Genomic DNA, 102,650 nt, shown 5'->3' with positions numbered 1-102,650 from the left:
GCAAGCTCAAAGAGTTCAAGCGCATCGCCATGCGCGCCTGCAAAACCGATCAGAGCTTTGAAGCCATGATCTATCTCACCGCTGCCGTCATCAATTCCCGATGAATCCCCACAAACCTTAGGCCGACCTTTCTGGTTCCGCGCCTACAACCAGCCCTTGGCCCGATAGGCGCGCGCCGTTTCGGCAAGGCCCTCGGCCGCAAATACCTTGGACGACCAGAGATGCGGCGGCACCGCCTTGCGCGGATCGCTCACCCAGTCGGGATGGCAGTAATAATTGACCCGGTCGGGCGTCAGCTTCGCCCTGTCGCGGCGGATGGTGCCATCCAGCCATGCGGCGGTGTCCAGCAGCCAGCGGGGCGAGGCGATGCAGCGCACATGCTTGCCCACCGCGCGACCGATCGCCCGTCCGAAGGCGTCGTAGCTCAGGCCGTCCTTCGTGCCGTCATCCACCTCATAAAGTTCGGCATGGCTGTCATGCCGGTCGAGGATCAGCGCCAGCAGCAGGTCGGCCAGGTCGCCCACCTCGATGATGGAGAGCTTGCCCGCCGGCGGCAGCAGCATGAAGCCGCGTTTCGCCATGCGGAACAGTTCCAGCATCTCCCGGTCGCCCGGTCCGTAGACGGCGGGAGGGCGCACGATCGTCCAGTCGAGCGCGCTGGCCTTCACATAGCGTTCGGCCAGTTCCTTCGACCAGCCATAGGCGGAGAGCGCGGGCTCGCGTGCGGCAAGGGAGGAGACATGGACGAAGCGGCGCACCCCGGCCTTGCGCGCGGCATCCACGACCCGCATCGTGCCCAGCGCATTGCCTTCCTCGAAGCCCGCACGGTCGGGCGCGTTGATGACCCCGGCGATATGCAGCACCGCGTCCGCCGTGCGCACCAGCCGGTCGAGGCTCGCCTGATCGTCCAGCGCCCCCGCGACCCAGGTCACGCCGCGGCGCGAAGGCTGTTTGCCCCGGGTGAGCGCGTTGACGCTGAACCCCGCCTTCAGGGCGCGGTCGAGTGTGGCGGCGCCGACGAAGCCCGTCGCGCCGGTGATGGCAAGCCTGAAACCCTTCATTGGCCCAGCATCACCATATGGTCGCGATGGACGAGGACGGAGCGGGGGACGCTGCCGAGGATGGCGGCAATCTCGTCGCTGCGGCGGCCGGCGATACGCGCCGCGTCGGCGCTGTCATATTCCGAAAGGCCGCGTGCGATGGGGCGGCCGTCCTCGCCCAATATGTCGATCACGTCGCCGCGCGCGAAGCTGCCGGAGACTAAGCGCACGCCGGCCGGCAACAGGCTGTTGCCCTTCGCCAGCGCACGCGCCGCGCCGGCATCCACGGAAATCTGGCCGCGGGTGGTGAGGCGTCCGGCAAGCCAGCCCTGCCGGGCGCGGCCGCTGCCCTTGCCGGGTGCCTGCGCGACGAAGATGCTGCCCTTGCCGCCCTGTTCCCAGGCGGAAAGCGGCGCGTCGCGGTGGCCGGAGATGATGGCGAGATGCGCTCCGGCGCGGGTGGCGATCTTCGCCGCCTCGATCTTGGAGCGCATCCCCCCCGATCCCATGCCCGATCCAGACCCGCCATCGGCCATGGCCATGATCGCCGCGTCTATCTTCTCGATCCGTTCCACCAGCATCGCGTTCGCATCGGCGTGCGGATTGGCGGTGTAAAGCCCGTCCACGTCGGACAGAAGCACTACCGCGTCGGCCCGCGCCGCCTGCCCGATCCGCGCGGCCAGACGATCATTGTCGCCAAAGCGGATTTCGGCGGTGGCGACGCTGTCATTCTCGTTCACCACCGGCACGGCGTTGAGGCTGAGCAGTCGCTCCAGCGTGGCGGACGCATTCAGGTAACGGCGGCGATGCTCCAGATCGTCCAGCGTGACCAGCATCTGCGCGGCGGTGATGCCCTGTTCGGCCAGCAGGCTGGCCCATGTCTGCGACAGCGCGATCTGGCCGATGGCGGCGGCGGCCTGCGCATCCTCCAGGCTGCCGCGCCCGCCCTTGGCAAGGCCCGCGCGCCGGGCGCCCAGCGCGATCGCGCCCGAGGATACGATGATGATCTGCTGCCCCGCTGCGCGGCGCTTCGCCACATCGGCGACCAGCGTGCGCAGCCATGCCTCGCGCACCTGCCCCGCCGGATCGACGAGCAGCGCCGATCCGATCTTGATGACGAGGCGGGGGACATGCGCCGGCGGGAAACCGGGGAGAGGATGCATCACTACCACCGTGCTCCTGCGCAGGCAGGAGCCCAGAGTGTCTGGGGGAAGCGCGTGGGGCACTGGGCTCCTGCCTGCGCAGGAGCACGTGGGGTTATAGCGGCGACCATGTGCCTTCGCCTTCCTGGTCTCCGGCCTCGCCGTCGTCATCAGCCGCTTCGGCGGCCTTGGCCTCGCCCAGCATCAGGATGACGGCGTCCAGCATCGCGCCGACGCCTTCGCCGGTCGCGCCGGAGATGATGAAGATGTCCTCCGCGCCCGCTTCGCGCAGCTGGCCGGCAATGTCTTCCATCAGTTCCTCGCCCAGCAGGTCGCCCTTGTTGAGCACCAGCAGCTGCGACTTGTCTTCCAGGCCCGCGCCATAGGCGACAAGCTCGTCCTGCACGATGCGCCAGGCCTCGACCGGATCGTCGCCGGTCGCGTCGATCAGGTGCAGCAGTACCCGGCAACGCTCGATATGCCCCAGGAATCGGTCGCCGATGCCCGCGCCTTCCGCCGCGCCCTCGATCAGGCCGGGGATGTCGGCCAGCACGAACTCGCGGCCCTTGTGCAGCACCACGCCCAGCTGCGGCTTGGTGGTGGTGAAGGCATAGGCGCCGACCTTCGCCTTGGTATTGGTGATCTGGTTGATCAGCGTGGACTTGCCCGCGTTCGGCATGCCGACGAGGCCCACGTCGGCCAGCAGCTTCAGCCGCAGCCACACCCACATCTCCTCGCCCGGCCACCCGGTGCCGTGCTGGCGCGGGGCGCGGTTGGTGCTGGTCTTGTACGACATATTGCCGCGACCGCCGTCGCCGCCCTTCAGGAAGACGAGGCGCTGGCCCGCCTTGGTGAAATCGGCCAGCACTTCCTGCTCGCCATATTCAGGATAGCCGTCCTCATCCTCGGTGCCTTCGATGGGCTGGGGATCGGACAGTATCTGCGTGCCGACGGGCACCTGGATGATCCGGTCCTCGCCGCCCGCGCCATAGCGGTTCTTGCCCATGCCGGGCTGGCCGCGCTGCGCCTTGAAATGCTGGGTGTAGCGAAAGTCGATCAGGGTATTGAGGCCCGCGACCGCTTCGAAGATGATGTCGCCGCCCTTGCCGCCATTGCCGCCGTCGGGGCCGCCATATTCGACATATTTCTCCCGCCGGAAGCTGACCGCGCCGGGGCCGCCCCAGCCGGACTTGATATAGATTTTGGCTTGATCGAGAAAATGCATGGCGGGCCCATAGCCGCTTATGTGACAGAATTAAACCGCCGTGCGCGTGCCGGATGCCGCCAATGCCTCGATTAACCCGGCTTCCAGCATGTCCGTGGCCATTTCGCGTGCCTTTTCGCGCGGCAGGGCGAGCGCGGAGGCCATCGGCGCGCCCATCTGCGAATCGCCCAGCGCCAGCAGCACCAGCATCAACGTGTTCTCCCGGATCAGCGTGGCGAGGCGCGCGGTGGGGGCGGTGGCGGCCAGTTCATCGACCAGCCGGTGGATCATCTCCACCACCGGGTCCAGCGCATCCTCGTTGCCCGACAGCAGCATCCAGCTGGCCAGCGCGCCGCCGCCCTGGCTGTCGAAGGCGTCGAACGTCATGTCGACAATGGCGCGCGCGGCCAGTTCGCCGCGCCGCGCGGCCTCCACCGTCGCGCCGATGGTCGCGGTGATGCCTTCGCCCATGGATTGGGCCAGCGCGCGCTGCAGGCCGGCGGCCGAACCGAAATGATGCAGCAGGTTTGCATGGGTGCGGCCGATGCGCCCGGCGACGGCCTTCAGCGTCACCGCCTGCGGCCCGGCCTCGATCAGCAGGGCGCGGGCAGCCTCCAGCGCGACGGAACGGCTTTCGTCCGGGCTCAGGCGCGTGCGTTTAATTGACATGAGTGTAAGTAACTCTTATTGACCTCGATGTAAGTTATCGGCTCTGGAGGATAGCGCAATGTCCACGCCCGACGATCTTTCCATCACGCCGCGCGACCGCCGCTTCGGCCGGGCGGAGAAGGCGGCGCGCCACTGGCTGGACGGCGATCCGGTCGCGACCGCTTTCTTCAACGCGCTCTCGATCACCTTCCCGCGTGGGGAAGCCTTCTTCATCGAAAGCGTGCGTGCCTTTCGAGACGGGGCGCCGGCAAAGCTCGCACAGGAGATCGCCGCCTTCACGACGCAGGAAGTGATGCACAGCCGGGAGCATCTGGCCTTCAATCGTCAGGTGACGGATCATGGCTATGACGTGTCGCTGCTCGACGCCGATGTCAGCGACGTCCTCGATTTCGCGCGCCGGCAACCGCCGATCATGAGCCTTGCCGCGACGATGGCGCTGGAACATTTCACCGCGATCCTTGCGCATGAACTGCTGCGCGACCCCGCCTGCCTGGAGGGCGCCGATGCGGAGGTCGCAGCGCTGTGGCGCTGGCACGCCGTCGAGGAGATCGAGCATAAGGGCGTGGCCTATGACACATGGCTGCATGCGACCCGCGACTGGAGCCGCGTTCGGCGGTGGCGGGTGAAGAACCTCACGATGCTGCACGTCACCCGGGATTTCCTGCGCCGCCGCACGCGCGGCATGCTGGAACTGCTGCGGCAGGACGGGATCGAGGGCCCACGGGCATGGGCGCGGCTGTTCGCCTATGCCTTTGTCCGCCCCGGCATCGTGGGGCACATCATGGGGCAATGGGCGCGCTACTTCATGCCCGGCTTCCATCCGTGGAACCATGACGACCGCGCACTGATCGCGGGGCATGACAGCGCCGATGCCGATGCGCGGACGGATGCGCCGCCATCGGGCGGGAACCCGATGCCGGCTTGACCCACGGGGCCGGTCGGCGTCATGTTGGCGGATGACCCAGGGACCGATCCTCACCACCGAACGTCTTGTCCTGCGGCCGCATCGGCGCGACGATTTCGATCATTGCTGCGCGCTGTGGGGCGACGCGGCGGTGGTGCGCTATATCGGCGGCACCGTGCAGGATCGTCAGGCCGTCTGGTTCCGCCTGCTGCGCTATGCCGGCATGTGGGCGCTGCTGGGCTATGGCATGTGGGTGATCGAGGAGCGGGAGACCGGCGCATTCCTGGGCGAAGCGGGGCTGCTCAATGCCTGTCGCGGCCTGCCGGAGCTGGAAGGCGTGCCGGAGGTCGGCTGGGTGCTGGCGCCGGCGGCCTGGGGCAGGGGCATCGCGACGGAGGCGATGCGCGCGGTGCTGGACTGGGCCGACCGGGAGTTGCGGGCGCCGGTCGTGCGATGCATCATAGAGGATGGCAATGGCGCGTCCATCGGCGTTGCCGAGAAGCTGGGCTTCGTCCGGCTGTCGCAAACGCAATTGCATGGCGCGCCGATCCTGGTGATGGATCGGCATGCCGGCGGATAGGGCATTTGCCGGCCGGGAAATACGGAAAGCAAAGGACAATCGGGGCATGATCCGGTTCACAGTCCGGCCGGATCATGCCCTGAATGGTCAGGCGGCGAGCGCCTGTGGGGGAAGGGCGTCAAGATAGAGTTCGGGCGCGCTGTCACGCGCCATCGGTCCTTCCTCGCCCTGTTCGAAGATCAGGCAGTCGACATCCGCGCCGCGCCCGATGCTGTGCCGCCGCTGGACCTGGCCCGTGAAGCGGAAGCCCAGCTTGCGCAGCACATTGCCGGAAGCCGGGTTGTCGATCATGTGGTGCGCACCGATGTCCTTGAGGCCGGTCGCCCGCGCGACCCGCATGACGGCGCGGCCCGCTTCCGTGGCGAAGCCCAGGCCCCAATAGGGACGCGCGATCCAGTAGCCCAGTTCCAGCGCACCAGTCTCGCTGCGCGAAATGCCGCATCCGCCGATCAGGCGGGGCGCGCCGCATGTGCGCGCAAAGGCGAGGAAACGCGGCAGCAGCGGATCGTGCGGCGACTCAAGGAAGCCACGGGCGTCGTCGACGCCATAGGGATGGGGCACACGCGCCAGGTTGCGCGCAACCGCAAGGTCGCCAATGGCCTGGGCCAGGGCGCCGGCATCCTCGGCCCAGCCGGGCCTCAGCAATAATCTTTTCGTTCTGGCGAACATGTTCCGCTCTCCTTCGTCTTATGACCGCGCCTTTGCCGATATCTGGTTACGGCTTGGCGACAATGCTCGCCAGTTTCCCCGACCCGTGCGACGTTTTGGACGAGCGGTTGTTCCGGCGATTTTCCGAGGGAGAATGCAAAAAGGGAGACGGGGCGCTCCCTGGTCGGTGCGCCCCGTCTCCCTCGTTCGCGGTTGCCCGCGAAGAATTCCTTCAGGATCGCCCCGGTGGACGACCCGTTCTGAATCGTCCGTTTATTCTGCGGCTTCCGCCAGCATGTCGACCGACACATATTTGCGGCCGAGCTTGCCGTCGTGGAACACGACCTTGCCGTCCGTAAGGGCGAACAGGGTGTGATCCTTGCCCATGCCGACATTGCGGCCCGGGTAGACGCGGGTGCCGCGCTGACGGATGATGATGTTGCCGCCGATCACGTCCTGACCGCCGAACTTCTTGACGCCCAGGCGCCGGCCGGCCGAGTCGCGGCCGTTGCGGGATGAACCGCCAGCTTTCTTATGTGCCATGGTCTATACTCCTCGAATCTCGTGGACCGCGATCAGGCTTCAACAGCCGTCGCAGGCGCGTCTTCGGTCTTGGCGGCCTTTTTGGGCGCCTTCTTCTCTTCGCCGCCAACCGCCAGGATCCGCAGGATCGTGAGGTTCTGGCGATGGCCGTTCTTGCGGCGATAATTGTGACGGCGACGCTTCTTGAAAACGATCACCTTCTCGCTCTTTGCCTGCGCGATGATTTCGGCGGCAACGGTCAGACCCTTGGTATCCTTGAGATCGCTGCCCTCGCCGGCCAGCAGGACGTCGTCCAGGGTAATCTTGTCACCGGCCTCACCGGCCAGCTTCTCGACGACGATCTTGTCTCCGGCGGCTACGCGATACTGCTTGCCGCCCGTGCGCACGACTGCGAACATGGCTTTTCTCTTCTGATCCAAACTGCTTGCACAGGGACAAGGGGCCGCAGCTCCATGGCACCCCGCGCGGGAAAGTGGGCCGTTAGTGGATCGAGTCTTTTCTGTCAACCGCAGCGCCGCGTTTTCGGGCGTCCGGGCGGTGGTTTTTTACCCCCGGCCGGGCGGCGCGACGCCCAGCATTGCCGCCACCGCGGCGATCACCACCACCGACAGCAATGTGCTCATGAAAATGCTGCCCGATGTCACGCGCCCGTCGCGGGCATAGAATTCGGCGACCATGAACGGCCCCGTGCCGGTCGGCAGCGCGGCGATCATGATCGCGGTGATGTTGACGCTGGTGGGGAAGGAAAAGACCCACCAGGCGAGAATGGCGGTGATGGCCGGATGCACCGCCAGCTTGATGGTGGCGAGCGACAGCACGGAACGGTCCGTCATCGCCTCGGTCAGGGGCCGCTCGGCCAGGAACAGGCCGATGGCGACCAGCGCCGTGGGGCTGGCCGCGCCGCCCAGCATGGCGACCAGACGCTCGGCCGGCGTCGGCAGGCTGTGGCCGGACATCCACCACAGCAGCCCCAGCGCGGGCGCCATCAGCACCGGATTGGTCAGGATGCCGCGCAGCACATGCCATGCCGCGCGGCCGATGCCGTGCCCATGGCTCCGCCCCAGCTCGATCATCAGCACGGCGATGGTGAAGAGCACCACCAGCGTCAGGGTCGCGGCGATGGCCACCAGCGGCCGGCATTGCGGGCCAAGCACAAGCGTCAGCAGCGGCAGGCCGATATAGGCGGAATTGGCATAGCTGGCATTGAGCCCGTCCACGGCCATGTCGGCAATGCTCAGCCCCCGCAGGCGGCCGACGATGAGCCCAAGGCCAAAGGCCAGCATGCTGCCAAGGACGGACAGCACGACGAAGCCGGGATTCCACTGGGCATGCCAGTCCGTCGTCGCGACCACGTCGAACATCAGGCAGGGCAGCGCGATCCAGATGACGAAGCGGTTGAGCGGCCGGCTGGCCCCCGCGCCCAGCAGCCCTGCCTTGCCGGCGCCAAAGCCCGCCGCGATGATGAGGAAGACCGGCAGGATGGTGACGAGGGTGGAGGCGAAGATCGGCAGCATCTGGCCGGACTAGGGGGGAACGCGCGAGGCGACAAGGGGGTGAAGGCGCCAGGGAGCGCGACAAAAGGGCGGGGCAGGCGCCCGGTCGAGCGTCGCGCGGATGCCGGGCCGCTCCCCTTCGATGCCCCAGTGCCGATGCCCCCGCGCCAATTCTGCCCGCTCCGGTTTCTCCTGCCCCAGTTTCTGCCGCCATTGCATCCGGCCGGGCGCGTGCTTAGATGCCGGACATGGCGATCCGTCCCTTCATCCCTTCGCTCGCGCTGCTCCTGGGCGGTTGTGCCGTCGGCAGCGCCGATGGCGTGGCTGGCTATCCTTCGCTGGCGCGCCGGCCGATCGAGCGGCAGGAGGCCGTGGCGGAAGCATCCGCGCCTGCGCCGGTTGCCACGGCGGACGACGCGCTCGCTACCCAGCTCAAGACCTTCTCGGCACAGGCGCATGCCGGCGCCACCGCTTTCGACCGGAGTTATGGCGATGCCGACCGTCTGGCGCGCAAGGCTGCGGGTGCAGACGTGTCCAGCGAAGCCTGGGTCGCGGCGCAGGTGGCGCTCAGCGACCTGGAATCGGCCCGTAACGACAGCGTGTCGGCGCTTGCCAGCCTCGACACGCTCTATGTCGAGCGCGCGAACGCCATTGCCGACGGCAAGGCGCCGGGCGGGCTGGAAGCGATCGACCTCGCCCGTGCCGACGCGCTGTCGATTGTCGATGCGCAGAACGACCGGCTGGACGCGATGAAGGCGGTGCTTCGCCAGCCCTGAGCGCTGTCACCGTTCCGATTCAATGGGATTGGGCGGGCCGTTACCGCGCCAGCAGGCGCGCCACCAACAGCGCGTGATAGGTGAGCACGCCCGAGCAGCCCGCGCGCTTGAACGCCATCAGCGTTTCCAGCGCCAGCGCCTCCCGGTCGCCCGCGCCGACGGCTGCCGCCGCCTCGATCATCGCATATTCACCCGACACCTGATAGGCGAAGACCGGCACGGCGAAGCGGTCCTTCACCTTCGCGATGATGTCGAGATAGGGCAGGCCCGGTTTCACCATCACGCTGTCCGCGCCCTCGGCGATGTCGAGCGCGACCTCGCGCAGCGCTTCCTCGCTGTTGGCCGGGTCCATCTGGTAATTCTTCTTGTCGCCCTTCAGCAGCCCGCGCGATCCCACCGCGTCGCGGAAGGGACCATAGAAGGCGCTCGCATATTTGGCGGCATAGGCCATGATCTGCACGTTAAGATGGCCGTCCTGCTCCAGCGCGGCACGGATGGCGCCCACGCGGCCGTCCATCATGTCGCTGGGGGCGATGATGTCGGCGCCCGCCGCCGCCTGGTTGAGGGACTGGCCGATCAGCACCTCGATCGTCGGATCGTTCAGCACATAGCCGTCGGTGTCCAGCAGCCCGTCCTGCCCATGCGCGGTATAGGGGTCGAGCGCGACGTCGGTCAGCACGCCGATCTCGGGCACCGCATCCTTGATGGCGCGGATCGCCCGGCACATGAGGTTGTCCGGGTTCAGCGCTTCCTTGCCGTCGTCGCTGCGGCGGTCGGGCTGGGTGTTGGGGAACAGCGCGAGGCAGGGGATGCCCGCGTCGCGCGCGGCCTTCGCCTGGGTCACGATGCCGTCCACCGACCAGCGCGACACGCCCGGCAGGCTGGCGATGGGTTCCTCGACGCCCGTGCCTTCGGTGACGAACAGCGGCCAGATGAGATCGGCGGGCGCGAGCCGGTTCTCGGCATGCATCGCCCGGCTCCAGGCGGAAGCGCGGGTGCGGCGGAGGCGAAGGGCGGGATAGGAGGCATAGGTCATGGCGCGCAGACTTAGGCCGGTGGGCAGGGGGGATCAAGCGGACGAAATGTCATAACGGAATGCCATGGATGCCGACCTCCCCCAAGCCGTCATCCCCGCGGAGGCGGGGACCCATCTCCATGCCTTGCATCCGGCACTCCGTCAGGGAGATGGGTTCCCGCCTCCGCGGGAATGACGGTAGCTTATAACTTTACTTCTTCTCGAACCGCTTGAAGAAACTGTCCGCATTCCAGCTTGGCCGCGCCGGCGCATTGGCGACGCGCAGGGTCAGCGCCGTCACATAATCGTTCAGCTTCACCGCCTGTTCCGGCATCACCGGCTGCTGCGCGTCGTCGCTGGGCGAATGATAGACATTGGCGCGCCATGCCTTTTCGGTCGCGGCCTCCGGCGTGTCCGCGACAAAGCCATATTTGAAGAACAGCGCGGGGATGCCCGCCTTGATGAAGCTGTACTGGTCCGACCGGATGAAGGTGTTGCGATCAGGGAAGGGATCGGCCTTGATCGGCAGGCCCATGGTCTCGCCGACCGCCGCCGCATCCTTGCCCAGCGAACTCTGGTCATAGCCGAGCGGCGTCACGCTGGTCAGCGGGAAGATGGGCAGCGCCATGTCGAAATTGAGGTCGGCCACCAGCGCGCCCTGCGGCACCGTCGGCCGCTCGGCGAAATAGCGGGAGCCCAGCAACCCCTTCTCCTCGGCGCATACGATGGCGAAGAGGATGGAGCGCTTCGGCTTCACCTTGCCGGCTTTCAGCGCCTTGGCGATCTCGATCAGCGAGGCGACGCCCGACGCATTGTCCAGCGCGCCATTATAGATGGTGTCGCCATGGATCGGCTCGCCCACGCCCAGCCCATCGAGATGCGCGGACAGCACGACATATTCGGCCTTCAGCTTCGGGTCGGTGCCGGGCATCACCGCGACGATATTGGGAGAGGTCAGATCCTTGCGGGCAGCGGCGATGGTGGCGGAGAAGCGCGGCGTCAGCGCAAAGCCGGGCACGGGCGCCGACGCATCGGCCAGTGCGGACAGCTCGGCAAAGCTGTGGCCCGAGCCGGTGAACAGCATTTCCGACTTGGCCGTGTCGAACATCGCGTTCATCAGTGGCGTCGCCGTGTCGCGCAGGCTGGCGTCGGCCAGGTACATCGCCGGTTGCGAGGCGAGCAGCATCCGGCGGCTCCAGGGAATCTCGATCTGCTTGGCGGTCGTCAGCGCGATCGCGCCGACCGCGCCCATGCTGGCCAGCACCTTGCCCCGTTCGGAACGGGCATGGGATTTGAGCGCGCCGGCGATATTGGCCGGTCCACCGCTGATGAACACCGCGATCTTGCCTTTCAGGTCGACACCGGCGAAATCGTCATGCCCCGCTTCGGGGATATGCAGGCCATAGCCCACGAACACCATCGGCGCGTCGATGCTGGCGGGCGCCGGGCCGCCGCCGCCGGAGAAGATGATGTCGGCAGGCGCGCTCAGCGCGGTCGCGCCCTCCGCCGTGGTCAGCGCAGCCTTGCTGGCGGCGGCGTCGATCCGCTGCTCGACAAAGCCGACCGGTTGCAGATAGCCGTCCACGCCGGCAGGCTGCAGCCCCAGCGCCTTGAGCTGCGCGATCACATAGTCCGCCGCCTTCAGATAGCCGGGCGATCCGGTCAGCCGGCCTTCCAGCCTGTCGTCGGCCAGCGTCGCCACATGCGCCCACCATGTCGCACCCCGCGCCGCTTCGTCCTTTCCGGCGGCGGACGGGCTGGTGGCGGCCATGGTCAGCGCCGTGGTGGCGAGGGCGAGAATGAGCGCGGCGCGGCTTCTGATCATGATGGCGGAATCCTCCTGTTGCAGCGCACACATTCGCGACCCCGCATCGCTTTGTCGAGGCCCTGTCGCGGCTTTGTCGTATCCGGGCACATGGCATTTTCCCGCTTGGCAGCCGGGCGGCCATTGTGTATTGGTGATCTAATACAGTAATGGAGCTGAACAATGGCCGTGCCTGCCTTTCTCTCGTCGCGCGCTGCGCTTGCCGGTCTGGCGTTGCTGGCCGGGGCCTGCTCGCCGGATCGGGGAGACGCCATCGGGCCGGCATCCGCCACCGATTATGCGGCGCTGCGCGATTTCACCCGTGTCGAGGCCGTGGGGCCGGACCATGTCGTCATAACCGTGGGCAAGCCCTTTGCGGTGAAGGCGCAGGGCGACGCCCGCGCGCTCGCGACCCTGGAGATCAGGGTGAAGGATGGATCGCTGGTGGTCGGCCGCAAGGATGGCTGGCGCAGCTGGTGGGGGCATGGCGACGATGGCAAGGGCGTGACCGTCCATGTCTCCATGCCTGCCATCGCCGGCGCGACGCTGACCGGATCGGGCGACCTCGATATCGACAGCGCACGGACGGAAAGCCTCTCCCTTGGCCTTGCCGGATCGGGCGACATGCGGATCGGCACGATATCGGCGCAGCGGCTGAAGGCGGAGATCGGCGGATCGGGCACGCTGGCGCTGTCCGGCACGGCGAACGACGCCGATATCGCCATCGCCGGATCGGGCGATGTGAACGCGCCGGGGCTGAAGCTCGGCAAGGGATCGGTGTCGATCGCCGGATCGGGATCGGCGACCTTCGCATCGGACGGGCCGGTCTCCGTCGATCTGGTGGGCTCGGGCGACGTGACGGTGAAGGGCAAGGCGCAATGCCGCGTCAACGCCATCGGATCGGGCGAGGCGCATTGCGGTGCCTGAGATTGCGGCGGCGGTGCGGATTGGATGCGTGCGATAGAGGCTTGCAGGCCGGGCCGGGCGGCGCTCTAAGCGGGGCATGACGCACGTTCGCCATCTTCTCCCGGCCATCATCGCCACAGGCATCGCCGCATTGCCCTGCGCACCGTTCTGCGCACTGGCGCACGCCGCGACCCAGCCCTATGTCGTGACGACCTTCGACAGCATCCGCGTGGAGGCCCCCGTGCGCGTCGCGATCCGCACCGGCGCCGGCACATCGGCACGGGGCGAGGGCGATCGGCAGATCCTCGACCGGCTGGAGGTGCTGGTGTCCGGCGGGCTGCTGCTCGTCCGCCTGCGCCCGCCCGCAAGTCTGGGCGAGGCGCGGCCGGGCGGCACGGCGACGCTCACCCTCTCCACCGGACTGATCCGCCGCGCGCAGCTTTTGGGCGGCGGCGCCCTCACCATCGACGCCATGAAGGGCCAGCGCGGCGACATCGCGCTGGCGGGCAGCGGCGACATCGCGGTGGGCGCTGTGGCGCTCGACCGGCTGGTGGTGATGGTGGCGGGCAACGGCCGGATGACCCTGTCGGGCGCCGCCGGCGTGCTGGAGGCCCGGTCCACGGGCGCTGGCATCGTCGACGCGCCGGGGCTGAAGGCGAAGCAGGCGACGCTGGTCAACCAGGGGCCGGGATCGATCACGCTGACGGTCAATGGCCCGGCGGACATCGCCACCGCCGGTTCGGGCGACGTGACGGTGCTGGGCACGCCGGCCTGCAAGGTGACGCGCGGCGGCACCGGGCGCATCAGCTGCGGCGGCAAGGATTATTAGCGTTTGCATTCACAAGGCGGATTCATGCCTCGCCCCGACCGGCGCGGGCACGCTCGGCAAGGCGCTGCTTGACCAAGGCGGCGTCCCGCCCGATGATCCCCCCGACCAACGTAATGCAAAAGGGCGATGAATGGCGGGAACCTGGGTCTATGACGAACATCCCGCGATGTTCCGCAACAATCCGCTGCTGTTCGTGCTGCTGCTGGTTTCGGTGATCGGCATCATCGGCCTCGGCATCTGGTGGGTGATCTGCAAGGGCGAGCGGCTGGCGATCAGCGACCGGGAAATGCTGCGCGAAAAGGGCATCCTGTCCAAGCAGCGCATCCAGATCAACCTTTCCAGCGTCCGCAGCGTCCGCGTGACGCAGACGATGTTCCAGCGCCTGTTCGGCGTGGGCGATGTGGAGGTGTTCACCGCCGGCGACTATGCGGAAATCGCGATCCGCGGCATGCCGAACCCCGATCGGGTGAGGGCGCTGGCCGCCGCCGCCGCTGCGGATGATTGAGGGGGGCAATTGAGGGGGTAGGGGCGATTGTCCGCCGTTATGGCGGCTGTGCCCCCTTGACTCCCGCGCATTTATCGCCCCGATAGCAGGGGTGACATCATGGCCCGCATGAAGGCCGATCCGGGGGGAGAATATCGAAGGCGCTGTTTTTAAAGCCCGCCATGCGGCACGGCCAACGGCCGACCTGTGGCGCGGATGAACTGGGGGAACAACGCCATGCCCGCGCCATTGATGCGCGTCCTGCCCGATCTGCCGGCGGATCGGCGCGCCGAACTGAGGGCGCGAAGCGGATTTGGGTGCGTCCGTTGCGGCGTCACCATCTATTCCTATCTGTCCCTGCCCGATCTGGGCGAGGGGCGTAGCGCCAGGACAGCCGAGGGGGAGGCGACGCTGCTCTGCCCCGCCTGCCACGCCCTGGTGGAAACCGGCCGGCTTTCGTCCGCGCAGGTGCATGGCTTCCACGCCAGCCCGATTGCGCGCCAGCGGAATTTTTCGCGCGACCGCATGCCCTTCTTCAACGAAACGCCGGAGCTGCGGATCGGCGGGCCCCGGCCGGTGCGCGATACCCCGGTGCCCATCGCCATGTCCGGCGATCCGCTGCTGATGTTCACCCCGCCCCGCAGCGGTGTCGGCGCGATCCGCATCAGCGTACGGCTGGGCGACCCCAATGGCGTGCCCGTGCAGATCGTCGATGCCAATGAGTGGCTGATCACGGACGGCAGCTGGAGCTTCGCCCAGCGCGGCGACCGCTACAGCTTCAATGCGGCGCGGGGCGACGGGCTGGCCGTGCTGCGCATCGTGTCGCGCGGGCGGATCGCCGTGGAACATCTGCGTACGCGGATCGGCGATCAGCTGATCGAGGCGACCGCCGACTGGATCGAGGTCGACGGGCAACGCATGGTCGATCGCGTGGTCAGCGGCACGCTGATCGGGCTGGAAGTGTAGGAGCAGGGCGCGCCGGTTTCGGCAATGCCTGTCAGCGCCGTCTGTCAGCGCCGATATTTCCAGTTGCGATCCTTGCCTTCGGAAATCCAGCCGACGGCCTCGGCAATGCGCTTGTCCCGCGTTTCGGGGCGTTTGGCTTCGCCGATCCATTCGGCATAGTCGCGAATCTTGCCGGGCGTGAACGTGGCCCAGTGCGCGGCGGCATCCGGATGCACGGCGATGGCGGCCTCCAGTTCCGGCGGCACCGGCAGGGGTGTGCGGGTCGGGCGTGGCGCGGCGCGCGGTGTCGTAGCCCGCAATCGCGCACGGTCGGCCGCCTGCGTGATCAGCGCCGTCATCGTCGCGTCGTCCGGCAGGTCGGACAGGCTGGTCAGGCGCCCGAACTGGCCCATCGCGCCGTCTTCACCAACCTGCCGGGCGTCCTTCGCCATGGCATTTTCCCAGAAGCCGAAGGCGACATGCGCCTTAAAGCCCGCCATGTTGCACAGGTTGCGCCCGTCGAGCGTGAAGAAGGGCATGCTCCATTTGATCGCCTCGCCGGCCTCCGGGCAGGTGGCATGGACGAGGCCGCGCAAATGGGTGAGGATCGGCCGGGCGAAATCGGCCTGTCGCGCGATATAGGCGTCGACGCGCGGATCATGGCCCGGCCGCGTCGCGCCATCGCCGGTCATCCGTGCGCCTCCACCTCCGTCGCGTGGCGCACGGTGAAGAGATAGTTGATCGTCATATCGTCGCTGAGCATGAAGCCCTTGCCGACCGAGAAGCCAAGGCCGGAGCGATGGACCACCGCCAGCCCCGCATCCCCGAGCAGCGCCTCCAGCTCGTCCGGCGTCAGGAAGCGGCTCCAGTCATGCGTGCCCTTGGGAATGCCGCCCACGCTTTCGCCGATGGTGATCATGGCAAGGCGGGAAAGGGCCGTGCGGTTGGGGGTGGAGAGCAGCATCAGCCCTCCCGGCGCCAGCGCGCCGGCCAGCCCGCGCACGAAGCCGGCGGGATCGGTGACATGCTCGATCACCTCCATGCTGGTGACAAGGTCGAAGCGCTCGCCCGCCAGTGCCTCCACGCCGGTCGCGCGATAATCGATGGCAAGGCCCTGTTTTGCCGCATGGGCGCTGGCCGCCGCGATATTTTCCGGTGCCGCGTCGATGCCGGTCACGGCTGCGCCCAGCCGGGCCAGCGGCTCGCACAGCAGGCCCGCGCCGCAGCCCACGTCCAGCGCCCGCCTGCCCGCCAGCGGCCGCATCGCCTTCGCGTCCGTCCCCCAATGCGAGTCGAGCGCGTCGCGGATATAGCGCAGCCGCACGGGGTTGAGCCGGTGCAGCATCGCGCTCGACCCGTGCGGGTTCCACCAATCCTCCGCCATGCCGCCGAAATGCGCGGCTTCCCTGGGATCGATGGTGTTGATCGCGGTGCTGCCCGGGGCACTGATCGGCGCGCTGGCCGGTTTGCTTGCCATAAATGTTCCTGCTGACTATAGCGGCGCCGCTTTTGTGACCGAGCGGGCGTGAAACCCGCAACACTCTTACGAAATTCCAGGGCTGGCAGCAAATATGGCGCGCATTGTGATGAAGTTCGGCGGCACCTCCATGGCGGGGATGGAGCGGATTCGCAACGTCGCTGCGCGTGTGAAGCATGTCGTTGCCCAGGGGAACGAGGTTGCCGTCGTGGTCTCTGCCATGGCCGGCGAGACCGACCGGCTGGTCGGCTTCTGCAAGGAAGCCTCGCCGCTCTACGATCCGGCCGAATATGATGTCGTCGTCGCCGCCGGCGAGCAGATCACGAGCGGCCTGCTCGCCATGACGCTCAAGGCCATGGGCGTGGACGCGCGCAGCTGGCTCGGCTGGCAGCTCCCCATCCGCACGATCGAGGCGCATGCCAAGGCGCGTGTCGACAACATCGACACCGGCGCGCTGCTCGCCGCCATGGGCGCGGGCCAGGTGGCGGTGATCCCCGGCTTCCAGGGCGTGATGGCCGATGGCCGCATCTCGACCCTGGGCCGTGGCGGTTCCGACACCTCGGCGGTCGCGGTGGCCGCCGCCATCCATGCCGACCGCTGCGACATCTATACCGATGTCGACGGCGTCTATACCACCGATCCGCGCATCGTCGCGCGCGCGCGCAAGCTCGACATGGTGACATATGAGGAAATGCTGGAGCTGGCGTCGGTGGGCGCCAAGGTGCTCCAGACCCGCTCCGTCGGCCTCGCCATGAAGGAAGGCGTGCGGGTACAGGTGCTCTCCTCCTTCGACGATCCGACGCAGGAGGATCTGCCCGGCACGCTGATCGTCAGCGAAGAGGAACTCGAAGCGAAATTCAAGGAAACGAAGATGGAACGTCAGCTCATCACCGGCATCGCCCATGACAAGAACGAGGCGAAGATCACGCTGACCCGCGTGCCCGACCGTCCGGGCGCGGTGGCGACGATCTTCGGCCCGCTCGCGGCCGCGGCGATCAATGTCGACATGATCATCCAGAATGTCGGTCGCGACAAGGGTGAGACCGATGTCACCTTCACCGTGCCGGGCGCGGACCTTGCCCGCTGTCTCGACATCCTGGAATCGGAAAAGGCCGCCATCGGCTTCAACCGCGTGATCCCCGATACGAAGGTCGCGAAGATCAGCGTCGTGGGCGTGGGCATGAAGAGCCATGCCGGCATTGCCGCCACCATGTTCAAGAGCCTGGCGGATCGCGGCATCAACATCCTCGCCATCTCCACCAGCGAGATCAAGGTGAGCGTGCTGATCGACGAGGACGAGACCGAACTGGCCGTGCGCGTGCTGCACACCGCCTATGGGCTCGACGCGCCGGCTGCCTGATTTTTCTCACATCCCTTTACTAACGCCGTCATCCCCGCGAAGGCGGGGAGCCATCTCCCGATCTTGCATTCGGGGATGGCGTTGGAGATGGATTCCCGCCTTCGCGGGAATGACGGAGTAGTTATGATCAAGACCAAGCTCGATACCCTCATGGCCCGCGGCACCGAATTCCTCGGCTGCGACGTTGCCATTCTCTGCGGCGCGATGTCGTGGGTGTCGGAACGGCATCTGGTCTCCGCCATTTCCAATGCCGGGGGCTTCGGCGTGATCGCCTGCGGCGCGATGACGCCCGAACTGCTGGACGCGGAGATCATCGCAACGAAGGCGCTGACGGATCGGCCCTTCGGCGTCAACCTCATCACCATGCACCCGCAGCTCTTCGACCTGATCGAAGTGTGCGCGAAGCATGATGTCAGCCATGTCGTGCTGGCCGGCGGCCTGCCGCCCAAGGGCAGCATCGATGCGATCAAGCAGAAGGGGGCAAAGCTCATCTGCTTCGCTCCCGCCCTGTCGCTGGCGAAGAAGCTGGTGCGCTCGGGCGTCGACGCGCTGGTGGTGGAAGGCATGGAAGCCGGCGGCCATATCGGCCCGGTGGCAACCAGCGTGCTCGCCCAGGAAATCCTGCCCGAAATGGCGAGCCAGGTGCCCGTGTTCGTGGCCGGCGGCATCGGCCGGGGCGAGGCGATTGCCGCCTATCTGGAAATGGGCGCGGCCGGCGTGCAGCTGGGCACCCGCTTTGCCTGCGCGACCGAGAGCATCGCCCATCCCAATTTCAAGAAGGCATTTTTCCGCGCCTCGGCCCGCGACGCCATTGCCAGCGTCCAGATCGACCCGCGCCTGCCGGTCATCCCCGTGCGCGCGCTCAAGAACGCCGGCACCGAAGCCTTCACCGCCAAGCAGCGCGATGTCGCCAACCTGCTGGACAGCGGCGCCGTCGACATGGGCCAGGCGCAGCTGCAGATCGAACATTATTGGGCCGGCGCCCTGCGGCGCGCGGTGATCGACGGCGATATCGAGGGCGGATCGCTGATGGCGGGCCAGTCCGTCGGCATGGTGACGAAGGAAGAGCCCGTCGCCGACATCATCGCGACGTTGATGGCGGAAGCGAGCGAGGCACTGGCGCGCCGGTCATAGGGCGCGTCCTCGCGGCCCCGTCATGCCGCTATTTGCGTGTCTTTCGCGTCGGGGAGCGGCATCATCGCGCCGATGAGGATGCGGCGGGCCGTGGCTGCGCCGTTCCCGGCCCGGAAGCGGTGGCCCGCGCGCTTTGCGACCGATAGCCATGCGTCCAGGCGAAGTGCGAGGCAAAGCTCAAGATCGGTCGATAGTCCGTGACCTCGCCCGAGGGCATGATCCGGTCGGTGCGGTTGTCGAGGACGAGAAATGCGCCATCCTCGCGCACGATCAGCACGGCATGGTCGATATTGCGCACGGTATCGGCGACGATCGCCAGATAGAGGCTGTCCGCCGGCACGCCGGCCCGCTGCAGCAGCTGCATCTTGGCGATGGCGAAATCCTCGCAATCGCCACGGCCGCGCGCGATGGTTTCGGGCAGGTTGGCCCAATGGTCGTCCGGGCCATCCTGGGCATAGGCGACATGGTGGTTGACCCAGTTGTTGACGGTCTGGAGCCGGTCATGCCCCGTCTGCGCCGCCGCTTGCCGACCGAGCGCCGCCCATGGGCCATCCGCGATGTCGCCCGGCATCATGGTGGCGCGTGCCCAGCGGGCATCCAGCGCGGTTTCCTTGACCGGCAGGGCGATGGAATGGAACACGTCCGGCCCGGCGGGTCTCTCCTCCTGAACCGGGGCCTCGCAGGGGGCGGAGAAGCGCTCGTCTATCCAGGCCTGCGCCATCGCCTCCGTCTCCGGCGCGGCCTTGGGAACAGCGGCGCACAGTCCTTCGCCGGGTGGTGCGATCTGGGCGACACCGGGCACCGGACAGCCAGACATGATCCCGGCGAGCAGGAACGGACGAAGATAACGCAAAGCGCCCCCGATATTTGCGACCCCGCGGCTTCTTGGCGTCCGCGACCGCGCCGATGGATCATGCGGGCTGCCCAAGGGCAAGCACGGTTCGATGAAATGGGGTGGAAGAGAGTCGACCGGAGGCGCCGGGCGCAACACGCCCGGCATCGAGCCTGTCGCCGACACGGTCATTGCCCGCGCACCCGATCCTGTATCCGCCCGAATCCGGCAGGATCGGATGCCTTGCCTGTACCCAGCGCAAACCGGCCGGTCGGCCCCAGAGCATCGTGCGCAAAAGTAGGAACCGATTTTCCGCAAAAAAAATGTGATGACAAATGTTTATAGCGCGGGCTGCATCGGATTTGACGCGGCGCCCCCTAGGACGAATCGACGTTCAATTCTCTTGAATGATTGAGCTATGTGTATTCCAATTCGTCATGCTGAACATGTTTCAGCATCCATCCTCCACATGCGCGATGGCTTCAGGAGGCGCGATAGATCCTGAAACACGTTCAGGATGACGATGGTCCTGGCTGTAGCCAACCTGCCCTCTTCTGAATGTCGATCCGCCCTAGTTCAGCATCGTGCGCAGCAGCGCGCGCAGTTGGGCGGGCTTTACCGGCTTGGTGAGCAGCGGGATGGCCGCGCCTGCCATCTGCGTCTTCAGCCCTTCGCCGCGATCGGCAGAGATCATGATCGCGGGCAGGGCCACGCCGAAATGCGCGTGCAGCCGCGCGATGGCGCTGTCGCCGGTCTCGCTGTCGTTCAGATGATAGTCGACCAGGATGACGTCGGGCCGCTCGCCCGGCGCAAAGCGGGTGACGGCCTCGTCATAGCCGTCGGCCACGGCCACCGTGCAGCCCCAGCCGGTCAGCAGCGTGCGCATGCCGGACTGGATCGCGCGTTCATTGTCGATGACCAGGATGGAAAGCCCCCGCATCGTGCGGTCGCGGGCGGAAAGGTCGCTGCTGTCATCGGCCTCGCCCACATCGGCGCCGCGCGGCACGGTGATGGTGAAGGTCGCGCCCTTGCCCGGCGCGGAGTCCAGAGAAACCCGATGCCCCATCATGTCGCTCGCCCGGCGCACGATGGCAAGGCCCAGCCCCTTGCCCATGATGCGGTTGTCGAGCCGGCGGAACTCCTCGAAGATCAGCGCCTGGTTCTCCGGGGCGATGCCGGGCCCGGTGTCGATCACGCTGATGGCGATGGCGTCGCCATGCTCGACACAGCGGACGGAAACCGATCCGCGCTGGGTATAGCGCAGGGCATTGGACAGGAAATTCTGCAGGATGCGGCGCAGCAGGCGCACGTCGGAGCGCACGCTGATCGCGGACGTGTCGATGTCCAGCGTCAGCCCCGCCGCCTTCGCCATCGGCGCGAATTCGACCTGAAGCGTCTTCAGCAGCCGGTCGAGCCGGAAATCGCTCAGCTCCGGTTGGATCGCGCCGGCATCCAGCCGGCTGATCTCCAGCAGGGCCTCCAGCAGGTCCTCGACCGAATCGAGCGCGGTCGACGTCTGGTTGACGAGCGCGCGGGTGGGCAGCGCCAGTCGCCTGTCGCCCAGCGCCGCGACGAACAGCCGCGCGGCATTCAGAGGCTGCAACAGGTCGTGGCTGGCCGCGGCCAGGAAGCTGGTCTTGGAGAGATTGGCCTTTTCCGCCGCGGTCTTCGCCTCCAGCAGCGCCGCCTCGATCACCCGCCGCTCGGCCACTTCCCCTTCCAGCTGCCGGTTGAGCGCGACCAGTTCCACGGTACGTTCCGACACGCGCCGTTCCAGCGTTTCGGCGGTTTCGCGCAGCGCCGCCTGCGCGCGCAGCATGTCGGTGACGTCGGTAAAGCCGATCACCTGACCGCCGCGCTCCATGGCGGTGCTGCGCACCTCGAAATAGCGTTCGCCCGCGCTGCACAATTGCTCGACCCGGGTGCTGCGATGCGCCTCCCCCTGCCAGTCGAGGCAGCCATGGTCGCGCATGCCCAGCCTGTCCCGGCACCAGTCGACCAGTTCGCCATGGCTGCCGATGCGCTGGCTCCAGCCTTCGGGCAGGTCGAGCAGGCGCTGCAGCGCGTCGTTCCAGGCGGCAAGCTGGCCATTGCCATCGAACACGCAGACCCCCTCGGACAGATTGTCCAGCGTGGATTGCAGCACGATGTTGCGCTCGGCCAGTTCGCGCGCCCGCTCCCGCGCGTCCTCGGTCTTGACCTCGGTGATGTCGGTATAGATGCCGACGATGCCGCCCTCGCTGGTGCGCAGTTCGTTGATCTGCACCCAGCGCCCGTCGGCCAGCGCCTGCACATGGCCGCCATCGGCGATGCCGTGGCGGGCCAGCCGTTCCGACACCCAGCGGTCGGGCGCCACCAGCGATCCGATCGGCCGGTCATGGTCGGCGGCGAGGCGGGCGATCTCGTCGAAGCTCATGCCCTCGCGCACATGCGCCGCGATTTCCGGCCAGAAACTCAGATAGGCTTCGTTGAACAATATCAGCCGGTCATTGGCGTCGAAAAGGATGAAGCCCTCATTGATCGAATCGATGGCATCGCGCAGGCGCATGCGCGCGGCGTCCGCCGTCTCATGCGCGCTGGCCAGATCGACATTGGCCTGGGCAAGGCGCGCGAGCGCGTCTTCCAACTGGCTGGTGCGGTCGCGGACCATTCCCTCCAGCGAAATCGCGGTCTCGAACATCGAAAAGGCATTGCCGGCCATGTCGCTGGCACGCTCCACCCGATCGATCAGCGCGGCATTGATCTTCCGCAACTTGCGGATTTCCTCGCGCAGCGCCGCCTTTTCAGGATCGTCATCCAGCACCGAAGGGGAAGAAGGAAGAGGATCGTTCATCGGCCGATGGCAAGCCCGCTGAAGGTCTGGTTGACGTGCAGGGCGTGATATTGCTCGCCATAAGTGTTGAAGCCGATCACCCGGTTGCGGGCGTAGAGCCGCGACACGTCGCGCGCAATCTGGCGCTGTTCGGCGTCGATGCGGTTGAGCACGCAGTCGAAGGCGATGATGCGGTCGACATCGCCGATGGTCGTCGCGATATCCTGGAACAGCGTTTCCATGCCGGCGATGCGGTCCACCGGCTCACCCACCGCCAGCACGATCCCCTCGTCGATCGCGCAGTAGAAGGTCAGGCTGCCATCGGCATTGGCGCTCTGGATCGACCGGACATGATATTCGCCGCCCGCGCGCACCATCGGCGGGTGGGAGGCGAAGAAGCGCAGGCCCAGTTCCTCACCCGCATGGCCCGCCAGGCGCAGATATTCCTGCGCCGCCGGCTCCGCGTTGATCTCCGTGACAATGCGGTCCTCGGGGATCGCGCCGGTGATCACCATCTTTGCCGGGCCGGGCCGGTAATGCTGCGCCTTGAACACATGCATCGGCCGGGGGGAGGAGAGGATGGCGACCACGGCGGCGCGGCCATGGAAGCGCCCGCCCTCGAAAATCCCCGTCTCCCGGAACGCCATGCCATCGCCGGAGGAGCCGCCGATCAGCGGAATGTCGCCCAGCGCATCCTGGATGGTCATGGTCAGCAGTTCCTCGCGGTGCGAGAGCCCGTCGACCAGGAACAGCGCCACATGGTTGATCCGGTCGCCCAGATGCCGGCTGTCCCGCTCCGCCACCGCCGCCAGCGTGCGGATGGTTTCGCGCGCGGCCACCGGATCGAAATGGGCGATGTCGTCGAAACAGTGGGAGATCATGTGGAAGCCGTCCCGCGGGAAGCCGATGACGGTCAGGCTGTCCTGGTCATAGCCGTCCTGCGTCAGCTCGCCCGAGCTGGTGCAGCCGATGACGGTCACGCCCTCGCTCCTGCGGTTGATCGCGCGGGACAGGTCGTCGCGGTCATAGCGGTGCGAGCAGAAGACCAGCGCGCCGGCCAGCGGCTCGTCCCCCACCAGCCCCATGATCTCGCGCATGGCATCGGCCGGGTCTTCCGCATGGCTGCAGGCAAAGGCTATTCCCGGCGCCAGTACAGTCATCACATTCTCCCCACTTTTCCCGTCTTTTGCGGGATTTATGCACCTTCTGCGATGGCATTGCCATCATCATTGCCACCATTGCCGTGGCTATCTTCATGCGGCACCAGCCGCCGCCTGATGCGGCGCATGCCCAGGAAGACGCACGCCACGATCACCGGCGCGGCCAGCCCGAGGATGAGGGTGGAGGATGGATGCGCATGGACTTTCTCCCATGCCTTCACGGGATAACCGATCAGGCCGAGGAGGTAATAGCTGATCGCGACGGCCGAGAGACCCTCGACCAAATGTTGAAGCTGCAATTGCAGCCGCGCGCTGCGGTCCATGGAGTGCAGCAGCCGCGCATTCTGGTTCTCGATATGGGTTTCGATGCGGGTGCGCAGCAGCGCGGTGAACTGGGCGGCGCGTCCGTTGAGCAGCGCCAGCCGGTCCGACAGCGCGGCGCAGGTGCGCACCGCCGGGTGAAAGCGGCGGCCGATGAAGTCGGTGAGCGACTGGAAGCCGGCAATGGGCACGACTTGAAGCTCGGCCAGCCGGTCCGCGACGATCACCGCATAGGCGGCGGTCGCGCTCAGCCGATAGTCGCAGCCCGAGGCCGCCGCCAGCAACTGCGCCGACTGGCTGGTCAGCGCATCCAGCAATTCGTCGTCGCGCCGGTCCTTGACATGCAGCATCTGGCCGATGCGGGCGAGCGCGCCCTCGACCGCGTCCAGCCGGGGCCAGGTCTCCTGCACCACCGGCAGGCCGAGCAGGGCGAGGTTGCGATAATTGCCCAGCTCCTGCAGCCGCTGGACGCAACGGGCGAGGTCGGACGCCGGCAGGCCGTTGGCGGCCACCACCATGCGGCCATAGCCATCCTCATGGATGCGGAAATCGGTCCAGATCCGCGCCCCGCCCGCGACATGGCAGCTCACCAGATGGGATGGGCGGAAGGCGGCGGCGCCGACCGGGGCTTCGGCCTCGCGGTCGTCGGCGACAATGAGGACGCGGGTCGCGCGGATGACGCTGCCGGGCAACGCCTCGGCCCACCGCACCGCTTCGGCCGCGCGAGCCCGGGCTGGCCCATCGGTGGACCCACCGGCAGGCCCACCGGCAGGCGTCGTCCAGCCGAGCGGCAGCGCCGCGTCGTCCGTCAGGGTCAGCGTGACGGTGCTGGCCTCGCTATGCCGTTCCCATGTGGCGCGGATGCTGCCGGGCCACAGCCCCTCCGCATGGCGCACGCCCTCGACCGCGCCGACACCGGGCAGGGTGGCAAGCGCCGTCCGCTCCGCCGCGCGATCCCCGGGCGGGACCAGCCGCACGAGCTGGATCGTCTGCGCGGGCGGCGCGATGGCCGGGAAGCGGCGCAGATGCATCTCGCCCACCACCTGGCGCCGCAACGGATGTTCGGCAAAGGGCGTGCCCATGCTCATCTCAGGCGCCCCGCGGCGGCTCTCCGGCGGCTTCCAGCAGGGCGGCCTCCTCGTCCGTGAACAGGCGGGAGCGGATGATGAAGCGCTGTCCCTCCGGGCTTTCCAGCGACATGCCCGCGCCGCGCCCCGGCACGGCGTCGATGGTGATCTGGGTATGCCGCCAATAGGCGAACTGCGCCGCGCCGATCCACACCGGCACGTCGCCGGCCACCATGCCCAGCAGCACGTCCTGCGCGCCGACCTTGAATTCGCCGCGCGGGAAGCACATCGGCGCCGATCCGTCGCAGCAGCCGCCGGACTGATGGAACATCAGCGGGCCGTGCATGGCCGCCACCTTCGCGATCAGCATGTCGGCAGCCGGTGTCGTGAGAATGCGCGGGGGTAATGCCGTCATGGCCTGCATCTCCTGAGCGGGAAAAGCCGGAAAAGCGTATCGGCGGACATCCCGAGATGCCCGCCGAAATCCGCGGCGCCGCCCCTTGAGGAGAGGGAAGAATGGTGCGGCGCCGTCCAGTGGGCCGGGCCGTCAGGCACCGGCCCGCCGGAAGCTCAGAAGAAGCCGAGTGCCTTCGGGCTGTAGCTCACCAGCAGGTTCTTGGTCTGCTGATAATGGTCCAGCATCATCTTGTGGTTTTCCCGCCCGATGCCCGACTGCTTGTAGCCGCCGAACGCCGCATGCGCGGGATAGGCATGGTAGCAGTTGGTCCACACGCGGCCCGCCTGGATGGCGCGGCCGAAGCGATAGGCGCGGGTGCCGTCGCGGGTCCACACGCCGGCGCCAAGGCCGTAGAGCGTGTCGTTGGCGATGGCGAGCGCTTCGGCTTCGTCCTTGAACGTCGTGACGGCCAGGACCGGGCCGAAGATTTCCTCCTGGAAAATCCGCATCTTGTTGTGGCCCTTGAGCACGGTCGGGGTCACATAATAGCCTTCGCTCAACTCGCCATCCAGCGTGGCGCGCTCGCCGCCGGTCAGCAGTTCCGCGCCCTCGTCCAGGCCGATCTTGATGTAGGAGAGGATCTTCTCCAGCTGATCGTTGGATGCCTGGGCGCCGATCATCGTGTCGGGATCGAGCGGGCTGCCCTGCTTGATCGCCTTCACCCGTTCGATGGCCCGTTCGATGAACTTCTCGTAGATCGATTCCTGGATCAGCGCGCGGCTGGGGCACGTGCAGACCTCGCCCTGGTTGAGCGCGAACATCGCAAAGCCTTCCAGGCATTTGTCGAAATAATCGTCGTCCGTGTCCATCACATCGGCGAAGAAGATGTTGGGCGACTTGCCGCCCAGCTCCAGCGTGACCGGGATCAGGTTTTCCGACGCATATTGCATGATGAGGCGGCCGGTGGTCGTCTCGCCGGTGAACGCGATCTTGCTGATCCGCTTGTTGCTGGCGAGCGGCTTGCCCGCTTCCACGCCAAAGCCGTTGACGATGTTGAGCACGCCGGGCGGCAGCAGGTCGCCGATGATCTCGGCCAGTACCAGTATCGACATCGGCGTCTGCTCGGCGGGTTTCAGCACCACGCAATTGCCCGCGCCCAGCGCCGGGGCGAGCTTCCACACCGCCATCAGGATCGGGAAGTTCCAGGGGATGATCTGGCCGACCACGCCCAGCGGTTCGTGGAAATGATAGGCGATGGTGTCATGGTCGATCTCGCTGATCGAGCCTTCCTGCGCGCGGACGCAACCGGCGAAATAGCGGAAATGGTCGACGGCAAGCGGCACGTCGGCATGAGTCGTCTCGCGGATCGGCTTGCCGTTGTCGATCGTCTCGGCCAGTGCGATGATGTCCAGATTGGCTTCGATCCGGTCGGCCATCTTGTTGAGGATATTGGCGCGCTCGGCCGGGGAGGTCTTGCCCCAGGCGTCCTTTGCCTTGTGCGCGGCGTCAAGCGCCAGCTCGATATCGGCGGCGGTGCCGCGCGCCACCTGGCAGATGACCTGGCCGGTGACGGGCGAGATATTGTCGAAATACTGGCCCGTGGCCGGCGCGACCCACTGGCCGCCGATATAATTGTCGTAACGCTCCTTGATGAGCGTCTGTCCTGCGAATTTTTCCATCGCCTGCTGCAGCATTGTCCGTCTCCCGTGAATTTTTGGGTTCCGGATAAAAATCGCGCCGGGGCGGCCGTGGTGCAATTGGACCTTTGGTCAACCGGCGATGGGTGACACCGTGCCTGCGACAAACGGAAAGGGGCGGCCGATTGCGCAGCCGCCCCTTTCGTTGTCTTCGCCTCCGATGGCGCGCGCCGATCAGACGTCGAGATTGGCGACGTTCAGCGCATTGTCCTGGATGAACTCGCGGCGCGGCTCCACCACGTCGCCCATCAGGCGGGTGAAGATCTCGTCCGCGATGTCCGCCTGCGCCACTTCCACCCGCAGCATCGAGCGGTTGTTGGGGTCGAGCGTGGTTTCCCACAGCTGGTCGGCGTTCATCTCGCCAAGGCCCTTGTAGCGTTGGATGGAGAGGCCCTTGCGCCCCGCCGCCAGGATCGCGTCCAGCAATTCGCTGGGTCGCGAGACCACGATGCCCTTGGCCGCGACGGCGGGCAGGTCGTCGCCATCGGTGGCGTCCTCGGCCGCGGCGGCCGCCTTGGCCGTCACCAGCCGGCTCGCGCCCTGGTAGCTGGCGGTCTGCTCGCCGGCCAGCGTGTGCAGCTTGCGCGCCTCGGCCGAATCGATGAAGCTCGCCTCGATCACATGATGGTCGGTGACGCCGCGCCATGCGCGTTCGAAATGGAAGCCGCCTTCGGCCGCGATACGCGCGGTCCACTGCGCTTCCCTGTCGTGCATGCCGATCCACCTGACCGCTTCGGCCAGCCGCACGGTGCGGGCGTCGTCGGACAGCTCATGGTCGAGCGCACCGGCAAGGCCGAGCGCTTCGATGATGTTCGCGTCATAGCGGCGCGGCACATAGCGGGCGAGCATGCGCATGCGGCGCGCATGGTCGATCAGGCTGCGCAGATCCTCGCCAGAACGCACGCCCTCGGGCGTTTCCAGCACCATCGTGTCGACGCCATTGTCGACCAGATACTGCTCCAGCGCGGCTTCGTTCTTCAGATAGACTTCGCTGCGCCCGCGCGTCGCCTTGTAGAGCGGCGGCTGGGCGATGAAGAGATGCCCGTTCTCGATGATATGCGGCATCTGGCGATAGAAGAAGGTGAGCAGCAGCGTGCGGATATGGGCGCCGTCCACGTCCGCGTCGGTCATGATGATGATCTTGTGGTAGCGCAGCTTCTCGATGTTGAAATCGTCGCGGATACCGGTGCCCATCGCCTGGATGAGCGTGCCGACTTCCTTCGACGAGAGCATGCGGTCGAAACGGGCGCGCTCCACGTTCAGGATCTTGCCCTTCAGCGGCAGGATCGCCTGATAATGCCGGTCGCGACCCTGCTTGGCGGAACCGCCTGCCGAATCACCCTCGACCAGATAGAGTTCGCACTTGGCGGGGTCGCGTTCCTGGCAGTCGGCGAGCTTGCCGGGCAGGGAGGCGATGTCCATCACGCCCTTGCGCCGGGTCAGCTCGCGCGCCTTCTTGGCGGCTTCGCGGGCGGCGGCGGCGTCGATCACCTTCTGCACGATCATCTTGCCGTGCGCGGGGTTCTCCTCCAGCCATTCCGCCATCTTGTCGGCCATCAGGCTTTCCAGCGGCTGGCGCACTTCGGAGGAGACCAGCTTGTCCTTGGTCTGGCTGCTGAACTTGGGATCGGGCAGCTTGACCGAGACGATGGCGGTCAGCCCCTCACGCATGTCCTCGCCGGTCAGCGAGACCTTTTCCTTCTTCAACATGCCCGACTTGTCGGCATAATTGTTGAGCGTGCGGGTCAGCGCCGCGCGGAAGGCTGCAAGGTGCGTGCCGCCGTCGCGCTGCGGGATGTTGTTGGTGAAGCAGAGCACATTTTCATAATAGCTGTCGTTCCACTCCAGCGCGACGTCGATGGTCACATCGTCGCGCGTGCCGGAAATGGCGATGGGCTCGGGCATCAGCGGCGCCTTGGTGCGGTCGAGATATTTGACGAAGGCCGCGATGCCGCCCTCATAATAAAGCTCGACCGTCTTGCTTTCCTCGTGCCGCGCGTCGGTCAGGAACAGGCGCACGCCGCTGTTGAGGAAGGCCAGCTCGCGATAGCGATGCTCCAGCTTGTCGAAATCATATTCGGTCACGTTCTTGAACGTGTCGGTCGAGAACATGAAGGTGACGCGCGTGCCCTTCTTGCCCGCGTCCGCCGGGCCGATCACCTTGAGCGGCGCTTCGGCGTCGCCATGGCGGAAGCGCATCCAGTGCTCCTGCCCGTCGCGCCAGATATTCAGCTCCAGCCAGTCGGACAGTGCGTTCACCACGGAAACGCCCACGCCGTGCAGGCCGCCGGAGACCTTGTAGGCATTGTCGTCGGATGTGTTCTCGAACTTCCCGCCCGCGTGCAGCTGGGTCATGATGACTTCGGCGGCCGACACGCCCTCTTCGGTGTGGATGCCCGTCGGGATGCCGCGGCCATTGTCCTGGACGCTCACCGATCCGTCCGGGTTCAGGGTGATGTCGATGCGGTCGCAATGGCCGGCCAGCGCCTCGTCGATGGCGTTGTCCGAAACCTCGAACACCATGTGGTGCAGGCCCGATCCATCGTCGGTATCGCCGATATACATGCCGGGCCGTTTGCGCACGGCATCCAGGCCTTTCAGCACCTTGATGCTGTCGGCGCCATATTCATTGCTGTTGGGGCTGTTGTGGGTGTCTTCGCTCATGCGGAGCATATAGGGACTGAGGCGAAGAAACTAAAGTGAAACATGGCCATGGGCCGGGGCGCTTCTATGCGGCGCACTTATGGGCTATCGGCATGTCATGCGGTGCCGTTTCATTCTCGCTTTCGGGCTCATGGCGGCATTGCCGCTGGCCGCCTGTTCCGACAGTCGCGACGTGATGGACGAGCTGCCCAACAGCTCGCTTGCCGGCGCCCCGCGGGAGGATGTGCCCGAAAGCCGGATGGAAGCGCCGCTCGCCCGACCCGTGACCATCGGCGAGGATGGCCCGCGCCTCGACGCCTGTGGCGCGCTGGGCGTGGTGCGGCGCATCGGCAAGGGCGCGCTGGCGCTGCGCGCGGCCCCCTTCAGCGACGCGAGGAGCCTTGCCGAGCTGCCGGAGGGCGCGCGGCTGCATGTCTGCACCCGCAGCCTGGACCAGAAATGGCTTGGCGTCGTGGTGGCGCAGGATGTGGATGCCGCGCAGGCGCCGGCCATCGGCAACGAGGCTTTCGGCAACGACGCTATCGGGAAGAACGGCACCGGCAAGGACAGCACGGGCGCTGCCGATGCGGTTTCGGCGGCGCCCGTGCCTGTCATCGATTGCGGAGTCTCCTCGCCGGTCGAAAGCCGCCGGCCCTATCGCGGGCCGTGCCGCAGCGGCTGGGTATCCAGCGCCTATGTGGCGCTGGTGGCGGGCTGATCCACCTTACACGCTGCCCAGAAAGTCCATCTTGCCCACCGGCACGCCCTTGTGCCGCAGCAGCGCATAGGCGGTGGTCACATGGAAGAAAAAATTCGGCAGTGCGAAATGCTGCACATAGCTGAGGCCCGTAAAGGTGACGCTGCGGCTGGCCGTTTCGAACAGGACGGTCGCGTCCTCCTTGCCGGTCAGCGCGTCGGCGGGCGCCGCCTCAAGAAAGGCGATGGTGCGCGCGATGCGGCCCTGCAGATCCTCGAAGCTGGCTTCATCGTCCGGGAATGCCGCATTGGGCACGCCGCCGACGCGCACCAGCGTGCCCTTGGCCGTATCGCTCGCGCGCTGGATCTGGGCGATGAGCGGCGCCATGTCGGGGAACAGCCGAGCCTCCAGCAGGTCGGCATGGGGGATGCCCTGTCCGTCCGCAAAGGCGCGGCCCTTGTCGAGAAAGGCGGAAAGGTTGCGCAGGGCGCGGGTGAAGACCGGCACGGTCATGTCATGAAGCGTTGTCATCGCCGCCAGATAGGGTGCCGCCGCATCCTCGGAAAGGGGCGTGGCCCTCAGGCTGCCTCATATGCCACCGGCGCGGGCGGTCGCTCGACAATCATGAACCATGGCAGGGCATGGTGGACGACCCAGCCGATGCTGACCGCATACAGCGCGGTGCCCACCCCGAGCGTGCCGCCCAGCAGCCAGCCGATGGCGAGCACGGACAGTTCGATGGCCGTCCGCACATATTTGACCGGCCAGCCGGTGCGGCGGCAGAAGCCCGTCATCAGCCCGTCGCGCGGGCCGGGGCCAAGGCCGGCACCGATATAGGCCCCGCCCGCAATGCCGTTGAGCACGATGCCCGCCGCCAGCATCGCAAAGCGCGCGGCATAGCCTTCGGGCGTGGGCACGAAGGGGAGTGTCAGGTCGACCACCGTGCCGATCAGCGCGATGTTGCAGACGGTGCCGATCCCCGGCCGCTGGCGCAGCGGAATCCACAGCAAGAGCACCAGCAGCCCGATGACGTTCACCGTCATCCCGAAACTGAGGCCAAGGCGCGGCGCCAGCCCCTGATGCAGCACATCCCAGGGGTCGAGCCCCAGATTGGCGCGCAACATCAACGCCATGGAGGCGCCATAGAGGCTCTGGCCCCAGATCAGCTGGAACAGTCTGCGATACATCATGACAAGGCCAATGATGGGAATTGGCATTGAAATAAAGGTCCGATCATGAAAGAGTGGCTCTATGAGTATCTCCTCCCTCGGCGCCGCGTCGCTCGTTCGTCACCTCGGCAACTGGCGCAGCAGCGGCAATGGCGATCCGGCCTATCGCCAGCTGGCGCGCGCGCTGAAGCTGCTGGTGCTGGACGGGCGCGTGGGCCTTGGCATCCGCTTTCCCGGCGAACGGGAGCTGGCGCAGGCATTGGGCATCAGCCGCACGACCGTCGCCGCCGCCTTCGACCAGTTGCGTGACGAGGGCTATCTGCAAAGCCGGCAGGGGTCGGGCAGCGTCACCCGCATCCCGGCGGGCGGCACGGCCGACGCGGCCACCTATGGTCTCGACACCACGGAGCGCGACGGCATCATCAACTGGACGGCCGCCGCGCTGCCCGCGCCCGAAACCGTGTGGCATGCCTATGAAGCGGCGCTGGGCCAGTTGCCGGCCTGGCTTTCCGGCCTTGGCTATGACGCGCTGGGCATCCCGCGCCTGCGGCAGGCGATCGCGGCGGATTACGCCCGGCGCGGCTGCCTCACCGATCCCGCGCAGATCATGGTGACGAACGGCGCGCAGCACGCCCTCGCGCTCATTCTGCGGCTGATGGCAGCGCCGGGCGACCGCATCGTCGTAGACCATCCGACCTATCACAACGCGCTTTTCAGCATCCAGAAGAGCAATTGCGTGCCGGTGCCCGTGGGCCTGCCGAACGAGGGTTGGGATATCGACGCGATCGACGCCAGCTTCCGCCAGACCGGGCCGCGCCTTGCCTATATCATCGCCGATTTCCACAACCCCACCGGCCGCATCATGGATGTCGCCACCCGCCGCGCGCTGGTGGAGGTGGCGGAGCGCAGCCGCACGCCGCTGTTGATCGATGAGACGATGGCGGACATGGCGCTGGACGGCGACCTGCTGGGCGGGGCGCTCTTGCCGCCGCCGGTCGCGGCCTTCGACCGCAGCAGCACGCGTGTCATCAGCATCGGCTCGGCCAGCAAGCGGCTGTGGGGCGGGTTGCGCATCGGCTGGGTGCGGGCGGACGAGCAGACCATCGCCGCGCTGGGCCGCATCCGCGCCACCATCGACATGGCGACGCCCATCGTGGACCAGCTTGCCGTCGCCGCGCTGCTGGATGGCACGGTGACGGGCGGGGCGGACCGGCGGGCGATGCTGCGCGACCGGCGCGACCGGATGGTGGCGCTGCTCGCCCGGCACCTGCCCGACTGGCGCGTGCCGGTGCCGCCCGGCGGCCTCTCGCTCTGGGCGGAACTGCCCCGGCCGCAGGCCAGCGCGCTCGCCGCCATGGCGCACAGCCAGGGGCTGCTGGTCGCGCCGGGGCCGCGCTTTGGCGTCAACGGCGCGTTCGAACGCTTCGTGCGCCTGCCCTTCACCTTGCCCGATGCGCAGATCGAACCGGCGATAGAGCGTCTCGCCGCCGCCGCCTTCCGCCTGGAAAACCGCGCCCCGCCGGGTCTTGATTCCAGTGCCTGGGCGCTGGAGGCCGACCGGGTGATCTAGAGCATTCTGAAGTCGGCTGGAACAGCCGGCGGCTCGCAGAATGCGGAAAACAAAAGACCATCAGAGCGGTGAACGATTCAATCCAATCGTTCACTGCTCCAGGCTCGCCTGCACCGCATGGCGCGGGCCCCTAGGCGGTCGCCAGCCGCTGTTTCCGCACGGTGCGGATCGAATCGATGGTGAAGATGGCAAGCCCCGTCCAGATCACCGCGAAGGCGGCAAGCTGGCCGCCGCCCAGATGCTCGCCATAGAGCAGCAGGCCGACCAGGAACTGCAGCGTCGGCGCCAGATATTGCAGCAGGCCCAGCGCCGACAGCGGCATCCGCCGCGCGGCGGTGGCGAACAGCAGCAGGGGCACCGACGTCACGATGCCGCTCAGCGCCAACAGGATGCTGGTCCTTGCGTCGCTCCCGAAATGCAGCGCGCCGGTGCCTGCAAGCCAGATCAGATAGACCGCGGCAAGCGGCGAGAGGATCAGCGTCTCCGCGGCCAGCCCCTGGCGCGGGCCGATGGGCGCCACCTTGCGGATCAGGGCATAGAGGGCGAAACTGAAGGCCAGCGCCAGGCTGATCCACAGCGTTTCCAGCGCGGAGACCGCCATCATCGCCACGCCGGCCGCCGCGCACAGGATGGCCACGCTCTGCAGCCCGCGCAGTCTTTCCTTCAGCACCAGCACGCCGAGCGCGACATTGACCAGAGGGTTCAGGAAATAGCCAAGGCTGGCGCCCAATATATGCCCCTGGCCGACCGCCCAGATATAGACGAGCCAGTTGATCCCGATCAGCGCCGCGCTGCCCGCCATCGCCAGCATGATCGGGCCATTGCGCACATTGCGCCTGAATTCGCGCAGCGCGCCGGTCGCGCCCAGAATGCCGGCCATCAGCAGCAGCGACCAGAGGATGCGGTTCGCGACCACCTCCGCAGCGCCGACATCGGGCAGCAGCTTGAAATAGATCGGCAACAGCCCCCACAGCAGATAGGCGGCGATGCCATGGGGCAGGCCACTGGCTTCCTTTTGCCGTTGCGTTTCGCTCCCCGTCGCGCTCACACGATGCCGCCGCCCAGCACCAGCCGCAGCACGCCCAGCCCGGCCACGATCAGGCAGAAATTGCGCCCGCCATTGCTGCGGGAAAACAGGCCGACAAAGGCGCCGATCAAGGCGAACGGCACGAGAATCCAGTTGAACCAGCCGGTCAGAGGGATCACCGTCGGGATCATGAGGATCAGCGTGGCAATGCCGATCAGGGCGGACAGCAGGTTCAGCATCACGCCTAGATGGGTCGATATCGCGGCACACGCAACAGGCCGCCTGAGAAAGACTGGCTCCTTGAAAGATTGGCCTATTGGGAACCGGGTCGCCAAAAGATGGTCCCGTATCGGCGCGGGGAGGCAGCGTTAAGGGAAAATTTGCCAGTTAACCTTTTCCCCTTACGGAAAATTAACGCTGTATCATCAACGCTGCGCCGTGATTGCCCGGTCGGGTCTTGGGACGGGTCTCTGGGAGTACCGATATATGGCCGTGCCTGTTCTGCCGATCGCGACGGTGCTCGTCGCCCTGCCGCTTTGCCTTGCCGCCTGCGGGCGCGGCAATGATGCGAGCAATCTCGCCGCGCTCGATGCGGCGCTGACCAATGGCGTTGCCGATCCTGCGCTCAGGGGGGCGCTGGAGGACCAGATCGTCGTCGATCCCCAATTGACGGACCAGGCCAATCCCAATGCGGTGCGGCCGCCCGACCGGCCCGTGGACGGCGCCGTGCCGGTGCTGAAGGGCGATGCGAAGGCTGCGGCCGATGCGGCGACGCGGCTGGCCGGCGGCGCGCTGATGCACGCGCCCGCCGCCGTGCCCGCCAGCGCCGGCGACACGCCGCTGACGCTGGGGGCGCTCGCTCGCCGGCAGCAGGGCGCGCGCGCGGGATGCGCCGCAAGGATCGACTATGGCATGCAGTGGGCGCAGCGCCTGCCGCAGGATTTCCCGATCTATCCCAGGGCCCGCCTGACCGAGGCCGCGGGCGCGGACGGCGTGGACTGCAAGATTCGCGCGGCGAGTTTCGTGACGGACGTGCCGATGCAGGCCGCCATCGACTTCTATTATACCCGCGCCCGGCGCGCCGGCTATGATGCCAGCCATGAAGTGCTGGACGGGCAGCATATGCTGGGCGGCGTCCGCACGGCCGACGGCGGCGCCTATGTCGTCGGCTTCAGCGCCGCGCCGGGTGGCGGCACGACCGTCGACCTGATCGCCAACAGCGGCCTGTAGGGCCGACGGACATTCTGCCCATATGGGCCTGAACTATTCCGCCGCGTTGCCCGCCGCTTCGGCCTTGCCAGCGGGTGCCGGGGCCTTGGCCGTCGCCGCGTCGAACACCCGGAGCGTATCCAGCGTCTGCTCGGCGATCTGCATATATTGTTCGCTCAGCAGCTCGGGATAGACGAAGGTCGCGGTGATCAGCGAGCCGTCCTGCTTGCGGATCATCCGCACGGCGACATTATTGCCTTCGCCGTCATTGGCGGTGCCGCGATATTCGCTCTGGCCGACGAAACTGCCGTCGACCGCTTCGGAGCCCTCGTTCATCACCTCGACGACCTGCTGCAGGTCCCTGTCGTTGCTGTTGGCCGACCAGAACACCCGGATTTCCGCCCCGGCGCCCGGGTCCGACGCGACGACGCCCATGTCGTTGCTGGCGGCGGCATCGCGGGCCCAGCCTTCGGGCAGCAGCACGGAAAAGCCGTGCGGGTCGTTCACATAATTGCGGCTGGCGGCGCCCAGCTCGTCCTTTTCGGCCTTTTCCGCCTTCAGCAGTTCCGCGCGGGAGGCATTGGCCAGTTCATTGGCGGAGGGCAGGTCGTCCACCGATTCCTGTCGGCCGCAGCCGGCGAGCAGCAGGACAGCGAGGGAAATCGAGGCGAAGCGCGGGGGAAGAGCTTTCATGGCCCCAGCCAAAGCATAGGCGGCGTCCGATTTCAATCTATGGTGCGCCGACCGGAGCAGATAGCCGCCATTGCCGGCCGGCCCCGCGCGCGCGCCTGTCGGCTCTCGGGCCGGTTCTCGGGCCGGCCCTCAGGCGGCGCTCTCGATCCCCAGTTCGGCGAGCTTGCGGTAAAGCGTCGAGCGGCCGATGCCCAGGCGCCGCGCCACTTCCGTCATGCGTCCGCGATAATGGCCGATGGCAAGGCGGATGACGTCCGCCTCGATATCGGTCAGCGCGCGGACATGGCCGTCTTCCTCGAACAGGGTGACGCCGGCCGCATCCTGATGCGAAACCTGCGACACCGTCCTGCCGCCGGTCCGGCGGGCGGTGATCTGGGCGGCGATCTGGGGGAAGTCCTGCGGCGTCAGCGCGTCGCCCTCGCACAGCACGGCGGCGCGGAAGAGGGCGTTCTGCAACTGGCGGACATTGCCCGGCCAGTCATGCTGCATCAGCAGCGCCAGCGCCTCCGCCGTGATGCCCAGGCTGCGCAGCCCCGGCTGCCCGGCGATGCGGGCAAGCAGGTGGCGGGACAATGCGGGCACGTCGCCCCCGCGTTCGCGCAGCGGCGGCACCGTCACCTGCACCACGTTCAGGCGGTAATAGAGATCCTCGCGGAAGCGCCCGGCCTCCACCTCGTCGGCCAGCGTCTTGTTGGTCGCCGCGATCACGCGCACGTCGACATGGGACGGCATGCGCGCGCCGATCGGCTGCACCTCGCCATCCTGCAGCACGCGCAGCAGCTTCACCTGCGCGTCGAGCGGCAGTTCGCTGACCTCGTCCAGGAAGAGGGTGCCCATGTCCGCGGTGACGAAGCGGCCGACATGCCGGTCGAACGCGCCGGTGAAGGCGCCGCGCTCATGGCCGAACAGCTCCGATTCGACCAGGTTCGGCGGAATCGCGCCGCAATTCACCGTCACCATCTGCTGCCGGAATCGCGGGGATGCGGCATGGATCGCGCGGGCCATTACATCCTTGCCGACGCCGCTTTCGCCCTCGATCAGCACCGGCACGCGCGCGCGCGCGGCCTTTGCCGCTACGGCCAGCGCGGCGCGGAACAGGGGGGCGGAACCGACAATCTCTTCAAACGCTAGCGGCGCGGATATTTTTTCTGTCAGCGGGCGAAGCTCACCTGCGTCCGCGCCGTCGCTGAGCGTCGCGTTAAGCGCGGCGAGCAGCCGGTCCGGCGCGATCGGCTTGGACAGATAGTCCGTCGCGCCCGCCCGCATCGCATCCACCGCCACGGCCACGCTGTTATGCGCCGTCAGGATCAGGATGGGCAGCGCCGGCCGCTGTACCCTGATCTCGCGGATAAGCTCTGCGGGCTGATATTCCGGGCTCCACTGGTCGATGACGATCGCGTCCAGCCGCATCCCGTCCTGCGTGCCCAGCATGGCCATCGCCATTTCGCCGTCATTGGCGAACAGCGTGCGCCATCCCGCGCGGGCGGCAAGCGCCGACACCAGCCGGCGCTGCGCCGGTTCGTCGTCGATCAGCATCAGATATGGAACACCGCTGTGCAAGCTTAACCAACCCCCTGCAATTGATAGGAGCAGATGCTATTGCCTTGGGGTAAAGGGCCGATTAATCCCGCCCGGTAACGGCGAGTTTTTCATGGCGGCCCCAGGAAGCGGCCGGGAATCCGCGTCGGTCTTGCGCACGGATCAATTGGGACAGGGGATTATTCATGGCTTCGGGCAACGACATGAAAAGCGCGACGGAAACCTATGCCGGCTTCGTCGGGCTGATGAAATGGGGCACGGTCGCCTGCGTCGCGGTGGCGGCGCTCGTCATTCTGCTGATCTCGAGCTGACCATCGCTTTTGGAGGGGGTGCGAAAGTTGAAAATAACCATCGTGAAAGAACAGGCCGCCGGCGAACGCCGCGTGGCCGCCACGCCTGAAACCGTAAAGAAATTCATTGCACTGGGCGCCGATGTGGCGGTGGAGGCGGGCGCCGGCCTGACCGCGTCGATTGCCGATGCGGATTATGCCGCGGCCGGCGCGACCGTGGGGCCGCGCGCCGATGTCGTCTCCGGCGCGGGCATCGTGCTGGGCGTTCAGGGGCCGGACCCGGAAAGCCTGGGCGGCGCCGCACCGGGCGCATGGATCGTCGCGGGCATGAACCCCTTTGGCGAGCGTGCCCGCGTCGATGCCTATGCGGCGGCGGGCTATGAGGCGCTGGCGATGGAGTTCATGCCGCGCATCACCCGCGCACAGTCGATGGACATCCTCTCCTCGCAGTCGAACCTCTCCGGCTACAAGGCGGTGCTCGACGCCGCGGCCGAATATGGCAAGGCCTTCCCGATGATGATGACGGCGGCGGGCACGGTGTCCGCCGCGCGCGTGTTCATCATGGGCGTGGGCGTGGCCGGGCTTCAGGCGATCGCTACCGCGCGCCGGCTGGGGGCCCAGGTTTCCGCGACCGACGTGCGCGCCGCGACCAAGGAGCAGATCGAATCGCTCGGCGCCAAGGGCATCTTCGTGGAGAAGGTGGCCGGCATCGAGGGCGAGGGCACCGGCGGCTACGCCACCGAGATGTCGGACGAATATAAGGCGGCGCAGGCCGAACTGGTCTCCAGCCACATCGCCAAGCAGGACATCGTGATCACCACCGCGCTGATCCCCGGCCGGCCCGCGCCGCGCCTCATCAGCGACGCGCAGATCGCCAGCATGAAGCCGGGCAGCGTCATCGTCGATCTGGCGGTGGAGCAGGGCGGCAATGTCGAAGGCGCCGTCGCCGGAGAGATCGTGGAGAAGCATGGGGTGAAGATCGTGGGGCATAAAAATGTGCCCTCGCGCCTTGCCACCGACACTTCGGCCCTGTTCTCGCGCAACCTCTACAACTTCCTGTCCGCCTTTTGGGACAAGGAGAAGGGGGCGCCGGTGCTGGACGAGGAAATCGGCAACGCCATCCGCCTGACGCAGGGCGGCAGGATCGTGAACGAGCGTTTGCTCTGATGTTTTTGGCCGCCCGGCCTACGCGCCGGGCCGGCAAAAGGGGGTCATCATGGACTTCATCTCCATTCTTTCGGTTTTCGTGCTGGCATGTTTCGTCGGCTATTATGTCGTCTGGTCGGTCACGCCGGCCCTGCACACGCCGCTGATGGCCGTCACCAACGCCATTTCGTCCGTCATCATCGTGGGCGCGCTGGTGGCGAGCGCGGAAGCGAACAGCGAGATCGCCAAATATATCGGCCTGCTCGCGGTCGTCTTCGCCAGCGTCAACATCTTCGGCGGCTTCGCGGTCACCGAACGCATGCTGGCCATGTACAAGAAGAAGGAGCGTAACTGATGCTGTACGCTCTTCCCGATTGGGTCGCGCCGCTCGCCTATCTGGTCGCCGGCATCTGTTTCATCCTCGCGCTGCGCGGGCTTTCGAGTCCCGCAAGCAGCCGTCGCGGCAACCGTTTCGGCATGGCCGGCATGGCGATTGCCGTGGCCACCACGCTCTATACGCATGAAATCGCCAATCTCTGGGAAATCCTGATCGCCATCGCCATTGGCGGCGGCATCGGCTTCGTCACCGCCCGCAAGATCGCGATGACGGACATGCCCCAGCTCGTGGCGGCCTTCCACAGCCTGGTCGGCCTTGCCGCCGTGGCGGTGGGTGTCGCGGCCTATATGAGCCCCGGCGCCTTCGGCATCCTGGATGCCGCGACGAACGAGATTCACCAGGCCAGCCGGATCGAGATGGGCCTTGGCGTCGCCATCGGCGCCATCACCTTTTCGGGTTCGGTCATCGCGTTCCTGAAATTGAACGGCAACATGTCGGGCAAGCCGATCATGCTGCCCGCCCGGCACCTCATCAACCTCGGCACGCTGGCCGCGATCATCGGCCTCATCGCCTTTTTCGTGACCGACCAGAGCCCCTGGGTATTCTGGACGGTGACGGCGCTGAGCTTCGTCATCGGTTTCCTGCTCATCATCCCCATCGGCGGCGCGGACATGCCGGTCGTCGTCTCGATGCTGAACAGCTATTCGGGCTGGGCCGCCGCGGCCATGGGCTTCACCCTGCACAACAGCGCGATGATCATCACCGGCGCGCTGGTGGGGTCTTCGGGTGCGATCCTCAGCTACATCATGTGCAAGGCGATGAACCGCAGCTTCATCAGCGTGATCGCGGGCGGCTTCGGCGCCGATGCCGGGCCTTCGGGCGCCGGCGGGCCGGTGGTCGACCGTCCGTACAAGCGCGGTTCGGCCGAGGACGCGGCGTTCCTGATGAAGCAGGCGGACAGCGTTATCATCGTGCCGGGCTATGGCATGGCGGTCAGCCAGGCCCAGCACGCGCTGCGCGAGATGGGCGACCTGCTCAAGAAGGAAGGCGTTTCGGTCAAATACGCCATTCACCCGGTCGCGGGCCGCATGCCCGGCCATATGAACGTGCTGCTCGCCGAAGCGAACGTGCCCTATGACGAGGTGTTCGAGCTGGAGGATATCAACAGCGAATTCGCCCAGACCGACGTCGCCTTCGTCATCGGCGCCAATGACGTGACCAACCCGGCGGCGAAGACCGACAAGTCCTCGCCGATCTACGGCATGCCCATCCTCGACGTCGCCAACGCCAAGACGGTGCTGTTCGTGAAGCGCTCCATGGGCGGCGCGGGCTATGCCGGCGTCGACAACGAGGTTTTCTACATGGACAACACCATGATGCTGCTGGCCGACGCCAAGAAGATGGTGGAAGAAATCGTCAAGGGGCTTGCGCACTGACGGCGGATCGCGCCATCCTGATGGCGGCGTAATATGAGGCCCCGCTGCCTTCCGCCAGGGAAGGGGGCGGGGCCTCTGCCGTCAGAGCGGCGCCTGAGGAAAGAGAAAATGGGAGCATCATGCGCAAAATCGGTCTTATCGGGGGTCTGAGCTGGACGTCCACCGCCCGCTACTATCAGATCATCAACGAGGCCGTGCATCGCGCCAGGGGGGGCTTCCACAGCGCGCCGCTGCTGGTCGAGAGCCTCGATTTCGCGGAGGTCGCCCGTTGTTCGTCCGACGACGACTGGGATTGCGCGTCCGGACCGCTGGTGTCCGCCGCCACCCGGCTGCAGGCGGGCGGGGCGGAGGCGCTGCTGATCTGCGCCAACAGCATGCACCGCATCTACGATCGCGTGCAGGAGGCGGTGCAGGTGCCCGTGATCCACATCGCCGAGGTGGTGGGCGAAAAGATGAAGGCGGACGGCATCCATTCCGCCGCCCTCGTGGGCACGCGCAATGTGATGACCGAGAAATTCTATCGCCAGCGCCTCGTCAGCCACGGCATTTCGCTGCTGCCGCCGGACATGGAGATGGCCGACCGGATCGACCGCATCGTCTATGACGAGCTGACCGTGGGCAAGATCAGCCGCGAATCCGAACGCTATATGAAATCGGAACTGACCGACATCGCCAAGGAGGCCGTGCAGGCCGTCGTGCTGGCCTGCACCGAGCTGGAGCTGATCGTCGACGTGAAGGCCAATGTGCTGCCGATCTACGATTGCACGTCCATCCATGCGAAGGCGGGCGTAGACTTCATTCTGGGCGGATGAAAAAAAGCGGGAGCGCGGCCATCGGCTACACCCCCGCTTTCCCCCTCTTAAGCCCTGAATTCCGTTATTTGAACGCCGAACTGATCGAGCAGGCGGCGGGCCCCAGGATGACGACGAACAGCGTCGGCAGGATGAAGAGGATCAGCGGCACGGTCATGATCGCGGGCAGGCGTGCGGCCTTCTCCTCCGCGCGCATCATGCGCTCGTTGCGGAATTCGGCCGACAACACGCGCAATGCCGAAGCGAGCGGCGTGCCGTATTTCTCCGTCTGCACCATGGTGGTGACGACGCCCTTGATCGCGTCCAGCTTCACGCGCTGGGCGAGGTTTTCGAAGGCCATGCGGCGTTCGGTCAGGAAGCTCAGCTCGATCGCGGTCAGCTGGAACTCGTCGCCCAGTTCGGGATAGGCGCGGCCCAGTTCCTTCGACACGCGGGCAAAGGCCGCGTCCACGGTCAGCCCCGCCTCGGCGCAGATGACCAGCAGGTCGAGCGCGTCCGGAATGCCCTTGCGGATCGCGGCGGACCGCTTGGTGATCTTGTTGCCGATATAGAGGTCGGGCGCCTTGTAGGAGAGCAGCAGCGCGACCGCGAAGGCGCCGAAGCGCTTCATCGGTCCCCAGTCCGGCAGCGTATCGAAGCCGTAGAGGAACAGCGCCGCGCTGCCGCCGACGAGGATCGGCATGATCATGCGGCCGAAGATGATGGCGACGGCCCAGTCCTTCGACCTGATGCCCGCCTGCGCCAGCTTCACCTGCGCGTCCTTCAGCTGGTCGTCCTGCAGCACCTTCAGGCTCGACAGGAAGGATCGCATCCGGTCGGTCGTCTGGTTCTTCTGCACCAGCTTGGCGCGGCGCTTCGCGGTCGAGGCGGTGATGCCGGCCTTCAGCTGTTCGCGGCGCTCGTTCAGCACCTTGACGCGCTTGGCCATCGGGTCGCGCACCGTGGTCGCGGCATAGATCGCCACCAGGATGGCAAAGGTCGCCAGCGCGGCCAGCAACGTGCCGATGTCGGTCGCGGTCAGGCCGAAAAGCGTGGCGCCGGGCGAAGGAAGGGCTTGCATGACTGTCTTCCCTCAGATTTCGAAGTTGATCATCTGCGACATGATGAACGCGCCTGTGCCCATCCAGCACATGCCGCCGATGCCGATCGTCTGCATCAGGCTCAGGCCGAACATCCGGCTGGGATCGGGCGTGAAGAACGGCATCATATAGTCGAAATTGATGTAGCTGATCAGGCCGAACACGATGAAGGGCAGCGCGCCGATGATATAGGCCGACGCCTTGGATTCCGACGACATCGCCTTGATCTTCAGCTTCATCTGCGCGCGCTGGCGCAGCACCGTGGCAAGGTTCTGCAGCGTTTCGGCAAGGTTGCCGCCGGTCTCGCGCTGGATGTTGAGCGTGATGCAGAAGAACTGGAATTCCGGCGTGCCCAGCCGATCGGCGGTTTCCTGCAGGGCCTGGTCCATCGTCTTGCCGATCTTGATCCGCTCGGTGACGAGGCGGAATTCCTCGCCCACCGGGCCGGGCACCTCGCTGGAGACCAGCCCCAGCGTCTCGGTGATCGGCAGGCCCGATCGCAGGCCGCGCACCAGCAGTTCCAACGCGTCGGGGAAGTTGACGGTGAACCGGTTGATCCGCTTGGCGATCAGCTTCGACACCCACCAGTGGGGCAGGCCAAGGCCGGCCGCCAGGCCCAGGAACAAGGCCAGCAGCGGCGGCCATCCCCGCACGATCATCACGGCAGTGAGCACCAGGAAGATCACGGAGCAGGCCGTCATATACTGGCCCAGTGTCCACTTCTTGCCGGTCATGCGGATGCGCTTGGCTAGCGTTTCGGGATTGGGCACCAGCGAGACGAGCAGCTTCATCTCCTCGCCGCGGCGATTGGAGATGGCCTTGCGCATCCGCGCTTCCAGCACGGACTCGGCGGTTTCGCTGTGCCGGCCGCGAATGGTGGCGATGCGGCGCGCGCCCGCCTTTTCGGCATTGGGGCCGGAAAAGGCAAAGATCACGAGCACCAGCATGCTCATCACCAGCCCGACAATCAGGAGCAGTTGAAAATCCATGTCACGCCTGTCCTATCGCAAGCTGTTCCATCACAAGCTGTCCTATCGCACGCGCCGGGGCGCGCATCGTCAACCCTTGGCCGCCAGCTCTTTGGCCTTCTTGCGCGGCAGCATCTTCGCAACCGAAAGCTTGCCGAGCAGCGAGGAGGATCGGGGCGCCTCGTCGGCGGCCCCGTCATCCTCTTCCACCGCGCCCAGCACCTGCTTCATCAGCGTGGCATAGGCGGCGCCGGTCTTGCTGTTCTTCGCCACTTCGGCAAAGCTCTTGCCGAGCTTGGCGGCCTGCGCGGCGTTGCGCACGTCGAAGGGGATGGCGATGTCCACCTTGCGCTCGATCGACTGTTCGAAATCCTTGCGCGTGATCTCCAGCGCGGTCGGCTGCACCCGGTTGGCGACCACGATGACCCGCGTCTGCGGCGCATTGCTCTTCAGCCAGGAGAGGATGCGGATGGAATCGCGCGCCGCCGCCAGCGTCAGCTCCGTCACCAGCACGGTCACGTTCACCTCGTTGATGAGGTGGGGATGCTGGATCAGCATGTTGCGGGGCAGGTCGATCACGCTGCATTCGAACGCGGCGCGGAATTCTTCCTGCAACTGGTAGAAGGCGCCGCCATCGGTCAGCATCGGCTGGCTGATCGGCGCTTCGGCCGAGAGGATGGCAAGCCGTTCGCCCGCGCGCACCAGTGCCCGTTCGATGAACAGGCCGTCGATGCGGCTGGGATTTTCGATGGCGTCGGTCAGGCCGCGCCCCGGCTCCAGGTCCAGCGCGAGCGCGCCGGTGCCGAAATGCACGTCCAGGTCGAGCAGGGCGGTGCTGCGGCTGGCCTTTTCGCTCAGTTCCCATGCCAGGGATGTCGCGATCGTCGATGCGCCCGCGCCGCCGCGCGTGCCGATGACGGCGATCGTCGCATGCGGGCGATCGCTGCTGGCCTCAAGCCGCGGCGCCGCGAACACGGCCTGCGCCTGTGCGATGGCGTCGCGGAGCTGGTCCGGGCCGAAGGGCTTGAGCAGATAGTCCGAAATGCCGCTGGCGATGAGATCGCGATACAGGCGCACGTCGTTCACCTGCCCGGCGGCGATCACCACCGTACCGGGCTCGCACACTTCGGCCAGGCCGTTGATGTCGTTCAGCGGATCGCCGCTTTCGGACATGTCGACGAACAGGATGTTGGGGCTCGCCGTGACCGACAGGGTCTGCACCGCATTGCGCAGGCCGCCCTTGGAGACCTTTTCCGGCGGCCAGCCCATTTCGATGGCGATGCTGCGCATCAGGTCAAAGCTGTTCTCGTCGCAGACAAAGGCCGCAAACGCATCACGCGCGGCCGATCCGACGGGCTTCCACGGTGCGTTCATGCTTATTTACCCCCTGCGCTGATGGTCTGCAGCCCGCCCGCGCCGGTCGGTGCCTTGTCGCGATAGGTCTGGATCGCGCGGGTCGACGTTGCCGTGCGCAGGTCGCTGTCGCTGCTCTGGCCGCGCACCAGATCGTCGGGATTGGCGACCATGGCGGCCAGATTGGCGTTGGCCGCGCAGCCGAAGTTGGAGGACGCGGCGCCCTGTCCGTTGTTTTCCGCCTTTTCGCGCCAGTCCGGGCACCCCGGCACGGCGGCGCTGGCGCGGCGCACGATCAGGCGCACGGCGCCTTCGGGGGCGACTCCGGCCTGCGCCGTGCCGTCTTCCTCGACCAGCAGGCCGCGGCGGGCGATGACAAGGGCGATGCCGTCGCGCATGGCCGCGCCATAGCTGGCCTGATCGGTAACGATGGCGACATGATCGCCATAGCCGACATTGATCGACGTCAGCCAGTCGTCCAGCCGGGCGCGCTCCGCGGGGCTCACGCCACCGCCGGCGGCCGCCTGCACGTCATAGGTGAAGGAGGCATAGCTGACGACCGGCTGGTGGATGGAGTCCACGGATCGGTTGAAGCCGATGGCCTTGCCGTCCGGCCCCATGCCGCAGGCTGCGAGGGGAAGGGCGGCCGCGCCGATCAGTGCCAGGCGGATGATGGCGGATTTCATCATGTGTGACATCCTTGCGATCCTTTAGAAGCTGAAGCCGGGTGCGGCGGCGGCGCCTGCGCTTGCGGACTTGCCCGCCTTGCGCGGGTCGGCGGCGGCGGTGCCGGACGCCGACGACGGCGTGTGGACGGGTACGCTGCCGCCCGGTGCGATGCTGGGCAGCGGGCGGTTGACGCCGCTCTGTCCGTCGGAGCCCTGCTGCAACAGCAGCCCCTGCGCTTCGGTGGCACTGCGGAAGCCGTCGGTCGGTAGCTTGATCTCGCCCGCATTGACCGGCTTCACCAGATAGGGGGTGACGACGATCACCAGCTCCGTCTCGTTGCGCTGGAACTGGCGCGACTTGAACAGGCTGCCGAGGATCGGGATGTTGCCGATGCCGGGCACCTTGTCGACATTGTTCCCGGTCTCCGCGCTCAGCAGCCCGGCGATCATGAAGGCCTGGCCCGATCCCAGTTCCACCGATGTCTCGGCGGTACGGCTCTTGAGCGCCGGCACCGACGAGTTCACCGAAAAGTCGAGGCTCGACACGGTCGGGCGGACGCGCAGCGAGATGCGGCCATCGGCCAGCACGGTCGGCGTGAAGGCCAGCTGCACGCCATATTGCTTGAACTCGATGCTGTTGCCCTGCGTGCCGTTGGAAATGGTGTAGGGATATTCGCCGCCTGCCAGGAAGCTGGCCGTCTCGCCGGAGATCGAGGTCAGGTTCGGCTGGGCGAGCGAGGTCGCAAGGCCGGTGGTCTCGGCAAGGTCGAGCGCCCCGGCGATGTCCATGCCGAACAGCTTGGCGAGGAAGCCGATGGTCGTGGAATTGTCCGCAGGCTGGTTGAACGTCACCGAACGGGTGATGTTCCCCGGAAGGTTCACGACCGCGCCATTATCCGTGATGGCATTGCGCGTGTTGCGTCCCAGATAGCCGGTGAAGCTGCCCGAGCCAGTGCCCAGACCCGTGATGTTCGTGCCGATCTTGTGAATGAGGTTGCGGCTGACTTCGGAAATCTTGACCTGCAGGTTGACCTGCAGCGGCGTGGCGGTGCGCAGGCGGCTCACCACCGTCACCTCCTTGCCGACGAACGCCTGCACCAGCCGTTCGGCCTCGGCCGCGTCTTCCGGCGCCTTGATCGTGCCGGTCAGCAGCACCATGCCGTTCATCTTGTTCGACTGGATGTCCGCCTCGGGCATGGCGAGCTTCAGCATCTGGTCGATGCTGGTCAGGTTGTTGCCCACCCGCACCGTGCCGGAATACAGGATCTTGCCGTTGCCCGCCGTGGCGAACACATTGGTCTCGCCGGCTTTCTTGGCGATGATGTAGAGCTGCGTGTCGGAGCGGACATGCACGTCCACCACCGTCGGGTCGGCGATGACCACGTCGGTCATCTTCGAAGGCAGGTTGACGACCCGGCTCGCGCCGACCGACATCAGCAGGGCGCCGTCGTCGCTCGTGGAGCCAGGGCCGGTCGACGCAGGGCCGGTCGGAGCAGGGGCGGCCTGTACCGCTGCGGTCGGCAGCACGCCGCCGCCCAGCGTCAGCGCCACGGCCGCGGCCGACGCGACGGTCTTGCGCATGAATGTCATGGTGGTCCGGTCCATCTTATTTCCCCCCGACCGAAACATCGGTCACTGCGGTGCCGCGGGCGATATGCACCACCGGCCCGGCCGGCCGCATGGGTACTCCCCCCGGAGCGGCGTTCGTCATGGTGCCGGCGGCAGGGGCTTCCTCGCCCTTCGGCGGCACGCTGCTGCGCTGGAAGCGCGAGACGTCGGCGCCGGTCGCAAAGGTCGATCCCTTGTCGATCGGGCGCGCCGCGATCTTGGCAAGGGCGCGCTTCTCGGCGGCCGGATCGGCGCCATCGGGCAGGTCGACATCGCCGCTGGCGATCGCGGCATCCAGCTCGGACGCAGTGTCCGCCATCGAGCGCAGCGACAGCGAGAGCGAACCGACGGTCTGCGCGACCGCGATCTTCTCGGCAATCTTGGGCGTCACTTCCAGGGTGACGTTGGAATAGGTCTGGATCAGCGGCTTGCCGTCGTCGCCCATCGCATTGGTGCGCTGGTCGGTGGCAAGCACGCGCAGGTTGCGCAGGATCGTTTCGGAAACCTTGAGCGGCTGGCCGTCGCCGCCACCCGTCACCGACTGGGTGAGGACAAGGTCGATGCGGTCGCCCGGAAAGATGAAGCCGGCGACCGAATTGGCGGTCGAGACCGGCACCGTCACGGCGCGCATGCCCGGCGACAGGGCGGCGGCCAGGAAGCCGCGCTCGCCCGGCTTCACCAGCGCGCCCTGCGTCACCGGCTGGCCGGCGGTGATGGCGTTGCGCACCACGCTGCCCACCAATGTCTGGGGGTTGACGGCGTTCTGCAGATAATAGGCCTGCTCGACCAGATCCTTGGGCCAGGGCTGGAAACGCATGCTCTCCGTGTCGATGATGGTGCCGACCGGCAGCGCCTTTACGGCGACCAGGACATGGGGCGTATTCTCATCGACCGGCATGGCCGCGGCACCCGCCTGCGGCGCGCCGCTGCTGCTCAGCATGTTGCGCGCCAGAAGTGCCGTCGTGACGGCAATGACGAGCGCTCCTACGAGCAGTGCAATCTTCTTGGCTTCCATGACGAAATTCGCCTCCCTGGTCCGGACGCGATGGTCCGCGACCTGCAGTCATCAGATAAAATGGTTAAGATATCGTTGGCCAACGACCCACAGGGCCGCAGCCGATATCGCGATGCCATAGGGCACCTCGGGCGGGCCGGACTGCCGCGTCATCCGGTGGTGGACGACGGTCGCCAGGGTGACGAGGCCGCCGATCATCGCCATCGCGAACAGCATCGCCATCAGGATCTGCCATGGGAACCACAGCGCCAGCGCGCCCAGCATCTTGACATCGCCGCCGCCCATCATGCCCAGCGCGAACAACAGGGTGAAGGCGGCGAAGATCGCGACGCCCAGCCCCAGTTGCAGCAGCATGTCGGGCCAGAATGCGATATCGCTCACCCACCAGAAGGCGGGCGCGAGCAGCGCGATGGCCAGGTTGAGCCTGTTGGGGATGACGCGCGCGCGCAGGTCGGTCACTGCCGCGACCAGAAGCAGGCAGGCCAGGATGCCGAGCAGCCCATAGGCCGGAAGCCCAGAGGAGAGCCCCGTGTGCAGATTTTCCCCCATCATGAGTCAAGGGGTCTAGACCTGATGGCTTACCAAAACGTAACCATGCGCCCGATGGATTCGCCCGCCGCCCCGCCCCATGCAGACGTGCCCCCCGTGGACCGCCGCGCGCTGCCCGCCGGCGCCGTTGTCGATTGTCCGGCGATGGCCGATGGCTGGCCTGTCCGGCGGTTGCGCTTGCCGGCTGCGGCTGGCGCAGCTCATCGCGGCGCGTTGCTGTTCATGGGTGGCAGGGCGGACTTCATCGAGAAATATCTGGATGCGATCGTCCATTGGGCGGGCCGTGGCTGGCATGTCACCGCGTTCGACTGGCGCGGGCAGGGCGGGTCTGGGCGCCTGCTGCCGGATCGGCAGGTCGGCCATATCGAGGATTTCGGACTGTGGATCGACGATCTGGCCGCCATCGCCACGGCCTGGCGGGCGGATGCGCCGGCGGGGCCACATGTCGCCGTCGCGCACAGCATGGGCGGGCATCTGTTGCTGCGCGCGCTGGTCGAACGGCGGATCGCGCTGGATGCGGCGGTGATGCTGTCGCCGATGTTCGGCCTGAACGGCGGGCTGGTCCCCGCATGGCTGGGGGAAGCGCTGGCCTCTGCGATGTGTAGGCTCGGCCTTGGCCGGCGCGCGGCATGGCCCGACAGCCCGGCATCCTATGCCCGCATGACCCGGCTGACCCATGATCCGGCGCATTTTGCGGACGAACTCTGGTGGCGGGAAAGCGACAGCGCGCTGGCGCAGGGCGCGCCAAGCTGGCGCTGGCTGCAGCAGGCCTATCGCTCCACCCGCATGCTGGCGGCCAGTCCCGCGCTGGGTGCCATGGCCGTGCCCTCGCTCATCCTGGGGACGGTGGCGGACCAGCTCGTGCTGCCCGCCGCCATCGCGCGCGTCGTCGCCCGGCTGCCCGATGCGGACGTGCATCTCTATGGTGGAGAAGCCGCGCATGAACTGCTGCGTGAGGGCGATGCCGTGCGGCTGGACGCGCTTGGCCGGATCGATGCGTTCCTCGATGCGCGGGCGCCGGTGCGATGATCCGCTATGACATCCTCGTGGTCGGCGCGGGCATTGCCGGCGCCAGCCTTGCGGCGGAGCTTGCCGCCCACGCATCCGTGCTGATGATCGAGGCCGAGGATGCGCCGGGCCGGCACGCCACCGGGCGTTCGGTCGCCTTCTGGAGCGAGACCTATGGCGGGCCGGGCATCCAGCCCCTGTCGGTCGCCTCCCGGCCCTTTCTCGCCCGGCCGGACCCGGCCTTCAGCGAACAGTCCTTCCTCCTGCCCAGAGGCGAACTGCATATCGGCCGCGCGGAGGATGAACCGTTGCGCGCGGCGATGATGGCGGCCTTTGCCGACGCCGGCACCGGCTTTTCCCTGCCGGACGCGGCGGCATTGCGTGCGCGCATTCCGGGTTTGCGGGACGCATGGGTGGTCGGGCTGGAAGAACCGTCCACCATGGATATCGACGTCGCCGCGCTGCATGCCGCCTGTCTGCGCCGCTTTGCCCGGGCGGGCGGCACGCTGCGCACGCGGGCCGGGTTGCGCGCGGCCCGGCGGGTGGCGGGCGGCTGGATCGCCGACATCGACGGGCAGGAGATCGGCTGCGACCTGATCGTCAACGCCGCCGGGGCATGGGCCGATCCGGTGGCGATGGCCTGCGGCATCGCGCCGATCGGCATCGCGCCGCTGCGCCGCTCGGTCGTGCAGCTGCGCGTCGATCCGCCGGCTACAGACAGCCTGCCGCTGGTCATGGACCTGCGCGGCGCATTCTATTTCAAGCCGGTCGGTGGCGGCCGGCTGTGGCTGACGCCGCATGACGAAGTGCCCTCCGCCCCCTGCGACGCCGCGCCGGAGGAAATGGACATCGCCGTCGCCATCGACCGTTTCCAGAACGTCGTGGACTGGCCGATCCTGGCGGTGGAGCGCCGCTGGGCGGGCCTGCGCAGCTTCGCGCCCGACCGCCTGCCGGTCTATGGCCGCGATGTCGCCGATCCGGCCTTCTTCTGGTTCGCGGGGCAGGGCGGCTTCGGCATCCAGACGGCGCCCGCCGCCGCCCTTGTCGGCTGTGCGCTGATGACCGGCGAAGCGCTGGACCCTGCCGTCGCCGGCATCGATCCCGCCCGTTTCTCGCCCGCCCGCTTCGCATCGGGCGCATGCAAATCTGTGCTGGCAATCGGCACGGGAGCGGAATAGCTTTCCGCCTCCATCATCAATGGAGAATGCTGCAATGGCTCATAAATTCGTGATCGAGCAGAACAAGGCCGGCGAATATGTCGCCAAGTTCAAATATAATAGTGAAGTGATGTTCTGGACCGAAGGCTATAGCAGCAAGGCCAGCGCCATCAACGCGATCGAATCGATCAAGAAGAACGGCCCCGGCGCACCGACCGAGGAATGATGGCGAAACCGGGGGATCGCCGTGCTGCGCCTGTCCCCCGGTCTTCCCGCCCCCGGTCTTCCCGCTCTCCCGCCGGTGCGATGATCAGGCTTCAGGCCGAGTTCAGGGCCGCCGGAACGTCTCTGCCGCGTCGCAGGCCAGCTTGTCCGCCCGGTCGTTTTCCGGGTGGCCCGAATGGCCCTTCACCCATTGCCATTCGATGCGGTGGCGCTTCACCGCCTCCAACAATGCCTGCCACAGTTCGGCATTCTTCACCGGCTTCCTGTCGGCGGTCTTCCAGCCGTTCTTTTGCCAGCCGAAAATCCATTTGGTGATGCCGTCCTTCACATAATTGCTGTCGGTGGACAGGATCACGCGGCAGGGGCGTTTCAGCGCATTGAGCGCCTCGATCGCGGCCTGCAACTCCATGCGGTTGTTGGTGGTCAGCGCCTCGCCGCCGGACAGTTCCTTTTCATGCTCGCCCGAACGGATGACCGCGCCCCAGCCGCCGGGGCCGGGATTGCCCTTGCACGCGCCGTCGGTGAAAATCTCTACCGTCGTCAACTCGCTCATGCGCCGATCAGGTCCGCAGAGTCGGCGGCGGCATAGAAATCCAGCCGGCGCAGGAAGGCAAGCGGGTCCTTGCGCGTCACCAGCGCGTCGGCGGGGGTGTTGATCCAGTCATAGGCGCGGGTCAAAAGGAAGCGCAGCGCCGCCCCCCGGCACAGCGCCTGGAACCCGGCGCGCTCGGCCTCCGTCAGGCCGAAGGCATCGCCATAGCCCGAGACCAGCGCCGCCGCCCGATCGGCATGATAGGCGCTGCCATCATTGGTGAAGCACCAGGCGGTGTGGGTGACGGCCAGGTCATAGGCGCGGATGTCGGTGCAGCTGAAATAGAAATCGATCAGCCCCGTCACCCTGTCGCCCAGCATCAGCACATTGTCGGGGAACAGGTCGGCATGGATGGTCGCCACCGGCAGGTCGGCGGGCCAGTGCGCGTCGAGCCATGCCAGTTCTTCGGTCACACGCGCATGCAGGCCGGGCGCGATGGCGTCCAGGCTCTCGCCGCATTTTGCCGCCAGCCCGTGCCAGCCGGCAAAGTCCAGCGCATTGGGCCGCGTGCCCGCAAAGTCCGCCGCCGCGCGGTGCAACTGGCCCAGCGCCTCGCCCGCCGCATGGGCCTGCGCCGGTGTGGGCTCGGTCACGGAAATGCCGGTCAGGAATTCGATGAGGCAGGCGGGCCGCCCCGACAGTTCCTGCAGGCGCGTGCCCTCAAGATCGGGAATGAAGCGCGGCACCCGGCATCCGCGCGCGCCCAGATGGTCGAGCAGGTCCATGAAAAAGGGCAGGTCGCCCACATCCACCCGCTTTTCATACAGGGTCAGGATGAAGCGCGCGCTGCTCCCGTCCGCGCCGCCATCTGCCCCCGTGGTGGTCAGCAGATAGTTGCTGTTCTCCACCCCCTCGGCAATGCCCTTGGCGGAAACGAGTTCGCCCACGCCATAGCGGGTCAGGAACGCGGCGATCTCTTCCGCCGGCACATGCGTATAGACGGCCATGGATCAGGCCTGTTCCAGCGCGCGCGGCAGCTTGAAGGATATGGTCTCGCGCGCGGTTTCCACCTCGCGCTCCTCGATGGCGTAATGTTCGCTCAGCCGGTCCACGACTTCGCGCACCAATATTTCGGGCGCCGATGCCCCGGCGGTGATCCCCAGCGTCCTGACATCGGTGAGCCATGCCAGGTCGATCTCGTCGGCCCGCTGGATGAGCCGCGCGGGGATGCCGGAGCGTTCGGCCACTTCGGCCAGGCGCAGCGAGTTGGAACTGTTGGGCGCGCCGATCACCAGCATCGCGTCGCAGGAGGCCGCGATCGCCTTGACCGCCGCCTGCCGGTTGGACGTGGCGTAGCAGATGTCCTCGCCCTTGGGCGCGATGATGGCGGGGAAACGGCGTTGCAGCACCGCGACCATCGCCGCCGTATCGTCGACCGACAGCGTCGTCTGCGTCAGGAAGGCGAGCTGGTCCGGGTCGGCGGGGGCGAAGGCTTCGGCATCCTCCACCGTCTCGATCAGGCTGATCGTGCCTTCGGGCACCTGGCCGAAGGTGCCGATCACTTCGGGATGCCCCCTGTGCCCGATGAAGACGATATGCCGCCCGGCCTCCACCTGCCGCTCGGCCTGGCGATGGACCTTCGACACCAGCGGGCAGGTGGCGTCCAGATAGGAAAGCCCGCGCTCTTGCGCCTTGTGCGGCACCGCCTTGGGCACGCCATGGGCGGAAAAGACCACCGGCACGCCATCGGGCACCTGATCCAGCTCCTCCACGAACACCGCGCCCTTGGCTCGCAGGCTGTCGACCACATATTTGTTGTGGACGATCTCATGGCGGACATAGACCGGCGCGCCATAGCGCTCGATCGCCCGCTCCACGATCACGATCGCCCGGTCCACCCCGGCGCAAAAACCGCGCGGCGCGGCGATGAGGAGCGTGAGCGGCGGTTTTTCAGGAGCGGCGGTCATGGCCCGATGCTCTACGGGGCAAAGCCGCCGCCGACAAGATGGCGCAGGACAATGCCGGCCCGATATCCGGTGGCGGCATGGGGGATGCGCCGGGCCGGATGCCGGGCCGGATGCGGGGCGATATGCCGCCGGTCCCGTCCCACCCGCCCATGCCGCGCTTTCGGTTGCGCCTGTCCAAGGGGACAGATAAGAAGCCCGGATTGCTTTCAAGGGAATGCCCGTGCCGATCACCACCGCGTCTGCTGCCAAGCCTCTTCTCGCCGCCACTCTTGCGCTGGCCACTCTCGCTGCGCTGGCCGGCTGCTCGCGCAAGGGTGAGATCGACGCGACCGGCGGTATCGTGGCCGTGCGTTCCTCCTGTCCGACGGCGGCGATCCCCGCCTATACGGGCGATATCACCCTGTTCACCGCCCCCGGCCGCACCGATGCCGGCGCGCTCGACGTGGTCGCGAACATGACCAACCTGCGCTCCACCTGCAGCGAGAGCGGCGCGCAATTCTATACCGAGGCGAGCTTCGAGGTGCAGGCCCGCCGCAGCGACGCCACCGCCGCGCGCCAGGTGACGCTGCCCTATTTCTCCACCGTCGTGCGCGGCGGCGGCAGCGTGGTGGCCAAGCGCATCGGCCAGGTGACGCTGAACTTCGGCCCAGGCGAGTTGCGCGCGTCGGCCACGGCGAAGGCATCCTCCTATGTCGACCGCGACGTCGCCTCGCTGCCGCCCGAACTGCTCCAGCGCCTCAACCGCAAGCGCAAGGCGGGCGACGCCGATGCCGCCGTCGATCCCTTCTCCGAACCGGAGGTGAAGGCCGCGCTCCAGCGCACCAGCTTCGAACTGCTCGTCGGCTTCAACCTGACGCAGGACCAGCTGAAATATAACGCGACGCGCTGACACGCACCGGCACATGGCCCCGCGCGTTCACGGTAACGCGCTTCGGGGCTGCACTTTTCATGGGAAGGCGCTAAGGGCCTTCGCACGCGCGGCCGCATGGCTGCCTTTCTGCATGACCTTGGGGATTGACCAGTGACTCTCTACGCCAGCTTTGCGGCTCATCTCGATGCGGTGCTCGACCAGCTCGTCAAGGCAGGCGACCTGCCGGCGGGGATCGACCGCAAGGCCGTGACGGTGGAGCCGCCGCGCGATCCCAGCCATGGCGACCTTGCCACCAACGCCGCGATGGTGCTGGCCAAGCCCGCTGGCACCAATCCGCGCGCGCTCGCCGAAAAGATCGCCGTTGGCCTGAATGCATTGGCAGAGGTGCAGTCCGTCGCCATCGCCGGCCCCGGCTTCATCAACATGACGCTGACGGATTCGACCTGGCGCGCGGAACTGGCCGCGATCCATGCCGATGGCGAGGATTATGGCCGGTCGGACATCGGCAGCGGCGTGACCGTCAATGTCGAATATGTCTCCGCCAACCCCACCGGCCCCATGCATATGGGCCATTGCCGCGGCGCGGTGGTGGGCGATGCGCTGGCGACCCTGCTCGAATATGTCGGGCACAAGGTGATCCGCGAATATTATATCAACGATGCGGGCGGACAGGTGGACGTGCTCGCGCAATCGGTGCATTTGCGCTATGCACAGGCGCTTGGTTATGGATTGGAAGATATCCCAGAAGGATTTTATCCTGGATTTACTATATCTCTTGAAAACAATTTCACGAGAGATGATGAAAATTACCAAACTCCGATAGACTTGGCTCTTAAGAATAGTCGGCTATATCCGGGAGAATATTTAAAGCCCATCGCAAAAAAACTGGCCGATGAATACGGCGAGCAGTTTCTTTGGAAACCGGAAAGCGAATGGCTGGTGCTGTTCCGCACCCGGGCCGTTGCCGCGATGATGGAGATGATCCGCGCCGACCTCGCGCTGCTGGGCATCCATCACGACATCTTCTCGTCGGAGGCCGAACTGCAGGCGGCGGGCAAGCCCGAGGCCGCCGAAGCGTGGCTGCGTGCGCATGACCTTGTCTATGACGGCGTGCTGGAAGCCCCCAAGGGCGAAATGTCCGAGGATTGGGAGCCGGTGGAGCTGCCGCTCTTCCGCTCGACCCGGTTCGGCGACGATCAGGACCGGCCGATCAGGAAGTCCAACGGGTCGTGGACCTATTTCGGCGCCGACATGGCCTATCATTATCAAAAGGCGCAGACCGCCGACCAGCTGATCGACATCTGGGGCGCGGACCATGCCGGCACGGTGAAGCGCATCCAAGCCGCCGTCGCCGCGCTGACGGAAGGCAAGGCGCGCTTCGACGTGAAGCTCATCCAGATGGTCCGCCTGCTGCGCGATGGCGAGCCGGTGAAGATGTCCAAGCGCGCAGGCAATTTCGTCACGCTCGCCGATGTCGTGCGCGAAGTGGGCAAGGATGTCGTCCGTTTCACCATGCTGACCCGCAAGGCCGACGCGCAGATGGACTTCGATTTCGCCAAGGTCGTGGAAGCATCGAAGGACAATCCCGTCTTCTACGTGCAATATGCCCACGCCCGCATTTCCTCGCTCGGCCGCCGCGCGGCGGAGGCGGGGATGGATTTGCCCGCGCCCGACCTGTCCCTGCTTGGGACGGTGGAGCTTGACCTGGTCAAGCGCGCGGCCCAGTTTCCGCGTATCGTGGAGGCCGCCGCGCAGAGCCGTGAACCGCACCGTATCGCCTTTTATCTCAATGACTTGGCTGCCGATTTCCATGGCTGGTGGAACATGGGCAACGACCGGCCGGAGATGCGCGTGATCGTGGCCGACGATGCGGCCATCACATCTGCCCGCCTTTTCTTGAGCCGGGGAATAGGGCAGATTGTCCGCAATGGGCTGGCGCTGATGGGCGTGATGGCGCTGACCGAGATGCAATGAGCGGAGCACGGTGAATGGGTGATTATGCGCGCGGTGGGCTGGACCTGGACGACGAGGATCGTCTTCCCTGGCTTGAACCCGCGGAGGCCGCTTATGAGGCCGAAGGCATCTCGCCTCTCAAACTGCTCGTCTTCCTGCTTGCCGGGCTGGCGCTGCTGGGTGTGATCGTGGCCGGCGTCTTCTGGCTCAAGCAGCGCACGGCGGCGGGTGACGGCGCCGGCGAGCTGATCGCGGCGCCGGCAGGCGATTACAAGATCCCGGCGAACGAAGCCGACGCCCGGAAATTCGCGGGCGAGGGCGACGCCAGCTTCGCCGCGAGCGAAGGCGTGGAGCGCGATATCCGCATCGACCCTTCCCGCGTGCCCGAAGCGCCCGTGGTCGGCAAGGCGGCTTCCACCCGCGCGACGGACGCGGCGGCCGTTGCCAAGCCCTCGGCCAAGGTCAGCGCCCCGGTCGCCGACGCTACCCGCACGCCATCGCCCGCGCCAAAGGCGGCTGCGGCGGCGGGCGGCGGCGCGATGATCCAGCTGGGCGCCTATGGCAGTGCGGCGGGCGCCAAGGACGCATGGAAGAAACTCGCCGCGCGCTTCACCTATCTCGCCCCGCTCACCATGTCGGTGGAAAGCGTCGAGGTTGGCGGCACCACCCTCCACCGCCTGCGCGCAACCGCTGGCGGGCAGGCGTCCGCGATCTGCGGCAAGCTGAAGGTCGCGGGCGAGAGCTGCATCGTGGTGAATTGAAGGAGCGGGTTGCGGCCCCTCGGGCGGACATTTCCTCTTCGTCATCCTGAAACACGTTCAGCAAGCCGCTATGTCCCTGGGCAGTTCCTACCCTTTTTCCGGTCGCCCTCCCCAAATCGCACGATCCCCATGGAAGATCGCGCCGAGCGCGCTAGAACGGATGCCATGAATCCGGTGTCCAGAGCGTTCCTGTCATGAAGCCCGTCATCTTCGGCCTGTCCGGCGCCGCGCTGACCGCGCAGGAGCGCGCCTTCTTCGCGGCGGCCGAGCCGGCGGGCTATATCCTGTTCCGCCGCAATATCGTCGATCCAGTACAGCTGCGCGCGCTCACCGATGAGCTGCGCGCGCTGCATGGCCGCGACGACCTGCTCATCATGATCGATCAGGAGGGCGGCCGCGTGGCGCGCATGGTGCCGCCGCACTGGCCGGCCTTCCCGCCCGGCGCGGTGTTCGACGCGCTCTATGACATCGCCCCCTCCAGCGCGATCGAGGCCGCCCGCACCAATGCCCGCGCCATCGCGCAGACCCTGCGCGCGTGCGGCATCACCGTCGACGCGCTGCCGCTGCTCGACGTGCGCCAGCCCGGCGCGAGCGACATCATGGGCGACCGCACGCTGGGCGCCGAGCCGATGCGCGTCGCCGCGTTGGGCCGCGCCGTGCTGGACGGCCTGCGCCGGGGCGGGGTGGTCGGCATCGTCAAGCATATGCCCGGCCATGGCCGCGCGTTGGTGGACAGCCATCTGGAACTGCCCACGGTTGATGCCGATGAGCAGGCGCTGGAGGTCGACCTCGCCCCCTTCGCCACGCTGCGGGATGCGCCGATGGGGATGACCGCGCATATCGTCTATCGCGCCTGGGATGCGGAGCACCCGGCCAGCCTCTCGCCCTGGGTGATCGCGCACATCATCCGCGGCCGCATCGGTTTTAACGGGCTGCTGATGTCCGACGATCTCGACATGAAGGCGCTGAAGGGCGACATCCCGGCGCTGGCCGCCGGCGTCGTCGCGGCGGGCTGCGACATCGCGCTCAACTGCTGGGGGCGGATGGACGAGATGGAGGGGATCGCCAACGCCCTGCCCGACATCACCGATATCGGTCGCGCGCGACTGGACCGGGCGATGGCGACCGTCGCGGGCATGGCGGACGAAACGCCGCTGGGCGACCTGCTCGCCCGGCGCGACAGCCTGCTGGCGCTCGCCTGATGGAAGACCTGTTCCTGCCCGAACGGGCCGCAGGCCCCGAGATACTGACCGTTTCGTTCGAGGCATGGGAGGGGCCGCTCGACCTGCTGCTCGCGCTCGCCCGCACGCAGAAGGTCGATCTGCGCGAAATCTCCATCCTCGCGCTGGTCGAGCAATATCTGGGCTTCATCGAGGGCGCGCAGGCGCTGCGGCTGGAGTTGGCGGCGGATTATCTGGTGATGGCTGCCTGGCTCGCCTATCTCAAATCCGGCCTGCTGCTGCCCAAGGATGCGCAGGAAGACCCCTCGCCGGAAGAAATGGCGCTGCGCTTGCAACTGCGGCTGCAACGGCTGATGGCGATGCGTGAATCCGGCGCGCGGCTGATGGCGCGCGACCGGGTGGGGCGCGACGTGTTCGTCCGGCCCGCGCCCGAAGGCTTGCGCACCATCCGCAAGGCCGCATGGGAGGCGAATATCTTCGACCTGATGCAGGCCTATGGGCAGGTGAAGGCGCGCACGCAAAAGGCGGTGCATGTCGTGTCGCGGCGGCCGGTGATGACGCTGGAAGACGCCATCAACCGCGTCGGCAAGCTGGTGGGCACGCGGCTGGACTGGACCCGGCTGGAAGCCTTCCTGCCCGAGGGGCTGAGCGGCGCGCTGGGCCGCTCGGCGCTGGCCAGTAGCTTCGTCGCCGCGCTGGAACTGGCCAGGCAGGGCCGGCTCGACATCCATCAGGATGAGATCTTCTCGCCCATCTTCCTGCGCGCCGCCCAGCCCGAGGCACGGACATGACCGACGAACCCGATGATTTCGCGCGCGCGGTGGAGGCTGCCCTGTTCGCGGCAGCCGATCCGATGACGCCGCAGGAACTGCGCCAGCATGTCGGCGATTCGGGCGATCTGCGCGCGACATTGGCGGCTCTGTCGGACGATTATGCCGGGCGCGGCGTCAACCTGGTGGAGCGCGGCGGGCGCTGGCATTTCCAGACCGCGCCCGACCTTGCCCACATCCTGCGCCGCGAGAAGGAGGAGCCGCGCCGGCTTTCGCGCGCGGGCATGGAAACGCTTGCCATTATAGCGTATCATGAACCGGTGAGCCGCGCCGAGATCGAGGCGATCCGTGGTGTGCAGGTCGCCAAGGGCACGCTGGACGTGCTGATGGAAGCGGGATGGGTGCGGCCTGCCGGCAGACGTGAGGTTCCTGGCCGCCCGCTCGTTTATGCAACGACTGCAGATTTTTTGACGCATTTCGGCCTTAGCAGTCGCCGCGACCTTCCGGGGATAGACGACCTGCGCGCCGCGGGTCTGCTCGATCCGGTCGATCTGGCGATGGAGGGGCTGGCTCCGGTGGGCGCAGATGCGGGCGACGACGAGGCGGATGCCTAATCGGCGCTGGAAAAGGGTGTTGAAGACGCCTAGACAGGCGGCTTCCTGAAGGAGATGAGTGATGGGTTCCTTTTCGCTGATGCACTGGATGATCGTGCTTTTGGTCGTCATGCTGCTGTTCGGCGGTGGACGGATTTCCGGGCTGATGGGTGATGTCGCCAAGGGCATCAAGAGCTTCAAGAAGGGCATGGAGGACGATGACGACGTGCCCCCGGCCAAGCCCGCGAGCCGGATCGAAGGACAGCGCGCGCCGGAACAGAGCGCGACGAGCGGTGCCGCAACCGGCAAGACCACCGAAGACCATCGCCAGGGTTGATCCTGCGTCCTTTGAAACTCTGACGCGCGCGGCCTTTGCATGTTCGGTATCGATTCGGCTGAATTTCTTCTTATCGTGATTGTGGCCGTCGTGGTGATCGGCCCGAAGGATTTGCCGCGCGCGCTCTACAAGGTGGGGCAGGTCGTGGGCAAGGCGCAGGCCATGGCTCGCCATTTCCGCACGGGCATCGACGCCATGGTGCGGGAAGTGGAGCTGGAAGAGCTGGAAAAGAAGTGGGCCGCGCAGAATGAGCGGATCATGAGCGAGCATGCCGCGCCCCCGCCGGCCTTGATCGAGATGGCCCAGGCCGAGGAGGGGCAGGCCGAGGAGGGGCAGACCGAGGCGGGGCATATTGAAACCGGGCAGATCGAGGCGCCTCAGGCCGAGCCGCTCCGGCTCGAATCGCCGCCCGACACTCATGCATTGCCTGTCCAGTCGGCCTTCCCTTATGACGCCCCGGCCCAGCCTGCACCTGCGCCGGCACAGGCCGTTGCCGACAACGCGGATGGATCGCCTGCCTCCACCCAGCCCAAGGATGGCGCGGCGGCATGATCCGGGATATTGACGACAGCAAGGCACCGCTGCTGGACCATCTGATCGAGCTTCGCGCCCGCCTGTTGCGCTGTGTCTGGGCGCTCGCCCTGTCCGGCGCGGTGTGCTTCTATTTTTCGGACAAGCTGTTCGCCTTCCTCATCCAGCCGCTGCGCGAGGCTTTTGGCAACGGTCATGGCCAGCTGGTCTACACCAAGCTGTACGAAGCCTTTTTCGTGCAGGTGAAGATCGCGGTCTTCGGCGCCTTCTGCCTGTCCTTCCCGATCATCGCGAACCAGCTGTGGGCGTTCGTCGCGCCCGGCCTCTATGCGAAGGAAAAGAAGGCGCTGCTGCCCTTCATCATCGCGACACCGGTGCTGTTCACCATGGGCGCGTCGCTCGCTTATTATGTCGTGATGCCGATGGCGTTTCATTTCTTCCTGCAGTTTCAGGGGAATGCCGGCGGCCTGAATGTGCAGGCGCTGCCCAGCGCCGACGCTTATCTGACCTTGGTGATGCAATTCATCCTGGCCTTTGGCGTCAGCTTCCTGATGCCGGTGCTGCTGATGCTGCTCAACCGGGCGGGCTTCGTCTCCCGCGCGCAGCTGATCGGGCTGCGCCGCTACATGATCGTGGCGGCGTTCATCCTGGCCGCGGTGCTGACGCCGCCGGACGTGGTGTCGCAGCTGATGCTCGCCATCCCACTGCTGCTGCTTTACGAAATCACCATCGTCGCCATCTGGTTCACCGACCGCCGCGCCGCGCGCGAGGCCGAAAGGGCCGCCTCCACGACCTGATCCAGAAACGGGCCGGCGCTGCCACGCGCCGGCCCGATCCTTTTTCGACAGATGTCGCTTGGTCGTCGTCAGTTGGCGGCCTTCTCAACCGCCTTGCCGGCGCTCTGGACATCCTTGCCGGCGCCTTCGACCGTGTTGCATGCGCTTAAAGCCAGCGCGCCGGAGAGCAGCAGCATGGCTGCGGCGATGATCTTCTTCATTGGCATTCTCCCAAAATGAACGTGGCCGATCCGCGCCGACGCCACATCGATCCGCCGGCACGCCAGGCGGTCCGTTTCTGCGGCGGACGGGGGGTCTGGAGGGAATGGGCGCCTCTGTGGCGCGGATACTGTCTGGGCCCGGATCGCAGTCGGGGGGAAAGAGGCGATCCGGGCCCATGTTTTTTGGATAGCAAGAGCGGGGGGCAAAAGATTTGCTATCCGCATGTAAGAACCCCCCAGGCCATGCGGGGTTCCCAGCGGCCTCGAAAAATTCGCAAAATATTTTGCCTTCGGAATCAAGTTTTTGGGTGGTTAATGGCGCGTTGACATCAAAAAAGCCCCCCGATCGCCGGCCGATTTCCGCGCGCCCAGTCGCCGGGGGCGGGGGAAGGGGGGGCATTTCTGTCGTCCATGATGGCGCCCCGGCCCGTAAAGGCGGTTGCGTGTAGGGCATGACCGGCATGGCCCGCCGGTGTCGGCTGGTTGGCCGGTGTGCCGGGGCCAGCCGATACACCTGCTTTCATCGGCGCAGCATTCCGTTGCTTGGCAAAACCGGCCGCGCCTCCTATCGATGCATCATGCTCGTGCAACAGGATACGCTTGCGCTCATCGGCAACACGCCGCTCGTGCGCCTCGAAGGCCCCTCGGCCGCCACCGGATGTGACATTTACGGCAAATGCGAATTTGCCAATCCCGGCGCGTCGGTGAAGGATCGCGCCGCGCTCTACATCGTCAACGATGCCGAGGAGAAGGGGCTGCTCAAGCCCGGCGGCACCATTGTCGAGGGGACGGCGGGCAATACCGGCATCGGCCTGGCGCTCGTCGCCAATGCCAAGGGCTATCGCACCATCATCGTCATGCCCGAGACGCAGAGCCGGGAAAAGATGGAGACGCTGCGCGCGCTTGGCGCGGAGCTGGTGACGGTGCCGGCGGCGCCCTATTCCAACCCCGGCCATTTCGTCCACACCTCGCGCCGGATCGCGGAAGAGACGGAAGGCGCCGTCTGGGCCAACCAGTTCGACAATATCGCCAATCGCAAGGCCCATATCATGGGCACCGCCGAGGAGATCTGGACGCAGATGGAAGGCCGGGTGGACGGCTTCGTCTGCGCGGCGGGCACCGGTGGCACGATCGCGGGCGTCGGGCTGGGCCTCAAGGCGCATGACGAGAATGTCACCATCGCGCTCGCCGACCCGCATGGCGCCGCGCTCTATAATTATTATGCCCATGGCGAGTTGAAGGCGGAGGGCACCTCCGTTGCCGAAGGCATCGGCCAGGGGCGGATCACCGCCAATCTGGATGGCGCGCCCATCGACACCCAGTTCCGCATTTCCGATGAGGAAGGGCTGGAGTGGGTCCGCCGCCTGCTGGCCGAAGAAGGGCTGTGCCTTGGCCTGTCCACCGGCATCAATGTGGCCGGCGCGGTGGCGCTGGCGCGGCAGCTGGGGCCGGGCAAGCGGATCGTCACCGTGCTGTGCGATACGGGCTTTCGCTATCTCTCCACGCTCTACAATCGCGAATGGCTGGAATCCAAGGGGTTGACGGTCTTCCCCTGGCTCGCGCAGAATAGCTGATCGCCGACAACGGGTCACGGCGAATGAAGGAAGGACCGGCCATGGCGGATGATCCCCGCAGGCAGGAAGGGTTGCAGAGAGTCCAGATCGGGCTCACCGGCCTTGCAGGCGTGATCCTGCTCGTGGGCCTGGCCAACATCGTCATCGACAAGGCGAAGCTGGACGATGCCGTGCAGCCGCCGCCGACCGTGTCCACGCTGGACAACGCCAATGCGCTGGCCCAGCCCAAAGAGCCGCTGGCCGAACTGGGGGTCACGCCCTCCATGCCGCAGAGCCAGGTGGTGCCCGATCTCCAGCCCGATCCCAATCTTCGCAAGCCCATGGACCGCGAGCCGCGCCAGCAGTGACGGCGTGCGCGGGCCCGGCCGGGTCGATCCGGGCAGGCATGGGATGGCCCCTGGGCAAAGCTGGGACGGGCCGGGGAATGGCTGGGATATCATGTCATGAACGCTTCAATCGTGCCTCTCCATGAGAACATGGAGGGAACGCATGACTATTATTGTGTGGAAAATGCGCCGAAATACGTTCTGGGACAGGGAATCCCATAAATTCCCATAAATTCCCCTTTATTCCCAGACCTAGCCTTGGTAATCACAAGGCTACTGGGGCTGTTCAGGCTTTGCGATTCCTGTTGACGGGAAGGACGGTGCGCACCGTTCTTCGCGGCGGGAGGTCTGTTGCCCCGTTGGAAAGGGGCAAGCAGGCTTCGCGTGTCGGGCGACATTCACTTCTCGGGTAACGCCTTCAGCGTGGCAGACGGCAAGGGCCGTTTCGTGCTGCCGCTCGAGATGCGCAAACTTGTCCGGAAAAGCAGCAGCGACGAGCCCCGCCTGCGTGTCGCGTTGCATGAGAAGCATGGCTGCGCCATCGGCTTTGGCCTTTCCTACGAAATCGCGCTGGAGCAGGAGATTTCCCAGGCTGCCCGCCTCGCGATGGAAACCGGCCGCGACTATGATGCCGACGCCGCGCGGGAGGCGATCTTCCCGCTGATCGAAAACGCCAATTTCGACGATGGCGGCCGCTTCTCCCTGTCCGAGGACATGCGCGAGGAATGCGGCATCGACGACGTCCTCTTCTTCGTCGGCGTCAGCCGCTACATCCAGATCTGGTCGCCCCAGCGCTATCTGGAGAGCGAGGGCCGCCCCGAACTGCTGAAGAACAAGGTGCGCCGTTTCCTGGCCGAGCGGGAAGGTGGCAGGAAATGAGCGCTGCCCCGCACATCCCCGTCCTGATCGAAGAAGTGCTCGACGCGCTCGCCATCGCCCCGGGCGAAACGCATGTCGACGGCACCTTCGGCGCGGGCGGCTATAGCCGGGCGATGGCCGGGCGCGGCGCGCGCGTGATCGCGTTCGACCGCGATCCCGATGCGATCCGCGAAGGGCGCGATGCGGCCGAGGCGGCCGGCATCATGCTGATCGAGGGCGAGTTCTCCCGCATGGAGGCGCTGCTGGCGGAGGCGGGGGTGACATCGGTCTCCGGCGTGACGCTCGACATCGGCGTGTCCTCGATGCAGCTCGACCGTGCCGGGCGCGGCTTTTCCTTCCAGTCGGACGGGCCGCTCGACATGCGGATGAGCCAGTCGGGCCAGAGCGCCGCCGATTTCCTCAACGAAGCGGCCGAGGAGGAGATTGCCGACGTCCTCTATCATTATGGCGAGGAGCCGCGCTCGCGCCGGGTCGCCCGCGCCATCGTGCAGGCCCGGCCGCTGTCGCGCACCGGCGAGTTGGCGGCGGTCGTGCGCCGGGCGCTGGGCTATAAGCCGCATGACAAGAAGGACCCGGCGACCCGCACCTTCCAGGCGATCCGCATCCATGTGAATGGCGAGCTGGACGAGCTGGAACGCGGTCTTGCCGCTGCCGAGGCGGTGCTGGAGCCCGGCGGGCGGCTGGCGATCGTCACCTTCCACAGTCTTGAGGATCGGATCGTCAAGCAGTTCCTGCGCCGCCGCAGCGGCACGGAGGGCGGCGGATCGCGCCACATGCCCGCCCGCGCCGCAAGCGCTGCGCCCACATTCGACAAGCCGGCCAAGGCGGTGCGCCCCGGCGCGGCCGAACTGGCCCGCAATCCGCGCGCCCGGTCCGCGACGCTGCGCAGCGCCGTCCGCACCGCCGCGCCCGCGCAGCATGCGCATGGGTCCGTGCCGGGCTCTGCGCGAGGGGGGGTATCCGCATGATCGCCGTCAAGCGCCTCCAAAGCCTGTTCTGGGTACTGCTCGTCACATTGGGCGCGCTCGGCGCCTATCTGGTGTCGCTGCGCGCCGCGACCGAGCGTAACGAGCTGATGCGGGTGCGGACGCAGATCACGGCGGCCCGCGGCGACATCCGCTATCTGGAAACCGAATTCAGCGCGCGGGCGAGTCTGCGCCAGCTGGAACGTTGGAACGCGGAAGACCTGCGCTATGCGACGCCCGCCGCCGCGCAATATCTGAATGGCGAGCGCGCGCTGGCGAGCCTGGACGGGGTCGAGCCCAATGGCCCGACCTTCGTCGCGCCGCCGGTGATGGTCGCGATGGTGGAAACCCCGGCCGACCTGCCCTCCGCCGTGCCGGCGCCCGCGCCCAGCCCGGCGGCGAGCCAGATCCGCAGCGACATCTCGATCATCCGTTCGGCGCGCGCGGCCGACATCGTGCCGACCGTGCCGGAAGTGCCAAAGGCGGCGGTGAAGATCGCGTCGGCAACGATCGGTCGCGAAGACAAGCCGGCGCGTGCGGCAGCGGCGCCTTCGCGCGCCAGCCCCGTCGCCCGCAATGCCGAGCGCATGGCGATGCTGGACGCCAAGCTGCTGGATGACCGCACCCTGGGCGAGATCACGGCCCGCGCCGCCAGTGAGAAGAGGAAGGACCGGCGCTGATGGCCACCATCGTCGTCCGCCCCGATACTCCACGCGCCGCCACCAATCGCATCAACCTGACGGCGGTGGCGCATCAGCGCCTGATGCTGCTGCTCATCCTGTTCGCCGGCATGACCTTGCTGATCGCGCTGCGTCTTGTCTGGATGGGCGTCTTCACCGGCAATGCGCATGGGGCGGGGCTGGGCAGTGGCCTGCCCGCCCGCGCCGATATCGTCGACCGCAACGGCGTGCCCCTGGCGCGCACGATGGACGGCTATTCCATCGCCGTCCGGCCCAGGATGCTGATCGGCGATCCGGCGGAACTCGCCCGCAAGCTCGCGGAAATCTTCCCGGACGAGAACCAGGCCGCGCTGTATCGCAAGTTGACCGGCAAGGGCTGGGCCTATCTGCGGCATCGCGCCCTGCCCGAGCAGGTGGCGGCGGTGAACGCGCTGGGCGAACCGGGCATCGAGTTCCCGCGCGAGAAGGAGCGGGTCTATCCCCAGCGCACGCTCGCCGCGCATGTGCTGGGCTTCGCGCCGACCGACGGCGAGGGCGGCATGGGCGTGGAAGCGGCGTTCGACGCCGAGCTGACCGACCCCGCCAAGCGCGGCCAGCCGCTGGTCCTTTCGCTCGACAGCCGGGTACAGGCGGCGCTGGAAAGCGAGCTTTACGCGCAGATGATCTCGCAAAGCGCCAATGGCGCCGCCGGCATCATCCTGAATGCCAAGACCGGCGAGGTGATCGCCATGGCCTCCATCCCGGTCTTCGACCCCAACAAGCTGGGCAAGGATGCCGAGGCGCGGCGGAACGACGTGGTGCAGGCCCGCTATGAGCTTGGCTCGACCTTCAAGCCGCTGTCGATCGGCAAGGCGATGGATACCGGCGTCGTCACTTCGATGAGCAAGCGTTATGATGCGACCGCGCCGCTGCAGGTCGCCGGTTTCCGCATCAAGGACGATCATCCGCTCGGCCGCTGGCTCAACGTGCCCGAAACGCTGGTGCACAGCTCCAACATCGTCACCGCGCGGATCGCCGACGAGATGGGGCCGGAGCGGATGCAGCAGCTGTTCCGCGACCTTGAATTCGACCGCCGCCCCAGCATCGAACTCAAGGAGCGCGCCCGCACTCTGTGGCCCACCAGCTGGGGCCGGATCACCACCATGACCGTGGCTTACGGCCATGGCATTGCCGTGACCCCGCTGCATCTGGCCAGCGCCTATGCCGCGGTCGTCAATGGCGGCATCTGGCGCCCGGCGACCTTGCGCAAGCTCAAGCCCGAGGAGGTGCCGCAGGGCCGCCGCGTCTTTTCCGCCGCGACCAGCGCGCGGATGCGCCAGTTGCTGCGCATGATCGTGTCGGCCGGTACCGGCCGCAGCGCCGATGCCAAGGGCTATCGCGTCGGCGGCAAGACGGGGTCCGCGGAAAAGCCGTTCGAAGGCGGCTATGCCCATCATTCGCTGGTTACGACCTTTGCGGCGGCCTTTCCCATGGACGATCCCAAATATATCGTGCTCGCCATGATGGATGAGCCCAAGGGCAATGCCGAGACATTCGGGCTGCGCACCGCCGCCTGGACGGTCGCCCCGGTCGTGAAGCGGGTGATCGAGCGGACCGGCCCGATGCTGGGCGTGTTGCCCGAAGAGCATCGCGATGTTGACATTTCCGAGCTGATGCCGCTGCTCTGGAACCCGAAGGGAGAGGAATGATGCGGCTTGGCGCGTTGCTGGCAGGGCTTGGCCCTGGCCTTCCCGAAGGCACGGATGCCGATGGGGTCGTGACCGGCTTTGCCATCGACCATCGCAAGGTCGCGCCCGGCACCGTTTTCGGCGCGTTCGAGGGCCTGCGCGTCAATGGCGAGGATTTCATCGCCGATGCGGTCGCGTCCGGCGCCATCGCCGTCGTCGCCCGGCCGGAAGCCGTCGTACAGGGCGTGCCGCATATCGCCGACGCCGTGCCCCGCCGCCTGTTCGCGCAGATGGCGGCGCGGTTCTTCGCGCCCTTCCCGGAAACGACGGTCGCCGTCACCGGCACCAACGGCAAGACCTCGACGGTGGAACTGACCCGTCAGTTGTGGCGGATGCTGGGGCATCATGCCGCCTCCATCGGGACGCTGGGCGTCACCACCTCGGTCGATCAGGTGTCGACCGGCCTCACCACGCCGGACATCGTGACGTTCCTCTCGAATATGTCCGGGCTCCGCCGCGAGGGCATTACCCATGCCGCGTTCGAGGCGTCCAGCCATGGCTTGGCGCAGTACCGCACCGAAGGGCTGCCGGTTCGCGCCGGCGCCTTCACCAATCTCAGCCGCGACCATCTCGACTATCATGGCGACATGGACAGCTATTTCGCCGCCAAGATGCGTCTCTTCGATGAAGTGGTGGGTGACGATGGCGCGGCCGTCGTCTGGGCGGACGACGCATGGTCGCAAAAGGTGATCGACAAGGTTTCGGAGCGGGGGCTCCGGCTGCTGAGCGTCGGCGTGGGCGGGGAGGCGCTTCGGCTCGTCTCGCGCACGCCGACCCAGCTTGGCCAGACGCTGGTGATCGCGGCGGAAGGCAAAGAATATAAGGTCAACCTGCCGCTGATCGGCGCCTATCAGGCGGCCAATGCGCTAGTATCGGCGGGACTGGTGATCGCGACCGGCGGGGATACGGCCAAGGTGCTGGAACTGCTCGGCCGGGTGCAGCCGGTGCGCGGCCGGCTGGAACGCGCGGTCATCAGCCGGGCGGGCGCGCCGGTCTATGTCGATTATGCCCATACGCCGGACGGCCTGCGCGCCGCGATCGAGGCGCTGCGCCCGCACACAAGGGGCCGGCTGATCGCGCTTTTCGGCGCGGGCGGGGATCGCGACACCGGCAAGCGTCCCGAAATGGGACGGATCGCGGTGGAGCTGGCCGATCATGTGATCGTGACCGACGACAATCCCCGTTCGGAGGAGCCCTCCGCCATCCGGTCCGCGATCATGGCGGCGGCGCCGGGCGCGGTGGAGATCGGCGGGCGTCGCGACGCGATTGCCGCGGCCATTGCCGCAGCAGGCGCGGACGATATCGTCCTGCTCGCCGGCAAGGGGCATGAACAGGGGCAGATCATCGGCGACCGGGTGCTGCCCTTCGACGATGTGCTGGTGGCGCGGGAATGCGCCGCATGAAGACACTCTGGACGTCGGACGAGATTGCGGTGGCAACGGGCGGCACCGCCTCTGTCCCCTTCGCCGTGTCCGGTGTTGCCTTCGACAGCCGCGAAGTGGGGCAGGGCGACCTGTTCGTCGCGATGCGCGGCGAAACCACCGACGGCCATCGCTTCCTTGACCGCGCCTATGCCGCCGGTGCAGCCGGCGCGATCGTGGAGCAGCCCGTCGACGGCCCCCATGTGCTGGTGCAGGACAGCGCCCGCGCGCTCGAAGCGCTGGGCGTCGCGTCGCGCGCGCGCATGACCGGAAAGGTCATCGGCGTCACCGGATCGGTCGGCAAGACGGGTACGAAGGAAGCGCTGTTCCACGCGCTGGATCGCTCGGCCCATGATGCCGTCCACCGCTCGCTCAAAAGCTACAACAACCATGTCGGCGTGCCGCTCAGCCTGGCGCGGATGCCGCGCGACACGCGCTATGGCATTTTCGAAATGGGCATGAACCATGCGGGCGAGCTTTCCATCCTCACCCGCTTCGTGCGGCCCCATGTCGCCATCGTCACCGCCATCGCGCCCGCGCATATCGAATATTTCGGCACGGAAGAGGCGATTGCCCGCGCCAAGGCGGAGATCTTCGAAGGGCTGGAGCCCGGCGGCACGGCGATCATCCCCTATGACAGCCCGCATGTGCGGACCCTCTGCACCGCCGCCGAACGCCATGGCGCCCATATCCTGACCTTCGGCACCAGCAAGGGTGCGGATGTGCGCGTGGTGGAGGCGGTGGCGAACGACCATGGCGGCACCTTGCTGACCGCGCATCTGCCGACCGCCGAAATCTCGCTGACCATCGGCGCGCCGGGCGAGCATTGGGTGTCGAACAGCCTGGCCGTGCTGGCGGCGGTGGAGGCGGTGGGCGGCGATCTGGCGGCGGCGGGCATCGCGCTGGCCGAAATGCCCGGCCTTGCGGGGCGCGGCGCGCGCAGCATCGTGCCGGTCGCGGGTGGCGAGGCGCTGCTGATCGACGAAAGCTACAACGCCAATCCGCTGTCGATGGCGGCCACCCTACGCCAGCTTGGCCGGGAACAGGCCGACCGGCGGATCGCGGTGCTGGGTGCGATGAAGGAACTGGGCAGCCAGAGCGCGGCCCTGCACGCCGGGCTGGCGGACCCGATTTCGGCGGGCCGTGTCGATTATGCGATCCTTGTCGGCGAAGACATGGCACCGCTGGCAGATGTGCTTGAAGGCGTCGTCCCTTTCGCGCATGTGCCCGACGCCGGAGCGGCAACAGGCGTGCTCGAACATGAGATGCGCGCCGGCGACGCCATTCTGGTCAAGGGTTCCAACAGTGTCGGGCTGTCACGCGTGGTCGCAGCGCTCAGCCACGAGGAAAAAGATTAATGTTATATTGGCTGGCTCAGACACTGGATTTCCACGGGATCTTCAACCTCGTGCGTTATCTGAGCTTCCGGGCGGGCGCGGCTATCGCGACCGCGCTCATCATCGGCCTCATCATCGGCCCGACCTTCATCGGCTGGCTCCGCGTGCGGCAGGGTAAGGGGCAGCCGATTCGGACGGACGGCCCGCAGACCCACCTGGCCAAGCGGGGCACGCCGACCATGGGCGGCCTGATGATCCTGACATCGGTCATCACCTCCGTCCTGCTGTGGATGGACCTTTCGTCCGTCTATGTCTGGGCCTGCATCTTCGTGACGCTGGGCTTTGGCGCCATCGGCTTCCTCGACGATTATGACAAGGTGACGAAGGCCAGCCACAAGGGGCTTTCGGGCAGGTTCCGCCTGCTGTGCGAATTCCTGATCGCCGGCATCGCCGCATGGCTGATCGTGCGGCACAACGGCACCGCTCTCTATGTGCCCTTCTGGAACGGGCCGGCGCTGGACCTTGGGCCGGTCTATTATGTGTTCGCGGCCTTCGTGATCGTAGCGTTCGGCAATGCCGTGAACCTGACGGACGGGCTCGATGGCCTGGCGACCATGCCGGTCATCATCGCCTGCCTTGCGTTCATGGCGATCGTCTATCTCGCCGGCCGGGCGGACTTCGCGGGTTATCTGGGCATCCCGCATGTGCCGGGGGCCGGCGACCTAGCCATCCTGTGCGGCGCGATCATCGGGGCGGGCCTTGCCTTCCTGTGGTTCAACGCCCCGCCCGCAGCCGTCTTCATGGGCGACACCGGCAGCCTCGCGCTGGGCGGCACCATCGGAGTCATCGCCGTCAGCGCCCATCATGAGATTGTGCTGGGCATCATCGGCGGGTTGTTCGTGGTGGAGGCGATGTCGGTCATCATCCAGGTCTTCTTCTACAAGCGCACCGGCAAGCGGGTGTTCCGCATGGCGCCGATCCACCATCATTTCGAGCAGCTGGGCTGGTCCGAGCCGACGGTCGTGATCCGTTTCTGGATCATCTCCTTCGTGCTGGCGCTTGCCGGCCTTGCCACCTTGAAGCTGAGGTAGAGGGGATGGGCATCGTCTCCAGCATCTTTGCGGGCAAGCGCTATGTCGTCCTCGGCCTCGCCCGTTCGGGCCTTGCTACCGTCGATTGCCTTGCGGCGAGCGGCGCGCAGGTGGTCGCGTGGGACAGCCGCGAAGAGGCGCGGGCGCTGGTTGCCGGCAAGGCCGAGCTTGCCGATCCGCTGGAAATCCCGCTCTCCGGCTTCGACGGCATCGTGGTGTCGCCCGGCGTGCCGCTCAACCGCCACCCGATCTCACAGAACGCAAAGCTCGCCGGCGTGCCGGTGATCGGCGATATCGAGCTGTTCGCGCTCGCCCGGCCGACCCTGCCGACGCATCGCGTCGTTGGCATCACCGGCACCAACGGCAAGTCGACCACGACCGCGCTCATCCACCACATCATCGAGACCGCCGGCATCCCGACCCGCATGGGCGGCAATATCGGCCTGCCGATCCTGGGACAGGAGCCGCTGACGCCCAATGACAAGGGCGAGGGCATCTATGTGCTGGAACTGTCGAGCTATCAGATCGACCTGACCCACAGCCTCGATTGCGACGTGTCGGTGCTGCTCAACATCACGCCCGACCATCTTGATCGTTATGACGGCTTCCCCGGCTATATCGCCTCGAAAGCCCGGCTGTTCGCCATGCAGTCGCCCGAGCACCCCGCCATCATCGCGGTGGAGGACGCGCCGTGCCGCTCGATCGCCGCCCAGCTCCATCTTTCCCGCGGAGGCGGGGACGATGTCGTGGAGGTCCGGTCGACCGACATCGCCGCCGCCATGCAGGCCGGATGGCCCTCGCTCCAGGGGCCGCATAATGCGCAGAATGCCGCTGTCGCGATCGCCGTCGCCGATGCGCTGGGCATCGATCGCGACATCACCATGGTCGCGATCGCCAGCTATGCCAGCCTGCCGCACCGGATGCAGCGGGTCGCCGAGCGCGACGGCGTCCTCTACGTCAACGACAGCAAGGCGACCAACCCGGCCTCCACCGCGCCCGCGCTGGCGGCCTATCCGCCGGTCGATGGCGCGCCGCGCATCCACTGGATCGTCGGCGGCCTCGCCAAGACCGACAATCTGGACGAATGCGCGCCCTATTTCGGCAATGTCGCCCATGCCTATACCATTGGCGAGGCGGGCCATATGTTCGCCGACATCCTGCGCCCGCACATGCCTGTGGACGACAGCGAGATGCTGTCCGCCGCCGTGCGCCGTGCGGCGCGGGTGGCGAAGCCGGGCGACGTGGTGCTGCTGTCGCCGGCCAGCGCGAGTTTCGACCAGTTCCGGGATTTCGAGGCGCGCGGCGATGCCTTCGCCGCCGCCGTCGCGGCGCTGGACTAGAGGGGGGCGAGCAGGGGACATGCGGGACGGCCTGCCAAGCATGAACAGCCTGAAGCCGAGGAACTTCGCCAAGGGTTTCGGTGGGCGCACCGTGCCGCGCGAGCGGACGGCGCTGGCCATCTGGTTCTGGGAAATCGACCGCGTGCTGCTGTCGCTGATCGTGGTGCTGATCGCCATCGGCCTGGTGGCGGTCGCCGCCGCGTCTCCGGTCGCCGCGATCGATCGTTCGACCAGCACCGTCGCGGTCAATCCGCTGATCTATTTCTATCGCCAGCTGATGTGGGTGGGGCTGGGCCTGCCGATGATGCTCGTCATCTCCATGCTGCCCCGGCAACAGGCGCGGCGGCTGGCGGTGGTGCTGGCCTGCATCTTCTTCGCCTGCCTGCTGATCGTGCCGTTGCTGGGCAGCACGGTCAACGGCGCAAGGCGCTGGATCGACCTGCCGGGCATCCGCTTCCAGCCTTCGGAGTTCCTGAAGCCGGTCTTCGTGGTGGCGCTGGCCTGGCTGCTGTCGCTGCGCGGGCGCGATGCCAGCCTGCCGGTGATCCCGCTTTCGGGCGCGGTGACGGGGTTGATCGCGCTGATCCTGATGCGCCAGCCGGACTTTGGCCAGACCGTCATCTTCTGCGCCGTCTGGGGCGCGCTGCTGCTGCTTTCGGGCGTGGCCATGCGTTGGATCGGCCTGATGGGCGCCGCGGCGCTCGGCCTGTTCGTGCTTGTCTACCTGTTCTACGAAAACGGGCGGCAGCGCATCAACGACTTCCTGGGCATCGGCGTGCCGACCGATACCGGCCCCGATCAGGTCGACCTGGCCCACCGCACCATCACCAATGGCGGCTTCACCGGCGTCGGCCCCGGCGGCGGGCAGGCGAAGTTCAACCTGCCCGAAGCGCATACCGACTATATCTTTTCCGTGATCGGCGAGGAATTCGGCCTGCTCGCCTGCATCGGCATCGCCTTCGTCTATCTCGCCATCGTGCTGCGCGTGCTGCTGCGCCTGCTGGACGAGGAGGACAGCTTCACCATATTGGCCGCCGCCGGCCTCGTCACCGAATTCGGGCTGCAGGCGATCATCAACATGGGGGTCAACGCCCATATATTTCCGTCCAAGGGGATGACGCTGCCCTTTATCAGCTATGGCGGCTCCTCTATGCTGGCCCTTTGTATCGGGGTCGGCCTGTTGCTCGCATTCACGCGGCGCAATCCCTTCATGAGCCGGCAGCCCGTCGTCAAATGGAGCGGTCGATGAGTATTTCCCGTCACTTCGTTCTCGCCGCGGGCGGGACGGGGGGCCACATGATTCCGGCCTATGCCGTCGCGCGCGAGTTGATGGCGCGCGGCCATCACGTCGCATTGGTGACGGATGAGCGCGGCGCGAAGATCCCGGAGATCTTCCAGGACATGCAGGTGCATGTGTTGCCCGCCGGCCGGATGCAGGGCGGCCCGCTGGGCTGGATCAAGGGCTGGCGCGCGATCATGGCCGGGCGCGACATGGCCCGCCGCCTGTATGAAACCTTCCAGCCGACCGCCGTCGTAGGCTTTGGCGGCTATCCCGCGCTGCCCGCGCTGCTCGCCGCGCTGAAGGACGATATCCCGACCGCGATCCACGAGCAGAACGCCGTGCTGGGCCGGGTGAACCGCTACCTCGCCCGCCGCGTCTCCGCCATCGCGACCGCCTATCCCAATGTCCAGCGGCTGTCGGACCGTTATGCCGAAAAGGTCCACCTGATCGGCAATCCGGTGCGCGAGGAAGTGCTGGCGCTGCGCGACGAGGAATTCCCGGCGCTCACCGACGAAAGCGTCTTCCGCCTGCTCGTGACCGGCGGCAGCCAGGGGGCGACGGTGCTCTCCGGCGTCGTGCCCGACGGCCTCGCCCTGTTGCCGCTCAGCCTGCGCCGCCGCCTGCAGGTGACGCAGCAATGCCGCGCCGAGGATATCGAGAAGGTGCGGGCGACCTATGCCGAGATGGAAATCCCGGCGGACCTCGCCACCTATATCACCGACATGCCCGAAAAGCTGGGCTGGGCGCATCTGGTGATCGCGCGCGCGGGCGCATCGACCATCGCCGAGCTGACGGCGGCGGGCCGCCCCGCCATCCTGATCCCGCTGCCCAGCGCCATGGACGATCACCAGACCGCCAATGTCAAGGAACTGACGGACTGCGGCGGCGCCCGCGCCATCCGGCAGGACCAGTTCACGCCGGTCGAACTCGCCAAGCAGATGCAGAAGCTCGCCATGGAGCCGGGCGCGCTGCAGAATGCCGCAAAACGCGCCAAGGCCTGTGGCCGCCCCAATGCCGCGCGCGACATGGCCGACCTGCTGGAAAGCATCGGCCACGCGCCCATCGTCAACGACCCGGTTCGCGTCGGCCCCGTGCCGACCGGCCTCAACCTGCAGGGAGTGCCCGCATGAGGGGCGTCGCCACCGACATCGGAACCATCCACTTCATCGGCATCGGCGGCATCGGCATGTCCGGCATTGCCGAGGTGATGCATAATCTGGGCTACAAGGTGCAGGGATCGGACATGGCCGAAGGCTATGTGATCGAGGGCCTGCGCAAGAAGGGCATCAATGTGATGATCGGCCACAAGGCCGAAAATCTGGGCGATGCGGCCGTGGTCGTGACCTCCACCGCGATCAAGCGCGGCAATCCGGAAGTCGAGCTGGCGCTGGAACATCGCATCCCGGTGATCCGCCGTGCGGAGATGCTGGCCGAACTGATGCGCCTCAAATCGACCGTCGCGGTGGCCGGCACCCATGGCAAGACGACGACGACCTCCATGGTCGCGGCGCTGCTGGATGCGGGCGGGGTGGACCCCACGGTCATCAACGGCGGCATCATCAACAGCTACGGGTCCAACGCGCGTCTGGGTAACAGCGAGTGGATGGTGGTGGAGGCCGACGAGAGCGACGGCAGCTTCCTGCGCCTGGACGGCACCATCGCGGTCGTGACCAATATCGATCCCGAGCATCTGGATCACTATGGCAGCTTCGACAAGGTGAAGGACGCCTTTGTCGAATTTGTCGAGAATGTGCCTTTCTATGGCGCCGCCCTGCTGTGCCTCGACCATCCCGAAGTGCAGGCCATCCTGCCGCGCGTGCAGGACCGCCGCATCGTCACCTACGGTTTTTCGGCGCAGGCCGACATCCGGGGCGACAATGTCGTCTCCTTCCCCGGCGGGAACCGCTTCGACGTGCAGATCCGCGAGCGCGACGGGGCCATCCGCCGGATCGAGGGCATCGAGATGCCGATGCCCGGCCGGCACAATGTGCTGAATGCCATGGCCGCCATCGGCGTCGCGCTGCACATGGGCATTGACGACAAGACGATCCAGACCGGCTTCGCCAAGTTCGGCGGGGTCAAGCGCCGCTTCACCAAGGTCGGCGAGATCGCCGTGCCGGGTGGCAGTGCGACCGTGATCGACGATTATGGCCACCACCCGGTCGAGATCAAGGCGGTGCTCGCCGCCGCGCGCGAAGGCGCGAAGGGCCGCGTCATCGCCGTCGTCCAGCCGCATCGCTACACCCGCCTGCACGACCTGATGGATGAGTTCCAGCAGGCGTTCAACGACGCGGATGTGGTCTATGCCGCGCCCGTCTATCCCGCCGGCGAGCAGCCGATCGAGGGCGTGGATTCCGCCGCGCTCGTCGCCGGGCTCAAGCGCCGTGGCCATCGCGCCGCTGCGGTGATCGAGGGGCCGGAAGCGCTCGCCAACGCGCTCGCCGCCGATCTGCAGCCCGACGACATGGTCATCTGCCTTGGCGCGGGCGACATCACCAAATGGGCGGCGGGGCTGGCCGGCGCCGTGACGGACAATCTGGCGGAGGCGGCGTGAACGCAGCGGCGCCCCTGATCCCTTCCGGCCTTCCGTCCGTGCGCGGCGGCCTGACGGCGCAGGCGCCGCTGGCGCCGCTGGTCTGGTTCAAGTCCGGCGGTCCGGCGCAATGGCTGTTCGAGCCCAGGGATGCGGACGACCTCACCGATTTCCTTGCCGCGCTGGACCCTGCCGTGCCGGTGATGGCGCTGGGCCTTGGCTCCAACATGATCGTGCGGGACGGCGGCGTGCCCGGCGTGGTCGTGCGCCTGGGCAAGCCCTTTGCGAAGGTGGAGGCGCTGGACGGCACCACCCTGCGCTGCGGCGGCGGCGCGTCGGGCATCCTCGTCTCCTCGACCGCGCGCGATGCCGGGATATCGGGGCTTGAGTTCCTGCGCTCCATTCCCGGTACGGTCGGCGGTTTCGTGCGGATGAACGGCGGCGCCTATGGTCGCGAGACCTGCGACATCCTGGTGGAATGCGATGTCGTGCTGCGATCCGGCGAACGCGCCACGCTTCAGGCGGCGGACCTGCGCTACAGCTATCGCCACTCCGAACTGCCCGAAGGCGCCGTGGTGGTCGGCGCCATCTTTCGCGGCCATCCCGGCGAGCCTGCCGCGATCCAGGCGGAGATGGACCGCATCGCCGCCGCGCGCGAGGAAAGCCAGCCGCTGCGCAGCAAGACGGGCGGCTCCACCTTCAAGAACCCGCAAGGGCGCAAGGCATGGCAGCTTGTCGATGAGGCCGGTTGCCGCGGCCTGAAGGTCGGCGACGCGCAGGTGTCGGAAAAGCACACCAATTTCCTGCTGAACCTGGGCGCCGCGACCAGCGCGGATATCGAGGCGTTGGGCGAGGAGGTACGCAAAAGGGTGAAGGACAAGAGCGGCGTGGAGCTTGAGTGGGAAATCCAGCGGGTCGGCATGTTTGCCGGTGACGCCAGCGAAAAACGCGTGGGAGTGCCGAAATGAGCCGTGGTCCCTGGCATGTCGCCGTGCTGATGGGCGGCTGGTCGGCCGAGCGCCCGGTCTCGCTGATGAGCGGGGAGGGGATCGCGAAGGCGCTGGAAAGCCGTGGCCATCGCGTCACCCGCATCGACATGGATCGCGACGTCGCCCTGCGCATATCGGAGGCGAAGCCCGATATCGTGTTCAACGCGCTGCATGGCGTGCCCGGCGAAGACGGCACCGTGCAGGGCATGCTGGACCTGATGGGGGTCAAATACACCCATAGCGGCCTTGCCACCTCCGTCATCGCCATCGACAAGCAACTGACCAAGCAGACGCTCGTCCCCCATGGCATCCCCATGCCGGGCGGCCAGGTGGTGCAGAGCGCCAGCCTGTTCGCGGGCGACCCGCTGCCGCGCCCCTATGTGCTCAAGCCCGTGAACGAGGGCAGCTCCGTGGGTGTCGCCATCGTCACCGCCGAGGGCAATTACGGGTCGCCCATCGGCCGCGATGTCGAGGGGCCGTGGCAGCATTTCGATGAGCTGCTGGCCGAACCCTATATCCGTGGCCGCGAGCTGACGACCGCCGTGCTGGGCGACGAGGCGCTGCTGGTGACGGAATTGCGCCCCAAAAGCGGCTTCTACGATTTCGACGCCAAATATACCGACGGCATGACCGACCATATCTGCCCCGCCGACATCCCGGACGATGTGACGGAACGCTGCAAGGCGCTTGCGCTGCAGGCCCATCGCGTGCTGGGATGCAGGGGCGCATCGCGCGCCGATTTCCGCTGGGACGACACGCAGGGCATAGAGGGGCTGTTCCTGCTGGAAGTGAACACGCAGCCGGGCATGACGCCCCTCAGCCTGGTCCCCGAACAGGCGGCGAAGCTGGGCATCGATTATGCCGAACTGGTCGAGCGGATTGTCGAGGAGGCATTATGAGCGAAGCCAGGATCAGGCGCGGGGGCACCAGCCGCCTGTCCCCCCGCAAGCCGACGGTTTCCGCGCGCGGTGGGCGGGGGCGCAAGACGCTGAAGCAGCAGAGCGCGCTCGACCGGGTGATCGCGGCGCTTCCGGTCAGCGAGGCGACGGTGCAGCGCATGGCGACATGGGCGATCGTCGGCATCGTCGGCGCGGTGGCGGTGGGCGCGGCCAGCTTCATGGGCGTGCCGGCCATGGCACGGCAGGAATTCGCCGAGCTCACGGCCCATGCCGGTTTCGAGGTGAAGAAGGTCGAGGTCCACGGCGTCGAGCGGATGGACGAGCTGCCCGTCTACAACATCGCGCTCGGCCAGGTGGATCATTCGATGATGAATGTCGACCTGGTGCATCTGCGCGAAGACATGCTGAAGCTGGGCTGGGTGAAGGATGCGCGCATTTCCCGCCGCCTGCCCGACACGCTGGTGGTCGACATCGTGGAGCGGCAGCCGGTGGCGGTGTGGCAGAATGCCGGGCAGCTGCATCTGGTCGATGTGACCGGCACCGTGCTGCAGACCGTGTCGCCCGCCGCCATGCCCGACCTGCCGCTGGTCGTCGGCCCGGACGCCAACCGCCAGACCGGCGCGCTGGGCCAGCTGATGGAGGCGGCGCCCGCGCTCAAGCCGATGCTGGCGGGCGCGACCTGGGTCGGCAACCGCCGATGGGACCTGCGCTTCCAGTCGGGCGAGACGCTGTCCCTGCCCGAAGGGGCGAAGCAGTCGAGCGCGGCGCTGGTGAACTTCGCGCGCATGGACGGGGTCAACCGCCTGCTCGGACGCGGCATCGTGCGCTTCGACATGCGCGATCCGGATCGCTTCATCCTGCGCCTGCCCGCCGACCATGGCCAGAAGGCCGCGCCGGCCAAGGATGGCGAGCCCGGCATCGCCAATGGCGCGGCCACCGGCAAGGGCGCCGACACCGCATCGTCCAGGTCTGAAAGGGAAGGCTGACCATCATGGCCCAACCCAAGGTCGAGAAAATCATCACCGCGATCGATATCGGATCGTGGAAGGTCTCCGCGCTCATCGCCGGGCGGACGGATACCGGCGAACTCGCGATCCTTGGCACTGGGCAGCGTGAAAGCCGGGGCGTGCGCCGCGGCTATATCGCCGACATGGAGCGCACCGAAATGGCGGTGCGCGAAACGGTGGAACAGGCCGAGCGCGTGGCCGGCATCAATATCGAGGATGTCTGGGTCAGCTTTTCGGGCGGCAGCCTGGTGAGCGACGTCGTGACCGTCGAGCGCGAAATGAGCGGCTATCGCGTCGAGCAGGCGGATATCGACGAACTGCTGCAGACCGGCCGGCAGAGCATCGACCCCGATGGCCGGGTGGTGCTGCATGCCCAGCCGACCTGCTTCACCCTCAACGGATCGCAGGGCGTGCAGCGCCCGGTCGGCATGCATGCCGATCAGCTGGGCGTCGACATCCATGTCGTGCTGGCGGACGGCGCGCCGCTTGCCAATCTCGAAATGTGCGTGCGCGGCGCCTATCTGAACGTCAACGGCATCGTCGCCGCGCCCGTCGCCACCGGCCTTGCCTGCCTGTCGGACGAGGAGCGCGACCTTGGCGTGGCGCTGGTGGAACTGGGCGCGGGCGTCACCAATGTCTCGCTTTATTATGGCGGCATGCTGGTCGGCCTGCATTCCATTCCCATTGGCGCGGCCGACATCACGGACGATATCGCCAGCGCCTTCGGCATCCGCCGCAGCCAGGCGGAACGGATGAAATGCTTCTACGGATCGGCCATGCAGTCGCGCCGCGACTTCCGCGAGATGATCGAGATCGCGCCGATCAGCAGCGATGGCGAGAGCGCGGACGCCGGGCGCATCACCCGCGCCGCGCTGGTCGGCGTGATTTGCGAACGGTTGAACCAGTTGATGGTGGAAGTGAACGCCAGTCTGGCCGCCATGGGTTTCAATTCGCCGGTCGGGCGCCAGGTGGTGTTGACCGGCGGCGGCGCGGAGTTAAAGGGCATTGCCGATTATACGCAGGGCGCGCTGGGCCGTGCGGTGCGGATCGGCCGTCCGCGCGGGCTTGCCGCGTTGCCCGAAGCGCATAGCGGGCCGGCCTTCGCGACGCTGGCCGGGCTGACGCTCTATGGCGCATCCAACCCTGTCGACCTGCGCACCATGGCGCCGGCGGCACAGACCGTACATCGCGTTGGTGCCGGTCAGTGGTGGCAGCGTGTATGGGGTGCGCTCAAGGCGAATTATTGACGAAACGGAACAGAACATCGTGGTCGGGCGTGAAATTAACTATCGAATTGCCCGATCATCTGGTGCATGAAGAAATTATTACGATTTGCTTCGCTGAATAGCTGGAGCTTAGGGAGCGAGAATATGAGCATCGAGATCGGCCTGCCCCAAGTGGATGAGCTGAAGCCGCGGATCGCCGTGATCGGCGTGGGCGGCGCGGGCGGCAATGCCATCGCCAACATGATCGCAGCGTCGGTCGAGGGCGTCGATTTCGTGGTCGCCAATACCGATGCGCAGGCGCTGAACGCCTCGCCCGCGGAACGCCGCATCCAGCTTGGCCCCCGCATCACCGAAGGGCTGGGCGCGGGCTCGCGGCCCGAAATCGGCCGTGCGGCCGCCGAAGAAACCATCGCATCGGTGGAAGAGGCGCTGGACGGCGCGCATATGTGCTTCATCGCGGCCGGCATGGGCGGCGGCACCGGCACCGGCGCGGCGCCGGTCATCGCCAAGGTCGCGCGGGAAAAGGGCATCCTGACCGTGGGTGTCGTGACCAAGCCCTTCACCTTCGAGGGTAGCCGCCGCATGCGCTCGGCCGATGCCGGCATCGACGAGCTGCAGAAGCATGTCGATACGCTGATCGTTATCCCGAACCAGAATCTGTTCCTGATCGCGAACCCCAACACCACCTTCAAGGAAGCCTTCCAGATGGCGGACGAGGTGCTGCAGCAGGGCGTGCGCGGCATCACCGACCTGATGGTCATGCCCGGCCTCATCAACCTCGATTTCGCCGACGTCCGCTCCGTGATGGGCGAGATGGGCAAGGCGATGATGGGCACCGGCGAGGCGGAAGGCGACGGCCGGGCGCTGCAGGCCGCCGAAAAGGCGATTGCCAACCCGCTGCTCGACGGCGTGTCGATGCGCGGCGCCAAGGGCGTGATCGTCTCCATCGTCGGCGGCGAGGACATGCGCCTGATGGAAGTCGACGAAGCGGCCAACCATATCCGCGAACTGGTCGATCCCGATGCGAACATCATCTGGGGTTCGGCCTTCAACGACAGCCTGAACGGCAAGATCCGCGTGTCCGTGGTGGCGACCGGCATCGACAGCGACGCATCCGTCGCGGCGCCCGCCCAGTCGCAGCCCTTCAGCTTCGCCAGCCGTTCCGCCGCGCCGATCACGACGCCCACGCCCGCTCCGGTGGCAGCGTCCGCGCCGGCCGAGGAAGAAGAACCGCTCGATCTTTCGACCGTTTCCCAGGCCCCGGCGGAGGAAGCGCCCGCTCCCGCACCGATTTCGGCAGCGGCCGAACCGGCGCCCGCGCCCTTCGCGCCGCCCAAGCCCGCAGCCGTCTTCTCGGATTTCGATCCGGCCGAGGATGAATTGCTGCTTGGCGGCGAGTCCAAGGCACCCGCGCCGGTTGAGCCCGCACGTCCCGCGCCGCGCGTGGCGACCGGCGGCGGCACCCTGTTCGAGCGCATGGCCGGGCTGTCGCGCGGCGCGGCCAAGCGCGACGAGGACGATGGCGATGCCGGCGGCAGCGTCGACATCCCGCGCTTCCTCAACCGCCAGGACAACCAGTAAGCATTGGGCAACGCGCATCGGGCGGCAACTGTCGGGCAACCGGTATCTGGTGATCGGATCGTCCGACCCCGCCTTCCTCTGGTCGATCCGATGAGCTTCGATACAGTTCCCATTCACGCGCCGGGCTGTTAGGCCGCTGACGTGACTCGTCCCCGCTATAGATCGCTCCTTTCGGCCATGGCGCTTGCCGCCATGGCCGGTATCGTCATCCATCCCGCATCGGCGCAGCAGGCCGAAGGCTATTCGCAGCTGGACGTGCGCCGTCCCGATGCGGCGGCGGACCTCAACGCCCATCTGACGCGGCTCGGCGAGAATCCCCGAGACGTCAACGCGCTGATCGGCGCGGGCGAGGCGGCGCTGGCGCTGGACAATCCACGCGCGGCCACGGGCTTTTTCGTGCGCGCCGATGAGATTTCCAGCAACAATGGCCGGATCAAATCGGGTCTGGCGCGCGCGATGCTGCAGATGCAGAACCCCAGCGAGGCGCTGCGCCTGTTCGATCAGGCCGCCCGCTTTGGCTATCAGGGGGCCGACATGCTGGCCGATCGCGGCCTTGCCTATGACCTGAGCGGGGATCAGGCGCGCGCGCAGGCCGATTATGTGCAGGCGCTCAGGAGCAAGCCCGACGATCCGGTGCTGATTAAGCGCTATGCCGTGTCGCTGGGCATTTCCGGCAAGGTGGACGCGGCGGAAAAGGCGATGGAGCCGCTGCTCTACAAGAATGACCGCGAGGCCTGGCGCGATCGCGCCTTCATTCTGGCGATGAACGGGCGGCATGGCGATGCCCTGGCGATCACCCAGAAGACGATGCCCAGGCCGCTCGCCGACGCCATCCAGCCCTATATGGATCGCATGCCGATCCTGACGGCGGCGCAAAAGGCCGCAGCCGTGCATTTCGGCCGTTTCCCGCCCAGCGTACGCATGGCGCAGGCGCCCGTGCCCGTGGTGGTGACGCCTCCGGCCGCATCGGCGCCGGTGGCGGCCGCACCGGTCGCGGAGAGCAATGGCAGGAGCCGTCGCAGCAGGAGCAGGGATCGCCAGATGGCTGCCGCGAGCCAGCCTGTCCCCCAGGCACCCGCACGGATCGCATCGGCCCAGCCGCCCCTGCCGCAACCGCCCGCGCCGCCTTCCGAAGCCGAGATGGCGGGGCGGCCGGATCAGTCCGGCCCGGCCAGGGCGCCAGCGCGCAGCCCGTCGCTTGCCGCCACGACGGCGCAGCAGCGCGGCGACGAGCTGCGGCCCGCGCAGCGCCCCGCCGCTTCGGCGCAGGGGCAGGCGGCCCTCTCGCAAGGCAGCAGCGCTGTTGCGCCGCGGACGGCCTTCGGGCGTTTGCAGGCGCCTGTGCCGTCGACCGGCCAGCCGGTGGCAACCCGTCCGGCAGCCTCCACGGCGCCTGCCGTCGCCGCGCCCGTGCAGGGGCCACCGGCGGCGATGGTGCAGGGCCCGCCGACGCCCGAACGGACAGCGCCAGCCCCTGTCGATCGGCCGGTGCAGGTCGCCGCAGCGGCGCCATCGCCCATGCCAGTCGCCACTGCGCCAGCCGCCGCTACGCCGCCCGCCACCGCGCCATCGACGCCCGCGCCCAATCCCGAAGCGACGCGCTCGCTCGCCGACATCATCCGCGAACTCGACGTGCCCGAGGCGGAGCGGCGGCAGGCGGTCGCGGCGGTCGACCTCAACGAAGTCGCGCGACTGCAGGCGGAGAAGCGCCGGACGCAGCAGCAGGCCGCCGCCGAAAAGGCGAAGAAGGATGCCGCCGCCAAGGCCAAGGCAGAGGCCGCCGCGAAGGCCAAGGCCGAAGCCGAGGAGAAGGCGCGCCTGGCGAAGAACCCCGCGCGCAGCTGGGTTCAGGTGGGCACCGGCCGGGATATTGCGGCGCTGGGCTTCACCCTGCGCGGCCTGCGCAAGGATTATGCGGCGATCGCGAAGCAGGATGCGTGGACGGCGCCATGGGGGCGGACCAACCGCCTCGTCATCGGCCCGTTCGCCAGCTTCACCCGCGCGCGCGCGGTGGAGGCAGAGCTGAAGAAGGCCGGCACCGACGCCTTCGCCTGGCAGAGCGATGCCGGCGAAGAGGTAAAGCCGATCGGCGCGAAATAGGCGGCGCGGCGGGCTGGCCCGGAAAATGCGGAGGCAGAGGCGAGAGCGGTGCCGTGCCAGGGGAAATCGCCTTATGCTTTTGTTTTCCGCATTTTCCGAGCCGCCGGATGAAGACATCCGGCTGGAAAACGCTATAGGGCAGGGGCATGAGTTCCCTCGCGCCCTATGCCAGCCATGCCGACCGCAGCCGTGGGCGCCTTCATCCCGAGCCGGGCGGCGAGACGCGCGGTCCCCGCGACGCCTTTCAGCGCGACCGCGACCGCATCATCCATTCCATCGCCTTTCGCCGGCTGCGCCACAAGACACAGGTGTTCATCTCGCCCGATGGCGATCATTACCGGGTCCGCCTGACCCACAGCCTGGAAGTCGCGCAGATCGGCCGCACCATCGCGCGCAGCCTTGGCCTGAACGAAGACCTGACAGAGGCGCTGTGCCTGGCCCACGACATCGGCCATCCGCCCTTCGGCCATGCCGGCGAGGACGCGTTGGAAGCGGCGATGGAGGGGCAGGGCGGCTTCGATCACAATGCCCATACGCTGCGCACGCTGATGCTGCTGGAGTCGCCCTATCCGCGCTTCCCCGGCCTCAATCTCAGCTGGGAAACGCTGGAGGGGCTGGCCAAGCATAACGGCCCGGTCATCCACCCCAATTGGGCGATGCAGGAACTGGACGCGGCCTTTCCGCTCGACCTGCACGGCTGGTCGTCGCTGGAGGCGCAGGTCGCCGCCATTGCCGACGACATCGCCTATGACAATCACGATATCGACGATGGCCTGCGCGCCGGCCTGTTGACCCTGGAGCAGATCCTGGAGGTGCCGCTGGTCGCGCGGTGCTGGCAAGGGGTGCGTGCGCGCCATCCCGACATCGCGCCCGACCGGCTGCTGCGCGAGCTGGTGCGCGACCAGATCGGCCTGATGGTCAACGATGTGATCGAAACCACCCGCGCCGCGATCGCCGCCCATCATATCGGCGATATCGCGGATGTGCGCGCTGCCGGCCGCGCGCTGGCCGGCTTTTCCGACGCGATGGTGCAGGAGGAAAAGCAGCTCAAGCGCTTCATGTACGCCTCGCTCTACCATCATCCCACGCAGCTGGCGGCGGCGGACCGGGCGCGCGCCATCGTCAGCGACCTGTTCGAAGCCTATCGCGCCGATCCCGCGCTGATGGCCGAAGGCTGGCCGCAGGGCTGCGCCTCGCAAGAGCCCGATCGCAGCCGGCACATCGCCGATTTCATCGCCGGGATGACGGATCGCTATGCAGAAAACCGTCATGCGGTGCTTTTCAGCACAAATTGTCCGTCCCTTGCGGATTGACGGCGTGCTGCGATTGCGTAATGCAGGATGTGTCTCCGCGTCGAGTCTTTGGCGCGGTCATGATGCGGGAGAGTGTGGAAGGGGCGCCCTTTGAGGGACCGCACCGGAAGCCGCCGAAGGAGCAACCGCCCCGGAATCTCTCAGGCCACGGGACCGTATCATGGGCAGGCACTCTGGAAAGCGGACGGATCATGCCGTCCCACCGAAGGGGTAAGCCGCGCATCCTTCCAACGGAATGCGGCGAAAGCTCTCAGGTTTCCTGACAGAGGGGGCGACAAATGTGTGATCTCTCTCTGGTCAGCACATGCGCCGCTTAACGACCTCTTGCCAACGGAGCCCAAGATATGACCGCACCCAGCCAGGATAACAGCGCCAACGTCGCTGAGCTGGAGGCCGAACTTCCGCTCGGCAAGCTTCCCCTCGACAACTGGCATCGTGCCAAGGGTGGCCGCATGGTCGGCTTTGCCGGCTATGAAATGCCCATCCAATATGAAGGCATCATGGCCGAGCATCAGTGGGTGCGCGAACATGCCGGCCTGTTCGACGTCAGCCATATGGGCCAGCTGAGCTTCAGCGGCGAAAGCGCCGAAGCGGTCGCGACCGCGCTGGAAACGCTGCTGCCCGGCGATATCCTTGGCCTCAAGCCCTGTCGCCAGCGCTATTCGCTGCTGCTGGACGAGGACGGCGGCGTTCTGGACGACCTGATGGTCTCCCGCCTGCCCGAGGCCAGCCCCTTCGATGGCGCGGCCTATTATATGGTCGTCAACGGCGCGACCAAATATGACGATATCGCCTGGATCATCGAGCATCTGCCCGACGAGATCATCATGAACCATATGGACGAGCAGGCCCTGCTCGCCCTGCAGGGGCCGGAAGCCGGCGCCGCACTCGCCGCGCTCATCCCCGCCACCGCCGACCTGTTCTTCATGCAATGCGGCCCGTTCAGCTGGGAAGGGCATGACATCTGGGTCAGCCGCTCGGGCTATACCGGCGAGGACGGCTTCGAGATCAGCGTGCCCGCGACGATCGCGGAAGCCTTTGCCGATGCGCTTTGCGCGCTGGACAGCGTGAAGCCCATCGGCCTTGGCGCGCGCGATTCGCTGCGGCTGGAGGCGGGGCTGCCGCTCTACGGCCATGACATCGACACCCGCGTCAGCCCGGTCGCCGCCGATCTTGGCTTTGCCATTTCGAAGCGGCGCAAGGAGCAGGGCGGCTTCATCGGCCATGCCCGGGTGATGAAGGAACTGGGCGGCGATGTCGCGTCGCGCCGGGTCGGCCTCACCATCGACGGCCGCCTGCCGGCGCGTGAAGGCGCCCCGATCTTCGCTGGCGCCACCCAGGTCGGCGAAGTGACCTCGGGCGGTTTCGCGCCGACCGTCGGCGCGCCCATCGCCATGGGCTGGGTGGCGAGCCCGCATGCCGCCATCGGCACCACGCTGGACGTGGAAGTGCGCGGCAAGCGCCTGTCCGCCACCGTCGCGCCCATGCCCTTCGTCCCCCACCGCTATCACCGCGCCAAAGCCTGAAACGCCCAGGCGCGAACCCCAAGCCCGGATATCAAGTCTTGAACAGGAGCCTGTTATGAGCCGTTATTTCACCGACGAACATGAGTGGATCGATGTGGAGGGCGACATCGCCACCGTCGGCATCACCAACTATGCCCAGGAACAGCTGGGCGACATCGTGTTTGTCGAACTGCCCGCCGAAGGCGTGACCTTCAGCAAGGGCGACGATGCCGCCGTGGTCGAATCCGTGAAGGCCGCATCCGACGTCTATGCTCCGGTATCGGGCGAGATCGTCGAGGCGAATGCCGCGCTGGAGGGCGAACCCGCGCTGGTCAACTCCGATCCGGAAGAGGAAGGCTGGTTCTTCAAGCTCCGCCTGACCGACCCCGCCGAACTGGAAGGCCTGATGAACGAGGCTGCCTACGAGGCTTTTGTCGCCGGCCTTTGACCGCGACCGTTGCGTAAATCTCCCCGTCATTCGTTTTGACGGGAAGAAAGGATCAAGATGCGTTACCTTCCCCTGACCGATCCCGACCGGAATGCCATGCTCTCCGTCATCGGTGCCGGTTCTGTCGATGACCTGTTTGCCGATGTGCCCGCCGAGGCACGCCTGACCGCAAAGATCGCCGGCCTTCCCGACCATGCCACGGAACTGGCGGTGGAACGGCATATGGGCCGGCTCGCCGCGCAGAATATGGCGGCGGGCGCCGTGCCCTTTTTCCTGGGGGCGGGGGCCTATCGCCACCATGTGCCCTCGTCGGTCGACCATCTGATCCAGCGCGGCGAATTCCTCACCGCCTACACGCCCTATCAGCCGGAAATCGCCCAAGGGACGCTTCAGGTCCTGTTCGAATTCCAGACGCAGGTGGCCCGGCTGCTCGGCTGCGATGTCGCCAATGCCTCCATGTATGACGGCTCGACCGCCTGCTGGGAGGCGATCGTCATGGCCCGGCGCATCAGCCGCCGCAGCAAGGCACTGATTTCCGGTGGCGTGCATCCGCATTATGTCTCCGTCTGCAACACCATGGCCAGGTTCACCGGTGACACGCTGGTCTACAAGGCACCGGAACTGGCGGCGACGGGCGACGAAGCCGCGCTGCTGGCCGCGATCGACGGCGAGACGAGCTGTGTCGTCGTGCAATATCCCGACATCCTTGGCCGCGTCACCGACCTGACGGCGCTGGCCGCCAGGGCGCATGAAGCCGGCGCGCTGCTGATCGCGGTCGTGACCGAGCCGGTGGCGCTGGGCGCGCTGGTGCCGCCGGGTGAGATGGGCGCGGACATCGTCGTGGGCGAGGGGCAGTCGCTGGGCGTCGGCCTGCAATTTGGTGGCCCATATCTGGGTCTCTTCGGTTGCAAGCAGAAATATGTGCGGCAGATGCCGGGCCGCCTGTGCGGTGAAACCGTCGATGCCGAGGGCAAGCGCGGCTTCGTGCTGACGCTTTCCACCCGTGAGCAGCATATCCGCCGCGAAAAGGCGACATCGAATATCTGCACCAACTCCGGCCTTTGCGCGCTGGCGTTCAGCATCCACATGACCCTGCTGGGCGAAGCCGGGCTGCGCGGTCTTGCGGAGCTGAACCACGCGTTGGCGGTGCAGGCGGCGGATCGTCTGGCGCAGGTGCCCGGCGTCACGCTGCTCAACGATACATTCTTCAACGAATTCACCCTCGTCATCGACGGCGATGCCCGCGATGTCGCCCGCACGCTGGCCGACCGCCAGATCCTGGGCGGCGTGTCGCTCGGGCGGCTGTTCCCGGATGCGCCGCACCTGGCCTCCGGCCTGGTCGTCGCCGTCACGGAGACGGCGACCGCAGAGGATGTCGAAGCGTTGGCCGCTGCGCTTGAGGAGGTGCTGGCATGAACATGTTCAAGGAAGACCGGCCCACCGCGCCCGCGCCCGTCGCCCATGAGGGCAAGCCCACCATCACCGGCAACAAGGCGCTGATGCTGGAAGAAGCGCTGATCTTCGAGATCGGCTCGACCTCGACCACGGGCGTCGACCTGGCCGCTGCGCCGCAGGTGACGAGCCGTCTGGGCGGCCTGCAACGACGTCGCCCGATCGGGCTGCCGGGCCTGTCGGAGCCGGAGACGGTGCGCCATTATACCCGCCTGTCGCGGCAGAATTACGCCATCGACCTGGGCGTCTTCCCGCTCGGCTCCTGCACGATGAAGCACAATCCGCGCCTGAATGAAAAGGTTGCGCGGATGGCGGGCTTTGCCGATCTCCACCCGCTGCAGCCGGTGTCGACCGTGCAGGGCGCGCTGGCCGTGATCCATGAACTGGCGCACTGGCTGATCACGCTGACCGGCATGCACAGCGTGGCGATGAGCCCGAAGGCGGGCGCGCATGGCGAACTGTGCGGGTTGCTGACCATCCGGGCCGCGCTCCAGGCGCGGGGCGATGCGCGCTCGGTGGTGCTGGTGCCCGAAAGCGCCCATGGCACGAACCCGGCGACGGCGGCCTTCTGCGGCTATGCAGTGGAGAATATCCCCGCCAATGCCGATGGCCGGGTCGACCTGGCGGCGCTGGAAGCGCGGCTGGGGCCGGATGTCGCGGCGGTGATGATCACCAATCCCAACACCTGCGGCCTCTTTGAGCGCGACATGAAGAAGATCGCCGATGCAGTGCATGCCGCCGGCGCCTTCGTCTATTGCGACGGCGCGAACTTCAACGCCATTGTCGGCCGGGTGCGCCCGGGCGATCTGGGCGTCGATGCGATGCACATCAACCTGCACAAGACTTTCTCCACCCCGCATGGCGGCGGCGGTCCGGGCTCGGGGCCGGTGGTGTTGTCGGAAGCGCTCTCGCCTTATGCGCCGCTGCCGTTCGTCGCACGCCATGCCGATGGCCATTTCGCGCTGATCGAGGAAGAGACGGCGGGCGAGGAGCATCCCGGCGCCTTTGGCCGCATGGTCGCCTTCCATGGCCAGATGGGCATGTTCACGCGCGCGCTCGCCTATATCCTCAGCCATGGCGCCGATGGTCTGCGCCAAGTGTCGGGCGATGCGGTGCTGAACGCCAACTACATCCTGCGCAGCCTGGAGGACGTGCTGGACGCGCCCTTTGCCGCTTCCGGCCCGTGCATGCATGAAGCGCTGTTCAGCGACAAGGGACTGGCCGAGGGCTTCACCACCCTCGACATCGCCAAGGGGCTTATCGACGAGGGTTATCACCCGATGACGATGTATTTCCCGCTGGTCGTCCATGGCGCGATGCTGGTCGAGCCGACCGAAACGGAAAGCAAGGCTGCCCTCGATCAGTTCATCATGGCGCTGCGCAGCCTGGCCGAGCGTGCAACGGCCGGTGACGAGGTGCTGAAGGGCGCGCCCTATCATGCGCCGCGCCGCCGGTTGGATGAGACGCTGGCCGCGCGCAAGCCCGTTCTGGTCTGGACGGAGCCCGCGCTCGCGCAGGCGGCCGAATAGCCGATCCACGGCTGCGCTTGTCGCATCCGGCAAAAAATTCATGGCGGCAGCATCGACCGATGCTGCCGCCATATGTTTGTAATCTCTCGGAAAATGATACGCCCCGGTCGGCGTTCGCTCCGCCCCGGTGCGATGTTTGCGAATTGCTAACGCTTTAATCTTATTGCATCCGCGGAGGCATAGTAAATGCACCTGGCGGGCGCACGCAGATCAGTGTTGAGATCATGGATAAGCAGACACAGGTTTCTGCTTGTGCTGACGCTCATCACCATGCTGTTCGGCCTTCTCGAAATGGGAACGCCGGTCGACCTTTCCCTGCGCGTGCTGCGCAACAAGCTGCGCGCCCATGATGCCAGCGGCCAGATTGTTCTTGTCGGCATCGATGACAAGGCGCTGCTGCGCGAAGGGCCATGGCCCTGGAAACGCGCCCGGCTTGCCGAACTGACCGATGACCTGTTTGCGGCAGGTGCAAAGCGCGTCTTTTTCAATCTGCCGCTGCAGGCTGGCGATGCCAAGGATGATGGGCAATTTGTGCGGGCGGTGAGCCGTTATCCCGGCCGCATCTTTGTTGGCATCAATGTCGAGCCGCAGAATCTCGGAGCCAATCGTCCCGTCGCGCCGATGGCCGCGCTTGACGGCAAGGTGACGCAGGTCAGCGCCGTTCGATGGATTCGTGGATACTGGAATGGCGTTGAGGATGTTCCCTATCGTCGGCGACTGGGTGGGCGTGAACTGGCCGCGATCGATTCCGCCCTCGCAAATGTCTACGGCGGGACGAATGAGAAATTCCCGATTGACTATGCAATTCGCAGTGCATCGGTGCCCTATGTCAGTGCGTCAGATATCTCCGCCGCGCCCGGTCAGTCGCGTACCCTGTCTGGCAAGGATGTCCTCGTAGGCTTCAATACGCAGGCGCTTGCTGCTCCTGTCATGATTCTGGGGCAGCAGCGTTCATCGCTCAATGCCGCCATCGTCCTGGGTGCGGAGACTTTGAAAGCCGGCCGGCCGATAATGGCGGGCTGGTTGCCGCCCTTCCTATTGGCGCTGATTGCTGCGTCGGCAACGTTGTATGGCAAGCGGCGCTTGTCGCGATTGGGCGGCGTTGTGGCGCTTGTGGCGCTGCTCATCCTCCCGGTATTCCTCGAAACGCTTCATGTCTTTGTCGATATTTCGCCAGCCCTGATCCTGCTGCTCGCCGCGATGATTCGGGCGGCCTGGCAACGCTTTGGCGCGGAACAAAGGGACGCCGGCACGATCAATCCGGTCTCGGGCCTGTTTACGACCAATGCCATCCGTCATGATGACGGCCTGGACCGCCGCTTGCTGATCGCCGCCCGGATTCGTCGCTTCGCCGAAGTCGTCAGCACCTTGCCGCCCCATGCGGAACAGGCCTGGACAAAGCAGATCGTCACCCGTCTGGAATTCGGTGCCGGCGGCGCGCAGCTTCTGCATGGCGACGACGGCAATTTCTTCTGGCTGGCCGATGCCGCTGATTTCGATCTGATGGTCGAGCAGTTCGAGGCATTGCATGTGCTGTTCCGCAATCCGATCAGGGTCGAGGACAAGAGCTTCGACGTCGATATTTCCTTCGGCCTGGATCGTGAATTCGGAATGCCCCTGTCGCATCGGCTGATCAGCGCGCTGGCCGCCGCCCATGCGGCGAGCACGGACGGCATCTGCTGGAAACTGCACGATCCTGCCGCTGCCGGGGCCAAGGAATGGTCTCTCTCGCTGCTGGGGGAACTGGATCAGGCGATCCTCGCCCAGCGCGTCTGGGTCGCCTATCAGCCCAAATATGACCTGACCACCCGGCGCATCATCGGCGCCGAGGCGCTGGTGCGCTGGACCCATGAGACACGCGGCCCCATCAGCCCGCAGGAATTTGTCGAGATGGCCGAACGCCATGGGCGCATCGGCAAGTTGACGGCCTTTGTGCTGGATGAGGCATTGTCGCTGGTTTCCAGGATTTTGTTGCTCGATCCCGGCTTCAAGATCGCCGTCAATATCTCGCCCAGCCTGCTGAGCGATGAGCGCATCTTCGAAATGGTCATGCAGGCGATTGAGCGCCATGGCGTGCCATCCCATTGCCTGATCCTGGAAGTGACGGAAACGGCCGCGATCGCCGAGGCGGAGATGGCGCAGACATTGCTGCGCCAGTTCAAGGCCCATGGCGTTGGCCTGTCGATCGACGACTATGGCACTGGCCTCTCCACTTTGGAGTATTTGCGCAAGATTCCGGCCAGCGAACTGAAGATCGATCGGCGCTTCACCGCGGAACTCTGTTCCAGCCCGGCGGACCAGGTCGTGATGAAATCGACGATCCAGCTGGCGCACGCCCTGGGCATGACGGCAGTGGCCGAAGGCATTGAAACGGCGGAGGCGCTCTATCTGCTGGCCAGCATGGGTTGCGATATCGGCCAGGGTTTCCATCTGGCCCGGCCGATGGGGGCAGCGGACATCATGGGGATGCTGACCCCCGCTGCCAGAGGGGATGAGAAGGTTGCTTATGGTTAAGAGGTTGTAACCTTTAGCAGTTAATGATAGCTCAACCATTAGCCCGGCTGTGCCGGTCGGGCTCAATATGGGGTGCTATCATGCGGAAAAACACCGTACTCGCTGGTCGCAATAAGCGTCCGCAGCCGACCAAAGGTTTTTGGGACTGGCTTTTCGGCGGCGACTGGGGCTGAGTTTTCAGCCATTTTAGCTGTTTAGGAAAAGCCCCTTTCGAGGGGCTTTTCTTTTGTTAACCTTATCCCAAAGCCTGGTTAATGCTATCCACCATCGCCCCTCCGGCGCTGGACCGTTGCGCGAATCGGCCCAACCGAATCGGATATGATTAACCCTTCACCCGCTGTGCCGGATGCGCCTGATGGCGCAGGCGGGTCCGTCTGATGCGCAGATGTTCGCGCAGGGCGATGTAGAGGCCGCTGGCGACAATGAAGGTCGCACCGATGAAGGTCGTCACCAGTGGCCAGTCGTTCCAGATCAGCCACCCCAGGATCGTCGACCAGATGATCGTGCTGTAATCCATGGGCAGCACCACCGAGACCGGCGCCCAGCGCAGGGCGCCCGTCATGCAGAGCTGCGCTATGCCGCCGGACAGCCCCATCAGGACGAGCAGCGCCCAGGTGGCGGTGTCATGCGGCTGGGCATAGAAGATCATGAGCACCGATAGCGGCGGCACGGAGAGGAAGGTGAACCAGAAGACCGTGACGGCGGCCCCCTCCGTGCGGCCAAGCTCACGCAGCAGGATGCTAATCAGCGCGGTGACGACGGCGCCGGTCAATGCCACGGCGACGCCGATCAGGGGGAAATGCCCGGAATCGGGGCGGGTCATGATGATGACGCCCAGAAAGCCCATAATCACCGCGCTCCAGCGATGGATGCCTGTCCGTTCCCGCAGGATCAGCGCCGACAGGATCGTGCCGAAGATCGGCATGGTGAACCCGATGGTGGTCGCTTCCGTCAGCGGCAGCAGGATATAGGAGCCGAAATTCAGGATCATGCCGAACAGGCCCAGCGCGGTCCGGCTGCTGTGGGTGCCGATCCGGCTGGTGCGAACGGCGCCGGGGCCATCGGTAAAGGCGATCCAGGCGAACACCATCGGCAGTGCCAGCGCCTGCCGATAGAATAATGTCTCGACCAGATTGACGCCCCAGCCGTTCAGCAGCTTGGCGGACGCGAACATGATGGAGATGGAGAACATGGCGAGCAGCCGCAGCCCGATCGCCATGAAGGGGCGCTCTTCCCGGGCGAGGGGCGCATGGGCGGGGGCGGGAGGCGCCGGCTCCGCCTCCGATGTCATCGAAGATCGTTCCACGCTGCCCGCTTTAGCCGCTTTGCCGCACTGCGCAATCGGTGGCGCAGCACGGATCGGCATTATCTCCCGGCTTTTGTGAACCGCAGCGTCATGCGATCGCTCTCGCCAATGGCCAGATAGCGATCCCGGTCCACGACGCCCTTGCGCAGGGTCGGCGGCAGTGTCCACACGCCGTCCGGCCAGTCGGCCGTATCCTTGGGATTGGCGTTGATTTCCGATGCACCGGCATAGGTGAAGCCGGCGGCCTCCGCGATGCGCCGTACCGTCGATGTTTTCAGATAGCCGCTGTTCTTTTCCACGGCGGTATCGCGATCTTCCGGCAACCGGTGATCGACGATGCCCAGCGTGCCGCCGGGCTTCAGCACATCGTAAAATGCCTTGAACTGCGCGGCTTCCGTGCCGCCCATCACCATATTGTGGATGTTGCGGAAGGTGACGACGAGGTCGGCGCTACCGGCCGGGATGACCGTCTGCGGCGCCGTCCACGGGACCAGCTTCACCTTGCCATAGGTGGCGGGATCGGCGTCCAGCTTGGCTTTCAGGCTGTCAAAGCCGCGGCCGGGGGCCTGGGCGGCATAAAACACGCCCTTGTCCTTCAGCAGCGGCGCCAGGATCTCCGTATACCATCCGCCGGCCGGGGAATATTCGATCACCGTCTGGCCTGGCTTGACGCCGAAGAAGCGCAGCGTCTCGGCAGGATGGCGATAGTTGTCGCGCGCGGCATTGGCCGGTGTCCGTGTCGGCGCGGCCACGGCTCTAGCGATGGCGTCCTTTGCCGTTGCCGGCGATTCGGCGTCGGCGCGCAGCGCCAGCGCGGGAATGGCGATGGCACTGATGCCGAAGATCAGCGCCGTATAGAGGACGGTCGGTGAGCGCATGACGTCTGCATCCCTGAAGAGTGACCCGCTATGGGCGTGCGACGAGGATGAAGCCTGATGCCGGTTCGCGCAAGCCGCATGTCGACAGGCGACGCTGGCGGGTCGACAAAGGGATGGCGATGGCAGGTGGTCCCTTGAACCCCTGACACCGATCTGCCTGCGATCAGAGGCAGGCTTCCAGGAACGGCTGGTCGAAGCCGAAGCCGCGGGCCTTTTCCAGCGTATAGGGGCGCAGGCCCATCGAGCGATATTCGCCGATGATCTTTCCGTTCTCGTCCTCGGAAATATATTCGAACTTGAACAGTTCCTGGGTGACGATCACGTCGCCCTCCATGCCGATCACTTCGGTGACGTTGGTCACGCGGCGCGAACCGTCGCGCAGGCGCTTCACCTGCACGATGAGGTCGACGGAGTCGGCGATCTGCTTGGAAATCGCTTCCTTCGGGATCTTGATGTCGCCCATCAGGATCATGTTCTCCATGCGGCCCAGGCATTCGCGTGGGGAGTTGGAGTGGAGCGTACACATGGAGCCGTCATGGCCGGTGTTCATCGCGGCGAGCAGGTCGAAACATTCCGCGCCACGAATTTCGCCCAGGATGATGCGGTCTGGCCGCATACGCAGCGCGTTCTTCACAAGATCGCCGATGGTGATCGCGCCTTGCCCTTCCAGATTGGCGGGCCGGGTTTCCAGCGGCAGCCAATGGGGCTGTTGCAGCCGCAGCTCGGCCGCGTCCTCGATGGTCAGCACGCGCTCGCCCGGGTCGATCATCTTCGAGAGGGCGTTGAGCATCGTCGTCTTACCCGAGCCGGTGCCGCCCGAAATGACGATGTTGAAGCGGCAGGCGCCGGCGATCTTCAATGCCGTACACATCTTCTGGTTCATCGCGCCCCATTGGGCCAGATTGTCCAGCGTGATCGGCTTGGCGGAGAATTTACGGATGGAGATGGCGGTGCCGCGCAGCGAGAGCGGCGGCACGATCACGTTGACGCGGCTGCCGTCGGGCAGGCGGGCGTCGGCCAGCGGTGTCGTCTGGTCGACACGGCGGCCGACCTTGTTCACGATCCGCTGGGCGATCTGGAACAGATGCTCCTCGTCGCGGAAATGGATGGGCGCGATCTGCAGCTTGCCCTTTTTTTCGACATAGGTCTGCTCGGGGCCGTTGACCATGATGTCGGTGATTTCCGGATCGCTCAGCAATTCTTCGAGCGGGCCAAGGCCAAGAAGTTCGTCGACCAGCACCTTTTCCAGCGCGAACTGCTCGCGGCGGTTGAGCGTCAGCTTCAGCTCGGCCAGCACTTCCATGATGATCGGGCGGAATTCCTCGGCCAGCTCATCCTTGGTCAGCGTCGCGGCGGCTTCCGGGTCGACACGCTCCAGCAGGCGCGGCAGCACCTGTTCCTTGATCTTGTGGACGGAAACTTCGAAACCCTGCGGCTCGTTGCCGATGCTGTGATCGGTATTGGCGCGATCGGACAGGCGGGCCATCGCGTCGGCATTACGCTGTTCCTGCGGTGAGATGACGGCCAGCGGATCGATCGGCGCCACGCTTTCGATCGGCGGAAACTGCTCGCCACCCGGCGCTTCGTTCTCCCTGGGGGCAGGCTTGCCGCCATGCATCGGACGCGCCACGCCAAAGGCCGGCTTGATGCCGCTGGTTCCGTTCTTCCGTCCGAATGCGCTCATGGTTCCCCGCCGAATTCCCGCGGCAGACTGGATAAAGCCCGCCGAATATTTCATGGCCAGAACTGGTGAATAGGCCGGAAACTTTGACAAAAGGCTAATGTTGCGCGGGTGCCTAGGCCATTATGCGGGGACATAAGGCGATAAAGGGAAGGGGCGGCAGCGCCCGTTCACGATGCCACGGCTTCGCGCGGCCGGATATTGCATGACAGTTTCGCTGGCCGGCAGGCGAACCTCGGCGTGGATCGCAAAAAGCGCGCGAGCTTTGCGATGCCCTGTATCGACAGAGGAGAGAGGCGCGCCGCGACGCGGCATTGTGAGCGCGCGCCGATCTGGCCGGATCGTGGAGATGAAGGCGCAATCGGATGGCCTTCATCCCGGGGTTTGAAAAGGCCCTCAGCCCGCCTTTTCGGCGAGGACCGTCAGGCCCTTTTCATTCACTTCGGCAAAGCCGCCCTCGACGGGGACGATCTCCGGCGCGGCGCCCGCGCTGGTGAAGATCTGGATGGCGCCGTCGCGCACGGTCGACATGAAGGGCGCATGGCCTTCCAGCACGCCGAAATCGCCGTCCATGCCGGGGACCACGACCATGTGGACGCTCTCGGAGCGCACCAGCTTTTCAGGGGTCACGAGTTCAAAGTGCAGTGCCATGTCTTTACTGAGCCTTTGCTGTGTCGAGCGCGACCGTCATAATCATCTGGATACCCTTGCCCTCTTGCCAGACAATGTTGGGTCCATCCAGCATCACGACCATGTGTCCGCCCGGCCGTTGCGCATTGAGCACGAACAAGTCGCGCATGAGATTTCCGTTCATGCCGGATCGGGTCTTGTCGAACGTCCAGCCATTAGTGCCCCTCAGCTTGTCAGCCCAGAGGCTGCGCGCCGTCAGCGACAGTGGGGTATCTGCAACAGTCACCTTACAGGCAGGTACAGTCGCAGATGCCGCCATCCACATCTTACCTTCTGTTGTGGATATCGAAGCATAAAGGCCCTGGGTGCCGAATAGCCTGCTGGCCATACCAAGAACGTCGGCCGGTGGCGCTTTGTCCAACTTAACCCCGACTTCGTCCAGTGCCTTGCTATTCTTCGCTGTCAGATAGTCCTTTTGCGTCAGTTGCAAAGCGCAAGCGCGAAAGGCAACTTCGATCCGATCCGCCAGCAGCTGGCCCGGCTTGGCGGCAATGGCTGGCGAAGCTGCCTGCAGCAGCGCCATGCCAAAGACCGCCAAGCCGGCCACGTCTGCTTAAGCCGCTTCGGCCGCCAGCTTCTTGGCCTTCTCGACCGCTTCGTCGATGCCGCCGACCATGTAGAAGGCGTTTTCGGGCAGGTGGTCATATTCGCCGTCGACCACGGCCTTGAACGATTTCACCGTGTCTTCGATCTGGACGAACTTGCCGCTGATGCCGGTGAAGACCTCTGCCACATGGAAGGGCTGGCTGAGGAACTTCTGGATCTTGCGGGCGCGGGCGACGGTCAGCTTGTCCTCTTCCGACAGCTCGTCCATGCCCAGAATGGCGATGATGTCCTGCAGCGACTTGTACTTCTGCAGGATCGACTGGACGGCGCGGGCGGTGTCGTAATGCTCCTGGCCTACGGTGCGCGGCTCCAGCACGCGGCTGGTGGAGTCGAGCGGGTCGACCGCCGGATAGATGCCCAGTTCCGAGATTGCGCGGTTGAGCACGGTCGTCGCGTCAAGATGCGCGAAGGACGTGGCCGGCGCCGGATCGGTAAGATCGTCCGCGGGAACGTACACGGCCTGAACCGAGGTGATCGATCCCTTGTTGGTCGACGTGATGCGCTCCTGCAGCTGGCCCATGTCGGTCGACAGGGTCGGCTGATAGCCCACGGCCGAAGGAATGCGGCCGAGCAGGGCGGACACTTCGGCGCCCGCCTGGGTGAAGCGGAAGATGTTGTCCACGAAGAACAGCACGTCCTGGCCTTCGACGTCGCGGAAATATTCCGCGATGGTGAGGCCGGAGAGGGCGACGCGGGCACGGGCGCCCGGCGGCTCGTTCATCTGGCCATAGACCAGCGCCACCTTGGAACCTTCGGAGATTGCGTTGCCATCGGCGTCCTTGGCGATGACGCCGGCATCGAGGAATTCGTGATACAGGTCGTTACCCTCGCGGGTCCGCTCGCCGACGCCCGCGAACACGGAGGTGCCGCCATGGCCCTTCGCGATGTTGTTGATGAGTTCCTGAATGAGCACGGTCTTGCCCACGCCCGCGCCGCCGAACAGGCCGATCTTGCCGCCCTTGGCATAGGGGGCGAGAAGGTCGATCACCTTGATGCCGGTGACGAGGATGGAGCTGTCGGTCGACTGGTCGATGAACTCCGGCGCCTTGGCGTGGATCGGCGACTTCATGTCGGTGCCGATCGGGCCGCGCTCGTCGATCGGCTCGCCGATGACGTTGAGGATGCGGCCGAGGGTCGCGGGGCCGACGGGCACGCTGATCTGCGCGCCGGTGTCGGTCACTTCCTGCCCGCGGGTGAGCCCGTCGGTCGAGTCCATCGCGATGGTGCGGACGGTGTTCTCACCCAGATGCTGGGCGACTTCGAGGACCAGGCGCTGGCCGTTGTTGCTGGTCTCCAGCGCCGAGAGGATGAAAGGGAGCGCATCGGGGAAGGTCACGTCGACGACAGCGCCGATGACCTGCGAGATGCGGCCTACATTGTTGGTGGTTGCCATGACTGTCTACCTTCTGCCTTCTTCGTCTGTCGTGCTCCTGCGAAAGCAGGAGCCCAGGCCCCGAGGTTCCTACTTCCGCAGGAGCACGAGGCGTTGATTTACAGCGCTTCCGCGCCCGAAATAATCTCGACCAGTTCCGTGGTGATCGCGGCCTGGCGGCTGCGGTTATACTGGATGGTCAGTTTGTTGATGAGGTCGCCGGCATTGCGGGTCGCATTGTCCATGGCGGTCATCGAGGCGCCCTGTTCGGACGCGTTGTTTTCCAGCAGCGCCTTGAACAGCTGGATCGAGATGTTGCGGGGCAACAGGTCGTCCAGGATCGCTTCCTCGCTCGGCTCATATTCCACCGTCGCGCCGATGGCGTTGCGGTCGGCATCGTCCGGGATCTTGACGGGGATGATCTGCTGTTCGGTCGGAATCTGCGCCAGCGCCGACTTGAAGCGCGAGTAGAACAGATGCGCCATGTCGAACTTGCCATCCAGATACATGGCGGACAGTTCCCTGGCGATCGCCTGCGCCTGCGAGAAGCCGGGTTCCTTGAGGCCGGTCGTGTCATATTGCGCCACGATCATGCCGGGATAGGTGCGGTTGATCACCGGACGGCCCTTGCGGCCGATCAGGTAGAATTTCACCGTCTTGCCCTCGGCGATCAGCGCATCGGCCTTGATGCGCGCGGCCTTGACGATATTGGCGTTGAATGCGCCGGCAAGGCCACGGTCGGAGTTGGCGACGACCAGCAGGTGGACCTGATCCTTGCCGGTGCCCGCGAGCAGCGGGGAGGCGCCTTCGCCGGAGCCGCCCGCGATCTTCGACGCAAGGCTGGCGACCACGGCTTCCAGCCGGCTGGAATAGGGGCGGGCGGCTTCGGCCGCGGCCTGCGCCTTGCGCAGCTTCGCGGCGGCAACCATCTGCTTCGCCTTGGTGATCTTCTGGGTCGACTTGACCGACCCGATCCTGATCTTGAGTTCCTTGAGGCTAGCCATTCTCTATGCGTTCCGTGCCAGGGCCAGACGACCCGCGAGACCAAAAAAACCGACGCCCATGGCGCCTTCGAACCAGCGCATCGCGCCGCTCTGCCCGACCCTGCGGCCGGCATGGGTGGCGAGCATCGCCAGCGTCACGCACCACAGGAAACCCAGGGCATAGACGATCGCGATCAGCAGCACGCCCTGCAGCGGCGCCTGCGGCCCGGTGCCCACGAACTGGGGCAGGGCGGCAAGGAAGAAGATCGCCACCTTCGGGTTCAGCACGGTGCTCACGAAGCCCTGGGCAAAGGGCGACCCCCCGATCCGCATCTTCGCTTCCCGCGCCGGTCCCGGCCGGATCGCGCCGCGCAGCATCTGCAGGCCCAGCCAGGCGAGGTAGATCGCGCCGGCGATCTTCACCGCCATGAACATGCCGGGCACCGCATTGAGCACGCTCAGGAAGCCGAAGCCGCAGAGCGCCATGTAGAACAGGCCGCCCAGCTGGATGCCGCCGATCGCCGCCATGCCCGCCCGCAAACCGCGCCGCGCCGCGTGACCGGCCACCAGCATGGTGTCCGGTCCCGGAAGCAGCACCAGGCCGATCGCCATGATCGTCCAGGCAAGAAGGGAATGTGCGGTCAGCATTATCGCAGCTTCGTTCTTCCTTTTTTCCGTCATCCCTGCGGAAGCGGGGATCCATCTCCCTTGCGTTGCGTCTGAACGCTCGGTCAGGAGATGGGCCCCCGCCTGCGCGGGGGTGACGGTTGCTAATAGTTCAAGCGAAGGTCTTGCCGAATGCGTCCAGCGCCGCCTTCAGCTTGGCCTTGGGCTCGTCGCCCAGATCCTTGCTGTCGCGGATCGCGCCGAGCACATCGGCATGTTCGTGACGCAGATAGGCCAGCATGGCTTCTTCGTAACGGTTCACGTCCTTGACCGGGATGCTGTCCAGATAGCCGCTGGTGCCCGCGAAGATCGACGCGGTCTGCTCTTCGAAGGGCAGCGGCGAGAACTGGGCCTGCTTCAGCAGCTCGGTCAGGCGGGCGCCGCGGTTCAGCAACTTCTGGGTCGAGGCGTCGAGGTCCGAGCCGAACTGGGCGAAGGCGGCCATTTCGCGATACTGGGCCAGTTCCAGCTTGATCGAGCCGGAGACCTTCTTCATCGCCTTGGTCTGCGCGGCGGAGCCGACGCGCGACACCGAGAGACCCACGTTGATCGCCGGGCGGATGCCCTGGTAGAACAGGTTGGTTTCAAGGAAGATCTGGCCGTCGGTGATCGAGATCACGTTGGTCGGGATATAGGCGGACACGTCGCCCGCCTGCGTCTCGATGATCGGCAGGGCGGTCAGCGAACCGGCGCCCATCGCGTCCGACATCTTGGCCGCGCGCTCCAGCAGGCGGCTGTGCAGGTAGAACACGTCGCCCGGATAGGCTTCGCGGCCCGGGGGACGACGCAGCAGCAGCGACATCTGGCGATAGGCGACGGC

At 66.5% G+C, this 102,650-nt stretch carries 99 protein-coding genes and 1 riboswitch (1 of these 100 only partly in view); of the genes, 54 read left to right on the top strand and 45 right to left on the bottom strand.

Features of this window, described 5'->3' with window-relative positions; translation table 11 throughout:
* Positions 1-143 precede the first annotated feature (143 nt).
* From WFP78_RS05220 to WFP78_RS05205, 4 genes are all read right to left on the bottom strand, one after another.
* Positions 144-1,061 (bottom strand): NAD-dependent epimerase/dehydratase family protein, encoded by a 918-nt coding sequence (locus tag WFP78_RS05220; protein WP_336959399.1) that lies wholly within the window; start codon positions 1,059-1,061, stop codon positions 144-146.
* Positions 1,058-2,203, bottom strand: coding sequence for a glutamate 5-kinase (proB, locus tag WFP78_RS05215; protein WP_336959429.1), 1,146 nt, complete (start codon positions 2,201-2,203; stop codon positions 1,058-1,060). The genes WFP78_RS05220 and proB overlap by 4 nt, the downstream gene beginning before the upstream one ends.
* A gap of 94 nt (positions 2,204-2,297) precedes the next feature.
* Entirely contained in the window at positions 2,298-3,407 is a 1,110-nt protein-coding gene (obgE, locus tag WFP78_RS05210; RefSeq protein WP_336959398.1) for a GTPase ObgE, read from the bottom strand.
* A 30-nt stretch (positions 3,408-3,437) separates the two neighbouring features.
* On the bottom strand, positions 3,438-4,055 hold the full coding sequence (locus WFP78_RS05205) for a TetR/AcrR family transcriptional regulator (protein WP_336959396.1): 618 nt from the start codon (positions 4,053-4,055) through the stop codon (positions 3,438-3,440).
* A gap of 58 nt (positions 4,056-4,113) precedes the next feature.
* On the opposite strand from WFP78_RS05205, the gene WFP78_RS05200 reads away from it, so the two are divergent.
* Positions 4,114-4,980: a metal-dependent hydrolase gene (locus WFP78_RS05200; protein ID WP_336959394.1), complete on the top strand. Its 867-nt coding sequence runs from the start codon at positions 4,114-4,116 to the stop codon at positions 4,978-4,980.
* A 31-nt stretch (positions 4,981-5,011) separates the two neighbouring features.
* On the top strand, positions 5,012-5,539 hold the full coding sequence (locus WFP78_RS05195; protein ID WP_336959392.1) for a GNAT family N-acetyltransferase: 528 nt from the start codon (positions 5,012-5,014) through the stop codon (positions 5,537-5,539).
* Between the two features lie 87 nt (positions 5,540-5,626).
* On the opposite strand, the gene WFP78_RS05190 is transcribed toward WFP78_RS05195, so the two are convergent.
* From WFP78_RS05190 to WFP78_RS05175, 4 genes are all read right to left on the bottom strand, one after another.
* Positions 5,627-6,208 (bottom strand): GNAT family N-acetyltransferase, encoded by a 582-nt coding sequence (locus WFP78_RS05190; RefSeq protein ID WP_336959390.1) that lies wholly within the window; start codon positions 6,206-6,208, stop codon positions 5,627-5,629.
* Positions 6,209-6,460: 252 nt separating this feature from the next.
* The gene (gene rpmA, locus WFP78_RS05185; RefSeq protein WP_336959388.1) at positions 6,461-6,730 is read right to left on the bottom strand and encodes a 50S ribosomal protein L27; all 270 of its coding nucleotides are present in this window, start codon (positions 6,728-6,730) and stop codon (positions 6,461-6,463) included.
* A gap of 32 nt (positions 6,731-6,762) precedes the next feature.
* Positions 6,763-7,128 carry a 50S ribosomal protein L21 gene (gene rplU / locus WFP78_RS05180; protein WP_336959386.1) on the bottom strand — a complete coding sequence of 122 codons (366 nt, stop codon included), beginning with the start codon at positions 7,126-7,128 and terminating at the stop codon, positions 6,763-6,765.
* Between the two features lie 147 nt (positions 7,129-7,275).
* Positions 7,276-8,244: an AEC family transporter gene (locus WFP78_RS05175; protein WP_336959384.1), complete on the bottom strand. Its 969-nt coding sequence runs from the start codon at positions 8,242-8,244 to the stop codon at positions 7,276-7,278.
* A gap of 227 nt (positions 8,245-8,471) precedes the next feature.
* On the opposite strand from WFP78_RS05175, the gene WFP78_RS05170 reads away from it, so the two are divergent.
* Entirely contained in the window at positions 8,472-8,999 is a 528-nt protein-coding gene (locus WFP78_RS05170; protein ID WP_336959382.1) for a hypothetical protein, read from the top strand.
* Between the two features lie 40 nt (positions 9,000-9,039).
* Here the strand turns inward: WFP78_RS05170 and hemB are convergent, their stop codons facing one another.
* Positions 9,040-10,035 carry a porphobilinogen synthase gene (hemB, locus tag WFP78_RS05165; protein WP_336959380.1) on the bottom strand — a complete coding sequence of 332 codons (996 nt, stop codon included), beginning with the start codon at positions 10,033-10,035 and terminating at the stop codon, positions 9,040-9,042.
* A 190-nt stretch (positions 10,036-10,225) separates the two neighbouring features.
* Positions 10,226-11,785: a M28 family metallopeptidase gene (locus tag WFP78_RS05160; RefSeq protein ID WP_419722921.1), complete on the bottom strand. Its 1,560-nt coding sequence runs from the start codon at positions 11,783-11,785 to the stop codon at positions 10,226-10,228.
* A 216-nt stretch (positions 11,786-12,001) separates the two neighbouring features.
* On the opposite strand from WFP78_RS05160, the gene WFP78_RS05155 reads away from it, so the two are divergent.
* The 4 genes from WFP78_RS05155 (at position 12,002) to WFP78_RS05140 (ending at position 15,003) form a co-directional block, all read left to right on the top strand.
* Entirely contained in the window at positions 12,002-12,745 is a 744-nt protein-coding gene (locus tag WFP78_RS05155; protein WP_336959377.1) for a head GIN domain-containing protein, read from the top strand.
* 76 nt (positions 12,746-12,821) lie between these two features.
* Positions 12,822-13,553 (top strand): GIN domain-containing protein, encoded by a 732-nt coding sequence (locus WFP78_RS05150; protein ID WP_336959375.1) that lies wholly within the window; start codon positions 12,822-12,824, stop codon positions 13,551-13,553.
* A gap of 130 nt (positions 13,554-13,683) precedes the next feature.
* On the top strand, positions 13,684-14,058 hold the full coding sequence (locus WFP78_RS05145; protein WP_336959373.1) for a PH domain-containing protein: 375 nt from the start codon (positions 13,684-13,686) through the stop codon (positions 14,056-14,058).
* 231 nt (positions 14,059-14,289) lie between these two features.
* Positions 14,290-15,003, top strand: coding sequence for a hypothetical protein (locus tag WFP78_RS05140; protein WP_419722920.1), 714 nt, complete (start codon positions 14,290-14,292; stop codon positions 15,001-15,003).
* A 44-nt stretch (positions 15,004-15,047) separates the two neighbouring features.
* Here the strand turns inward: WFP78_RS05140 and WFP78_RS05135 are convergent, their stop codons facing one another.
* Both WFP78_RS05135 and ubiG read right to left on the bottom strand, forming a co-directional pair.
* Complete coding sequence (locus tag WFP78_RS05135) at positions 15,048-15,674, bottom strand: YdeI/OmpD-associated family protein (protein ID WP_336959369.1); 627 nt, start codon at positions 15,672-15,674, stop codon at positions 15,048-15,050.
* Positions 15,671-16,459, bottom strand: coding sequence for a bifunctional 2-polyprenyl-6-hydroxyphenol methylase/3-demethylubiquinol 3-O-methyltransferase UbiG (gene ubiG, locus WFP78_RS05130; RefSeq protein WP_336959366.1), 789 nt, complete (start codon positions 16,457-16,459; stop codon positions 15,671-15,673). Before ubiG ends, WFP78_RS05135 begins: the two co-directional genes overlap by 4 nt.
* A gap of 94 nt (positions 16,460-16,553) precedes the next feature.
* Between ubiG and WFP78_RS05125 the strand changes: the two genes are divergently transcribed.
* Both WFP78_RS05125 and WFP78_RS05120 read left to right on the top strand, forming a co-directional pair.
* Complete coding sequence (locus WFP78_RS05125; RefSeq protein WP_336959364.1) at positions 16,554-17,819, top strand: aspartate kinase; 1,266 nt, start codon at positions 16,554-16,556, stop codon at positions 17,817-17,819.
* 123 nt (positions 17,820-17,942) lie between these two features.
* Entirely contained in the window at positions 17,943-18,953 is a 1,011-nt protein-coding gene (locus tag WFP78_RS05120; protein ID WP_336959362.1) for an NAD(P)H-dependent flavin oxidoreductase, read from the top strand.
* A 61-nt stretch (positions 18,954-19,014) separates the two neighbouring features.
* On the opposite strand, the gene WFP78_RS05115 is transcribed toward WFP78_RS05120, so the two are convergent.
* The 7 genes from WFP78_RS05115 to gyrB form a co-directional block, all read right to left on the bottom strand.
* Positions 19,015-19,806: a transglutaminase-like cysteine peptidase gene (locus tag WFP78_RS05115; RefSeq protein ID WP_336959359.1), complete on the bottom strand. Its 792-nt coding sequence runs from the start codon at positions 19,804-19,806 to the stop codon at positions 19,015-19,017.
* Positions 19,807-20,356: 550 nt separating this feature from the next.
* Positions 20,357-22,618: a hybrid sensor histidine kinase/response regulator gene (locus tag WFP78_RS05110; protein WP_336959357.1), complete on the bottom strand. Its 2,262-nt coding sequence runs from the start codon at positions 22,616-22,618 to the stop codon at positions 20,357-20,359.
* Positions 22,615-23,757: an FIST N-terminal domain-containing protein gene (locus tag WFP78_RS05105; RefSeq protein WP_336959355.1), complete on the bottom strand. Its 1,143-nt coding sequence runs from the start codon at positions 23,755-23,757 to the stop codon at positions 22,615-22,617. The genes WFP78_RS05110 and WFP78_RS05105 overlap by 4 nt, the downstream gene beginning before the upstream one ends.
* Positions 23,758-23,792: 35 nt before the next feature.
* Positions 23,793-25,166 (bottom strand): DUF3422 domain-containing protein, encoded by a 1,374-nt coding sequence (locus WFP78_RS05100; RefSeq protein ID WP_336959353.1) that lies wholly within the window; start codon positions 25,164-25,166, stop codon positions 23,793-23,795.
* Position 25,167: 1 nt separating this feature from the next.
* Entirely contained in the window at positions 25,168-25,560 is a 393-nt protein-coding gene (locus tag WFP78_RS05095) for a DUF779 domain-containing protein (protein ID WP_336959351.1), read from the bottom strand.
* Between the two features lie 155 nt (positions 25,561-25,715).
* The gene (gene adh / locus WFP78_RS05090) at positions 25,716-27,236 is read right to left on the bottom strand and encodes an aldehyde dehydrogenase (RefSeq protein WP_336959349.1); all 1,521 of its coding nucleotides are present in this window, start codon (positions 27,234-27,236) and stop codon (positions 25,716-25,718) included.
* Between the two features lie 177 nt (positions 27,237-27,413).
* Positions 27,414-29,903 carry a DNA topoisomerase (ATP-hydrolyzing) subunit B gene (gene gyrB / locus WFP78_RS05085; protein ID WP_336959347.1) on the bottom strand — a complete coding sequence of 830 codons (2,490 nt, stop codon included), beginning with the start codon at positions 29,901-29,903 and terminating at the stop codon, positions 27,414-27,416.
* 130 nt (positions 29,904-30,033) lie between these two features.
* Between gyrB and WFP78_RS05080 the strand changes: the two genes are divergently transcribed.
* Complete coding sequence (locus tag WFP78_RS05080; RefSeq protein ID WP_336959345.1) at positions 30,034-30,600, top strand: hypothetical protein; 567 nt, start codon at positions 30,034-30,036, stop codon at positions 30,598-30,600.
* Between the two features lie 6 nt (positions 30,601-30,606).
* On the opposite strand, the gene WFP78_RS05075 is transcribed toward WFP78_RS05080, so the two are convergent.
* Together WFP78_RS05075 and yczE are read right to left on the bottom strand one after the other, a co-directional pair.
* Complete coding sequence (locus tag WFP78_RS05075) at positions 30,607-31,110, bottom strand: DUF1993 domain-containing protein (protein WP_336959343.1); 504 nt, start codon at positions 31,108-31,110, stop codon at positions 30,607-30,609.
* A 47-nt stretch (positions 31,111-31,157) separates the two neighbouring features.
* Entirely contained in the window at positions 31,158-31,769 is a 612-nt protein-coding gene (yczE, locus tag WFP78_RS05070) for a membrane protein YczE (protein WP_336959341.1), read from the bottom strand.
* A 61-nt stretch (positions 31,770-31,830) separates the two neighbouring features.
* Between yczE and yczR the strand changes: the two genes are divergently transcribed.
* A complete protein-coding gene (yczR, locus tag WFP78_RS05065; RefSeq protein ID WP_336959339.1) occupies positions 31,831-33,318 on the top strand; it encodes a MocR-like transcription factor YczR in 1,488 nt (495 codons plus the stop codon).
* A 130-nt stretch (positions 33,319-33,448) separates the two neighbouring features.
* Here the strand turns inward: yczR and rarD are convergent, their stop codons facing one another.
* Positions 33,449-34,366 carry an EamA family transporter RarD gene (gene rarD, locus WFP78_RS05060; RefSeq protein WP_336959337.1) on the bottom strand — a complete coding sequence of 306 codons (918 nt, stop codon included), beginning with the start codon at positions 34,364-34,366 and terminating at the stop codon, positions 33,449-33,451.
* On the bottom strand, positions 34,363-34,584 hold the full coding sequence (locus WFP78_RS05055; RefSeq protein ID WP_336959336.1) for a hypothetical protein: 222 nt from the start codon (positions 34,582-34,584) through the stop codon (positions 34,363-34,365). The genes rarD and WFP78_RS05055 overlap by 4 nt, the downstream gene beginning before the upstream one ends.
* Before the next feature lie 247 nt (positions 34,585-34,831).
* On the opposite strand from WFP78_RS05055, the gene WFP78_RS05050 reads away from it, so the two are divergent.
* Positions 34,832-35,575 (top strand): hypothetical protein, encoded by a 744-nt coding sequence (locus WFP78_RS05050; protein WP_336959334.1) that lies wholly within the window; start codon positions 34,832-34,834, stop codon positions 35,573-35,575.
* A gap of 33 nt (positions 35,576-35,608) precedes the next feature.
* Here the strand turns inward: WFP78_RS05050 and WFP78_RS05045 are convergent, their stop codons facing one another.
* Together WFP78_RS05045 and WFP78_RS05040 are read right to left on the bottom strand one after the other, a co-directional pair.
* Entirely contained in the window at positions 35,609-36,247 is a 639-nt protein-coding gene (locus WFP78_RS05045; protein WP_336959332.1) for a hypothetical protein, read from the bottom strand.
* Positions 36,248-36,376: 129 nt separating this feature from the next.
* A complete protein-coding gene (locus WFP78_RS05040) occupies positions 36,377-37,783 on the bottom strand; it encodes a sigma-54-dependent transcriptional regulator (protein WP_336959330.1) in 1,407 nt (468 codons plus the stop codon).
* 188 nt (positions 37,784-37,971) lie between these two features.
* Here WFP78_RS05040 and WFP78_RS05035 point away from each other — a divergent pair, with 188 nt between their 5' ends.
* The 5 genes from WFP78_RS05035 (at position 37,972) to WFP78_RS05015 (ending at position 41,807) form a co-directional block, all read left to right on the top strand.
* Positions 37,972-38,097: an aa3-type cytochrome c oxidase subunit IV gene (locus WFP78_RS05035; RefSeq protein WP_336959328.1), complete on the top strand. Its 126-nt coding sequence runs from the start codon at positions 37,972-37,974 to the stop codon at positions 38,095-38,097.
* Positions 38,098-38,124: 27 nt separating this feature from the next.
* Positions 38,125-39,243 (top strand): NAD(P) transhydrogenase subunit alpha, encoded by a 1,119-nt coding sequence (locus tag WFP78_RS05030; RefSeq protein WP_336959326.1) that lies wholly within the window; start codon positions 38,125-38,127, stop codon positions 39,241-39,243.
* Between the two features lie 49 nt (positions 39,244-39,292).
* Positions 39,293-39,577, top strand: coding sequence for an NAD(P) transhydrogenase subunit alpha part 2 (locus WFP78_RS05025; protein ID WP_336959324.1), 285 nt, complete (start codon positions 39,293-39,295; stop codon positions 39,575-39,577).
* Positions 39,577-40,995, top strand: coding sequence for an NAD(P)(+) transhydrogenase (Re/Si-specific) subunit beta (locus tag WFP78_RS05020; protein WP_336959322.1), 1,419 nt, complete (start codon positions 39,577-39,579; stop codon positions 40,993-40,995). Before WFP78_RS05025 ends, WFP78_RS05020 begins: the two co-directional genes overlap by 1 nt.
* Positions 40,996-41,114: 119 nt before the next feature.
* Positions 41,115-41,807, top strand: a complete 693-nt coding sequence (locus tag WFP78_RS05015; RefSeq protein ID WP_336959320.1) for an aspartate/glutamate racemase family protein — start codon at positions 41,115-41,117, stop codon at positions 41,805-41,807.
* A 64-nt stretch (positions 41,808-41,871) separates the two neighbouring features.
* On the opposite strand, the gene WFP78_RS05010 is transcribed toward WFP78_RS05015, so the two are convergent.
* From WFP78_RS05010 to WFP78_RS04980, 7 genes are all read right to left on the bottom strand, one after another.
* Positions 41,872-42,867, bottom strand: a complete 996-nt coding sequence (locus WFP78_RS05010) for a type II secretion system F family protein (RefSeq protein ID WP_336959318.1) — start codon at positions 42,865-42,867, stop codon at positions 41,872-41,874.
* A 12-nt stretch (positions 42,868-42,879) separates the two neighbouring features.
* A complete protein-coding gene (locus tag WFP78_RS05005; protein WP_336959316.1) occupies positions 42,880-43,875 on the bottom strand; it encodes a type II secretion system F family protein in 996 nt (331 codons plus the stop codon).
* Between the two features lie 69 nt (positions 43,876-43,944).
* Positions 43,945-45,228: a pilus assembly protein CpaE gene (locus tag WFP78_RS05000; RefSeq protein WP_336959314.1), complete on the bottom strand. Its 1,284-nt coding sequence runs from the start codon at positions 45,226-45,228 to the stop codon at positions 43,945-43,947.
* 2 nt (positions 45,229-45,230) lie between these two features.
* Positions 45,231-45,905: a CpaD family pilus assembly protein gene (locus tag WFP78_RS04995; RefSeq protein ID WP_336959312.1), complete on the bottom strand. Its 675-nt coding sequence runs from the start codon at positions 45,903-45,905 to the stop codon at positions 45,231-45,233.
* Between the two features lie 12 nt (positions 45,906-45,917).
* Entirely contained in the window at positions 45,918-47,480 is a 1,563-nt protein-coding gene (locus WFP78_RS04990; RefSeq protein ID WP_336959310.1) for a type II and III secretion system protein family protein, read from the bottom strand.
* A gap of 1 nt (position 47,481) precedes the next feature.
* The gene (gene cpaB / locus WFP78_RS04985) at positions 47,482-48,498 is read right to left on the bottom strand and encodes a Flp pilus assembly protein CpaB (RefSeq protein ID WP_336959308.1); all 1,017 of its coding nucleotides are present in this window, start codon (positions 48,496-48,498) and stop codon (positions 47,482-47,484) included.
* Positions 48,499-48,549: 51 nt separating this feature from the next.
* Positions 48,550-49,050: an A24 family peptidase gene (locus WFP78_RS04980; protein WP_336959306.1), complete on the bottom strand. Its 501-nt coding sequence runs from the start codon at positions 49,048-49,050 to the stop codon at positions 48,550-48,552.
* A 21-nt stretch (positions 49,051-49,071) separates the two neighbouring features.
* Between WFP78_RS04980 and WFP78_RS04975 the strand changes: the two genes are divergently transcribed.
* Genes WFP78_RS04975 through WFP78_RS04965 form a run of 3 tightly spaced genes read left to right on the top strand, consistent with a single transcriptional unit; the run spans position 49,072 to position 51,438 of the window.
* Complete coding sequence (locus WFP78_RS04975) at positions 49,072-50,076, top strand: alpha/beta hydrolase (protein WP_336959304.1); 1,005 nt, start codon at positions 49,072-49,074, stop codon at positions 50,074-50,076.
* Positions 50,073-51,233, top strand: coding sequence for an NAD(P)/FAD-dependent oxidoreductase (locus WFP78_RS04970; protein WP_336959302.1), 1,161 nt, complete (start codon positions 50,073-50,075; stop codon positions 51,231-51,233). The genes WFP78_RS04975 and WFP78_RS04970 overlap by 4 nt, the downstream gene beginning before the upstream one ends.
* A 34-nt stretch (positions 51,234-51,267) precedes the next feature.
* Positions 51,268-51,438: a YegP family protein gene (locus tag WFP78_RS04965; RefSeq protein ID WP_336959300.1), complete on the top strand. Its 171-nt coding sequence runs from the start codon at positions 51,268-51,270 to the stop codon at positions 51,436-51,438.
* Between the two features lie 102 nt (positions 51,439-51,540).
* Here WFP78_RS04965 and rnhA read toward each other — a convergent pair whose 3' ends face one another.
* The 3 genes from rnhA to ispH are packed head-to-tail and all read right to left on the bottom strand — an operon-like array spanning position 51,541 to position 53,936.
* Complete coding sequence (gene rnhA, locus WFP78_RS04960) at positions 51,541-51,990, bottom strand: ribonuclease HI (protein WP_336959298.1); 450 nt, start codon at positions 51,988-51,990, stop codon at positions 51,541-51,543.
* Positions 51,987-52,976, bottom strand: a complete 990-nt coding sequence (thrB, locus tag WFP78_RS04955; protein ID WP_336959296.1) for a homoserine kinase — start codon at positions 52,974-52,976, stop codon at positions 51,987-51,989. Before thrB ends, rnhA begins: the two co-directional genes overlap by 4 nt.
* A gap of 3 nt (positions 52,977-52,979) precedes the next feature.
* Positions 52,980-53,936: a 4-hydroxy-3-methylbut-2-enyl diphosphate reductase gene (gene ispH / locus WFP78_RS04950; RefSeq protein ID WP_336959294.1), complete on the bottom strand. Its 957-nt coding sequence runs from the start codon at positions 53,934-53,936 to the stop codon at positions 52,980-52,982.
* A gap of 274 nt (positions 53,937-54,210) precedes the next feature.
* On the opposite strand from ispH, the gene WFP78_RS04945 reads away from it, so the two are divergent.
* The 9 genes from WFP78_RS04945 to tatC all read left to right on the top strand — a co-directional run bounded on the left by WFP78_RS04945 (position 54,211) and on the right by tatC (position 61,730).
* Positions 54,211-54,825 carry a hypothetical protein gene (locus WFP78_RS04945; RefSeq protein WP_336959427.1) on the top strand — a complete coding sequence of 205 codons (615 nt, stop codon included), beginning with the start codon at positions 54,211-54,213 and terminating at the stop codon, positions 54,823-54,825.
* Between the two features lie 132 nt (positions 54,826-54,957).
* Positions 54,958-56,781 (top strand): arginine--tRNA ligase, encoded by a 1,824-nt coding sequence (gene argS / locus WFP78_RS04940; protein ID WP_336959291.1) that lies wholly within the window; start codon positions 54,958-54,960, stop codon positions 56,779-56,781.
* A gap of 14 nt (positions 56,782-56,795) precedes the next feature.
* Positions 56,796-57,521 carry an SPOR domain-containing protein gene (locus tag WFP78_RS04935; RefSeq protein WP_336959289.1) on the top strand — a complete coding sequence of 242 codons (726 nt, stop codon included), beginning with the start codon at positions 56,796-56,798 and terminating at the stop codon, positions 57,519-57,521.
* A gap of 194 nt (positions 57,522-57,715) precedes the next feature.
* Complete coding sequence (gene nagZ, locus WFP78_RS04930) at positions 57,716-58,723, top strand: beta-N-acetylhexosaminidase (protein WP_336959287.1); 1,008 nt, start codon at positions 57,716-57,718, stop codon at positions 58,721-58,723.
* Complete coding sequence (locus tag WFP78_RS04925; RefSeq protein WP_336959285.1) at positions 58,723-59,493, top strand: segregation and condensation protein A; 771 nt, start codon at positions 58,723-58,725, stop codon at positions 59,491-59,493. Before nagZ ends, WFP78_RS04925 begins: the two co-directional genes overlap by 1 nt.
* Positions 59,490-60,086 (top strand): SMC-Scp complex subunit ScpB, encoded by a 597-nt coding sequence (scpB, locus tag WFP78_RS04920; RefSeq protein WP_336959283.1) that lies wholly within the window; start codon positions 59,490-59,492, stop codon positions 60,084-60,086. The genes WFP78_RS04925 and scpB overlap by 4 nt, the downstream gene beginning before the upstream one ends.
* Positions 60,087-60,147: 61 nt before the next feature.
* Positions 60,148-60,402 (top strand): twin-arginine translocase TatA/TatE family subunit, encoded by a 255-nt coding sequence (locus WFP78_RS04915; RefSeq protein WP_336959281.1) that lies wholly within the window; start codon positions 60,148-60,150, stop codon positions 60,400-60,402.
* A gap of 39 nt (positions 60,403-60,441) precedes the next feature.
* Positions 60,442-60,954 carry a twin-arginine translocase TatA/TatE family subunit gene (locus tag WFP78_RS04910; RefSeq protein ID WP_336959280.1) on the top strand — a complete coding sequence of 171 codons (513 nt, stop codon included), beginning with the start codon at positions 60,442-60,444 and terminating at the stop codon, positions 60,952-60,954.
* Positions 60,951-61,730 carry a twin-arginine translocase subunit TatC gene (tatC, locus tag WFP78_RS04905; RefSeq protein ID WP_336959279.1) on the top strand — a complete coding sequence of 260 codons (780 nt, stop codon included), beginning with the start codon at positions 60,951-60,953 and terminating at the stop codon, positions 61,728-61,730. Before WFP78_RS04910 ends, tatC begins: the two co-directional genes overlap by 4 nt.
* Before the next feature lie 68 nt (positions 61,731-61,798).
* On the opposite strand, the gene WFP78_RS04900 is transcribed toward tatC, so the two are convergent.
* Positions 61,799-61,930: an entericidin A/B family lipoprotein gene (locus WFP78_RS04900; protein ID WP_336959278.1), complete on the bottom strand. Its 132-nt coding sequence runs from the start codon at positions 61,928-61,930 to the stop codon at positions 61,799-61,801.
* Positions 61,931-62,508: 578 nt separating this feature from the next.
* Here WFP78_RS04900 and WFP78_RS04895 point away from each other — a divergent pair.
* The 25 genes from WFP78_RS04895 to WFP78_RS04775 all read left to right on the top strand — a co-directional run bounded on the left by WFP78_RS04895 (position 62,509) and on the right by WFP78_RS04775 (position 93,648).
* Positions 62,509-63,504 (top strand): cysteine synthase A, encoded by a 996-nt coding sequence (locus WFP78_RS04895; protein WP_336959277.1) that lies wholly within the window; start codon positions 62,509-62,511, stop codon positions 63,502-63,504.
* Between the two features lie 41 nt (positions 63,505-63,545).
* Positions 63,546-63,851: a hypothetical protein gene (locus WFP78_RS04890; protein WP_336959276.1), complete on the top strand. Its 306-nt coding sequence runs from the start codon at positions 63,546-63,548 to the stop codon at positions 63,849-63,851.
* Between the two features lie 363 nt (positions 63,852-64,214).
* Positions 64,215-64,709, top strand: a complete 495-nt coding sequence (locus WFP78_RS04885; RefSeq protein WP_336959275.1) for a division/cell wall cluster transcriptional repressor MraZ — start codon at positions 64,215-64,217, stop codon at positions 64,707-64,709.
* Positions 64,706-65,677 (top strand): 16S rRNA (cytosine(1402)-N(4))-methyltransferase RsmH, encoded by a 972-nt coding sequence (rsmH, locus tag WFP78_RS04880; RefSeq protein WP_336959274.1) that lies wholly within the window; start codon positions 64,706-64,708, stop codon positions 65,675-65,677. The genes WFP78_RS04885 and rsmH overlap by 4 nt, the downstream gene beginning before the upstream one ends.
* Positions 65,674-66,354, top strand: a complete 681-nt coding sequence (locus tag WFP78_RS04875; RefSeq protein ID WP_336959273.1) for a colicin transporter — start codon at positions 65,674-65,676, stop codon at positions 66,352-66,354. Before rsmH ends, WFP78_RS04875 begins: the two co-directional genes overlap by 4 nt.
* Entirely contained in the window at positions 66,354-68,042 is a 1,689-nt protein-coding gene (locus WFP78_RS04870) for a peptidoglycan D,D-transpeptidase FtsI family protein (protein WP_336959272.1), read from the top strand. Before WFP78_RS04875 ends, WFP78_RS04870 begins: the two co-directional genes overlap by 1 nt.
* Positions 68,042-69,484: a UDP-N-acetylmuramoyl-L-alanyl-D-glutamate--2,6-diaminopimelate ligase gene (locus WFP78_RS04865; RefSeq protein WP_336959425.1), complete on the top strand. Its 1,443-nt coding sequence runs from the start codon at positions 68,042-68,044 to the stop codon at positions 69,482-69,484. Before WFP78_RS04870 ends, WFP78_RS04865 begins: the two co-directional genes overlap by 1 nt.
* Entirely contained in the window at positions 69,481-70,860 is a 1,380-nt protein-coding gene (locus WFP78_RS04860) for a UDP-N-acetylmuramoyl-tripeptide--D-alanyl-D-alanine ligase (protein WP_336959271.1), read from the top strand. The genes WFP78_RS04865 and WFP78_RS04860 overlap by 4 nt, the downstream gene beginning before the upstream one ends.
* Complete coding sequence (gene mraY, locus WFP78_RS04855; RefSeq protein ID WP_336959269.1) at positions 70,860-71,930, top strand: phospho-N-acetylmuramoyl-pentapeptide-transferase; 1,071 nt, start codon at positions 70,860-70,862, stop codon at positions 71,928-71,930. Before WFP78_RS04860 ends, mraY begins: the two co-directional genes overlap by 1 nt.
* A gap of 5 nt (positions 71,931-71,935) precedes the next feature.
* Positions 71,936-73,270: a UDP-N-acetylmuramoyl-L-alanine--D-glutamate ligase gene (murD, locus tag WFP78_RS04850; RefSeq protein ID WP_336959267.1), complete on the top strand. Its 1,335-nt coding sequence runs from the start codon at positions 71,936-71,938 to the stop codon at positions 73,268-73,270.
* A gap of 40 nt (positions 73,271-73,310) precedes the next feature.
* Positions 73,311-74,519 (top strand): FtsW/RodA/SpoVE family cell cycle protein, encoded by a 1,209-nt coding sequence (locus WFP78_RS04845; protein ID WP_336959265.1) that lies wholly within the window; start codon positions 73,311-73,313, stop codon positions 74,517-74,519.
* Positions 74,516-75,682 carry an undecaprenyldiphospho-muramoylpentapeptide beta-N-acetylglucosaminyltransferase gene (gene murG / locus WFP78_RS04840; protein ID WP_336959263.1) on the top strand — a complete coding sequence of 389 codons (1,167 nt, stop codon included), beginning with the start codon at positions 74,516-74,518 and terminating at the stop codon, positions 75,680-75,682. Before WFP78_RS04845 ends, murG begins: the two co-directional genes overlap by 4 nt.
* On the top strand, positions 75,679-77,106 hold the full coding sequence (murC, locus tag WFP78_RS04835; protein ID WP_336959261.1) for a UDP-N-acetylmuramate--L-alanine ligase: 1,428 nt from the start codon (positions 75,679-75,681) through the stop codon (positions 77,104-77,106). Before murG ends, murC begins: the two co-directional genes overlap by 4 nt.
* Positions 77,103-78,053: a UDP-N-acetylmuramate dehydrogenase gene (gene murB, locus WFP78_RS04830; RefSeq protein WP_336959258.1), complete on the top strand. Its 951-nt coding sequence runs from the start codon at positions 77,103-77,105 to the stop codon at positions 78,051-78,053. Before murC ends, murB begins: the two co-directional genes overlap by 4 nt.
* Positions 78,050-78,973, top strand: a complete 924-nt coding sequence (locus WFP78_RS04825) for a D-alanine--D-alanine ligase (RefSeq protein WP_336959256.1) — start codon at positions 78,050-78,052, stop codon at positions 78,971-78,973. Before murB ends, WFP78_RS04825 begins: the two co-directional genes overlap by 4 nt.
* Positions 78,970-79,959: a cell division protein FtsQ/DivIB gene (locus tag WFP78_RS04820; RefSeq protein WP_336959254.1), complete on the top strand. Its 990-nt coding sequence runs from the start codon at positions 78,970-78,972 to the stop codon at positions 79,957-79,959. The genes WFP78_RS04825 and WFP78_RS04820 overlap by 4 nt, the downstream gene beginning before the upstream one ends.
* Positions 79,960-79,964: 5 nt before the next feature.
* Entirely contained in the window at positions 79,965-81,227 is a 1,263-nt protein-coding gene (gene ftsA / locus WFP78_RS04815) for a cell division protein FtsA (RefSeq protein ID WP_336959252.1), read from the top strand.
* Between the two features lie 123 nt (positions 81,228-81,350).
* Complete coding sequence (gene ftsZ / locus WFP78_RS04810; protein ID WP_336959250.1) at positions 81,351-82,787, top strand: cell division protein FtsZ; 1,437 nt, start codon at positions 81,351-81,353, stop codon at positions 82,785-82,787.
* 141 nt (positions 82,788-82,928) lie between these two features.
* Positions 82,929-84,887, top strand: coding sequence for an SPOR domain-containing protein (locus WFP78_RS04805; RefSeq protein WP_336959249.1), 1,959 nt, complete (start codon positions 82,929-82,931; stop codon positions 84,885-84,887).
* Positions 84,888-85,033: 146 nt separating this feature from the next.
* On the top strand, positions 85,034-86,200 hold the full coding sequence (locus tag WFP78_RS04800) for a deoxyguanosinetriphosphate triphosphohydrolase (RefSeq protein WP_336959247.1): 1,167 nt from the start codon (positions 85,034-85,036) through the stop codon (positions 86,198-86,200).
* 55 nt (positions 86,201-86,255) lie between these two features.
* Positions 86,256-86,366: riboswitch (glycine riboswitch) on the top strand.
* Positions 86,367-86,544: 178 nt separating this feature from the next.
* Entirely contained in the window at positions 86,545-87,726 is a 1,182-nt protein-coding gene (gene gcvT, locus WFP78_RS04795; protein WP_336959245.1) for a glycine cleavage system aminomethyltransferase GcvT, read from the top strand.
* Between the two features lie 55 nt (positions 87,727-87,781).
* Positions 87,782-88,153 (top strand): glycine cleavage system protein GcvH, encoded by a 372-nt coding sequence (gcvH, locus tag WFP78_RS04790; protein WP_336959243.1) that lies wholly within the window; start codon positions 87,782-87,784, stop codon positions 88,151-88,153.
* A 57-nt stretch (positions 88,154-88,210) separates the two neighbouring features.
* Positions 88,211-89,569, top strand: a complete 1,359-nt coding sequence (gcvPA, locus tag WFP78_RS04785) for an aminomethyl-transferring glycine dehydrogenase subunit GcvPA (RefSeq protein WP_336959241.1) — start codon at positions 88,211-88,213, stop codon at positions 89,567-89,569.
* Positions 89,566-91,134, top strand: a complete 1,569-nt coding sequence (gene gcvPB / locus WFP78_RS04780; protein WP_336959239.1) for an aminomethyl-transferring glycine dehydrogenase subunit GcvPB — start codon at positions 89,566-89,568, stop codon at positions 91,132-91,134. The genes gcvPA and gcvPB overlap by 4 nt, the downstream gene beginning before the upstream one ends.
* Positions 91,135-91,386: 252 nt before the next feature.
* Positions 91,387-93,648: an EAL domain-containing protein gene (locus WFP78_RS04775; protein WP_336959236.1), complete on the top strand. Its 2,262-nt coding sequence runs from the start codon at positions 91,387-91,389 to the stop codon at positions 93,646-93,648.
* Between the two features lie 322 nt (positions 93,649-93,970).
* Here the strand turns inward: WFP78_RS04775 and WFP78_RS04770 are convergent, their stop codons facing one another.
* The 9 genes from WFP78_RS04770 to atpA form a co-directional block, all read right to left on the bottom strand.
* A complete protein-coding gene (locus WFP78_RS04770; protein WP_419722918.1) occupies positions 93,971-94,939 on the bottom strand; it encodes a DMT family transporter in 969 nt (322 codons plus the stop codon).
* 74 nt (positions 94,940-95,013) lie between these two features.
* Positions 95,014-95,832, bottom strand: coding sequence for a class I SAM-dependent methyltransferase (locus tag WFP78_RS04765; RefSeq protein WP_336959234.1), 819 nt, complete (start codon positions 95,830-95,832; stop codon positions 95,014-95,016).
* A gap of 163 nt (positions 95,833-95,995) precedes the next feature.
* Positions 95,996-97,516, bottom strand: coding sequence for a TadA family conjugal transfer-associated ATPase (locus tag WFP78_RS04760; protein ID WP_336959232.1), 1,521 nt, complete (start codon positions 97,514-97,516; stop codon positions 95,996-95,998).
* Positions 97,517-97,909: 393 nt separating this feature from the next.
* On the bottom strand, positions 97,910-98,164 hold the full coding sequence (locus WFP78_RS04755) for an ATP synthase F1 subunit epsilon (protein ID WP_336959230.1): 255 nt from the start codon (positions 98,162-98,164) through the stop codon (positions 97,910-97,912).
* Between the two features lie 4 nt (positions 98,165-98,168).
* Positions 98,169-98,726, bottom strand: coding sequence for a hypothetical protein (locus tag WFP78_RS04750; protein WP_336959228.1), 558 nt, complete (start codon positions 98,724-98,726; stop codon positions 98,169-98,171).
* A 30-nt stretch (positions 98,727-98,756) separates the two neighbouring features.
* A complete protein-coding gene (atpD, locus tag WFP78_RS04745; protein WP_336959226.1) occupies positions 98,757-100,202 on the bottom strand; it encodes a F0F1 ATP synthase subunit beta in 1,446 nt (481 codons plus the stop codon).
* A gap of 98 nt (positions 100,203-100,300) precedes the next feature.
* On the bottom strand, positions 100,301-101,185 hold the full coding sequence (locus WFP78_RS04740) for a F0F1 ATP synthase subunit gamma (RefSeq protein WP_336959224.1): 885 nt from the start codon (positions 101,183-101,185) through the stop codon (positions 100,301-100,303).
* A 3-nt stretch (positions 101,186-101,188) separates the two neighbouring features.
* On the bottom strand, positions 101,189-101,812 hold the full coding sequence (locus WFP78_RS04735; protein ID WP_336959222.1) for a LysE family translocator: 624 nt from the start codon (positions 101,810-101,812) through the stop codon (positions 101,189-101,191).
* A 130-nt stretch (positions 101,813-101,942) separates the two neighbouring features.
* Positions 101,943-102,650 carry the 3' portion of a F0F1 ATP synthase subunit alpha gene (gene atpA / locus WFP78_RS04730; RefSeq protein ID WP_336959220.1) on the bottom strand. It continues 822 nt past the right edge of the window, so 708 of the gene's 1,530 nt are visible here — the last part of the coding sequence; its start codon lies beyond the right edge, outside the window; it ends in the stop codon at positions 101,943-101,945.

It is taken from the genome of Sphingobium aquiterrae (assembly GCF_037154135.1).
Lineage (GTDB): Bacteria > Pseudomonadota > Alphaproteobacteria > Sphingomonadales > Sphingomonadaceae > Sphingobium > Sphingobium aquiterrae.
Note: the sequence above shows the minus strand (reverse complement) of the source record. Positions and strands in the feature narration are given on the sequence as shown.

Excerpts from the sequence above, each read along its gene's own strand:
- WFP78_RS04910 (WP_336959280.1), top strand. The coding sequence starts at position 60,442 with ATGTTCGGTATCGATTCGGCTGAATTTCTTCTTATCGTGATTGTGGCC.
- WFP78_RS04980 (WP_336959306.1), bottom strand. The coding sequence starts at position 49,050 with ATGATGGGGGAAAATCTGCACACGGGGCTCTCCTCTGGGCTTCCGGCC.
- hemB (WP_336959380.1), bottom strand. The coding sequence starts at position 10,035 with ATGACCTATGCCTCCTATCCCGCCCTTCGCCTCCGCCGCACCCGCGCT.
- nagZ (WP_336959287.1), top strand. The coding sequence starts at position 57,716 with ATGAAGCCCGTCATCTTCGGCCTGTCCGGCGCCGCGCTGACCGCGCAG.
- WFP78_RS04755 (WP_336959230.1), bottom strand. The coding sequence starts at position 98,164 with ATGGCACTGCACTTTGAACTCGTGACCCCTGAAAAGCTGGTGCGCTCC.
- WFP78_RS04875 (WP_336959273.1), top strand. The coding sequence starts at position 65,674 with ATGATCGCCGTCAAGCGCCTCCAAAGCCTGTTCTGGGTACTGCTCGTC.
- WFP78_RS04765 (WP_336959234.1), bottom strand. The coding sequence starts at position 95,832 with ATGCGCTCACCGACCGTCCTCTATACGGCGCTGATCTTCGGCATCAGT.
- WFP78_RS04860 (WP_336959271.1), top strand. The coding sequence starts at position 69,481 with ATGAAGACACTCTGGACGTCGGACGAGATTGCGGTGGCAACGGGCGGC.
- WFP78_RS04925 (WP_336959285.1), top strand. The coding sequence starts at position 58,723 with ATGGAAGACCTGTTCCTGCCCGAACGGGCCGCAGGCCCCGAGATACTG.
- WFP78_RS04935 (WP_336959289.1), top strand. The coding sequence starts at position 56,796 with ATGGGTGATTATGCGCGCGGTGGGCTGGACCTGGACGACGAGGATCGT.
- WFP78_RS05170 (WP_336959382.1), top strand. The coding sequence starts at position 8,472 with ATGGCGATCCGTCCCTTCATCCCTTCGCTCGCGCTGCTCCTGGGCGGT.
- WFP78_RS05125 (WP_336959364.1), top strand. The coding sequence starts at position 16,554 with ATGGCGCGCATTGTGATGAAGTTCGGCGGCACCTCCATGGCGGGGATG.
- tatC (WP_336959279.1), top strand. The coding sequence starts at position 60,951 with ATGATCCGGGATATTGACGACAGCAAGGCACCGCTGCTGGACCATCTG.
- WFP78_RS05195 (WP_336959392.1), top strand. The coding sequence starts at position 5,012 with ATGACCCAGGGACCGATCCTCACCACCGAACGTCTTGTCCTGCGGCCG.
- WFP78_RS05080 (WP_336959345.1), top strand. The coding sequence starts at position 30,034 with ATGGCGGCATTGCCGCTGGCCGCCTGTTCCGACAGTCGCGACGTGATG.
- murG (WP_336959263.1), top strand. The coding sequence starts at position 74,516 with ATGAGTATTTCCCGTCACTTCGTTCTCGCCGCGGGCGGGACGGGGGGC.
- adh (WP_336959349.1), bottom strand. The coding sequence starts at position 27,236 with ATGCTGCAGCAGGCGATGGAAAAATTCGCAGGACAGACGCTCATCAAG.
- WFP78_RS04770 (WP_419722918.1), bottom strand. The coding sequence starts at position 94,939 with ATGACATCGGAGGCGGAGCCGGCGCCTCCCGCCCCCGCCCATGCGCCC.
- WFP78_RS05100 (WP_336959353.1), bottom strand. The coding sequence starts at position 25,166 with ATGAGCATGGGCACGCCCTTTGCCGAACATCCGTTGCGGCGCCAGGTG.
- ftsA (WP_336959252.1), top strand. The coding sequence starts at position 79,965 with ATGGCCCAACCCAAGGTCGAGAAAATCATCACCGCGATCGATATCGGA.
- gyrB (WP_336959347.1), bottom strand. The coding sequence starts at position 29,903 with ATGAGCGAAGACACCCACAACAGCCCCAACAGCAATGAATATGGCGCC.
- WFP78_RS04760 (WP_336959232.1), bottom strand. The coding sequence starts at position 97,516 with ATGAGCGCATTCGGACGGAAGAACGGAACCAGCGGCATCAAGCCGGCC.
- WFP78_RS05190 (WP_336959390.1), bottom strand. The coding sequence starts at position 6,208 with ATGTTCGCCAGAACGAAAAGATTATTGCTGAGGCCCGGCTGGGCCGAG.
- WFP78_RS04995 (WP_336959312.1), bottom strand. The coding sequence starts at position 45,905 with ATGTCACACATGATGAAATCCGCCATCATCCGCCTGGCACTGATCGGC.
- yczR (WP_336959339.1), top strand. The coding sequence starts at position 31,831 with ATGAGTATCTCCTCCCTCGGCGCCGCGTCGCTCGTTCGTCACCTCGGC.
- gcvPB (WP_336959239.1), top strand. The coding sequence starts at position 89,566 with ATGAACATGTTCAAGGAAGACCGGCCCACCGCGCCCGCGCCCGTCGCC.
- WFP78_RS05025 (WP_336959324.1), top strand. The coding sequence starts at position 39,293 with ATGGACTTCATCTCCATTCTTTCGGTTTTCGTGCTGGCATGTTTCGTC.
- gcvH (WP_336959243.1), top strand. The coding sequence starts at position 87,782 with ATGAGCCGTTATTTCACCGACGAACATGAGTGGATCGATGTGGAGGGC.
- WFP78_RS05010 (WP_336959318.1), bottom strand. The coding sequence starts at position 42,867 with ATGCAAGCCCTTCCTTCGCCCGGCGCCACGCTTTTCGGCCTGACCGCG.
- ftsZ (WP_336959250.1), top strand. The coding sequence starts at position 81,351 with ATGAGCATCGAGATCGGCCTGCCCCAAGTGGATGAGCTGAAGCCGCGG.
- thrB (WP_336959296.1), bottom strand. The coding sequence starts at position 52,976 with ATGGCCGTCTATACGCATGTGCCGGCGGAAGAGATCGCCGCGTTCCTG.
- WFP78_RS05155 (WP_336959377.1), top strand. The coding sequence starts at position 12,002 with ATGGCCGTGCCTGCCTTTCTCTCGTCGCGCGCTGCGCTTGCCGGTCTG.
- WFP78_RS05110 (WP_336959357.1), bottom strand. The coding sequence starts at position 22,618 with ATGAACGATCCTCTTCCTTCTTCCCCTTCGGTGCTGGATGACGATCCT.
- WFP78_RS05200 (WP_336959394.1), top strand. The coding sequence starts at position 4,114 with ATGTCCACGCCCGACGATCTTTCCATCACGCCGCGCGACCGCCGCTTC.
- WFP78_RS04965 (WP_336959300.1), top strand. The coding sequence starts at position 51,268 with ATGGCTCATAAATTCGTGATCGAGCAGAACAAGGCCGGCGAATATGTC.
- WFP78_RS05095 (WP_336959351.1), bottom strand. The coding sequence starts at position 25,560 with ATGACGGCATTACCCCCGCGCATTCTCACGACACCGGCTGCCGACATG.
- gcvT (WP_336959245.1), top strand. The coding sequence starts at position 86,545 with ATGACCGCACCCAGCCAGGATAACAGCGCCAACGTCGCTGAGCTGGAG.
- WFP78_RS05220 (WP_336959399.1), bottom strand. The coding sequence starts at position 1,061 with ATGAAGGGTTTCAGGCTTGCCATCACCGGCGCGACGGGCTTCGTCGGC.
- WFP78_RS04915 (WP_336959281.1), top strand. The coding sequence starts at position 60,148 with ATGGGTTCCTTTTCGCTGATGCACTGGATGATCGTGCTTTTGGTCGTC.
- ispH (WP_336959294.1), bottom strand. The coding sequence starts at position 53,936 with ATGACCGCCGCTCCTGAAAAACCGCCGCTCACGCTCCTCATCGCCGCG.
- WFP78_RS04825 (WP_336959256.1), top strand. The coding sequence starts at position 78,050 with ATGAGCCGTGGTCCCTGGCATGTCGCCGTGCTGATGGGCGGCTGGTCG.
- cpaB (WP_336959308.1), bottom strand. The coding sequence starts at position 48,498 with ATGGAAGCCAAGAAGATTGCACTGCTCGTAGGAGCGCTCGTCATTGCC.
- rsmH (WP_336959274.1), top strand. The coding sequence starts at position 64,706 with ATGAGCGCTGCCCCGCACATCCCCGTCCTGATCGAAGAAGTGCTCGAC.
- WFP78_RS05145 (WP_336959373.1), top strand. The coding sequence starts at position 13,684 with ATGGCGGGAACCTGGGTCTATGACGAACATCCCGCGATGTTCCGCAAC.
- WFP78_RS04735 (WP_336959222.1), bottom strand. The coding sequence starts at position 101,812 with ATGCTGACCGCACATTCCCTTCTTGCCTGGACGATCATGGCGATCGGC.
- WFP78_RS04865 (WP_336959425.1), top strand. The coding sequence starts at position 68,042 with ATGCGGCTTGGCGCGTTGCTGGCAGGGCTTGGCCCTGGCCTTCCCGAA.
- WFP78_RS04800 (WP_336959247.1), top strand. The coding sequence starts at position 85,034 with ATGAGTTCCCTCGCGCCCTATGCCAGCCATGCCGACCGCAGCCGTGGG.
- WFP78_RS05005 (WP_336959316.1), bottom strand. The coding sequence starts at position 43,875 with ATGGATTTTCAACTGCTCCTGATTGTCGGGCTGGTGATGAGCATGCTG.
- obgE (WP_336959398.1), bottom strand. The coding sequence starts at position 3,407 with ATGCATTTTCTCGATCAAGCCAAAATCTATATCAAGTCCGGCTGGGGC.
- WFP78_RS04845 (WP_336959265.1), top strand. The coding sequence starts at position 73,311 with ATGAACAGCCTGAAGCCGAGGAACTTCGCCAAGGGTTTCGGTGGGCGC.
- WFP78_RS04970 (WP_336959302.1), top strand. The coding sequence starts at position 50,073 with ATGATCCGCTATGACATCCTCGTGGTCGGCGCGGGCATTGCCGGCGCC.
- WFP78_RS05020 (WP_336959322.1), top strand. The coding sequence starts at position 39,577 with ATGCTGTACGCTCTTCCCGATTGGGTCGCGCCGCTCGCCTATCTGGTC.
- WFP78_RS05175 (WP_336959384.1), bottom strand. The coding sequence starts at position 8,244 with ATGCTGCCGATCTTCGCCTCCACCCTCGTCACCATCCTGCCGGTCTTC.
- murC (WP_336959261.1), top strand. The coding sequence starts at position 75,679 with ATGAGGGGCGTCGCCACCGACATCGGAACCATCCACTTCATCGGCATC.
- WFP78_RS05135 (WP_336959369.1), bottom strand. The coding sequence starts at position 15,674 with ATGACCGGCGATGGCGCGACGCGGCCGGGCCATGATCCGCGCGTCGAC.
- yczE (WP_336959341.1), bottom strand. The coding sequence starts at position 31,769 with ATGATGTATCGCAGACTGTTCCAGCTGATCTGGGGCCAGAGCCTCTAT.
- mraY (WP_336959269.1), top strand. The coding sequence starts at position 70,860 with ATGTTATATTGGCTGGCTCAGACACTGGATTTCCACGGGATCTTCAAC.
- WFP78_RS04990 (WP_336959310.1), bottom strand. The coding sequence starts at position 47,480 with ATGGACCGGACCACCATGACATTCATGCGCAAGACCGTCGCGTCGGCC.
- WFP78_RS04750 (WP_336959228.1), bottom strand. The coding sequence starts at position 98,726 with ATGGCGCTGCTGCAGGCAGCTTCGCCAGCCATTGCCGCCAAGCCGGGC.
- WFP78_RS04820 (WP_336959254.1), top strand. The coding sequence starts at position 78,970 with ATGAGCGAAGCCAGGATCAGGCGCGGGGGCACCAGCCGCCTGTCCCCC.
- WFP78_RS05160 (WP_419722921.1), bottom strand. The coding sequence starts at position 11,785 with ATGGCCGCCACCAGCCCGTCCGCCGCCGGAAAGGACGAAGCGGCGCGG.
- WFP78_RS05055 (WP_336959336.1), bottom strand. The coding sequence starts at position 34,584 with ATGCTGAACCTGCTGTCCGCCCTGATCGGCATTGCCACGCTGATCCTC.
- WFP78_RS05150 (WP_336959375.1), top strand. The coding sequence starts at position 12,822 with ATGACGCACGTTCGCCATCTTCTCCCGGCCATCATCGCCACAGGCATC.
- scpB (WP_336959283.1), top strand. The coding sequence starts at position 59,490 with ATGACCGACGAACCCGATGATTTCGCGCGCGCGGTGGAGGCTGCCCTG.
- rpmA (WP_336959388.1), bottom strand. The coding sequence starts at position 6,730 with ATGGCACATAAGAAAGCTGGCGGTTCATCCCGCAACGGCCGCGACTCG.
- proB (WP_336959429.1), bottom strand. The coding sequence starts at position 2,203 with ATGCATCCTCTCCCCGGTTTCCCGCCGGCGCATGTCCCCCGCCTCGTC.
- gcvPA (WP_336959241.1), top strand. The coding sequence starts at position 88,211 with ATGCGTTACCTTCCCCTGACCGATCCCGACCGGAATGCCATGCTCTCC.
- WFP78_RS05000 (WP_336959314.1), bottom strand. The coding sequence starts at position 45,228 with ATGAACGCACCGTGGAAGCCCGTCGGATCGGCCGCGCGTGATGCGTTT.
- WFP78_RS05045 (WP_336959332.1), bottom strand. The coding sequence starts at position 36,247 with ATGAAAGCTCTTCCCCCGCGCTTCGCCTCGATTTCCCTCGCTGTCCTG.
- WFP78_RS04900 (WP_336959278.1), bottom strand. The coding sequence starts at position 61,930 with ATGAAGAAGATCATCGCCGCAGCCATGCTGCTGCTCTCCGGCGCGCTG.
- atpD (WP_336959226.1), bottom strand. The coding sequence starts at position 100,202 with ATGGCAACCACCAACAATGTAGGCCGCATCTCGCAGGTCATCGGCGCT.
- WFP78_RS05105 (WP_336959355.1), bottom strand. The coding sequence starts at position 23,757 with ATGACTGTACTGGCGCCGGGAATAGCCTTTGCCTGCAGCCATGCGGAA.
- WFP78_RS04890 (WP_336959276.1), top strand. The coding sequence starts at position 63,546 with ATGGCGGATGATCCCCGCAGGCAGGAAGGGTTGCAGAGAGTCCAGATC.
- rnhA (WP_336959298.1), bottom strand. The coding sequence starts at position 51,990 with ATGAGCGAGTTGACGACGGTAGAGATTTTCACCGACGGCGCGTGCAAG.
- WFP78_RS05050 (WP_336959334.1), top strand. The coding sequence starts at position 34,832 with ATGGCCGTGCCTGTTCTGCCGATCGCGACGGTGCTCGTCGCCCTGCCG.
- WFP78_RS04975 (WP_336959304.1), top strand. The coding sequence starts at position 49,072 with ATGGCTTACCAAAACGTAACCATGCGCCCGATGGATTCGCCCGCCGCC.
- WFP78_RS05035 (WP_336959328.1), top strand. The coding sequence starts at position 37,972 with ATGGCTTCGGGCAACGACATGAAAAGCGCGACGGAAACCTATGCCGGC.
- WFP78_RS04870 (WP_336959272.1), top strand. The coding sequence starts at position 66,354 with ATGGCCACCATCGTCGTCCGCCCCGATACTCCACGCGCCGCCACCAAT.
- WFP78_RS05205 (WP_336959396.1), bottom strand. The coding sequence starts at position 4,055 with ATGTCAATTAAACGCACGCGCCTGAGCCCGGACGAAAGCCGTTCCGTC.
- rplU (WP_336959386.1), bottom strand. The coding sequence starts at position 7,128 with ATGTTCGCAGTCGTGCGCACGGGCGGCAAGCAGTATCGCGTAGCCGCC.
- WFP78_RS04740 (WP_336959224.1), bottom strand. The coding sequence starts at position 101,185 with ATGGCTAGCCTCAAGGAACTCAAGATCAGGATCGGGTCGGTCAAGTCG.
- WFP78_RS04895 (WP_336959277.1), top strand. The coding sequence starts at position 62,509 with ATGCTCGTGCAACAGGATACGCTTGCGCTCATCGGCAACACGCCGCTC.
- murD (WP_336959267.1), top strand. The coding sequence starts at position 71,936 with ATGGGCATCGTCTCCAGCATCTTTGCGGGCAAGCGCTATGTCGTCCTC.
- ubiG (WP_336959366.1), bottom strand. The coding sequence starts at position 16,459 with ATGGCAAGCAAACCGGCCAGCGCGCCGATCAGTGCCCCGGGCAGCACC.
- WFP78_RS05120 (WP_336959362.1), top strand. The coding sequence starts at position 17,943 with ATGATCAAGACCAAGCTCGATACCCTCATGGCCCGCGGCACCGAATTC.
- WFP78_RS05015 (WP_336959320.1), top strand. The coding sequence starts at position 41,115 with ATGCGCAAAATCGGTCTTATCGGGGGTCTGAGCTGGACGTCCACCGCC.
- WFP78_RS05040 (WP_336959330.1), bottom strand. The coding sequence starts at position 37,783 with ATGCTGATCGACGACGAACCGGCGCAGCGCCGGCTGGTGTCGGCGCTT.
- WFP78_RS05140 (WP_419722920.1), top strand. The coding sequence starts at position 14,290 with ATGCGCGTCCTGCCCGATCTGCCGGCGGATCGGCGCGCCGAACTGAGG.
- WFP78_RS05075 (WP_336959343.1), bottom strand. The coding sequence starts at position 31,110 with ATGACAACGCTTCATGACATGACCGTGCCGGTCTTCACCCGCGCCCTG.